This is a genomic window from Streptomyces sp. NPDC008137, assembly GCF_042957035.1.
GTDB lineage: Bacteria > Actinomycetota > Actinomycetes > Streptomycetales > Streptomycetaceae > Streptomyces.
In genome coordinates, this window is sequence record NZ_JBIBHN010000021.1 from 56,187 (window position 1) to 144,761 (window position 88,575).

Annotated in this window: 84 protein-coding genes, 1 pseudogene and 2 riboswitches (1 of these 87 cut by a window edge); of the genes and pseudogenes, 40 read left to right on the forward strand and 45 right to left on the reverse strand. The window is 72.0% G+C overall.

Features of this window, described 5'->3' with window-relative positions:
• The 5 genes from ACFZBT_RS27935 to ACFZBT_RS27955 form a co-directional block, all read left to right on the forward strand.
• Positions 1–4 carry the final stretch of a biotin-dependent carboxyltransferase family protein gene (locus tag ACFZBT_RS27935; protein ID WP_391108842.1) on the forward strand. The gene continues 983 nt to the left of window position 1, outside the view, so 4 of the gene's 987 nt are visible here — the last part of the coding sequence; the start codon falls outside the window, past its left edge; it ends in the stop codon at positions 2–4.
• Between the two features lie 88 nt (positions 5–92).
• Positions 93–1,403, forward strand: a complete 1,311-nt coding sequence (locus tag ACFZBT_RS27940) for an MFS transporter (RefSeq protein WP_391108845.1) — start codon at positions 93–95, stop codon at positions 1,401–1,403.
• Positions 1,404–1,437: 34 nt separating this feature from the next.
• Complete coding sequence (locus tag ACFZBT_RS27945; RefSeq protein WP_391108847.1) at positions 1,438–2,181, forward strand: SDR family NAD(P)-dependent oxidoreductase; 744 nt, start codon at positions 1,438–1,440, stop codon at positions 2,179–2,181.
• Between the two features lie 4 nt (positions 2,182–2,185).
• Positions 2,186–3,397 carry an aspartate transaminase gene (locus tag ACFZBT_RS27950; protein ID WP_391108850.1) on the forward strand — a complete coding sequence of 404 codons (1,212 nt, stop codon included), beginning with the start codon at positions 2,186–2,188 and terminating at the stop codon, positions 3,395–3,397.
• Positions 3,394–4,068: a 4-carboxy-4-hydroxy-2-oxoadipate aldolase/oxaloacetate decarboxylase gene (locus ACFZBT_RS27955; RefSeq protein WP_391108853.1), complete on the forward strand. Its 675-nt coding sequence runs from the start codon at positions 3,394–3,396 to the stop codon at positions 4,066–4,068. Before ACFZBT_RS27950 ends, ACFZBT_RS27955 begins: the two co-directional genes overlap by 4 nt.
• Before the next feature lie 14 nt (positions 4,069–4,082).
• Here ACFZBT_RS27955 and ACFZBT_RS27960 read toward each other — a convergent pair whose 3' ends face one another.
• Positions 4,083–4,538 (reverse strand): ATP-binding protein, encoded by a 456-nt coding sequence (locus ACFZBT_RS27960; protein WP_391108856.1) that lies wholly within the window; start codon positions 4,536–4,538, stop codon positions 4,083–4,085.
• 167 nt (positions 4,539–4,705) lie between these two features.
• Here ACFZBT_RS27960 and ACFZBT_RS27965 point away from each other — a divergent pair, with 167 nt between their 5' ends.
• From ACFZBT_RS27965 to ACFZBT_RS27980, 4 genes are all read left to right on the forward strand, one after another.
• Positions 4,706–5,071 (forward strand): anti-sigma factor antagonist, encoded by a 366-nt coding sequence (locus ACFZBT_RS27965; protein WP_391108858.1) that lies wholly within the window; start codon positions 4,706–4,708, stop codon positions 5,069–5,071.
• The gene (locus ACFZBT_RS27970) at positions 5,068–5,946 is read left to right on the forward strand and encodes an alpha/beta fold hydrolase (RefSeq protein ID WP_391108861.1); all 879 of its coding nucleotides are present in this window, start codon (positions 5,068–5,070) and stop codon (positions 5,944–5,946) included. Before ACFZBT_RS27965 ends, ACFZBT_RS27970 begins: the two co-directional genes overlap by 4 nt.
• A gap of 69 nt (positions 5,947–6,015) precedes the next feature.
• Positions 6,016–6,642 (forward strand): hypothetical protein, encoded by a 627-nt coding sequence (locus ACFZBT_RS27975; RefSeq protein WP_391108863.1) that lies wholly within the window; start codon positions 6,016–6,018, stop codon positions 6,640–6,642.
• Positions 6,643–6,744: 102 nt separating this feature from the next.
• A complete protein-coding gene (locus ACFZBT_RS27980; protein ID WP_391108866.1) occupies positions 6,745–7,929 on the forward strand; it encodes a Rieske 2Fe-2S domain-containing protein in 1,185 nt (394 codons plus the stop codon).
• Between the two features lie 47 nt (positions 7,930–7,976).
• Here ACFZBT_RS27980 and ACFZBT_RS27985 read toward each other — a convergent pair whose 3' ends face one another.
• Complete coding sequence (locus tag ACFZBT_RS27985) at positions 7,977–9,473, reverse strand: MFS transporter (RefSeq protein WP_391108869.1); 1,497 nt, start codon at positions 9,471–9,473, stop codon at positions 7,977–7,979.
• A gap of 195 nt (positions 9,474–9,668) precedes the next feature.
• Here ACFZBT_RS27985 and ACFZBT_RS27990 point away from each other — a divergent pair, with 195 nt between their 5' ends.
• A complete protein-coding gene (locus ACFZBT_RS27990) occupies positions 9,669–11,159 on the forward strand; it encodes an MFS transporter (RefSeq protein WP_391108872.1) in 1,491 nt (496 codons plus the stop codon).
• 18 nt (positions 11,160–11,177) lie between these two features.
• Here the strand turns inward: ACFZBT_RS27990 and ACFZBT_RS27995 are convergent, their stop codons facing one another.
• The 3 genes from ACFZBT_RS27995 to ACFZBT_RS28005 all read right to left on the reverse strand — a co-directional run bounded on the left by ACFZBT_RS27995 (position 11,178) and on the right by ACFZBT_RS28005 (position 15,190).
• Entirely contained in the window at positions 11,178–11,933 is a 756-nt protein-coding gene (locus ACFZBT_RS27995) for a hypothetical protein (RefSeq protein ID WP_391108874.1), read from the reverse strand.
• 73 nt (positions 11,934–12,006) lie between these two features.
• A complete protein-coding gene (locus ACFZBT_RS28000) occupies positions 12,007–13,683 on the reverse strand; it encodes an amidohydrolase family protein (protein WP_391108877.1) in 1,677 nt (558 codons plus the stop codon).
• A 10-nt stretch (positions 13,684–13,693) separates the two neighbouring features.
• Positions 13,694–15,190, reverse strand: a complete 1,497-nt coding sequence (locus ACFZBT_RS28005) for an amino acid permease (RefSeq protein ID WP_391108879.1) — start codon at positions 15,188–15,190, stop codon at positions 13,694–13,696.
• Between the two features lie 148 nt (positions 15,191–15,338).
• Here ACFZBT_RS28005 and ACFZBT_RS28010 point away from each other — a divergent pair, with 148 nt between their 5' ends.
• Positions 15,339–16,046 (forward strand): TetR family transcriptional regulator, encoded by a 708-nt coding sequence (locus ACFZBT_RS28010; RefSeq protein ID WP_391108881.1) that lies wholly within the window; start codon positions 15,339–15,341, stop codon positions 16,044–16,046.
• Positions 16,047–16,179: 133 nt separating this feature from the next.
• On the opposite strand, the gene ACFZBT_RS28015 is transcribed toward ACFZBT_RS28010, so the two are convergent.
• The 3 genes from ACFZBT_RS28015 to ACFZBT_RS28025 all read right to left on the reverse strand — a co-directional run bounded on the left by ACFZBT_RS28015 (position 16,180) and on the right by ACFZBT_RS28025 (position 19,591).
• Positions 16,180–17,994, reverse strand: coding sequence for an ATP-binding cassette domain-containing protein (locus ACFZBT_RS28015; RefSeq protein WP_391108883.1), 1,815 nt, complete (start codon positions 17,992–17,994; stop codon positions 16,180–16,182).
• 294 nt (positions 17,995–18,288) lie between these two features.
• Positions 18,289–18,936, reverse strand: a complete 648-nt coding sequence (locus tag ACFZBT_RS28020; protein WP_391108886.1) for a dihydrofolate reductase family protein — start codon at positions 18,934–18,936, stop codon at positions 18,289–18,291.
• Positions 18,937–19,006: 70 nt separating this feature from the next.
• On the reverse strand, positions 19,007–19,591 hold the full coding sequence (locus tag ACFZBT_RS28025; RefSeq protein WP_391108889.1) for a TetR family transcriptional regulator C-terminal domain-containing protein: 585 nt from the start codon (positions 19,589–19,591) through the stop codon (positions 19,007–19,009).
• A gap of 91 nt (positions 19,592–19,682) precedes the next feature.
• Between ACFZBT_RS28025 and ACFZBT_RS28030 the strand changes: the two genes are divergently transcribed.
• Together ACFZBT_RS28030 and ACFZBT_RS28035 are read left to right on the forward strand one after the other, a co-directional pair.
• Entirely contained in the window at positions 19,683–20,114 is a 432-nt protein-coding gene (locus ACFZBT_RS28030; protein WP_391108892.1) for a tautomerase family protein, read from the forward strand.
• Positions 20,107–21,138: an alcohol dehydrogenase catalytic domain-containing protein gene (locus tag ACFZBT_RS28035; protein ID WP_391108895.1), complete on the forward strand. Its 1,032-nt coding sequence runs from the start codon at positions 20,107–20,109 to the stop codon at positions 21,136–21,138. Before ACFZBT_RS28030 ends, ACFZBT_RS28035 begins: the two co-directional genes overlap by 8 nt.
• A gap of 80 nt (positions 21,139–21,218) precedes the next feature.
• Here the strand turns inward: ACFZBT_RS28035 and ACFZBT_RS28040 are convergent, their stop codons facing one another.
• Both ACFZBT_RS28040 and ACFZBT_RS28045 read right to left on the reverse strand, forming a co-directional pair.
• Entirely contained in the window at positions 21,219–22,232 is a 1,014-nt protein-coding gene (locus tag ACFZBT_RS28040; RefSeq protein WP_391108899.1) for a substrate-binding domain-containing protein, read from the reverse strand.
• 131 nt (positions 22,233–22,363) lie between these two features.
• Positions 22,364–23,020, reverse strand: a complete 657-nt coding sequence (locus tag ACFZBT_RS28045; RefSeq protein WP_391108902.1) for a maleylpyruvate isomerase N-terminal domain-containing protein — start codon at positions 23,018–23,020, stop codon at positions 22,364–22,366.
• Positions 23,021–23,215: 195 nt separating this feature from the next.
• Here ACFZBT_RS28045 and ACFZBT_RS28050 point away from each other — a divergent pair, with 195 nt between their 5' ends.
• A complete protein-coding gene (locus ACFZBT_RS28050) occupies positions 23,216–25,009 on the forward strand; it encodes an FAD-binding dehydrogenase (protein ID WP_391108905.1) in 1,794 nt (597 codons plus the stop codon).
• Between the two features lie 46 nt (positions 25,010–25,055).
• Here ACFZBT_RS28050 and metE read toward each other — a convergent pair whose 3' ends face one another.
• From metE to ACFZBT_RS28095, 9 genes are all read right to left on the reverse strand, one after another.
• Positions 25,056–27,389, reverse strand: a complete 2,334-nt coding sequence (metE, locus tag ACFZBT_RS28055; protein ID WP_391108908.1) for a 5-methyltetrahydropteroyltriglutamate--homocysteine S-methyltransferase — start codon at positions 27,387–27,389, stop codon at positions 25,056–25,058.
• Between the two features lie 165 nt (positions 27,390–27,554).
• Positions 27,555–27,776: riboswitch (cobalamin riboswitch) on the reverse strand.
• 27 nt (positions 27,777–27,803) lie between these two features.
• Positions 27,804–28,655, reverse strand: a complete 852-nt coding sequence (locus tag ACFZBT_RS28060) for an ATP-binding cassette domain-containing protein (protein ID WP_391108910.1) — start codon at positions 28,653–28,655, stop codon at positions 27,804–27,806.
• On the reverse strand, positions 28,652–29,401 hold the full coding sequence (gene cbiQ / locus ACFZBT_RS28065) for a cobalt ECF transporter T component CbiQ (RefSeq protein WP_391108913.1): 750 nt from the start codon (positions 29,399–29,401) through the stop codon (positions 28,652–28,654). The genes ACFZBT_RS28060 and cbiQ overlap by 4 nt, the downstream gene beginning before the upstream one ends.
• 5 nt (positions 29,402–29,406) lie before the next feature.
• On the reverse strand, positions 29,407–29,751 hold the full coding sequence (locus ACFZBT_RS28070; RefSeq protein WP_391108916.1) for an energy-coupling factor ABC transporter substrate-binding protein: 345 nt from the start codon (positions 29,749–29,751) through the stop codon (positions 29,407–29,409).
• A complete protein-coding gene (locus tag ACFZBT_RS28075) occupies positions 29,748–30,449 on the reverse strand; it encodes an energy-coupling factor ABC transporter permease (RefSeq protein ID WP_391108918.1) in 702 nt (233 codons plus the stop codon). Before ACFZBT_RS28075 ends, ACFZBT_RS28070 begins: the two co-directional genes overlap by 4 nt.
• Before the next feature lie 29 nt (positions 30,450–30,478).
• Positions 30,479–30,689: riboswitch (cobalamin riboswitch) on the reverse strand.
• Positions 30,690–30,745: 56 nt separating this feature from the next.
• Positions 30,746–32,158: a protein kinase gene (locus ACFZBT_RS28080; protein ID WP_391109065.1), complete on the reverse strand. Its 1,413-nt coding sequence runs from the start codon at positions 32,156–32,158 to the stop codon at positions 30,746–30,748.
• 244 nt (positions 32,159–32,402) lie between these two features.
• Positions 32,403–33,701 (reverse strand): MFS transporter, encoded by a 1,299-nt coding sequence (locus ACFZBT_RS28085; protein WP_391108921.1) that lies wholly within the window; start codon positions 33,699–33,701, stop codon positions 32,403–32,405.
• Entirely contained in the window at positions 33,698–35,506 is a 1,809-nt protein-coding gene (locus ACFZBT_RS28090; protein ID WP_391109068.1) for an ABC transporter permease subunit, read from the reverse strand. Before ACFZBT_RS28090 ends, ACFZBT_RS28085 begins: the two co-directional genes overlap by 4 nt.
• Before the next feature lie 112 nt (positions 35,507–35,618).
• On the reverse strand, positions 35,619–36,155 hold the full coding sequence (locus ACFZBT_RS28095) for a GNAT family N-acetyltransferase (RefSeq protein WP_391108922.1): 537 nt from the start codon (positions 36,153–36,155) through the stop codon (positions 35,619–35,621).
• Positions 36,156–36,230: 75 nt separating this feature from the next.
• On the opposite strand from ACFZBT_RS28095, the gene ACFZBT_RS28100 reads away from it, so the two are divergent.
• A complete protein-coding gene (locus ACFZBT_RS28100) occupies positions 36,231–36,407 on the forward strand; it encodes a hypothetical protein (protein WP_391108925.1) in 177 nt (58 codons plus the stop codon).
• A 35-nt stretch (positions 36,408–36,442) separates the two neighbouring features.
• Here the strand turns inward: ACFZBT_RS28100 and ACFZBT_RS28105 are convergent, their stop codons facing one another.
• Positions 36,443–37,240 (reverse strand): VOC family protein, encoded by a 798-nt coding sequence (locus ACFZBT_RS28105; protein ID WP_391108928.1) that lies wholly within the window; start codon positions 37,238–37,240, stop codon positions 36,443–36,445.
• Between the two features lie 173 nt (positions 37,241–37,413).
• On the opposite strand from ACFZBT_RS28105, the gene ACFZBT_RS28110 reads away from it, so the two are divergent.
• Positions 37,414–38,259 (forward strand): methyltransferase domain-containing protein, encoded by an 846-nt coding sequence (locus ACFZBT_RS28110; RefSeq protein WP_391109071.1) that lies wholly within the window; start codon positions 37,414–37,416, stop codon positions 38,257–38,259.
• A gap of 16 nt (positions 38,260–38,275) precedes the next feature.
• Here ACFZBT_RS28110 and ACFZBT_RS28115 read toward each other — a convergent pair whose 3' ends face one another.
• Positions 38,276–39,076, reverse strand: coding sequence for an SDR family oxidoreductase (locus ACFZBT_RS28115; RefSeq protein WP_391108931.1), 801 nt, complete (start codon positions 39,074–39,076; stop codon positions 38,276–38,278).
• A 19-nt stretch (positions 39,077–39,095) separates the two neighbouring features.
• On the opposite strand from ACFZBT_RS28115, the gene ACFZBT_RS28120 reads away from it, so the two are divergent.
• The gene (locus ACFZBT_RS28120; RefSeq protein ID WP_391108934.1) at positions 39,096–39,602 is read left to right on the forward strand and encodes a DUF4396 domain-containing protein; all 507 of its coding nucleotides are present in this window, start codon (positions 39,096–39,098) and stop codon (positions 39,600–39,602) included.
• Positions 39,603–39,642: 40 nt separating this feature from the next.
• On the opposite strand, the gene ACFZBT_RS28125 is transcribed toward ACFZBT_RS28120, so the two are convergent.
• A complete protein-coding gene (locus ACFZBT_RS28125; RefSeq protein ID WP_391108937.1) occupies positions 39,643–40,788 on the reverse strand; it encodes a DNA glycosylase AlkZ-like family protein in 1,146 nt (381 codons plus the stop codon).
• 143 nt (positions 40,789–40,931) lie between these two features.
• Here ACFZBT_RS28125 and ACFZBT_RS28130 point away from each other — a divergent pair, with 143 nt between their 5' ends.
• Together ACFZBT_RS28130 and ACFZBT_RS28135 are read left to right on the forward strand one after the other, a co-directional pair.
• The gene (locus ACFZBT_RS28130; RefSeq protein WP_391108940.1) at positions 40,932–41,585 is read left to right on the forward strand and encodes a hypothetical protein; all 654 of its coding nucleotides are present in this window, start codon (positions 40,932–40,934) and stop codon (positions 41,583–41,585) included.
• A gap of 148 nt (positions 41,586–41,733) precedes the next feature.
• A complete protein-coding gene (locus tag ACFZBT_RS28135) occupies positions 41,734–42,348 on the forward strand; it encodes a sigma-70 family RNA polymerase sigma factor (RefSeq protein WP_391108942.1) in 615 nt (204 codons plus the stop codon).
• A 62-nt stretch (positions 42,349–42,410) separates the two neighbouring features.
• Here ACFZBT_RS28135 and ACFZBT_RS28140 read toward each other — a convergent pair.
• Positions 42,411–42,921: pseudogene (locus ACFZBT_RS28140) on the reverse strand (type III PLP-dependent enzyme); the annotation flags it as partial.
• A gap of 34 nt (positions 42,922–42,955) precedes the next feature.
• On the opposite strand from ACFZBT_RS28140, the gene ACFZBT_RS28145 reads away from it, so the two are divergent.
• The gene (locus ACFZBT_RS28145; RefSeq protein ID WP_391109074.1) at positions 42,956–43,711 is read left to right on the forward strand and encodes a (2Fe-2S)-binding protein; all 756 of its coding nucleotides are present in this window, start codon (positions 42,956–42,958) and stop codon (positions 43,709–43,711) included.
• A 7-nt stretch (positions 43,712–43,718) separates the two neighbouring features.
• Here the strand turns inward: ACFZBT_RS28145 and ACFZBT_RS28150 are convergent, their stop codons facing one another.
• The 5 genes from ACFZBT_RS28150 to ACFZBT_RS28170 form a co-directional block, all read right to left on the reverse strand.
• Entirely contained in the window at positions 43,719–44,528 is an 810-nt protein-coding gene (locus ACFZBT_RS28150; protein ID WP_391108946.1) for an alpha/beta fold hydrolase, read from the reverse strand.
• A 30-nt stretch (positions 44,529–44,558) separates the two neighbouring features.
• The gene (locus ACFZBT_RS28155; protein WP_391108949.1) at positions 44,559–45,941 is read right to left on the reverse strand and encodes an FAD-binding protein; all 1,383 of its coding nucleotides are present in this window, start codon (positions 45,939–45,941) and stop codon (positions 44,559–44,561) included.
• 114 nt (positions 45,942–46,055) lie between these two features.
• On the reverse strand, positions 46,056–46,928 hold the full coding sequence (locus tag ACFZBT_RS28160; RefSeq protein ID WP_391108952.1) for a metal ABC transporter permease: 873 nt from the start codon (positions 46,926–46,928) through the stop codon (positions 46,056–46,058).
• Positions 46,925–47,773, reverse strand: coding sequence for an ATP-binding cassette domain-containing protein (locus ACFZBT_RS28165; RefSeq protein WP_391108955.1), 849 nt, complete (start codon positions 47,771–47,773; stop codon positions 46,925–46,927). The genes ACFZBT_RS28160 and ACFZBT_RS28165 overlap by 4 nt, the downstream gene beginning before the upstream one ends.
• Positions 47,770–48,690: a metal ABC transporter solute-binding protein, Zn/Mn family gene (locus tag ACFZBT_RS28170; RefSeq protein WP_391108958.1), complete on the reverse strand. Its 921-nt coding sequence runs from the start codon at positions 48,688–48,690 to the stop codon at positions 47,770–47,772. The genes ACFZBT_RS28165 and ACFZBT_RS28170 overlap by 4 nt, the downstream gene beginning before the upstream one ends.
• Before the next feature lie 139 nt (positions 48,691–48,829).
• On the opposite strand from ACFZBT_RS28170, the gene ACFZBT_RS28175 reads away from it, so the two are divergent.
• Complete coding sequence (locus ACFZBT_RS28175; RefSeq protein ID WP_391109088.1) at positions 48,830–49,087, forward strand: hypothetical protein; 258 nt, start codon at positions 48,830–48,832, stop codon at positions 49,085–49,087.
• 93 nt (positions 49,088–49,180) lie between these two features.
• Positions 49,181–49,537: a cupin domain-containing protein gene (locus ACFZBT_RS28180; protein WP_391108961.1), complete on the forward strand. Its 357-nt coding sequence runs from the start codon at positions 49,181–49,183 to the stop codon at positions 49,535–49,537.
• Between the two features lie 6 nt (positions 49,538–49,543).
• Here the strand turns inward: ACFZBT_RS28180 and ACFZBT_RS28185 are convergent, their stop codons facing one another.
• Together ACFZBT_RS28185 and ACFZBT_RS28190 are read right to left on the reverse strand one after the other, a co-directional pair.
• Positions 49,544–50,908 carry a VWA domain-containing protein gene (locus ACFZBT_RS28185; RefSeq protein ID WP_391108964.1) on the reverse strand — a complete coding sequence of 455 codons (1,365 nt, stop codon included), beginning with the start codon at positions 50,906–50,908 and terminating at the stop codon, positions 49,544–49,546.
• The gene (locus tag ACFZBT_RS28190) at positions 50,905–51,762 is read right to left on the reverse strand and encodes an AAA family ATPase (RefSeq protein ID WP_391109077.1); all 858 of its coding nucleotides are present in this window, start codon (positions 51,760–51,762) and stop codon (positions 50,905–50,907) included. Before ACFZBT_RS28190 ends, ACFZBT_RS28185 begins: the two co-directional genes overlap by 4 nt.
• 287 nt (positions 51,763–52,049) lie before the next feature.
• On the opposite strand from ACFZBT_RS28190, the gene ACFZBT_RS28195 reads away from it, so the two are divergent.
• Positions 52,050–52,844 carry an SDR family oxidoreductase gene (locus ACFZBT_RS28195; RefSeq protein ID WP_391108967.1) on the forward strand — a complete coding sequence of 265 codons (795 nt, stop codon included), beginning with the start codon at positions 52,050–52,052 and terminating at the stop codon, positions 52,842–52,844.
• Here ACFZBT_RS28195 and ACFZBT_RS28200 read toward each other — a convergent pair.
• The 6 genes from ACFZBT_RS28200 to rhaI all read right to left on the reverse strand — a co-directional run bounded on the left by ACFZBT_RS28200 (position 52,820) and on the right by rhaI (position 60,536).
• Positions 52,820–53,482, reverse strand: a complete 663-nt coding sequence (locus ACFZBT_RS28200) for an LUD domain-containing protein (protein WP_391108970.1) — start codon at positions 53,480–53,482, stop codon at positions 52,820–52,822. The two genes, ACFZBT_RS28195 and ACFZBT_RS28200, sit on opposite strands and share 25 nt — an antisense overlap.
• Entirely contained in the window at positions 53,479–54,957 is a 1,479-nt protein-coding gene (locus ACFZBT_RS28205) for a LutB/LldF family L-lactate oxidation iron-sulfur protein (protein WP_391108973.1), read from the reverse strand. The genes ACFZBT_RS28200 and ACFZBT_RS28205 overlap by 4 nt, the downstream gene beginning before the upstream one ends.
• On the reverse strand, positions 54,954–55,709 hold the full coding sequence (locus ACFZBT_RS28210; protein ID WP_391108976.1) for a heterodisulfide reductase-related iron-sulfur binding cluster: 756 nt from the start codon (positions 55,707–55,709) through the stop codon (positions 54,954–54,956). The genes ACFZBT_RS28205 and ACFZBT_RS28210 overlap by 4 nt, the downstream gene beginning before the upstream one ends.
• 70 nt (positions 55,710–55,779) lie before the next feature.
• Positions 55,780–57,228: an FGGY-family carbohydrate kinase gene (locus ACFZBT_RS28215; RefSeq protein WP_391108980.1), complete on the reverse strand. Its 1,449-nt coding sequence runs from the start codon at positions 57,226–57,228 to the stop codon at positions 55,780–55,782.
• Complete coding sequence (locus ACFZBT_RS28220; protein WP_391108983.1) at positions 57,225–59,264, reverse strand: bifunctional aldolase/short-chain dehydrogenase; 2,040 nt, start codon at positions 59,262–59,264, stop codon at positions 57,225–57,227. The genes ACFZBT_RS28215 and ACFZBT_RS28220 overlap by 4 nt, the downstream gene beginning before the upstream one ends.
• Positions 59,265–59,375: 111 nt before the next feature.
• Positions 59,376–60,536, reverse strand: coding sequence for an L-rhamnose isomerase (gene rhaI / locus ACFZBT_RS28225; protein WP_391108985.1), 1,161 nt, complete (start codon positions 60,534–60,536; stop codon positions 59,376–59,378).
• 272 nt (positions 60,537–60,808) lie between these two features.
• Here rhaI and ACFZBT_RS28230 point away from each other — a divergent pair, with 272 nt between their 5' ends.
• From ACFZBT_RS28230 to ACFZBT_RS28280, 11 genes are all read left to right on the forward strand, one after another.
• The gene (locus tag ACFZBT_RS28230; RefSeq protein ID WP_391108988.1) at positions 60,809–62,326 is read left to right on the forward strand and encodes an ATP-binding cassette domain-containing protein; all 1,518 of its coding nucleotides are present in this window, start codon (positions 60,809–60,811) and stop codon (positions 62,324–62,326) included.
• Positions 62,323–63,363, forward strand: coding sequence for an ABC transporter permease (locus ACFZBT_RS28235; RefSeq protein ID WP_391108991.1), 1,041 nt, complete (start codon positions 62,323–62,325; stop codon positions 63,361–63,363). Before ACFZBT_RS28230 ends, ACFZBT_RS28235 begins: the two co-directional genes overlap by 4 nt.
• On the forward strand, positions 63,356–64,330 hold the full coding sequence (locus tag ACFZBT_RS28240) for an ABC transporter permease (RefSeq protein ID WP_391108994.1): 975 nt from the start codon (positions 63,356–63,358) through the stop codon (positions 64,328–64,330). Before ACFZBT_RS28235 ends, ACFZBT_RS28240 begins: the two co-directional genes overlap by 8 nt.
• A gap of 78 nt (positions 64,331–64,408) precedes the next feature.
• Positions 64,409–65,494 carry a rhamnose ABC transporter substrate-binding protein gene (rhaS, locus tag ACFZBT_RS28245; RefSeq protein WP_391108997.1) on the forward strand — a complete coding sequence of 362 codons (1,086 nt, stop codon included), beginning with the start codon at positions 64,409–64,411 and terminating at the stop codon, positions 65,492–65,494.
• Positions 65,495–65,511: 17 nt separating this feature from the next.
• Positions 65,512–65,832 carry an L-rhamnose mutarotase gene (locus ACFZBT_RS28250; RefSeq protein WP_391109000.1) on the forward strand — a complete coding sequence of 107 codons (321 nt, stop codon included), beginning with the start codon at positions 65,512–65,514 and terminating at the stop codon, positions 65,830–65,832.
• Positions 65,833–65,848: 16 nt separating this feature from the next.
• A complete protein-coding gene (locus tag ACFZBT_RS28255) occupies positions 65,849–67,273 on the forward strand; it encodes a BNR-4 repeat-containing protein (RefSeq protein WP_391109003.1) in 1,425 nt (474 codons plus the stop codon).
• Positions 67,274–67,363: 90 nt separating this feature from the next.
• Entirely contained in the window at positions 67,364–68,389 is a 1,026-nt protein-coding gene (locus ACFZBT_RS28260) for a substrate-binding domain-containing protein (RefSeq protein WP_391109006.1), read from the forward strand.
• A gap of 129 nt (positions 68,390–68,518) precedes the next feature.
• Positions 68,519–69,820: an alpha/beta fold hydrolase gene (locus ACFZBT_RS28265; RefSeq protein WP_391109009.1), complete on the forward strand. Its 1,302-nt coding sequence runs from the start codon at positions 68,519–68,521 to the stop codon at positions 69,818–69,820.
• Positions 69,821–69,848: 28 nt separating this feature from the next.
• A complete protein-coding gene (locus ACFZBT_RS28270) occupies positions 69,849–70,583 on the forward strand; it encodes a PIG-L family deacetylase (protein WP_391109012.1) in 735 nt (244 codons plus the stop codon).
• An 11-nt stretch (positions 70,584–70,594) separates the two neighbouring features.
• Positions 70,595–71,488, forward strand: coding sequence for an RNA polymerase sigma factor SigJ (sigJ, locus tag ACFZBT_RS28275; protein WP_391109015.1), 894 nt, complete (start codon positions 70,595–70,597; stop codon positions 71,486–71,488).
• 31 nt (positions 71,489–71,519) lie between these two features.
• On the forward strand, positions 71,520–72,353 hold the full coding sequence (locus ACFZBT_RS28280; RefSeq protein ID WP_391109018.1) for a pentapeptide repeat-containing protein: 834 nt from the start codon (positions 71,520–71,522) through the stop codon (positions 72,351–72,353).
• On the opposite strand, the gene ACFZBT_RS28285 is transcribed toward ACFZBT_RS28280, so the two are convergent.
• On the reverse strand, positions 72,315–73,811 hold the full coding sequence (locus ACFZBT_RS28285; RefSeq protein WP_391109021.1) for a cytochrome P450: 1,497 nt from the start codon (positions 73,809–73,811) through the stop codon (positions 72,315–72,317). The genes ACFZBT_RS28280 and ACFZBT_RS28285 overlap by 39 nt on opposite strands.
• Before the next feature lie 118 nt (positions 73,812–73,929).
• Between ACFZBT_RS28285 and ACFZBT_RS28290 the strand changes: the two genes are divergently transcribed.
• Together ACFZBT_RS28290 and ACFZBT_RS28295 are read left to right on the forward strand one after the other, a co-directional pair.
• A complete protein-coding gene (locus ACFZBT_RS28290) occupies positions 73,930–74,538 on the forward strand; it encodes a TetR family transcriptional regulator (protein WP_391109024.1) in 609 nt (202 codons plus the stop codon).
• Positions 74,539–74,623: 85 nt separating this feature from the next.
• A complete protein-coding gene (locus ACFZBT_RS28295) occupies positions 74,624–75,352 on the forward strand; it encodes a DUF2470 domain-containing protein (protein ID WP_391109027.1) in 729 nt (242 codons plus the stop codon).
• Here the strand turns inward: ACFZBT_RS28295 and ACFZBT_RS28300 are convergent.
• The 4 genes from ACFZBT_RS28300 to ACFZBT_RS28315 all read right to left on the reverse strand — a co-directional run bounded on the left by ACFZBT_RS28300 (position 75,320) and on the right by ACFZBT_RS28315 (position 79,256).
• Positions 75,320–76,510 (reverse strand): beta-propeller fold lactonase family protein, encoded by a 1,191-nt coding sequence (locus tag ACFZBT_RS28300; protein ID WP_391109080.1) that lies wholly within the window; start codon positions 76,508–76,510, stop codon positions 75,320–75,322. The two genes, ACFZBT_RS28295 and ACFZBT_RS28300, sit on opposite strands and share 33 nt — an antisense overlap.
• Positions 76,511–76,626: 116 nt before the next feature.
• Positions 76,627–77,886 carry an FUSC family protein gene (locus ACFZBT_RS28305; RefSeq protein ID WP_391109030.1) on the reverse strand — a complete coding sequence of 420 codons (1,260 nt, stop codon included), beginning with the start codon at positions 77,884–77,886 and terminating at the stop codon, positions 76,627–76,629.
• An 87-nt stretch (positions 77,887–77,973) separates the two neighbouring features.
• Positions 77,974–78,468, reverse strand: a complete 495-nt coding sequence (locus ACFZBT_RS28310) for an FBP domain-containing protein (RefSeq protein ID WP_391109032.1) — start codon at positions 78,466–78,468, stop codon at positions 77,974–77,976.
• Positions 78,469–78,590: 122 nt separating this feature from the next.
• The gene (locus ACFZBT_RS28315) at positions 78,591–79,256 is read right to left on the reverse strand and encodes a PAS domain S-box protein (protein WP_391109082.1); all 666 of its coding nucleotides are present in this window, start codon (positions 79,254–79,256) and stop codon (positions 78,591–78,593) included.
• Between the two features lie 146 nt (positions 79,257–79,402).
• On the opposite strand from ACFZBT_RS28315, the gene ACFZBT_RS28320 reads away from it, so the two are divergent.
• The 3 genes from ACFZBT_RS28320 to ACFZBT_RS28330 are packed head-to-tail and all read left to right on the forward strand — an operon-like array spanning position 79,403 to position 83,917.
• Positions 79,403–82,594: a cytochrome P450 gene (locus ACFZBT_RS28320; RefSeq protein ID WP_391109035.1), complete on the forward strand. Its 3,192-nt coding sequence runs from the start codon at positions 79,403–79,405 to the stop codon at positions 82,592–82,594.
• A gap of 30 nt (positions 82,595–82,624) precedes the next feature.
• Positions 82,625–83,581, forward strand: coding sequence for a phosphotransferase (locus ACFZBT_RS28325; RefSeq protein ID WP_391109038.1), 957 nt, complete (start codon positions 82,625–82,627; stop codon positions 83,579–83,581).
• A 60-nt stretch (positions 83,582–83,641) separates the two neighbouring features.
• Entirely contained in the window at positions 83,642–83,917 is a 276-nt protein-coding gene (locus ACFZBT_RS28330) for a hypothetical protein (RefSeq protein WP_391109042.1), read from the forward strand.
• 138 nt (positions 83,918–84,055) lie between these two features.
• Here ACFZBT_RS28330 and ACFZBT_RS28335 read toward each other — a convergent pair whose 3' ends face one another.
• From ACFZBT_RS28335 to ACFZBT_RS28350, 4 genes are all read right to left on the reverse strand, one after another.
• Positions 84,056–85,084, reverse strand: coding sequence for an NAD-dependent epimerase/dehydratase family protein (locus ACFZBT_RS28335; protein ID WP_391109045.1), 1,029 nt, complete (start codon positions 85,082–85,084; stop codon positions 84,056–84,058).
• Positions 85,085–85,147: 63 nt separating this feature from the next.
• Entirely contained in the window at positions 85,148–86,290 is a 1,143-nt protein-coding gene (locus ACFZBT_RS28340) for an aromatic acid exporter family protein (RefSeq protein ID WP_391109048.1), read from the reverse strand.
• Between the two features lie 105 nt (positions 86,291–86,395).
• On the reverse strand, positions 86,396–87,061 hold the full coding sequence (locus ACFZBT_RS28345; protein ID WP_391109050.1) for an HAD-IA family hydrolase: 666 nt from the start codon (positions 87,059–87,061) through the stop codon (positions 86,396–86,398).
• 50 nt (positions 87,062–87,111) lie between these two features.
• Complete coding sequence (locus tag ACFZBT_RS28350) at positions 87,112–88,152, reverse strand: PHP domain-containing protein (RefSeq protein WP_391109053.1); 1,041 nt, start codon at positions 88,150–88,152, stop codon at positions 87,112–87,114.
• A gap of 96 nt (positions 88,153–88,248) precedes the next feature.
• On the opposite strand from ACFZBT_RS28350, the gene ACFZBT_RS28355 reads away from it, so the two are divergent.
• Positions 88,249–88,485, forward strand: coding sequence for a hypothetical protein (locus ACFZBT_RS28355; RefSeq protein WP_391109056.1), 237 nt, complete (start codon positions 88,249–88,251; stop codon positions 88,483–88,485).
• The last annotated feature ends 90 nt before the right edge of the window (positions 88,486–88,575 follow it).

Consider the following 88,575-nt stretch of genomic DNA (forward strand, 5'->3'; position numbering starts at 1 on the left):
CTGACCGCCCAGCCACCTCCCCAACCGTCCCCCCCGCCCGCACGGAGCCCCACGCCTCTCGTCCCCCAGCCCGCCGCAAGACAGGAGACGCCATGACCACCATGGCCGCTCAGCCCGTCCCCAATACCGTCGACCCGAGAACAGCCCGGAAGGTCACCCTCGCGGGATGCGTCGGCATCTTCGCCGAGCTCTACGACAACGGCATCTTCGGCTTCATGGCCGGAACGCTCGCCGCCGTCTTCTTCCCCGGCTCCGACGACGCCATCATGCTCGTCTTCCTCGGGTACGCCGTCTCCTTCTTCTTCCGCCCCCTCGGCGGCATCATCTGCGGCCACCTCGGCGACCGCGTCGGACGCCAGCGGATGCTGGTCTTCGTCATCATGCTCATCAGCGTCGCCACCGCGGCCATCGGCCTCCTGCCCACCTACGCGAGCATCGGCATCGCCGCGCCGGTCCTGCTGATCCTGCTGCGCGTCGCCCAGGGCTTCTCCGTCGGCGGCGAGGCCTCGGGCGCGATGAGCTTCCTCGCCGAGCACGCCCCGGAGGGCAAGCGCGGCCTCTACACCAGCTACGCGCAGATCGCCTCCTTCCTCTCCCTGCTCACCGGCACGCTGGTCGCCGCCGCCATGACCAGCGGACTCGGCGACGAGCGCATGGAGTCCTGGGGCTGGCGCATACCGTTCCTGCTCGCCGTGCCGCTCGGCATCACCGGCATCTACATCCGCAAGCGCATCAGCGACACGCCCAACTTCAACCGCCTGAAGGAACAGGGCGGCCTGTCCAAGAACCCCCTGAAGGAAGCGTTCACCTCCGCCGAGCACCGCCGCGCCATGCTGCTGGCCCTGTTCATCCCCCTGATGAACGGCTCCGGGTACTACGTCCTGTTCAGCTACATGCCCACCTTCATGAGCAGCGAGCTCGACTTCGGCAAGGTCCAGGGGCTGCTCGTCACCGCCTCCAGCCTGGTCGCGATCTGCATCGCCATCCCCTACATGGGCCGTCTCTCCGACCGGATCGGCCGCAAGAAGGTCATCGCCGGCTCGGCGATCGCCATGGCCCTCGTCGGCATCCCCTGTTACCTCCTGATCGGCACCGGCAACCTCGCCCTCGCCGTCGTCGGCGCCTGTGTCATGGCCGTCGTCTTCGCCGGGCACACCGGCGTCATCCACATCCTGCTCGTCGAACTGTTCCCCACCCGGGTGCGCTACTCCGCCTACGGCCTGGGCTACAACGTCTCCTCCGCGCTCTTCGGCGGCACCGCCCCGCTGCTGATGACCTACCTCATCACCCGCACGGGCAACGTCAACATGCCGGCCTTCTACGCCGTCGTCACCGCCCTCGGCACCCTCATCGCCGTGTCCCGGGTGAAGGACCGTGCCCACCTGCCCCTGCGCGACGCCTGATCCCCCTTCCCCTCACTTCCAGGAGCACAGCAGCATGCCCATCTCCGACTACAGGACGGCCCTCGTCACCGGAGCGTCGACCGGCATCGGGGCCGTGGTCGTCGAGCGACTCGCCAAGCACGGCCTCGAGGTCCACGCGGTGGCCCGCGACGCCGAACGGCTCGGCGCCCTGGCCCGCGACACCGGTTGCGTCCCGCACGCCGTCGACATCACCGACACCGAGGCGCTCACCGCCGAGCTGGACGGCCTGGACATCGACATCCTCGTCAACAACGCCGGCGTCTCGCGCACCGGCAACATCCTCACCGCCGACGAGTTCGCCGTCGACGAGCAGGTCGCCGTCAACATCCAGGCCGTTCTGCACCTGGTGCGCCTGCTCATGCCCGGCATGGTCGAGCGCGACCGCGGCCACATCGTCAACATCAGCTCCATCGCCGGCGTCTACAACTTCGGCGGCAACACCATCTACCACGCCACCAAGGCCGCCGTGCACACTCTCTCCCGCCAGCTGCGGGTCGACGGCTACGGCCGCCGGGTCCGGGTCACCGAGATCTGCCCGGGCCGCGTGGAGACGGAGATCTTCGGCCGTCTGCTCGGCGACATGGAGGAGGCCCAACGGCGCTTCTACGACGGCTACGAGTCCCTCAAGCCCGAGGACATCGCCGACTCCATCGAGTTCGCCGTCGACTCGCCCCGGCACGTCAACATCGGGCACGTCGAGATCCTGCCCACCTTCCAGGTCCCCGGCGGCCTCAACTTCGAGCGCAGGGAGGGCTGAGCCCATGGACACGGCAGAGCGGGTACGCCGTATCAAGCCCTCGCCCAGCACCGCGGCCGCCCAACGCGTACGCGAACTCAAGAGCCAGGGCCGCACCATCCTCGACCTGACCGTGGGCGAGCCCGACTTCGACACCCCCGACCATGTCAAGGCCGCCGCGATCAAGGCCATCGAGGCGGGCGAGACCAAGTACACCCCCGTCAACGGCACGCCGCGCCTGCGCGCCGCGATCACCGCCAAGCTCCGCGAGCGCCACGGACTGGAGTGCGCCGACGCGCGGATCGCGGTCGGCGGGGGAGCCAAGCAGGTCATCTTCCTCGCCCTGATGGCCACCCTGGACGAAGGGGACGAGGTCATCGTCCCCGCCCCGTACTGGGTGTCCTATCCGGACATGGTCCGCGCCAACGACGGCACCCCCGTCGTCGTCGACTGCCCCGAGGCGGACGGCTTCAAGATCACTCCCGAGCGGCTCGGGGCGGCGATCACCGCGCGCACCCGCTGGGTCGTCCTCAACACCCCCGGAAACCCGACCGGATCCGCCTACACCACCGCAGAACTGCGGGCGCTCGCCCAGGTACTGCTGGACCATCCGCAGGTGCGCGTCCTCACCGACGAGATCTACGACGAGATCTGGTACCGCGAGGAGGACGCCCCGTCCCTGGCCGCCGTCGAACCCCGCCTGGCCGAGCGGGTGTTCCTCACCAACGGCGTCTCCAAGACCTACGCCATGACCGGCTGGCGCATCGGCTACGGCGTGGGCCCTGCGAACCTGGTGACGGCGATCAACACGCTGCAGTCCCAGACCTCCTCCTGCCCCTCCTCCGTGAGCCAGGCCGCCGCCGCTGCCGCGCTCACCGGACCGCAGGACTTCGTCCGGGAGACCGTGCGCGTCTACCGCGCACGCCGTGACGCCACGGTGAAACTCGTCAACGACATCCCCGGCCTCAGCTGCACCGTGCCCGACGGCGGCTTCTACCTCCTCGTCAACTGCCAAGACGCGATAGGGAAGTTCACCCCCTCGGGAAGCCGGATCGAGAACGACGAGGACTTCGCCCGCCACCTCCTCGACAGCGGGCAGGTAGCGGTGATCCACGGAGCCGCCTACGGCGCGCCCGGCTACTTCCGTATCTCGTTCGCCACGTCGACGGACGTGCTCACCGAGGCATGCGCCCGCATCGCCGCCGCCTGCACCACTCTGTCCGAGAGGCCGTCATGATCCGCGTCAGCACCAAATTCGACCGCCCCACCCCGGAACTCGTCGAAGGCCTCTCCGCCTACTCCTCGGCCACCATCCACGAAGCCCAGGGCAGGCTGGGCGCCCTCGACTCGACCATCAAGCCGGTCGACCACCGCATGTCCCTGTGCGGCCCGGCCTTCACGGTCCAGTGTGCTCCCCGCGACAACCTGATGCTGCAGACCGCCATCGCCTACGCCCGCCCCGGGGACGTCATCGTCGTCTCCGCCGGCGCCTACGAGGAGGCGGGCTCCTTCGGGGACGTACTCGCCAACGCCTGCCAGTCCAAGGGGCTCGGCGGCCTGATCACCGACACGGGCGTGAGGGACACCGAGGACCTGCGCGCCCTCGGGTTCCCCGTCTTCTCCCGCAGCGTCTCCATCAAGGGCACGGTCAAGGAGACCGTCGGACCGATGTGCGAGCCCGTCACGGTCGGCGGCGTGCTCGTCCGCCCCGGCGACGTGATGCGGGCCGACGCCGACGGCGTGGTCGTCGTACGCCGCGAGGACGCCGCCGAGGTGGCCGCCGCCTCACAGCAGCGGATCGACACCGAGGCCGACTACATCGCCGCCTACCGCGCGGGCCGGAGCGTCATCGACATCTGCGGGCTCGAGCCGCTGCTCGCGGCGAAGGGGCTGGTGATCGAGGAGTAGAGGGGGCGTGCCGGTCAGGGCCTCGTGTCGGTCAGGGCGATACGGGCGGTGATGCGCTTGCCGACCGGCTGCCGTTCGATGTCGAGGTCCTCGGCGACGGCCTTGACGATCTCCAGGCCGTGCTGGCCGACACGGTCGGGGTCGGCGGCCCGGGCCGCGGGCACGGCGGGGTCGCTGTCCCACACGGCCACCTCCACCGCCGCGCCCGAGACGCGCAGTTCCATCAGGACGGGGCCCGGGGCGTACTTCCGGGAGTTGGTGACCAGCTCGCTGACGACCAGCTGGGTCAGGTCCATGGCACGGGGGGAGACCTCCAGACCGTGCTCCTCCCGGAGCCGGGTCAGGAAGTCGGCCGCGTGGTGCCGGGCCTGCGCGATGCAGCCGTCGTCCCCGCCCAGGGCGTAGCCGACCTGCGTCGGTCGGGCACCGGGCTCGGTACGTTCCCCGTCGGGTTGCGGCTCCAACAGCATCGTCCTTCTATTCCCCGTTCACGCGCGTGCGTGTACCCCTCACTTTGTCATGCATGCCACGGGCGTGTTGTTCGGCACAGTCGATCGGATGCGTCCGGCCGGGAGAGTACGGCACAATCGTCGGCACAGACGTTGCACGGGGCAGCCCAGGCGCAGTTGAGGAGACGGTGACCGACAACCAGGGGACGGACCGGCCGGACCGGCTGTCCATCGAACACTCCACCGTCGACGGCATCCGCGTCGTGACCCTGCGCGGCGAGATCGACCACGGAGTCAAGGAAGCGCTGCAGCAGGCCCTGACGCCCCGCGACGACGAGGGCGGAGCGCCCCGGATCGTGGCGGACCTCAGCGGCGTGACCTTCATCGACTCCAGCGGCATCAACGTCTTCATCCACACCCATCAACGCGCCGACGCAGCCCAGGGATGGCTGCGCCTGGCCGGGATCCGGGGACCGGTGATGCGGGTCGTCCAGCTCGTCGGCCTGGACGCCGTCGTCGCCTGCCACCCCACCGTCGAGGAGGCTCTGACATGAGCGGACCGGGACGGCCTACGTTCGTGCTGGTCCACGGAGCCTTCGCGAACTCCTTCTCCTTCGCACCGCTCCAGGCCGAACTGGGCCTCCTCGGACACCGTTCGGTCGCCGTCGACCTGCCCGGCCACGGATTCGGGGCGACCTACACCCGTGCCTATCAGGCGCCGCAGGACCTCGAAGGGCTCGCCGGCGCGCCCGGCGCGATCAAGGGCGTGACGCTCGCCGACAACACCGCGCACCTGGTCGGGATCCTGGAACGGGCCAAGCGCAACGGCCCGGTGATCCTCGTCGCCCACAGCCGCGGCGGCATCACGGCCACGGCCGCGGCCAACGCGCGGCCGGACCTGATCGACCGCATCGTCTACGTCGCGGCCTGGTGCCCGGTCGATCTCGACGTCGGCGCCTACTACGCCGAGCCGGAGATGGCCACCGTCGACGTCGCCGCGCTGGGTTCGGCGATGACCGGGAACCCCGCCGAACTCGGACTGCTCCGCGTCAACTTCCGTACCGCCGACCCGGACGCGCTCGCGGCGTTCAAGGCGGCTTTCCTCGCCGACGGCACCGACGAGGAGTTCCTGGCCTTCCTGAACACCTTCCAGCCCGACGAGAACCTCGACACCGGCGGCCCCGCCGGCCGGGCACAGGCCACGACCTGGGGCCGCGTCCCGAAGACCTACGTCCGCCTGGCCGACGACGCGAGCATGCCCCTCGCCCTGCAGGACCGGCTGATCCGCGAGGGCGACCGGCTGACCCCGGACAATCCGTACGACGTCCGCACCCTTGAGGGCAGCCACCTGAAATGGCTGGTCGCCCCGGAGCAGGCGGCCCGCTGCCTGGGTGAACTCGCCGTGCCTCTCGAAGCCGAGCCGTCATGAGTACGCGTACTCAGCAGGGCCCGCGAAAGCACTGATCCGGTCGGCCGGCCGCGATGAGAGGGTCACCTCATGTCCGCCTCGACCTCCGCCCGCCGGGCTCCTGTTGCCGCCGCGGGGCTTGTCCTCGTCGCGATCCTGACCCTCACCGCCTGCGGTGATCTGCACGCCTCGGGCGCCACGGCCGGGGCCGCTCCCGGCAGGTCCGACCGGCCCTCGCCCAGTGTTTCCGGAGCCTCGCCCAGCGCCGTCGGAGCCTCGCCCCATGTCGAGCCCGGGGCCGGAGACGGGGCCCCGCACTACAACGAGAACAACGCCCACCGCCGTCCGGGAGAGATGTCACCGGCCCACGCGAAGGACGCGGAGCGGGAGGCCGATCGCATCCGGCCTGTGCTCGAACGGCTGTGGAAGCGGCGGACATGGGACCCCGCGACGGTGCGCGAGGCCCTGCTCCGGCTCGGCTACGAGGAGGAGCGCGTCACACCGGACGGCAAACGGCTCGGCGGGACGCTCACCGTCGCCAAGATGTCCTCGCGCTGGAAGGGCGACGGTTATGTGACGCCCGAGGGGGCGCAAGTCGCCCTGCGCGTTCACGACGACGCCTGTGTCACGGCGTTCGTACAGAAGTCGAACTTCTCGGCGGTCGCCATCGGCCCGTACCCGGAGAGCGGCTGCTTCGCGCCCCCCTTCGCGCACTGAACGCGGAACTCACCCGTCCGCACGCGCTGGGCAAGGCGTGGCCGGGACGCGCCCCTCAGGATGGAGGAACCCGGGACAGCCGTGTGCGCGCGAGGGAGAGGTATGACCGAGACCGACAGGGCCAGGACCTTCCCCGCCGAGGACGGAAGCGCCCGGCCCTCGCCGCACCCCGCGCCGGGTACCGGCCCGGCCGACCTGCGGCGCATCGGCGCGCACCCCGATTACTGGTACCCGGTCGCACTGTCCCGGAGCGTCCGGAGCAAGCGGGTGGTGGCGACCTCCTTCGCGGGCGAGCGCATCGCCCTCTACCGCGGGGAGAGCGGCACCGTGCACGCGCTGGAGGACCGGTGCGCGCACCGGCAGGTGCCGCTGAGCATGGGCGTCGTGGAGGGCGACACCCTCCGTTGCTGCTACCACGCCTGGGCCTACCGCGGCGACGGCCGCATCTCGCAGATCCCGTACCTGTCCCGCGGCGACGGCCGGCCGCCGCGCGGCGTGCGCGGCTACCCAGTCCGGGAGGCCTACGGCCTGGTGTTCGTGTTCCCGGGCGATCCGGACAAGGCGGCCGGCACCGCCCTGCCCGAGCTGCCGGCCTTCGGCTCGCCGCGCTACAAGACCATGACCTACTCCCGGACCGTGCGCTGCCACTACTCGTTCATGCACGAGAACCTGCTCGACATGAACCACCAGTTCCTGCACCGGGGCGTCGTCGGCAAGCTCCATCCGGAACTGCTGGAACACCGCACCGACGCGCGGTCGGTGGAGGCCCGCTACCTGTTCACGCACGCCGGGGGGAAGCGGAACCGCGGCGCCGGCCTGCTGGCCGCCGAGGGCATCAGGGGCAGCGACTCCAGCGACGTCATGACCATCCGCACCGCCTACCCGTACCAGACACTCGACCTGGTCCCGGAGAACGCCGAACGTCCCGCCTTCCGCCTCTGGGCCGCCTATGTGCCCGAGGACGCCGAGCAGCGCGTCTGCCACACCTACGGTCTGCTGATGATCGAGAAGCCCCGGGTGCCCGGCGCGCTTCAGCTGGCCTGGCCGTTCATCAGACGCTTCACCGAGCGCGTGTTCGCCGAGGACCGGATGGCCGTCGAAGCGGAGCAGCGGGCCTGGGACGAGCAGGGCGAGGACCGCAACCACGAGGTGTTCTCCCTGATCCTGGACGTCCGCGAGGTGCTGCGCTCCAACGGCGTCCCCATCCGGCCCCGGGCCGCCGCGTGCGGCACCGCCCGGGCGTGCGACGGCCGGACATCGGCGTCCGGCGCTCACCCGGCGGGCTGACGGAAGCCCCGCCCGCACCTTGCGGACGGGGCCCTTCGCGTCGGTCCTCAGAACTTCGGCTGGGGCGACTGCGCCTGGACGAGTTCCGTAGCCTCCGCCTCCGTCTCCACGGACGGGGGCGAGCCCGCCAGGGGCTTGTTCGCCGTCTCCCGCATGCACAGCACGGCGATGACGCCGATGACGGCGGCACCCGTGGCGTAGTACGCCGGCATGAGGGTCGAGTCGAAGGCGCTGATCAGAGCGGTGATCACCAGGGGCGTCGTACCGCCGAACAGCGAGGTGGCCAGGTTGTAGGCCACCGAGAGGGAGCCGTAGCGGACATGGGTCGGGAAGATCGCCGGGAGCGCCGCCGACATCGTGCCGAGCATCATCAGCAGGGACAGCCCCATCAGCAGCAGTCCCAGCGCGATGAGGACGACACTGCCCTGCCGGATGAGCAGGAAGGACGGCACCGAGAGGAAGAGGAAGCCCAGCATCCCCGTCATCAGCAGCGGCTTGCGCCCGAAGCGGTCGGAGAGCCGCCCGACGTAGTTGATGGCGCCCATCTGCAGGACCATCACGATGAGCAGGATCAGCAGCCCGTGATTGGTGCCGTAGCCCAGCTCGTCGGACAGGTACGTCGGCATGTACGACAGCAGCATGTAGTCGTTGATGTTGTACGCCGCGACGAGCGCGAGGCACAGCAGCAGCGGCCGCCAGTACCGGGTGAAGATCCTGCCGAGGTCACCGGTGGCCGTGGTCTCCACGGAGTCGGCGGCCTCACTCGCCTTGACCTGGCCGCCCTCCAGCTTCTGGAAGGCGGGCGTCTCGTCCAGCTTGAGCCGCAGATAGAGGCCGATGAAGCCGAGCGGCGCCGCCACCAGGAAGGGGATGCGCCAGCCCCACGCCAGCATCTCGTCCGCGCTGAGCACACTCTGGAGGACGACGACGAGCCCGGAGGCCCCGACGTAGCCGCCGAGCGTGCCCAGCTCCAGGAAGCTGCCGAAGAAGCCGCGCCGCTTGTCGGGCGCGTACTCCGCGATGAACGTCGAGGCGCCCCCGTACTCACCGCCGGTCGAGAAGCCCTGCACCAGCCGGAAGAAGATCAGCAGCGCCGGGGCCCACATGCCGATGACGTCGTGCGAGGGGACGAGGCCGATGGCGAAGGTCCCCACCGCCATCATGATCATGGTGAGGGAGAGGATGCGCTTGCGGCCGACCTTGTCGCCCAGCGGTCCGAACACCATGCCGCCGAGCGGACGCACCAGGAAGGCCACCGCGAACGTCGCGAAGGAGCTGAGCAGCTGGGCCGTGTCGTTCCCGGACGGGAAGAAGACCTTCCCGATGGTCACGGCCAGATAGCTGTAGATCCCGAAGTCGTACCACTCCATCGCGTTGCCGAGGGCGGCTGCCTTCGTGGCGCGCTTGACCGCCGCTTCGTCGGTCACGGTGATGTCGCTGCGGCGCAGCTTCGGGTGGCGTCGTTTCTCGATCGCGCGGAACAGAACCCGGTGTCGTCTCACAGCCGCGGGATCCACCGACTCGTCATTGTCGGGCGCCGCCATTACGTCGTTCCTTTCGCCGGTCGTTTTCCCAAGCACAACGCCTGCACAGTTCTCGCCCGCTCAAACGCTCGTTCATGTCACAGACGATCTTCCTGGTGACCGGCCGGTTCCGCTTGCGGGCCGCGGCGTGTGCCCGTCCCCTGGTGGGGAACGTGATTCTCCGGGTGATGGTGGGCCCCGGCGAGAGGAGCCCAGGTGACAGCGTCGGCACAGGAGGCCGCCGGGTACGAGCCCGATCCGCGCCGGTGGCGTGCCCTGTGGGTCACCCTGGTGGCCGGCTTCATGAGTCTGCTGGACGTCTCGATCGTGGTGGTCGCCCTGCCCTCCGTTCAGCGCGGCCTGCACGCCTCACCCGCGCAGGTGCAGTGGGTGGTGTCCGGCTATGCCCTGGCCTTCGCACTCGCACTCGTCACCGCGGGCCGCCTCGGTGACGCGCTGGACCGCCGCCGTATCTTCCTGCTGGCCCTCAGCGGCTTCGTCGTCTTCAGCGCGGCCTGCGGGGCGGCCCCCGGCATCACGCTGCTGATCGCGGCCCGCCTCGCCCAAGGGCTGGCGGCCGGTTTCATGGCGCCCCAGAACTCCGCGCTCATCCAGCAGCTGTTCCGCGGCGCCGAACGCGGTCGCGCCTTCGGGTTCTTCGGCGCCACCGTCGGCATCTCCGCCGCTGTCGGCCCCCTCGCCGGCGGCATCATCCTCGCCCTCGCCGACGGCGCCCAGGGCTGGCGGTGGATCTTCTACGTCAATGTCCCCATCGGCATCCTGGCCGTCCTGCTCGGCCGCCGCCTGCTGCCCCGCACCCGGCGCTCCGGCCGGGGCCATGTGGACCTGCCCGGGGTCGTGCTCCTCGGCCTCGGTGTCCTCGCGCTGATGTTTCCGCTGGTCCAGGCGGGCTCCGGCGGCATCGGTCGGCTGTGGTGGCTGTTCCTCGCCGGTGCCGCGCTGCTGGTCGCCTTCGCCCGCTGGCAGCGCCGCCTCGTGGCCCGCGGTACGGAGCCACTGCTCGATCCGCGCTTGTTCACCACCGTGCGCGGCTACGCCGTCGGGGCCGGCGTCGGCACGCTCTACTTCGTCGGCTTCAGCGGCGTCTGGCTGGTCTTCGCGCTCTTCTACCAGGACGGCCTCGGCTACTCCCCGCTCCGGTCCGGCCTCGCCGTGACCCCCTTCGCCCTCGGCTCGGCCTGCGCGGCCGCGATCGCCGGGCGGCTGGTGGACCGGCTCGGGCGCATGCTCACCGTGGGCGGTCTGGCGGCGGTGATCGTGGGCCTGGGCGGCACCGCGCTGCTGCTCCGCCTCGCGCCTCTCGGCATCGCGCCCTGGGCCGCCGCCCCGCTGCTGTTCCTCGGCGGCGCCGGCAGCGGCTGTGTGATCTCCCCGAACATCACCATGACCCTGCGCGATGTGCCCGTGCACATGGCGGGTGCGGCGGGCGGCGCGCTGCAGACCGGGCAGCGGCTCGGCGCCGCCGTGGGCACCGCGGCGCTGCCCGGCCTCTTCTACCTGGTGCTCGGCGGGAGCGACGACTACCGGGGCGCTCTCTTCATCGGGCTGGGCGCCGCACTCGTCGGCATGGCGGCCTCCCTGGCCCTCGCGATGTTCGACTGGCGGCGCGACCGGCGGAGCCGTCAGGCGCACGGGACCTGCCCGGAGGATGTCGCCAACAGTCCGGTGCACGCCCGGCAGACCTGAGGTGCACGGGGCCGGGCCTCAGGTGGTCCGCGGCTGGGTTTCCCGTGACACCGCTTCGCCCAGGTCGCCGCGGACGGCGGCGATGGCGAAGGCCGTCGCGGAGGCAAGGGTGACCAGCGCGAGCGGCCCCCAGATCGCCGGTATCGCCCACATCGGCCAGCCATTGGCCGACTGGGCCCAGAGCGTCAGGATCGCTGCGGCGGCCAGGCCGACCCCGTGCCACCGCACCACGGCCCCCGCCTTCGCATGCCGCCGGTCACCCCGTGAGAGGAGCGGCCACAGCCCTCCCACGAGGGCCGCCAGGCCGAACGACACACACGCCAGCGCGCCACCCAGCCGGTCCTCGGGCCAGCCCACGGGCCCGTCGGAGGTCTGCTGACGCCGCCCGTCGGCGTCCCGTACCTCCACGACCTGTCCGCGCCAGATCAGGCCGACGACCTTGTCGTCCGGCTCCAGCCCGGAGACCACGGGATCGGCCCGCAGGAACGTCACCTGCCACGGCTTGCCGGACGGCAGCACCAGCTCCGCCTCCGGGGACGCGTTCCTCTCACCACGGTTCGTGTCGGCCTCGCGGACCGTGAACTCCTGCTCCCACACGCACCCCGCCGCCCGCGCCGGAACAGCGGCGCAGGCCGGCGCGGCACGGAACTCCCGCTCCCGCTCCAGCGCTTCCCGGATCTGGAGTGCCGACGCCACTCCGAACACGAGAGCCGCGACAGCGATCAACAGCCAGAGAACGGACCGCAGCGCCTCGCGTCCCGGCGACTCCACCATGTCTCGCCCCCCCCGTTTCACGCGGAACCCGCAGGCGCATTGGAACACGCCCGCGGGTCCGTGCCCAGGCCTTTTACCCGGCGGAGTGGACGCGCCGGCCCTCGACGAAGGTCTCCAGGACCCGGGTCGCGGCGATCTCCTCGGGCGGGGCCGCGAACGGGTCGCGGTCGAGGACCACGAGGTCGGCCGACTTCCCGGCGGTGATGCTGCCGGTGATGCCGTCGAGGTCGTTCACCCAGGCGCTGCCCGCCGTGTACGCGGCGATGGCCGTGCCCAGGTCGAGGCTCTGTTCCGGAAGGAAGGCCGGAGTGCCCGCGGGTGCGTCGGGGGAGACCCGGTTGACGGCGACATGGATGGCCTGGAGCGGATCCGGGCTGCTGACCGGCCAGTCGCTGCCCGCGGCGAGGGTCGCGCCGGCCCGCAGCAGATCACCGAAGGGGTACTGCCACGCGCCGCGCTCCGCGCCCAGGAAGGGCAGCGTCAGTTCGTCCATCTGCGGTTCGTGCGCGGCCCACAGCATCTGCAGATTGGCGCTCGCGCCCAGTTCGCGGAATCGTGGCAGGTCGCGAGGGTGGACGACCTGGAGGTGCGCCAGGTGGTGCCGCGTGTCGCGATGGCCGTTGGCGGCCCGGGCTGCCTCGACCGCGTCGAGCGCCTCACGCACCGCGCGGTCGCCCAGCGCGTGGAAGTGGACCTGGAAGCCGAGCGCGTCCAGCTCGGTGACGTACTTCCGCAGCTCACCCGGCTCCACGAAGCTGATGCCGCTGTTGTCCGAGGAGCAGCCGCAGCCGGTCAGGTACGGGTCGAGCATCGCGGCGGTGTGGTTCTCGGCGATGCCGTCCTGCATGATCTTCACCGTCCCGGCCCGGAACCGGTCCCGGCTCAACTCATCACGGTTTGCGGCCAGTTCGGCGATCTGCTCGGCGCCTCGCTCGCGATCCCACCACAGCGCGCCGACCACCCGGGCGGTCAGCAGGCCACGGTCGAGGGCCGCCTGGTAGGCGGGCGCCGGGTCGGTCATGTTGGCGTACGTGCCGATGATGGCGTCCTGCCAGGCGGTGACGCCGTGGGAGTGCAGCACGGCCTGGGCGCGCAGCAGAGCGGCGAGCTTCTCCTCGGGCGTGGGGTCCGGCAGCAGCCGGCCCACCAGGTGGACCGCGCCCTCCTGGAGCATCCCGGTGGGGTTGCCCCCGGCGTCGCGCTCGATACGGCCGTCGGCGGGGTCGGGCGTACGGGCGTCGATGCCCGCGCGCTCCAGGGCCCGGCTGTTGACCCAGGCGCCGTGGTGGTCGCGGTTGGGCAGGAAGACGGGCCGGTCCGGGACGATCGCGTCGAGGGCGGCGGCGGTGGGGGAGCCGCCGGGGAACGCCTCCAGGGACCAGCCGCCACCGGTGATCCACTCGGCGTCCGGGTGCTCGTCCGCGTACGCCCTGATCCTGCGCAGGTATTCAGCGGGGTCGACGGTCTCGCAGAGATGGCACTGGCCGAGCTCGATGCCCGCGCCCAGCGGATGGACGTGCGCGTCCTGGAAGCCCGGCAGCAGCAGCTTCCCCGCGAGATCGACGACCTCGGTGCGCGGCCCGATCAGCTCGCGCACCTCGTCGTGGCCGACGGCGGCGATCCGCCCGCCGCGCACGGCCACGGTGGTGGCGCGGCTGCGGGCGGGATCGACGGTGTGCACGGGGCCGCCCGTGAAGACGAGGTCGGCCGGTCCCGTGACATGGGGGTGCGACATGAGGGTGAACTCCATGGGGGTGGGTTCAGACCGCCGTGCGGTCCATCGGGAGGGTGAGGGCGTCGGCGTCGGTGCCGTGCCCCGTCGTGAAGTACGGCGAGCGCCGGACGTACTTGGCCACGGCCGCCATGCCCAGTCCGGCGAGCACGATCGCGGCGGGCAGCGAGAACATGAACCAGCCGTTGTCCGGGCTCAGTTCGAAGTGATCGCTCATGGTCAGGTACGAGTATCCGAGGTAGCCGCCGAGGCCCAGCAGCACCAGACCGGCCACGGCGGGCACACCGACGGCGAGCAGCGCCTCCCGCGGTCCGTCGTGACGCGCCGAGCGGAAGCGCACGGCGCAGGCGAGCGCGGTGAGGCCGTAGTAGAGGGCGACGATCAGGCCGATGGCGTTGACGGCGGCCAGCAGCATGTCGCTCAGCTTGGGGATCGCGAAGGCGGCCAGGGCGATCACGGCGGCGACGGACATCACGACGGCCGTACCGACGGCGGGGGTGCCGTACCGCGGGTGGATCCGGGTCCACAGCGGCCCCATCGTGCGGTCGCGGCCCATGGCGAGCAGTCCGCGTGCCGTGGGAATCAGGGTGGCCTGCACGGAGGCGACGGCGGAGAACATCAGCGCGACCAGGGGCAGGGTGGCCCAGGGCTCGGCGGCCAGCTTCGCCCCGAGGTACGGCAGGGCCTGGGGGCCGTTGCGGACGAGTTCGGCCAGGCTCATCTCCCGCTGGAAGGCGACCGAGGCGAAGAGGAACAGACCGAGCATGGCGAACAGGGCGATGAGACCGCCGCGGGCCGAGTCGTCCGGGCGCTTCGTCTCCTCGGTGACGCTGAAGGCAGCGTCCCAGCCCCAGAAGAAGAACACCGCGAGGACCATGCCCTGGGCGAAGCTGGTGCCACTGGAGATCTCGAAGGGGTTGAACCAGGAGAGGGAGAAGGCGTGGTCACCGGTGACCAGGGCCCAGCCGCAGAAGCCCAGCAGCACGGCGTACTCGAAGACCAGCAGGGCGAACTGGAACCGGGTCGCGCTCCGGACGCCGGTGACGGCCAGGGCCGTGAGGGCGAGCAGGATCACCAGGCCGACCGCCGTACAGACACCGGTGGACGTCGGATCGAGGGCGATGCCGGCGAGGCTGTTCAGTCCTGCCTTGTTGGCGAAGAGCAGGACGACCGAGCCCATGATCGCGCTGGTGTAGGCGCAGAAGATGACCGAGCCGACCAGCGTCACCCAGCCGGTCAGGAAACCGGGCCAGGGGCCGAGGGATCTGCCGACCCAGGTGTAGCCGTTGCCGCAGTTGGGTTCCGAGCGGTTGAGACGGGCGTAGGCGGTGGCGATGCCGAGCACCGGCAGGAACGCCAGGAGCAGCAGCGCCGGGGCCTGGAGGCCCACGACCGTCGCGATCGTGCCCATGCCGATGGCGATGCTGGTGGTGGCCGCGGTGCTGGACGCGGCGATGGCGACGCCGTCGACGACACCGAGGGAACGGCGCAGGGCGGGGCGTGGTGGAGGCGGTGCGGACGGCATGAAGGGCTCCTCGGGGGAAGGGTGGGAAGAGCCGCGCGGGACTGTGATGGAACAACCGGCGTCCACATTGGGTCAACCCTGTTGACGTAAGGCGGGCCGGGGTCGTTCACTGCGGTGCACCAGTCGTGCGGCGAGAGGAGCCCCGGTCATGTCCACTCGTGTCCCGCAGGAGCGTCGGCGCCGGCGGCCGACCCGTTCGGGGGTACTGCTGTCGGAGGACCTGATCGTGGAGACCGCCCTGCGCCTGATCGGGGAGCACGGCCCCGAGGCGCTGAGCGTGCGCCGGCTCGGCGCGGCACTGGGCTGCGACCCGACCGCGCTGTACCGCTACTTCCACGGCACCGACGACCTGGTGCTCGCCATCGCCGACCGCATCATCGGCGACGCTATGGCCGGCTTCGTCCCCGGAGACGACTGGTTGGCCTCGTTGCGCGAGATGGCGACGAGGGTCCGGGCGGGATACCTCGCCCATCCCCGGGCGGCCGCGATGGCCGCCCACCGGGTGACCCGGCGCCGGAACGAGATCCGCGCCGTGGACACCGGGATCGGCCTCCTGCTGAACGCGGGCTTCGCACCGGCCGACGCCGCCCGGCTCTACCTGGCCTTCATCGACACCGTGCTCAGTCACGCCGCCGCGGAGGCCGCGTTCCACGCCCTCCCGCGACACCAGCGCGAGGCCGACCACCGGGCCTGGCGGGACGTCTACCAGGACCTGGACCCTCAGACCTACCCGTCCCTCACCGCGGTCCGCCCCGAGCTCCCCGGAATGGCGGACAGCTCCTTCGAACAGGCCGTGGATCTCCTCCTGGAGGCCCTGACGGCCCGGGCCCCGGCGGGCCGGCGCTCCCTCCGCTGACACGGGACGTCAGAGTTCCAGGGCGAGGGACCCCACGGCTTCCCGCGACGCGAGACGGGCGCGGCCGCCCTCGGAGTCGTCGAGGGCGTACCTGCTGTAGATGACGGGTCGCAGCCGGAAACCGCGCCCGTCCTCACACCACCTCGGCCCGCCCCGGGTCGTCGTCCAGGAAGCCGCCCGACTGGTGCTGCCACAGCTTCGCGTAGGCGCCGTCGACCGCGAGCAACTCCTGGTGGGTGCCCTGCTCGACGATCCGGCCCCGGTCGAGGACCACGAGCTGGTCCATGGTGGCGACCGTGCTCAGCCGGTGCGCCACCACCAGCGCCGTCCGCCCCTCCATGAGCCGCCACAGCGCCTCCTGGACGAGCAGCTCGCTCTCGGAGTCCAGCGCGCTGGTCGCCTCGTCGAGCAGCAGGATCGGCGCGTCACGCAGGATCGCCCGGGCGAGGGCGACCCGCTGGCGCTGACCACCGGACAGCTTGATGCCGCGCTCGCCCACCATGGTGTCGAAGCCGTCGGGCAGGGTGTCGGCGAACTCGGTGACATGGGCCGCCTCGGCCGCCCGGCGGATCTCGGCGTCGGTGGCGTCCGGCCGGGCGAACGCGATGTTGTCCCGCAGGGTGCGGTGGAACATCGCCGGGTCCTGCGGCACATAGGCGATTCGGCTGCGCAGGTCGGCCTGGCGCAGCCGGCTGATGTCCTGACCGCCGATCAGGATGCGGCCCGCGTCGATGTCGGTCATCCGCAACAGCAGCCGGGTGAGCGAGGTCTTGCCGCCGCCGGACCGGCCGACCAGGCCGAGCTTCGCCCCGCTCGGCACCTCCAGGTCCAGCCCGTCGAACAATGGTCGACCGCCACGGTGTGCGAAAGTCACCTTCTCGAAGCGGACATCGGCCGCGCGGGAGCACAGCGGCTCCGGCGACGCCGGGTCGAGCACGGTCGGCGGCGTCAGCAGCAGTTCGGTGAACTGCGCGGCTTCCGTCATCGAGCTCTCCAGCCGACGGTATATCTGGTTGAACTCGAACATGATGCGGGTCGCGTTGCCGTAGTAGGCGAAGGCGACCACGATCGCCTCCACGCCGTGCGCGCCCCCGGCGAGCGTGACCGCGAGCAGCAGGCCCATCGCGTTGGTGAGCACGGACATCGGAGCGACCAGGGTGTCGATGCGCAGGTTGCCGTAGTCCCACGACCGCACGGTGAGCCGGCGCGACACCGCTACCCGGGAGCGGTGCTCGGCGGCCTCGCTCTTCTCCGCGGCGAAGGCCCGTACGGTGTCCATGTTCATCAGGCTGTCGGCGACATGGCCGGACACCCGGGCGATCGCCTCCTCACGCTGGTCGACGATCCGCTGACGGCGCCGGATGAGGGGCGCGACCAGCACCGCCGTCAGCGTGATCGTCACCAGCAGACCGACGACGAGCAGCGGTTCGTAGCGCCACAGCACCACCGCGCCGAACGCCAGTGGCACGAAGCTCCCCACGACCTGGAACGTCACCGTGTCCACGAACTGCTCGAAACGCGAGGCGAAGCTCAGGACCCGCTTGGTCAGCGAACCGGCGAAGTTGTCGTGGAAGAACGCGGCGTCCTTGGCGAACAGCTCGTCCATCCCGATCACGTACAGATGCTCGATGCCGAGGGCGTCGAGGCGGTTGAGGCAGTGCAGGGCGACGCGCCACAGTGCCTCCGAGAGCAGCAGGACACCGGCGAAGCCGAGGACGTACGGCAGCGCCGAGTCGACCGTGACGCCCTCGTCGCCGGCGAGATCGCCGACGAGCTTGGCGACGATCAGTGGCGCCACGTAGTTGATTCCGATGTTGCCCAGCGCCATGAGCAGCATCGCGGGTACCGTCAGCCGGCGCAGCCGGGCCAACTCCCTTCCGTAGTAGCGAAGTGCGAGTAACACCGAGCGCTTGCCCGGCTGCACCCTGCGAGTATCAGACGTTTCCATCCCACCCCTGTGTCGTCCTGTGGCAGCCCGGCACGCGCTGACGCGGGCAGGGGCCATCGCCGCAACGTATGTGTGGATTTCGGTCGAGTCCGGCAGTGTCCCGCGACGGCGACCGCGCCGTCCAAGCGTTTTCCGGCCGGACGGTGGTGCGCGGGGGAGCGCCAAGGGGCGCGGCGAGCGGTCAGAACAGCGCCGTGTCCGCCGAACTGTCCCGGATCACGAACGGGAGTGGGGTCCCTCACGGGGCCTGTGGGCCTCGGAGTTCACGGCCGCGGTGGGTCGCTTGCCGGAGGCTCAGGGGGCCGTACGGGTGAACGTCATGTGCGTGACTCCGCCGGGCGAGGAGGTGGCCTCGACCTCGTAGTCCTTCTCCAGGTCCTCCAGTCCGTCCCAGAGGCGTACGCCGCGGCCGAGCAGGATCGGGACCACCGTGACGTGCAGGTGGTCGATGAGCCCCGCGGCGAGGAAGTCACGGACCACGGTGGGTCCTCCGCCGATGCGTACGTCCTGGCCGCCCGCCGCCTCGCGGGCCGTCCGGAGTGCCTCGGCGGGCGAGGTGTCGAGGAAGTGGAACGTCGTGCCTACCTCCATCTCCATCGACGGGCGCGGGTGGTGGGTGAGGACGAAGGTCGGTGTGTGGAACGGCGGGTTGGGCCCCCACCACCCCTTCCACTCCGGGTCATCGTGCCACCCCGGGTAACCGAACTTCCCGGCGCCCATGATCTCGGCGCCGATCCCGGGCGTGTGCTGCCGTGCGAAGGCATCGTCGAGGCCGCGGGTCCCGCCGGGCCGGCGAGTCATCTCGTGCCAGAACCGGGTGGCGAACATCCACTCGTGCAGTCTTTCGCCGGCATGGCCGAACGGGGCCTCACGGCTCAGACCCTCACCGGTGGCGAAGCCGTCGAGAGAGAGGGAGAAGTTGTGAACGCGAGCGAGTGACATGGCCGGCCGATCCCTTCCTTCCCGAAACGTCCCTGTGCTCAAGGTTCCAGGTCTCGGCGGCCACCGCGAGCTAGTCCCTGATCGCGGCGCGGACGAGCGCCTGCAACTGCTCGGCGGTGTGGTCCAGCGGCTGTGTGCTGCGCTTGGCGCGGCACATGGCAACCGTGCCCTCGACCGCCGCGACGATCAGCGTCGCGAGCTGTGCCGCCTGCTCGGACCCGGCGCCGTGCTCCCGCAGTGAGGCGGCCAGCAGGCCCTCCCACTCCTCGAACACCTCGGCGGCGGCCACCAGCGCGGTGGGTGTCTCGTCGGCGGGGGGCTCCTCGATGGAGACGGCGAGGACCGGGCAGCCCGCCCGGAAGTCGCTGTCCACCACGATCTCGCGCCACAGGGCGAGGAAGGCCCGCAGTCCGGCGACCGGGCCGGCCCCCAGTTCCTTGCGCAGGCCGCGGGCGGCCCACGCACCCGTGTGACGCACGGCCTCGGTCGCCAACTGCTGCTTGCCCTCGGGGAAGTAGTGGTACGTCGAGCCGAGCGGCGCCCTGGCGTGCCTGGCCGTCTCACGGATGCTCGTCGCGTTCAGACCGCGCCGGCTGATCATGTCGGCCGCACCGGCCACGATCCGCTCGCGCGCCGTCGGGCTGGGCTTGGTCATGTGCGCGGTCCCTTCCGACCCACTGGCTATAACGACCGTCATAGTCTAGCGTGGCCGTCGCTTATAACGACTGTCATAGAGAGGCGTGTCCATGCCGATGATCCGGTTCACCGCCCCGTCCGGGGCCCTGACCGAAGAAGGGCGCCGGTCCGTCCGGCGCGACCTCGCCGGCGTACTGCTGCGCTGGGAGGGCGCACCCGACACGCCGTTCTTCCGCGCCCAGGCGTGGAGCTACCTCGCCGAACTGCCCGAAGGAGCCCAGACCACCGCCGAGGACGACGCGCCGCGCTTCCTGGTGGAGGCCACGGTCCCGCAGGGCGCCCTGTCCGAGCGCCGCAGGGCCGGACTGGTCGAGGAGGCCACGCGGACCGTCCTGGCCGCCGCCGGACTCACCCCGGACGACGCCCCGCGGGTGTGGGTGCTGGTGCACGAGCAGCCCGACGGCACCTGGGGCGCGGGCGGCTCCGTCATCCGCCACGCCGACCTCGTCGCACTGGCGAAGGGACAGAGCGCCGATGCGTGAACTGACCTATGTCGCCAAGCGCACCGTCGAGTGGCGCGAGGCGCCCGACCCCGAGGTCGAGTCCGCTCAGGAGGCGATCGTCGCCCCGGTGGCGGCCACGCCCTGTGACGTGGACTCCTCGATCCTCGCCGGACACGGCTTCATCGAGCCGCCCTTCGCCCTCGGCCACGAGTGCGTCGCCCGGGTCGTCGAGGTCGGCGACGCCGTCACCGCCGCGGCCCCCGGGGACCTGGTCGTCGTACCCTGGTCCGTCAACTGCGGTACCTGCGACCGCTGCCGGGCCGGCCTGACCGCGCACTGCACCGCCGTCCCGTACATGGCGATGTACGGCGCGCCGATCGGCGGCAAGTGGGGCGGGCTCTTCTCCGACCTGGTCCGCGTGCCCTACGCCGACGCCATGCTCGTTCCGCTGCCCACCGACCTCGACCCGGTCGCCATGGCCTCCGCCAGCGACAACTGGTCCTTGGCCTGGCGCCTGGTCGCCCCGCATCTCAAGGCCCGTCCAGGAGCCCGGGTGCTGGTCGTCGCCCGTGGCAGCATCGGCCTCTACGTGTGCGACATCGCCCGCGCGCTCGGCGCCTCCGACGTGCTCTACGTCGACCCCGACCCCGAACACCGCACGCTGGCCCGCACCTTCGGCGCCGCCACCGCCGAGACCCTGGAGCCGGTCCCGCAGGGCTTCGACATCGCTGTGGAGGCCACCGGCCGTGTCGAGCAGCTCGCCCTCGCCCTCAGGTGCCTGACACCGGAAGGGATCTGTGAGAGCGCGGGCAACCACTTCCGTCCCGGCGAACTGCCCCTGCTCGACATGTACCTCACCGGCGTCACCCTGCGTATCGCCCGCGACAACGTACGCGCGCACATCCCCGACGCCCTCGCACTCGCGGCCTCCGGCGGGGTCGCCCCCGAGACGGTGGTCTCCCACGTCATCGACTGGGAGGACCTGCCGGCGGCGCTGCCCGAGAAGCACCTCAAGCCGGTCTTCGTCAGGGCCGGCGCCGCGGACCTGCCGGGCGGGTCATGACGCGGGGCCGCTGTCCGGGCGCAGGGTGAAGATCAGGAAGATCTGGTCGAGACCCACGGGGAAGACCGCCCTCCCGCGCCTCAGCCCCCCGAACTCTCCCGCACGACGAGCCGGTGCCCGGCCACATGGTCGCCCGGCGGCGCGCTGTCCGGGGCGTCGATCCGGGCCAGCAGCTGGGCGACGGCGGCCCGGGCGATCTCCTGCTTGTCGGGGGCGACGGTCGTCAGGGTGGGGACGCTGAAGCGGGAGGCCTCGATGTCGTCAAAACCCACCACGTCGAGCTCGCCCGGCACCCGACGGCCCAGCTCGTGCAGGGCCCGCAGCGCGCCCAGCGCGAGATGGTCGTTCAGGCACAGCAGCGCGTCCGGAAGGGGGTCGCGTTCCGTCAGCGCGACGGCGGCCCGCGCGCCGTCCTGCCAGTGGTAGGCGTCAACCGGCACCACCAGGCCGGGCTCGAAGGGCAGGCCCGCCGCTTCGAGGGCCGCGCGGTAGCCGTCGGTGCGCAGCCGGTCGGTGCCCTGACGGCCGTGCGGGGCGCCGCCGACCACCGCGATGCGCCGGCGGCCCCGGGACAGGAGGTGCTCGGTGGCCTCGCGTGCCGCGCGCACGTTGTCGATGCCGACATGGTCGGTGCCGCCCTCGGCGGAGCGCTCGCCGAGCAGGACCACGGGCAGGCGCCGGTCGTGGGCGGCGAGATCACGCGGCCGCAGGGAGAGCGGACTGAGGATGACGCCGTCGGAGAACTGCGCGTCGAACCCGTGCAGCGCCGCCAGCTCCCGCTCGCGCACCGCCCCGGTCTGGTGCAGCAGCACGGTGTGCCCGCGCCGGTCCGCCTCGGCCATGACGTGCTTGGCCAGCTCGGCGAAGTAGGCGACGTCCAGCTCAGGGACCGCCAGGGTGATCATGCCGGTGCGGCCCTGGCGCAGTTGCCGCCCGGCGATGTTGACGCGGTAGCCCAGGGCCTCGATGGCCTCCTGGACGGCGGCGCGGGTCCGCTCCGAGACATGCTCGAAGTTGTTGATCACGTTGGAGACGGTCTTGGGGGAGACGCCGGCGTACTCCGCGACGTCCTTGATCCTGGGTCTGGCCGCCACGCTGTCCCGCCCTTCCGACTGCCGAGATCGTACCGACTGCGCAGATGTGCCACGCCGGACGGGCGGCCGTGGCCCGCGCCCTGCCGTGGACAGCCGTACTTCCGCAGGATCCGGGTCGCCGGGGAGCCGGGTCAGCCCAGGTGGAGCGGCAGTTCCGAGGCCTGCTCGCCGAGTTCGGCCCGCTCCGCCTCCGTGGGTGCCCGCCTCCCGGTGCCCACCAGCAGCGCGTCCCGGTCGTGGAAAGACGAGGGGAACGCGCTCCCCGCGATCCGCTCCAGCAGCTCGCGGGAGCGGCTGAGCCCCTCCGCCGGCGGCTGTGCCGCGTCCGGCAGGTGCGCGATCAGGTCGAGGTGGTGCAGCGTCCACTCCAGGACGTACGCCGAGAGATAGTCCGCCACGGTGAGGACCTCGTCGCGGGTGCCGACCCGGCCGGCCGGGTCGGCGAGCCGGGCGGCGCGGCCGGCGGCGGACCCGACGTCGTCCAGGTGCAAGGTGAGCAGGTGCGGATCCTCGTACGCGGCGGCGAGCCGGACGGTCAGCGCGTCGAGCGGGTCGTCACCGGTCGGTGGCGTGCCGGCGACCTCCCAGTAGGTCACCGCGTCACGGGTCTGCTCCCGGTCAGAAGGGGTGGCGAGAGTGATCAGGACGTCCTGGGCGTCGATGACGAGATGGCACACCAGGTCCCGCACCAGCCAGCCGGTGCAGCCGGACGGCCGGTCGAAGTCCTCGTCGGCCAGACCGGCGACCGCCTCGCGCAACGCCGTCCAGGAGCGTGAGAAGAGATCCACCTCGGCACCGTAGTGCCGTGCCGCGAGGACGGACAAGCACATTTCGCCCGCCCGGCCAACTGCCGGACAGTGCCCGTGAGTTCCCCGGCGCAGGACTCTGGTGGCCCCGAGAACTCCTGGGCTACCGTCGGTAACACCCCTGGTCGCCCCAGGGGCCTCTCCCGACCCCTGCGCACCTCCTCCGGAAGGCGGCCCATGGAACACCCGTCAGCACCCGCCGCGTTCACCCGCCGCCGTGCCCTGACCGTCGCTGGCGGTGTGCTCGCCGGTGCCGCGCTCGCGCAGTCGGCGTTCCCGGCCTTCGCGGCCGGAGCCGGATCGTCGGACGCGGACGCCATCGTCATCGGCCACGGCCTCGCCGGGCTCGTCGCCACCGCCGAACTGGCCGCCGCCGGACGCAAGGTGCTGCTGCTCGACCAGGAGCCGGAGGCCAGTCTGGGCGGACAGGCCTTCTGGTCCTTCGGCGGGCTGTTCTTCGTCGATTCCCCCGAGCAGCGGCTCATGGGCATCAAGGACTCGCGGGAACTGGCCTGGCAGGACTGGCTGGGCACGGCCGGCTTCGACCGCGGCATCACCGACCCGTCGGGCCAGGACCACTGGGCCCACAAGTGGGCCGAGGCGTACGTCGACTTCGCCTCGGGGGAGAAGCACTCCTGGCTCGCGGGGCTCGGGATGCAGTGGTTCCCGATCGTCGGCTGGGCCGAGCGCGGCGGCGGCCTCGCGGACGGGCACGGCAACTCCGTACCCCGTTTCCACGTCACCTGGGGCACCGGACCCGCCGTGGTCGAGCCCTTCGAGAAGAAGGTGCGGGAGGCCGTGGAGGACGGCAAGGTGACGTTCAGGTTCCGCCACCGCGTGGACGACCTGATCGTCACGAACGGTGCCGTCACCGGCGTACGCGGAAAGGTCCTGGAGCCCAGCAGCGCGGCACGCGGCAAGCCCAGCTCCCGCAAGGTCGTCGGCGACTTCGAACTGAACGCCCCCGTCGTGATCGTCACCTCGGGCGGCATCGGAGCCAACCACGACCTCGTCCGGCAGAACTGGCCCGCGCGCCTCGGTACGGCCCCGAAGTCCATGATCACGGGCGTGCCCGCGCACGTGGACGGCCGGATGCTCGCGATCACCGAGAAGGCGGGCGGACGGATCGTCAACCCCGACCGCATGTGGCACTACACCGAGGGCCTGAAGAACTACGACCCGATCTGGCCCGACCACGGCATCCGCATCCTGCCCGGCCCGTCCTCCATGTGGTTCGACGCCACGGGCAAGCGCTTCTCCAGCCCCGACATCCCGGGCTACGACACACTTCACACCCTCAAGTCGATCACCGACACGGGATACGACTACTCCTGGTTCGTCACGACCCAGAAGATCATCGCCAAGGAGTTCGCGCTCTCCGGCTCGGAGCAGAACCCGGACCTCACCGAGAAGAACGTCTGGAAGCTGCTGTCGCGCGTCTGGCAGACCCCCGAGCCGATCGAGCGGTTCAAGGAGAAGGGCGAGGACTTCGTCGTCGCCGAGACCCTGCCCGAACTGGTCGCCGGTATGAACAAACTGACGGGGGACGACCTGATCGACCTGGCCGGCCTGCGGCGGCAGATCGAGGCCCGCGACCGCGAGATCGCCAACCCGTACACCAAGGACGCCCAGGTCATGGGCATCCGCAACGCCCTCGCCTATCCCGGCGACACCCTCAGCCGCACCGCCTCCGCCCACCGGATCCTGGACACGTCCGCCGGACCGCTGATCGCCGTACGCCTCAACATCCTCACCCGCAAGACCCTCGGCGGCCTCCAGACCGACCTCTCCGGCCGTGTCCTGAACGCCTCCGGCAAGCCGATCAGCGGGCTGTACGCGGCCGGTGAGGTCGCCGGCTTCGGCGGCGGGGGCGTCCACGGCTACCGCTCCCTCGAAGGCACCTTCCTGGGCGGCTGCCTGTTCTCGGGCCGCGCGGCGGGCCGGGCGGCGGCGGCCGCGACGGCGGCCTGACCCGACCGGGGGCGGGCCATGCTCCGCCCGCCCCCGGCCTGGAGCGTCAGGCCGCTCCGGGCCGCTCCGCGTCCAGTTCGGCCCGGACGGTCCGGGCCGCCGAGACCAGGTTCTCCAGGGATGCGCGGGTCTCGGTCCAGCCGCGGGTCTTCAGGCCGCAGTCCGGGTTGACCCACAGCCGCTCGGCGGGGATCGCTTTCAGGCCGGTGCGCAGCAGTTCGGCGGCCTCCTGTGCGGCGGGAACCCGCGGCGAGTGGATGTCGTAGACACCCGGCCCCGCCTCACGCGGATAGCCGTGCGAGGCGAGTTCGCGGGCGACCTGCATGTGGGAGCGCGCGGCCTCCAGGCTGATGACGTCCGCGTCGAGGTCGTCGATGGCCCGCACGATGTCGCCGAACTCGGCGTAGCACATGTGGGTGTGGATCTGCGTGTCCGGCCGCACACCGCCCGTGCTGAGCCGGAAGGCCTCCGTGGCCCACCCCAGATACGCCGGCCGGTCGGCGGCACGCAGCGGCAGGGTCTCGCGCAGGGCGGGCTCGTCGACCTGGATGACCGGCGTCCCGGCCGCCTCCAGGTCTCCCACCTCGTCGCGCAGGGCCAGGGCGACCTGACGGGCCGTCTCGGCGAGCGGCTGGTCGTCACGGACGAAGGACCAGGCGAGCATGGTGACCGGGCCGGTGAGCATGCCCTTGACCGGACGGTCCGTGAGGGACTGCGCGTACCTCGTCCAGCGTACGGTCATCGGCTCGGGGCGCGAGATGTCGCCGGCCAGGATCGGCGGGCGGACGTAGCGGGTGCCGTAGGACTGGACCCAGCCGTGCCGCGTGGCGAGGTAGCCGGTGAGCTGCTCCGCGAAGTACTGGACCATGTCGTTGCGTTCGGCCTCGCCGTGCACCAGGACGTCCAGACCGGCCTTCTCCTGGAAGGAGATCACCTCCTGGATCTCGGCCTTGATGCGCTCCTCGTATCCGGCCGTGTCGATCCGGCCGGCGCGCAGGTCCGCGCGGGCGCCGCGCACCTCACCTGTCTGCGGGAAGGAGCCGATCGTGGTGGTCGGCAGCAGCGGCAGACCGAGCCGGGCGCGCTGCGCGGCGGTCCGCTCGGTGTACGGCAGCGAGCGGTGGGCGTCCGCCTCGGACACCGCGCCCGTGCGGGCGCGGACCGCCGGGTCGCGGGTGATCGGGGAGTTCGCCCGGGAGGACAGGTCGGCCCGGTTCGCGGCGAGTTGCGCGCCGATCGTGTCCGTACCCTGCGCGAGACCGCGCGCCAGGGTGACGATCTCGGCGGTCTTCTGCCGCGCGAAGGCGAGCCAGCGCAGCACCTGCGGCTCGATGTCCCGCTCCGCCGCCGTGTCCAGCGGCACGTGCAGCAGGGAGCAGGAGGCCGAGACGTCGACCCGGTCGGCGAGGCCGAGGAGCGTGCCGAGCCGGGAGAGCGAGGCCGCCAGGTCGTTGATCCAGATGTTGCGGCCGTTGACGACACCGGCGACCAGCCGCTTGCCCGGCAGACCGCCCACCGCGGCCAGATCGTCGAGGTTGGCCGCCGCCGACTCCGTGAAGTCCAGCGCGAGCCCTTCGACCGGCGCCTTCGCCAGCACCGGCAGGGCGTTCCCGAGCCGGTCGAAGTACGAGGCGACCAGGAGCTTCGACCGGTCGGTGAGGGCGCCGAGGTCGCGGTAGGCGCGCTCGGCGGCGTTCAGCTCGGCCGGGGTCCGGTCCTGGACCAGGGCCGGCTCGTCCAGCTGCACCCACTCGGCGCCCGCCGCGCGCAGGTCGGCGAGGATCTCGGCGTACACGGGCAGCAGCCGGTCCAGGAGCGTGAGCGGCTCGAAGTCCGCGGGCACCCCCGGGGCGGGCTTGGCCAGGAGCAGGTACGTGACGGGGCCGACGAGGACGGGGCGCGCGGTATGGCCGAGCGCCAGCGCCTCGCGCAGCTCGGCGACCTGCTTCGCCGAGTCGGCGGTGAAGACCGTGTCCGGACCCAGTTCGGGCACCAGGTAGTGGTAGTTCGTGTCGAACCACTTGGTCATCTCCAGCGGCGCCACGTCCTGCGTGCCACGCGCCATGGCGAAGTAGCCGTCGAGGGCGTCCGCCTCGACGGAGTCCCGGTGGCGGCCGGGGATCGCGCCGACCATGACGGTGGTGTCCAGGACGTGGTCGTAGAGCGAGAAGTCGCCCGTCGGGATCTCGTCGATGCCGGCGTCGGCCAGCTGCCGCCAGTTCGAGGCGCGCAGGTCGCAGGCGGTGGCCCGGAGGGCGTCGGCGGTGACGCGGCCCTTCCAGTAGCCCTCGATCGCCTTCTTCAGTTCCCGGTTCTGTCCCTGGCGGGGGTAGCCGTACACGGTGGCCCGTGCTGCCGCGGCTGCGGACTTGGTGGTCACGGAGATCTCCTTCGCGAGACGAATCCCTGAGATCCCGGCGACGGGACGAGAGCGCGAAGGGGTGACGAACCGGACGGAGACGACCTCGCGCGGCACAGCGCGGTCGTCCGCCTGGTATGTACGCCGACCCGCCCTCGAGGTCACCGGAATGTCCGCGCACGAACCGTCCGCGCGCGGGCAGTTGGCAGGTCTTCGGACTCGCGGGCACGCTCTCACCATGTGAGAACACCTACTGGCCGTCGCTTCCCGGGCCCTGCGTGGGCCCAGTGCGTATGACGGCGGTCGTTCCCGCTCACCGCTGCGGGGCAGTCCCGGATTCCCACCGGGTTCCCTCTTGCGACGCATCCCGTCTGGCGGACGGGGCGAACCAGCTGCACCGCCAGCCTATACACGGGATGGCCGCGGAAGCGACCCTCAGCCGCCGCTCACCGGCCGCCCCGCCGCCAGCGCGGCCAGCTCGTCCGGGGTGCGCGGGCCGGGCGCCGACCCGGTCAACAGCCCCTGTGCGCGCAGGAGATCCGCGGCCGCGGCACCCCACGGCAACCGCAGTCCCGCCTGCCGGAGGAGATCGGTCCGGGCCAGTGCCGTCGGCGCGGGAGCGAGGTGCACACCGTCCGGGGTGAGGAGCGCCGCGTCGTCGGCCCAGCGCAGGGCGAGGTCGACGTCGTGCGTAGCCATCACCACCGTGGTGCCGTTCGCACGCAGCTCGTCCAGCGTGGCCAGGAGCCGTTCCTGGCCGTCGGGGTCGAGTCCGGCCGTCGGCTCGTCGAGGACGAGCACCCGGGGACGCATGGCGACCGCGCCCGCGATGGCGGTCCGTTTGCGCTGCCCGTAGGAGAGCAGATGAGTGGGCCGGCCGGCCAGGGCGGTGATGTCCAGGGCGGCGAGCGCCTCCGCCACCCGTGCCCGTACCTCCGTGTCGGACAGCCCGAGGTTCAGCGGCCCGAACGACACGTCCTGCTCGACGGACGCCGCGAACAGCTGGTCGTCCGGGTCCTGCACCACGAGCTGGACGGTCGTCCGCAGCCGGGTCAGGCCCTTGCGGTCGTACGTCACCGGCTGCCCGTCGACCGTCAATCGCCCCTCGTGCGGCCGCAGCCCGCCGCTGAGCAGCCGCATCAGCGTGGTCTTGCCGCTGCCGTTGCGGCCGAGCAGCGCGAGCGCCCGCCCCGCGCGGATGTCGAAGTCGAGGCCGCTGAGCACGGCCGGGCCGTCCTCGTAGGCGAAGGACGCGCCCCGCAGGGCGACGAGGGCGGGCTCGCTCATGCCGGCGGCCTTTCCAGTACGAAGGTGAGGGCGGCCAGCGCCGCGAGGAGCGCGCAACTGGCGGCCGTGAAGCGGACGGAGACACGGGCCTCGGGCACCAGGACCCGCAGGGTCCCGTCGTAGCCGCGCCCGGCGAGACCGGCTTGGAGGCGGGCAGCCCGGTCGAAGGCCCGTACGAAAGCGGTGGCGCCGAGCCCGCCCAGCGAACGCCAGGCGGCGGCCCGCGTGGTGTGCCCGAGCCGGGCGGCCTGCGCGTCGCGGATCCGGCGCACGGAGTCCAGCAGCAGGAAGCTCATCCGGTACGTCACGAGCGCGACATCGACGACCGGCGCCGGGACACCGGCCCGGACCAGGCGGGGCAGCAGGTCGGACATGGGCGTGGTGAAGGCGAACAGCAGCACTCCCAGGGAGGCCGCCGAGGTGCGCAGCAGCAGCTCCCCGGCCCGCAGAGGTCCGTCGTCCGCGAAGGAGACGAACCCTCCCGGCCCGCCGACCTGGACCAGCAGCGTGACCGCTCCGGTCACGCAGAAGCCCAGCGGCACGCGGTAGGCCCGCCACAGCTTCCGGCCGGGCACACCGGCCGGTCCCAGCAGCAGGGACACGGCCGTCACCAGCACCAGGGCCGCGCCCGGCCAGGGCGGCAGCGAGATGGCCAGCACGGTGAGTCCCAGACCGAGCACGGCCTTGTCCACGGGATGGCGGCGGCGCCAGCGACTGCTGTGCGCCGCCGCGTCGATCGGCAGCACGCGGCTCAGGCTCTTTCGGCCGTGGACTCCTCGGCGGCCCGCTCCAGGGCCTGCTGCTCACCCTGCCGCCGGCCTCGGCGCAGGCCGAAGTAGTAGGCGAGGACACCGGCGCCGATCGCTGCCTGGAGGGCGAAAAGCGCCGACTCGATCTCACCCGACGGCGGCTCGTACAGCGGCGAGAACCAGGGCTTGTAGTCCGGGTCGATCTCGGTGATCGCCGTCTCCGCCTGGGCGTCGGCGCCCGCGAACGGCTCCTCCTTGTCGTCGCCCAGGCCGAGGGCGAGCGGCAGCACCGCGAGGAGCGCCACGGCGAGCAGCAGCAGGAGGTTGATCCTCGTGTTCTTCTTCATCGGGCCACCGCCTCGGTCTCGGTCACGGACCGCTTCTTGGTGAGGAGCACACCCAGCCGGGTCAGTTCGCCCTTGCTGGACTGCACCAGCAGCCGCATCACGAGCACCGTCAGCAGGCCCTCGCTCACCGCGAGCGGGATCTGTGTGACGGCGAAGATGGTGCCGAACTTGCCGAGCGCGCCCACGAACCCGCTGCCCGGGTCGGGGAAGGCGAGCGCCAGCTGCACGCTGGTGACGCAGTACGTGGACAGGTCGGCGAAGAACGCCCCGAAGAAGACCGCGACCATCAAAGGCACGTCGAAGCGCCGCAGCAGTTTGTACACGGCGTATCCGGCCCAGGGCCCCACGATCGCCATGGAGAAGACGTTGGCGCCGAGCGTGGTCAGACCGCCGTGGGCGAGCAGCAGCGCCTGGAACAGCAGGGTGATGGTGCCCAGCACCGCCATGATGGGTGGCCGGAAAAGGATGGCTCCCAGGCCCGTGCCGGTGGGGTGGGAGCAACTGCCGGTGACCGACGGCAGTTTCAGGGCGGACAGGACGAACGTGAAGGCACCGGAGGCACCGAGGAGCAGAGTGCTCTCGGGGTGCTCGCGCACTTCACGGGTGAGCGACCGGACCCCGTGGACGACGAAGGGTGCCGACGCGACGCCCCAGGCGACCGCGTGTGCGGGTGGCAGAAAACCCTCGGCTATGTGCATGGTTCAGCAGACCCTCTCCAGCACCTCGTGGATGGTTGACGCGCCCTGGCCGGTCTCCTGGCTTACGGGTACCACCGCCCGCACTCCGCCTTCCCGGGTCACAAGGACCCAGTGGCTGCCCCTGCCAGGGGCCGGAGCCGGACTTCCCGATTCACAGTGGCGAGGGCCGCACCGGCATCACACCGGATTTCCCGTTCACCAAGGCGTGGTGACAGTAATGCCGAGATAAGGACGATGACAAGCCACCCGAGGGGGCGCGCGAGGGGGCGTCCGCTCGCACACCGGCGCAGGGCAGCTCAGTCGTCGCCCCCGTCGTCATCGTCGTCCCCGTCTTCCCAGGTCCGACCGGGCTTCTCCTGCTGGGGTTTGTCCGCCTTTCGCGGTGGCTCGGCCGTCTCCCGCGCCGGAGTCGTGGGACTGGGCGTCGCTTCGGCGGGGGCCGGGGGAGGGGGTGTGGTGCTGGACGGGGTGATATCGGCCACTGTGCCGGCGGCCGGAACGGTGGCCGCCGGGTCCGTGTCCGCCGCCGGAGCGGAGGAGAGGGGCGAGGCGGAGCCCTCGGACGGTGCGGCGGCGGGGCTGCTCGTGGAGGGCGACGCGTCGGGCTCCGTGCCCTCCGTCGCGGTGTTGTCAGGGGAGAACCACAGCATGCCGGCGAGCATCGCGGCCGCGAAGAGTGCCGCGGCGGCGACCGTCGCGGCCGCTCTGCGCCGGTTGTCGGGGGCGGCCCGGGGCGCGGCGCGGCGCGCCCGCCCGGCCTGGGGCGTCCGGCTGGTGCGCAGGCCGGGGGCGCCGGGCAGCGCGTACGTGGCCGGGTCGCGGGTCTCGGTGGCCGGATACGGGCTCGGTGCGGCGGACGTCACCGGGGGCGCTGCCTCCGGCAGCGGCTCGGGCAGCCCCCGCCAGGCACCGGCGGCGAACCATTCGGCGGTCCGCTGGGCGGTGGGCCGGTCCTCGGGCTGCTTGGCGAGCAGGCCGAGCAGGTAGTTCTCGAACGCCGGCGGGAGTCCGGCGACACCGAGCTCGCGGGGCGGTACGGGCACGGAGTCGAGGTGCTGGTGGAGGAGCGCGACGGCGGTGTCGGCCTGGAACGGCGGCCGACCGCTGAGGAGTTGGTAGAGCAGACACCCCAGGGAGTACATGTCGGAGGCCGGACCGGCGGGCTGGCCCAGGGCGCGTTCGGGCGCCAGGTAGAGGCCGGTGCCGACGATCTGGCCGGTGGCGGTGAGCGCGGCCCCCGGGTCGTCGAGGAAGCGGGCGATGCCGAAGTCGCCGATCTTCAGGGTGCCGTGGGCGTCCAGCAGGAGGTTGGCGGGCTTGATGTCACGGTGGACGATGCCCTGCGCGTGCGCGGCGGCGAGCCCTGCGGCGGCCTGCGCGGCGAGTTCGGCTACCCGCTGGGCGGGCAGCGCGCCGGACGCGGCCAGCACCCCGGCGAGGCTGTCGCCCTCGACCAGCTCCATCACGAGGTACAGCCGGTTGTCGTACTCGCCGAAGTCCAGGACACCGACCAGATGGGGGTGGTTGAGACGCCCGGCGGTCTGGGCCTCCAGACGGAACCGGGAGGCCGCCGTGACATCGGTGTCCTGGGGCAGCAGCAGCTTGACCGCCACGGCTCGGGCGAGCGTCTCGTCGTACGCGCGCCAGACCTCTCCCATTCCACCGCGCCCGATCTCAACATCCAGCCGGTAGCGGCCCGCTAGCAGCACTCGTCCTCGTCTCATGCGTATGGGAAGGTACGTCGCCGCAGGCCGAACTCCCCGTTTTGAGGCGGGGGTTGGCGGGGTGACGCGCAGCCGACCCAGGATACTGGCGCCGCGTGACCACTGATCTCCGCGGCGGTGTCGAGGGCCGGTACGGTCCCGGAAATCCGGGAGCGGAGACGTCGCCCGGCGGGGTGATGCGCGATGCGCGCGGTTGCCCCTGGGCCGCGGCCGGTTGCGGCCGGCCTGATCAGGCCGCCTTGTCCGCCGCCTCTGCCCGGTCCTCCCGGCGCGGCAGCAGAGCCACCGTCAGGGCCGGTACGGCAGCGAGGGCCAGCCAGGGCACGGCGGGCGGGAGGCCGAGGTCGAGGAGGGAACCGGTGGCCGCGCTGCCGGCCAGGACGATCAGGCCGGAGACGGAGGACAGCGCGCCCGTGTAGAGGCCGATCCGGCCCTCCTCCGCCAGGTCGGGCACCCAGGCGCGGGCGGCGGGGACGACCAGCATCTGGCCCACGGTGAGCAGTACGACGAAGCCCGCGGCGGGCAGCAGCCCGGCGACACCCGTCCAGCCGGCGGGGCGCGCCGCGGCCACCACCGCGAAACCGGCCGCGATCAGCAGCAGCCCCGCCGTCATGGAGCGGCGCAGGTCCAGCCGGTCGCCCGCCCAGCGGGTCACCGGCAGCTGGGCGAACACCACCAGCACCGAGGACAGCGCGAACAGCCAGGAAAGCGGCGCCTGGGAGCCCGCCGCGCGCTGCACCTCGTCCGGCAGGGCCAGGTACAGCTGGTTGTAGGCGAGCAGGTACGAGCCGTACGCGCCGCACAGGGCCAGGAACCGGCGGTTGCGCAGCAGAAGGCGCGCCCCGCCCCGCTCCCGGGTGCGGACCCGGCCCGGGATGTGCTGCGGCATCAGCCACAGATGCCCGGCCAGGACCAGCACGAAGACCGCCGCACCGGCGAGGCACGCGGTGCGGAAGTCGACGGCGAGCAGCAACGCGCCGAGCAGCGGTCCGACGAAGGCCCCGGCCTGGCCCGCGACGCTGAACAGGGCCAGGAGGCGCGTGCGCGAGCCGTGTCCCTCCTCCTCCCAGACCACCGCCTGGCGGGCCACCTCGGACTCCACGGCCGGAGAGAACAGCGCGGCGGCGAAGCCGATCACCAGCACGGCGCCGATCACGGCCCAGCTCGCCTCCGCGTACCCGAGCCACGCGAACCCGGCGATCCGCAGCACACAGCCGGCCAGCACGACGGGCCGCACCCCGAACCGGTCGACGAGCGAGCCGCCGACCACGAACAGCCCCTGCTGGCTGAAGGTGCGCAGCCCGAGCACGAACCCGACCAGCCAGCCCGCCATGCCGATCGCGGTGCCGAGGTGCTCGGCGAGGAACGGCAGGACGGCGTAGAAACCGACGTTGAAGGCGAGCTGGGTCAGGATCAGCAGCCGCAGCAGCGGCGACAGCTCCTTCCAGAGCCGCCAGGTGCTCTCGCGGGGAGTCTTGGGCGCACGGGCGGACCGGCGGGCGGGCACGCGGGATACGGGGTCGGTCATCGTTCTTCTACCGGTGAGGTGGACACAGAGGTGGACACGGGGGCCAGGAGGGCGTCGGGGCTGTTCCGCCGCCGCTGAGGCACGACCCCCTCCCCGGGCGGCCCAGCCGGGCCCTCGGGCCGCCGGCGCCGGCGGGGCAGCCGTACGCCGCCCGCGGCCGTCACCGCGAGCGCCCCCAGCAGGGCGAGTACGGCGGCGGGGAAGAGGACGGCCCACGGGGCGCGTTCGGCGTACGGCTGGTTCTCGGCGAGCAGCAGGCCCCACTCGGGGGACGGCGGCTGGGCGCCCAGGCCGAGGAAACCGAGGGCGGCGAGGCTCAGCGCGATACCGGGCAGCCGGAGCAGGGCGTGCCGTGTCACGGGCGACAGCACGGCGGGCAGCAGTTCGTGCCAGAGCAGATACCAGCGGCCGGCGCCCAGTGCCCGGGTCGCGGCCAGATGCGTGGTCGCGCGTTCCTGCCGCAGCAGGGCGGACGTGTGGGCGGCCAGCGGGGACCAGGCCACGACACCCACGGCGAACGCCGGTGTCCAGGGCCCGCTGCCCGCGACGCCGGCGACGAGGAGTCCGGCCAGGACGGGCGGCACGGCGCTGACGGTGTCGACCAGGGGCCCGGACAGCCTCGGCAGCAGCCCCAGCAGCAGCCCCACGAGGAGCGCGGCGGCGCTCACCGCGAGGGCGATGCCGAGGGTGGTCAGCGCGCCGTGGGAGACCCGGGCGAGGACGTCCCGGCCGAGCGCGTCCGTCCCGAACGGATGCGCCGGGGAGGGGGGCCGCAGCCGGGCCAGGGTGTCCAGGGCGAGCGCGTCACGGGGCAGGCCGAAGCCGATGACGCCGGCGAGCAGCGCCGCGTACAGCAGGGGCAGGGCGCGGCGCCCGGACGGGCCGGTGGCGTGCAGGGAGTGCAGGGCGCCGTCGCGCAGCGCGGGCCCGATGAGCAGCCGGGCCGCCACTCGGGCGAGGGCCCCGGCGACGGCCGCGACCAGGACGAGGGCGAGGGTGCCGGTCTGCAGGACGGGCAGGTCCTGGGCGAGCGCGGCGTGCAGGGTGAGCCGGCCCAGCCCCGGGATGTCGAAGATCTGCTCGACGGCGACCGAGCCGCCGGTCAGGCCGACCACGAACAGGCTCAGGTTGGGCAGCAGTCCGGGCACGCAGCGGCGCACCGCCTGCAGCGCCACGGACTTCGGCGGGACACCGCGTGCCGCGGCGGCCAGTGCCCACGGCTCGGCGAAGGCGCCGGGCAGCAGGTCGTCCAGCATCCGTCCGAGGATCGCCCCGGCGGGCAGGCCGAGGGCCAGTGACGGCAGCACCATCCACCGCGGCCCGTACCAGCCGAGAGCGGGCAGCCAGCCCAGCTGGACGCCGATCACCGAGGCCAGCACCGAGGCGACGAGGAACTCGGGCAGCGCGGCCGGCACGGCCGACGCCGTGCCGCCGGTGCCGTGTGCCGCGAGCCGTCCCCGCGAACCGAGCCGGAGTGTGCGGGCGCACACCGCGGCGACGGTGCCCGCCGCGACCACGAGGGCCCCGGACACCAGCAGCAGCGAGGCGCCGAGCGACTGCAGGACGCCCGGCAGCACCTGGCCGCCGGACACCCACGAGGTGCCGGCGTCGCCGTGCAGCAGCCCGCCCAGCCAGCGGCCGAGCAGCACCAGCGGGCCGTCGTCCAGCCCGAGTTGTTCGCGGATGGCGCGCAGCGTCTCGGGCGTCGGGTCACGGTCGGCCGAGCGGGCCTTGAGCACGGTCAGCGCCGGGTCCGTGCGCGACAGCCACGGCAGCAGGCCGATCGCGCCCACCAGGGCGGCCATCAGCACGGCCCGCCACAGCAATGTCGGGGCGCCGCCCCGGGCCAGGACGCGCAGGGCGGCGAGGCCCTTGGCCAGGGGTGAGTTCGAGGTGTTCAGTGTCGTCCCCGTGTGCTCAGGCGAAGGGAATCTCGAAGTGCACCACGCCGCTGCCGCCGCCGGGCACTTCCTCCCGCTCGTCGCACACCACCTTGCCCAGCGTCCGCCACAGGCTCATCGCGCCGGGCGAGTGCGGATACGTGTGCAGATAGACGGACCGGTAGCCACCGTCGGCGCGGGCGAAGTCGACCAGTCCCTCGACCAGCCGCCGGGCCAGTCCGCGCCGCCGGTGCGCCGGGCCTACGTACAGCCGCCGCAGTTGTGCGGTCTCGCCCGAGGGGTACCGCTCGGCCAGCCAGCGCGGATTCGGCGGATGAGCCGGCCCGCGCGCGTCCAGCGCCCCCGTGGCCGCCACCGTCCCGTCCCGCTCGTCCACGGCCACCAGGAGGGTGTGCCGAGGCGGTTCGACGTAGAAGAGCACCGGGTCGATGATGTCGGCGTGCCAGCGCGGCACATAGCCGGTGTCGAAGTCGCGGTACACGGCGTCCAGCATCACCACCCGCGCCCCGTCGATGTCCGCAGGCGTGGCTTCCCTGATGCTGTAGTCATGCATTTGCGCATCATATGCAAATCACATGAACGCTCCTTCGGGGCCCGCTGATGAGATGCCGGGGGCCGCTGGTGTGATGTGGCTCAGTACGCCCCCTGCACCACCGGCGTGCCCTGGACCGTCCTGACGCATCCGGTCCAGGCGTCCGCCGCCGCCCTGGAGCACTACCGCGGCCTCTTCCCCGAGGGCAACGCCCGCGAGACGCAGCCGCCCGGGAAGCGGCGCATCGCCGGGGACAGCCATCGGTGGTGGTGATTCGCCCGGCTGTGCGGCACGGGTGCCGGGTCGGCTCAGCCCTGGGACGGAGCGAGCACCACGAAGTCCGCCTTCGCCGGGTCGAGACAGACGGCCAGCCGGCCGACGCCCTCCATGTCCTCGGGCCCCATCTGCACGGTGCCGCCGAACTCCCTGACCTTGGCCACGGCGGCGTCGCAGTCGTCGACGGCGAAGACCGGGTGCCAGTACGGACGTCCGTTCGTCAGATCCAGGTCCTCCGGGCGGAGTTCCATGAGGCCGCCGTGCATCCGGTCCTCGGGCAGTCCGGCGGGGGTGATCAGGGTGTACACGCCCGCGTCGCCCGGTAGCGGCATGTCGCTGAACTGCCAGTCGAAGAGTCCGCCGTAGAACTGCCTCGCGGCGGCCGCGTCGGTCGTCATCAACTCGGTCCAGGACAGCGAACCCGGCTCGTCGACCAGCTCGAGGCCCTTGGTCGTCCCCGGCTGCCAGACGGCGAACTGGCCGCCCTGCGGGTCGGTGTACTGCGCCATCCGGCCCCATTCCTCGAGGTCCATCGGCGCGACGCGCACGGTGCCGCCCGACTGCTCCACGGCCTTGGTCGTGGCGTCCGCGTCGGCGACGCTGAAGTAGAGCATCCAGGCCGAGCGCGCTCCCTGCTCGGTGAGTTTGCCGAGCCCAGCGACGATCTTGCCGTCCTTCCGGAACATCCCGCCCTCGAAGTCCTCGCTCTCGCCCATGGACTCGTAGTCCCACCCCAGCACGGCGCCGTAGAAGGCGGCGGCGGTCCGGACGTCCGGAGCGCCGAGGTCGAGCCAACAGGGGGAGCCGGGGGCGAACTCCGTGGTGATCATGGCGATGCTTCCCTTCCGCAGGTCCTGGGTGCCCAGCGTGACACCGGGCACTGACAAGCGCCCGTCGGCCGCTCTCCGATGGGGGAACCATCGGGCGCGGCCGTGGAATCATCGGGGCCGTCGAAAGGTCCGGATGGTCGCGCGACTCCGTGGAGTGAGGGTGGTGGGTGGACATGGTGGCCGGCTGGGAGTGGGACGACACGTTGTTCGCGGGCACGGCCGCCTACTACGAGCGGGGGCGGCTGCCGTACGCCGCCGGGCTGGCGGACGCCCTCGCCGGGGAACTGCGGCCCGACGGGGAGGGGCGCCTCCTCGACGTGGGCTGCGGGCCCGGCACCATCGCGCTGAGCCTCGCGCATCTGTTCGGCGAGATCGTAGGGGTGGACCCGGACGCCGGGATGATCGCCGAAGCCGGGCGCGGGTCCGCCGGCCGGGGTGTGGGCGCCAAGTCCCGTTGGGTGCGCGCGCGGGCCGAGGACCTGCCCGCGGGGCTCGGCACCTTCGATGTCGCCGCCTTCGGGCAGTCCTTCCACTGGATGGACCGCGACCTGGTGGCCGCGACCGTCCGCGACATGCTCCGGCCCGGCGGGGCCCTGGTGCACATCGCGGACCTGAAGACGGAGCCCTGGACCGTCGACGGCATGCCGCACCCGGCGGTCCCCTACGCGGGGGTGGACGATCTGGTGAAGCGGTACCTGGGGCCGGTGCGGCGAGCGGGCCGCGGGGTGCTGCCGCAAGGGACACCGGGCGCGGAGGACGAGGTGCTCGCCCGGGCGGGCTTCGCCGGTCCCCGGCGTCTCGTCGTGCCCGGCGGGCAGGTGCTGGAGCGGACCCACGACGATGTCGTCGCCTGGGTGTTCTCCATGTCGTTCTCGGCACCGCACCTCTTCGAAGGGCACCGGGACGCCTTCGAGGCGGACCTGCGGCTGCTGTTGCGCGAGGCCGCGCCGTCGGGCCGGTTCTCCGAACGGGCACCGAGCACGGAGGTCTTCGTCTGGCGCAAGGGCCCGGCCGCCTGACTCGGGTGCCGCGTCGTCAGTGGACGGACATGCCGCCGTCGACGTAGACCGACTGTCCGGTGACGTAGGCGGATGCCGGGCTCGCCAGGAAGACGGCCGCGCCCGCGAAGTCCTCGGCCAGGCCGTTCCGCCCGATCAGCGTGCGGTCGGCGAGGGCGGCCACCTTCTCCGGATCGGACGACAGGCGCTTGTTGAGCGCTGTCATGACGAAGCCCGGCACCAGGACGTTGCAGGTGACGCCGCGCGGCGACCAGGCCTCGGCCTGGGAACGCGCCAGCGACTCAAGGCCGCCCTTGGAGGCGCCGTACGCGCCGCTCTGCACGAACGCGCGGTGTGCCTGCTGCGAGCTGATGTGCAGGATCCGTCCGAACCCGCGCTCCGCCATGCCCGGGCCGAAGCGCTGCCCCAGCAGGAAGGGAGCCTCCAGGTTGACGGCCATGGTGAGGTCCCAGACGTCCTCGGTGAGTTCGTCCATCGGCGGGCGCAGATTGATCCCGGCGCTGTTGACGAGGATGTCGGGCTCCCCGAACGCCTCGACCGCGCGCTCGGCGGCCGTCCGCACACCTTCGCGCGTGCTCAGGTCCGCGCTGACCCACGCGGCGCGGCAGCCCTGAGCCGTCAGCTCCTCGACCGTCGCGGTCAGTCCGGCCTCGCCGCGCGCCACGACCACCACGTCGGCGCCGGCACGCGCGAGGGCGCCGCTGATGGCGCGACCGATGCCGGAGCTGCCGCCGGTGATGACCGCGACGCGGCCGTCCAGGGAGAACAACTCGGAGAGATACGTCTGCGTCGCCGACCGGGTGGCCTGTGTCGTCATGATCCGACACTCTAAGCGGATGGATCACAGGGGAAGCCGGCGGGACAGGACGGACCACACGCGTCACCACCCCGAACGGCATCCGCGCGGAAAGGCGTCCTGGGGGACCGCCGTCAAGGCGACGCTGCACTGTCTGACGGGGTGCGTGATCGGCGAGATCCTCGGCATGGTCATCGGCACCGCGCTGGCGTGGAGCGATGTGCCCACCATGGGTCTGGCGATCGGGCTCGCCTTCCTCTTCGGCTACTCGTTCACCCTGGTCGCCGTCCTGCGGACCGGCCTCGGCCTCAAGGCCGCGATCAAGGTCGCGCTGGCCGCGGACACAATCTCGATCGCGGTGATGGAACTCGTCGACAACGCGATCATCGCGCTCACCCCGGGGGCGATGGAGGCCCAGCTCACGGACGGACTGTTCTGGTCCGCCCTGCTGGGCGGCTTCGCGGTCGCTTTCCTGATCACGACACCGGTCAACAAGTGGATGATCGGCCGGGGCAGGGGCCACGCGGTCGTCCACACCCACCACTGACGCGATGTCACCGGTCCGGTGCGAAGACGGCGCGGGAGACTCACCCGCGGCCGGTGAGCATGCGTACCTGCCCGGCGGGGAGTTTCGGCCACCAGTGGTGGTAGCGGCGGTAGACCTCGGGTTCGCGGTCGGTCAGGAAGCCTGTCAAGGACGCGGCCTCCTCCGCGAGACCCTCCCATGTGGTGCGCGCCAGGTCGTGGAACGCCGTGGCCTCGATGCCGCCGCCGATCGCGCGCCAGACGCCGGCGACCTGGCCGTCGACCAGCAGGGTGGGCAGGACGTCACCGTTCACGCGGATCACCAGACGGCGATAGTCGGGGGGGATCACGCGGCTGCGGTCGGCGTGGGCCAGCAGGACGCTGTCCCACATGGCCATGAGCCGTGGGGGTGCCGGAGTGTCCGCCGGTGGGCGCGGGGCGTCCGGTACGTCGAACAGGACCGTTCCGTCCGGTCCGCGGAGCTGTTCCACCGTGTCGCAGAGGGCGAGCAGCGTCTGCCGTACCGGCTGCCGTGGCAGCATGGCGAACTGAGCCACGTCCGCCACCGACGCCGGTCCGAAGCCCCGGAGATAGCGCAGCACGAGCTGCCGCAGCGCCTCCGCCGCCGACGTCCGGCCCGTCGGAGCGGGACCGGTCCGTGCCGCGACGAACGACGCCCGGGTGCCGAACGACCAGGGACCGCCGGTCGGGAGGTGGAGCAGCGGCGCGTACCCCTTGAGCCCCCACCACGCGCCGGCCTTCTTGTCCGCGCCGACCCGCTCCTCCAGCCATGCCTGAACCTCCGCGGCCGTCCGCGGCCGGTCGGCGAAGTCCAGCAGCTCCGGGACGAGTGCCTCGCCGTCGGCCGGTGTGAGCCCCGCGGCGGCGAAACGGTGGCCGAGCCGCGAGGCGTACAGCGTCTGCTGCATCGCCTCACGGAACACCTGGTAGTCGTCCGCGTGGACCGCGTGCAGCGTGATCCGCATCAGGGTCGCCTTGACCACCGCACGCCGCGCGAAGGCCTCGTCCAGTTCGGCCGGGGAGAAGCCGGCCAGCCGGTTCCACAGCGCCACGTACGGCGAAGCGGCATGTTGCGCCTGGAGCGCCACCACTCGCCGCACGGCCTCCCCGGCCGCCATCGCTTCCCGGCTCAGCAGCAACTGACGGCCGAGGGTCGCCCGGTTGAGTTCCCGCGCGGTGATGTCCACGCCGGGGATTCTGCCTTGGCCCGACCGGAGGCACAGATTCCAGGGAAGTGGCCTGGATCACATGGATCGGATTGAGTGCCGGGGCCGGGCGATTTTCGTACCCATGGGTGAAAGGGCGGGGCCGGATGCGAAGATGAGGCGCCATGACAGCTGGGTGGTGTGCTCGCGCGACACGGGCCGCGGTGTTCGCGGCCGTCTGTGTCGTGCTCGCCGCCCTCGGGCACGTCATGATGTCCGGCGACCATGTGCCTCTGTCGACCCTGGTGGCCGGCTGGGTCGCGACGGGTGCGGCGGGCTGGTGCCTCGCGGGCCGCGAGCGCGGCCTCCGGCTGGTCGTCGCCGTCTCAGTGATCGTCCAGACCGGACTGCACTCGGCGTTCTCGCTCGTGCCGCCACCGGCTGCCGGGGCAAGGGGTGGCACGGACTCCATGGACATGTCCTCCATGGGGGACGGCATGGGATCCATGGGGCACGACATGGGTGCCATGTCCCACCACATGGGGCATACCGGGCACGTCCCGGACGGTGACTCGTCCCTCGGGATGCTCGCCGCCCACCTGCTGGCCGCGCTGTTGTGCGGTCTGTGGCTGGGCCACGGCGAACGGGCCGTCTTCCGGCTGCTGCGCGCCGTGGGCAGCAGGCTGGCCGCGCCGCTGCGGCTTCTGTTCGCCCTGCCCGCACCGCCGCCACCGCCCGTGCGTGCGAGGCGCTGGTCCTCCGACCGTGCGCCGCGTCTTCTCCTTCTCGTCCACGCGATCACCTCTCGAGGACCGCCCGCGGGGGCCGCTGCCGCCTGACGGCAGCCGGCAGTCCCGGGGCGGCACTCGCGCGTCCCGGTCTCGGTCCCGCGTCCGTACGTCACGCCGTACGGACGCGGCCGTATTCCCCGCTCACCGGGCCCCACGCGCGTTTCGTGTGCCCCCGGAATCCCGAGAAGGACACCAGGTGATCACTCCTGCCCTGCCCCTTTCGTACGAGAGAACTCCGTCGGCCGACGAGTCGATAACCGCCTGGGCGCTGGCCGCCCGCGGCGGCGACTCCGCGGCCGTCGACCACTTCGTGCGGGCCCTGCACCGTGACGTCATCCGCTACGTCGCCCATCTGTGCGCCGACCCGCAGGCCGTGGACGATCTGGCGCAGGACACGTTCCTGCGGGCGCTCGGCAGTCTGCACCGGTTCGAGGGCCGTTCCTCGGCGCGCGTCTGGCTGCTGGCCATCGCCCGGCGCGCGGTGGCGGACAGCCTCCGGTACACGGCCGTGCGCCCCCGCCCGGCCGATCTGCCGGACTGGGAGCTGGCCGCCGAGCTGGCCCAGCCGCGCGGGCTGCCCGGCTTCGACGACGGCGTGGCACTGCTCGAACTGCTGGACGGACTGCCCGAGGAGCGGCGCGAGGCGTTCGTCCTCACGCAACTGCTCGGGCTGCCGTACGCGGAGGCCGCCGTGCTGAGCGACTGCCCGGTCGGCACGGTCCGCTCCCGGGTGGCCCGGGCCCGGGCGACGCTCATGGCCTTGCTCGATGAGTCCGAGGAAACGCCGGCGCCCGCCCTGGCCGCGGCCTGACGCATCCCGGTCCCGGGTGCCCGCCGGCTCGCTCCGGCGGGCATCGGCCACCCGCGGGCGGGTCAAGTGACCTGGGTGTCGTCGTCCAGGAAGTGAAACCCGGGCCTCGGATGCATCAGGAAGTCGTGATGCGAGATGTTCCAGGCGTAGGCGCCCGCCAGGGCGAACACCACCCGGTCCCCGGCCCTGAGGTCCGCCACCGGTACCCGGCGGGCCAGCACGTCCTTCGGCGTGCAGCTGCCCCGCCAGTGTGACGGGTCCGCCCTTCGCCGCCGGTCGCGGCCAGGGGTGCGGCCAGGTGTCCACGGGCAGGACGGAGCAGGGCTGGTCGTGTCCCTTCGTAGCCGGGGTGCGCATATGGTGTGTGCCGCCCGGGACGACGGCGAACTCCTCGCCGTGGCTGTGCTTCACGTCCAGCACCTCCGTGGCGTACCAGCCGCAGTACCCGGTGAGCGCCAGCCCCGGCTCGATCCGCGGCGTCAGTCCCGGATGAGCCTCGGTGAGCCGGGCCAGCCCCTCGCTGTACGCGGCCCAGTCGAAGCGGCGCTCCGGGTCGGTGTAGTCGACGCTCACCGCCTACCGGCGGCTGACGGGCCTCTGCGACGCGCTGAGCGTCGAGGTCGCGGACCCCCGGACGGACGACGGCCAACAGGCGTTGACCGCCGCCGAACTGACGTCGGACCAGTCAGTCCTCGACGCCTTCCTGGACGCCGAGGGCACGCGCATCCACACGCGCTACGCCCACACCCCCCGCACCCGTGTCACCGCCTCACGCGCCCTGCACGACTACGCCTGGTCCATCGCCCTCCTGATGAGCGGCGTGTGGTTCCTGGAACGCCGGGTGCCCCGTATCCGGCACCGGTCGGTGCGCCTGGACCTCGCGGCCGGGGCGTACACCATCGCGCCCGAACCGCGCGTCGCCTGCCTGCCCGGCGATCCCGTCGCCGCGCTGCCGGGCGCGGTGACCGTCGCGGGCGAGGAGGCCCTGCGGGCCGAGCTGCGCGCCGCGGTCGCCGACCACATGCGCCCGCTGCTCACCGCCCTCGGACCCGCCGTGCGCCGTGGTCCTCGCGCCCTGTGGGGCATGGTCGGCGACGACCTCGTCTCCGGGATCTGGTACCTGGGCCGGACCCTCGGCCGTGAGGAGGACGCCGTACGCGCGGCGACCGCGCTGCTCCCCGAACCCGTCAGCCCCTACCCCTCGGGAGCGGACTTCCGCCTGCTGTCCGGCACCGACGGCCGCCGTCACACGACCCGCACCCGCTCCGGCTGCTGCCTCTACTACGCCATCCGGCCCGACGAGGCCTGCGGCACCTGCCCCCGCGTCTGCGACACGGAACGGCTGCGCCGGCTGGAGGAGTGACGAGCCGTCAGTCCTGCGCCTCCACCTTGCGCCAGAACGCCTCGACCCGTGCGTTGAACACCTCCGGCACCTCCTGGAAAGGCTGATGAGCCTCTCCGGGCAGGATCTCGAACTCGGCGTCCGGGATGCCGTCGGCAACCGCGCGGCCTAGGCGGGGCGGTGTGGCGAGGTCGATCTCACCTGAGAGGACGAGTGTCCGTGCGGTGATGCCGCCGAGGCGGTCGGCCGTGTCATGGCGGCCGAACCCGGCGAGCTGGCGCCGGAAGGCTTCCGTGGACTGCGGGTGCCCGAAGGCCAGCACCTCGTCGATGAGCCGGTCGACCGTGCCGTCGGCGTGGGCCCGCGGTGTGTAGATCCACAGGTAGAACGCCTCCAGCATGGCCCGCTCGCTCGGGGCTCGCTCCACCATCCAGTCCCAGAAGCGCGTCATGGCACGGAAGTAGGGGTCCGGACGGGCCGTCGTACTCATCAGGACCAGGCTGCGGACCAGGCCGGGATGCCGCAACGCCAGCTCCTGCGCGATGAAGCTGCCTCCCGAGAAACCGGTCACGTGGGCGGCCGGTATATCGAGCGCGCGCAGCAGTGCCGCGGCGTCGTCGGCCATCCGAGGCACGGTGAGGGGCCCTTCGGGCAGCGGCGTACGCCCGACACCACGGTTGTCGAAGGCGGTGAGCCGGTAGCGGTCCGAGAGTCCGTCGAGCTGCGCCTCCCACGCCTCGGCGGGGTCCCCGAGCCCCGCGATGAGCAGGACGTCGGGCCCCTGGCCCCGTCGCTCGACCCAGAGATCCACACCGTCAGCGTTGATCATGTGTCCCATGGCCGCCTCCCGTGGCGGTGACCCGTGTCTTCACCCTTGTGCCGGCGCGATGTTCTGGTTGGCGTGGAACAGGTTGTCCGGGTCGTAGGTCCGTTTGACCCGGGCGAGCCTGTCGTAGTGGTCGCGGTACGTCGCCCGGACCCGCTCCTGGCCCTCGCCCGTCCCCATGAAGTTCACGTACGCGCCGCCCATGGAGTACGGGTGCAGCTCCTCCTGGTAGTCGACGCACCACTGCCTGATGGCGTCGGCGTTGACCGGATCGGGGTCGACACCGGCGAAGACGCCCGACCAGACCGCGTCCCGGTAGCTCCAGGCCGTGTCGTCCGGGCCCATCCGGTGGGCCGCCCCGTCGACCGGGTAGAGGTGCATCAGCGAGAGCTGGGTGGGGTTGTTCTCGCCGTACTTGAGGTGCACGTCCAGGGCGGCGTCCGGGATGTGGTCGAAGAAGTCGCCGCGCCAATACCACTGGTAGCCGGTCGGGATCAGTTCGTCGAACATGCTCTGCAGCCCGACGTAGGGCATCGGTGTCGTGAAGTGGAAGGCCGGCGGTCCGGCCTCGTTCACCACGGACAGCGTCTCGTCGAGCCCGTCCAGGTCGCCGGTGAGGCACCACACGATGCCGCACACCTTCTGGTGGTGGAGTTCCTCGGGGAAGGGCGGGCCGGGCGGGACGACGAAGACGTTGAAGAAGCCGTACACGTCCTCGGGCGCCCGCGGGAGGAACTCGCGGTACCACGCCAGCGCCTCGCGGGTGTGATCGACCGGCCAGACGGTCACGCCGACCCCGACCGTGTCCACCGGGTGCAGCCGGTAGGTGAGGGAGGTCGCGATGCCGAAGTTGCCGCCGCCTCCGCGCAGGGCCCAGAAGAGGTCCGGGTGCTCGTCCGCGCTGGCGGTGACATAGCTGCCGTCGGCCAGCACGACGTCGGCGGCGATCAGGTTGTCCGCGGTCAGGCCGTACTTGCGGGTGAGATAGCCGTGTCCGCCGCCGAGGGTCAGGCCTCCGACCCCGGTCATGGAGATGATCCCGGTCGGGGTGGCCAGGCCGAAGGCGTGCGTGGCGTGGTCCAGGTCGCCGAGCTGAGCGCCACCGTCTGCCTGTGCGGTCCTCGCCGCCGGGTCGACACGCACCCCGCGCATCGGCGACAGGTCGATGGTGACGCCGTCGTCCACCAGGCACAGGCCCGGGCCGCTGTGCCCGCCGCCCCGCACGGCGAGCTCCAGGCCGTGATCGCGGACGTAGGCGACCGCGGCCATGACATCCGCGGCGTCGGCGCACCGCACGATGGCGGCGGGATGCTTGTCGATCATCGCGTTGTAGATCTTGCGGGCCTGGTCGTACTCCGCGTCCCGTGGGCCTATGACCGGTCCTCGCAGCGTGGTCCGCATGTCTTCCAGGGTGGCGCTGTTCATGACGATCTCCTCGGGACGCGTGCCCGTGCTGATATCACCAGCGTCCCGCCGACCACGCGGCTGTGCATGTCCGGCGGGGAGTCGCGCCCGGCTGTCCGCGGATTCAGGTGGATCTCACCGTGTTCGACGGGCGGGTGGTCTTCGAACGCTGAGCCGCCGGCCGGCCACCCGGCACACGGCGTAGACGCCGAAGGAGATCGTCGTGACGTAGGGGCTGATGGGGATGCTGCTGCCCAGCGCGAGCAGGACGCCGCCCTCGATCGAGGCCACGGCGAACAGCACGCTCAGCAGGGGCAGCAGCACCGGCGACGCGGTGACGCGCGCGGCGGCAGCGGCCGGGGTGACGACCAGGCTGAGCACCAGCAGCGCGCCGACGACCTGCACCGACAGGGCGACCGCGAGCCCGAGCACCAGCATGAAACCGAAGGACAGCGCCCGCACCGGCACCCCGCGCGCCTCGGCCACGTCCGGGTCGGTGCTGGCGAAGGCGAGCGGACGCCACATGACCGCAAGGGCGGCGAGCACCAGCACGGACGTGCCGAGCAGCCACGACAGCTGCGGGGTGTCCACGGCGACGATCTGCCCGGTGAGCAGCCCGAACTTGCCGGCCGCGCGGCCCTTGTAGAGGGCCAGGAACAGCACGCCCAGGCCCAGCCCGAACGGCATGATGATGCCGATCACCGAGTTGCGGTCCCGGGCCCGCGTCCCCAGCACCCCGATGGCCCCGGCGGCGAGGAGCGAGCCGGCGATCGACCCGGCCACGATGTTCACGCCCAGCAGCAGCGCCGCCGACGCGCCCGCGAAGGACAGTTCGCTGATGCCGTGCACCGCGAACGGCAGGTCCCGCATCAGCACGAACACCCCGGCCAGCCCGCCCACCAGCCCCAGCGCCACGCCCGCGACGAGGGAGTCGCGGACCAGGGCGAGGAGTTCGCCGTAGTCGGTGAAGTCGAAGATCTGGTGCCAGATCCCGGCGGCGAGCGTCATGCGCGCACTCCGTCCGTCTCGTGCGACTGCTCGGGATGGTGTGCCGGTGCGGCCGGTCCGTCGGGCGCGCCCGCGACCACCACCCGGCCGCGCACCCGTACGACGTCGACCTGCGTGCCGTACAGCAGGGACAGCGACTCGGAGGTCAGCACCTCGTCCGGGATGCCGACGCGGTGGCCGCCGGGGGCCAGGTACAGCACCCGGTCGACCATGCCCAGCACCGGGTTGATCTCGTGCGTCACGAAGACCACCGCCGTGCCGTGGGAGCGGCGCCGGGCGTCGATCAGCTCGGTGACGGCCCGCTGGTGGTGCGGATCGAGCGACAGCAGCGGCTCGTCGCACAGCAGGAGCCGCGGGTCGGTGGCCAGGGCCTGCCCGATGCGGACACGTTGCCGTTCGCCGCCGGACAGCATGCCGAGCGGGACATCGGCGTAGGCCGCCGCCCCGACCGCCTCAAGGATCTCGTCGACCCGGCGACGGACCCCGCCGGTGCGCAGCCTTGGCCCGAAGCGGTGCCCGTCGATGCCGAACCGCACGAGGTCCCGGGCACGCAGCATGGCCTGGGCGGACAGCGCGGCCTGCTGCGGGACGTAGCCGATCTCCCGGGCGGCGTCGCGCGCGGGGCGGCCGAGGACGGACAGCGTCCCGGCGGACAGCGGCCGGCGGCCCAGCAGCGCCCGTACGAAACTGGTCTTGCCCGCACCGTTCGGCCCCAGCACGGCCAGGAACTCCCCGGCCCGGACGTCGAGATCGAGGCCGCTCCACACCTCGCGGGCGCCGTACGACAGGGCCGCGCCGCGCAGACTGACGACAGGAACGCCGTCCTGCCCGGATATCGCGGTCACTTGGCCAGCGCGCCCGCGAGCGCGTCGACGTTGGCGGTCATCCAGCCGAGGTAGTCCTCGCCTTTCGGCAGGGTCTCGGTCACGGGCACGGCGGGGATGCCGGCCGCCTTGGCCGCCGCCTCGGTCTTCTCGGTCTGCGGGCCGGAGGTCTGCTCGTTGTAGACGAGTGCCTCGACCTTCCTGCCGCTGAACAGCGCCAGGTTCTCCCGCAGGACCCGCGGGGAGACGTCGTCGCCCTCCTCGATCGCCTCGCTGAACGCGGCGGGAGTGCGGTTGACGAGTCCGCAGGCCTCCGTCATGTACAGCGGCACGGGCTCGGTGATCGCCACGCCCGCGCCGCCGTGCTCCTTCTTGATGCGGGCCTCCTTCGCCTCCAGGGGCGTGAGCCGGGCCTTGAAGTCGGCGGCGTTCTTCTTGAAGTCGGCCGCGTCGGACGGGTCGGCCCGGGTAAGGGCCGCCGCTATGCGGTCGGAGACCTTGGCGACGGTGGGGAAGTCGTACCAGACGTGTTCGTTCAGCTCGCCGCCCTTCGGCGCGGTCCTGCCGGAGACCTTCACCGCGTCGATCACCTGGGCGGAGTCGTTGTGGCCGCCCTTCAGCATGCGGCCGACGAAGTCGTCGTAGCCGCCGCCGTTCTCCACCACGACCTCGGCCTTGGAGAGGGCGAGCTGGTTCTGGGGGTCGGCCTCGTAGGAGTGCGGGTCCTGGTCGGGGTCGCTGATGATCGAGGTGACATCGACTCTGTCGCCGCCCACGTGTCGCGCGATGTCGCCGTAGACGTCGGTGGAGGCGACCACCGCGACACGGGCCGGCGTGCTCTCGGCGTCGGCGGAGTCCGACGAGCTGCCGCAGCCCGCGAGAAGGGCCAGTGACGCGCTGGTCAGCAGCGCCAGGCGGCGGGGTGTGGACAGGGGCATGGCTCCTCCAGGACGGATGTGCACAGGGGTGTTCTGGAGCACCACGCTAGATGGGAATGAATGTCAAAAGCGGATTCCGGCCGAAGTCATGTGAAAACCATTGCCAACTGTTGAAGGATGGATCTGGACTGGAAATCCAGTGAATCGCCGCGACCTTCGGACCGGTCTGCGAAGTCGTGCCGCGCGACCGCCGGAACCCGGAGAAGCCGCCCGTGAGCTCGGCACCACCGCCGTGATCGTCATGCTGGAGGACGCCCCGCCGTCCAAGCGGGCGGCCACCGCCGCGGACGCGATGCGGTTCGCCTTCGAACGCCTGACGCTTCGCCGAGCGCTGGGGAAACGAGGCCTGAGCGGACGTTCTTCGGTGGCGGCCCCGGACGGCCGGGCGGACGATTGAGGGGTAGGAGGCCGGCCGCCGACGGCGGCGTCCAGGGCCGCCGGGGAGGCCGGCCCCCGGCCGCGGTGCGCCGCGGCCGGAAGGGAGCGCGTCATGTTGGAAGTGAAGACACTCGACAAGCCGGACGAGCGGCGTGATTTTCCCCGTGGCCACCTCGAAGCCGTCCACATGACGGAGCTCGACTTCGCCGTGGCGACCTTCGAGCCCGGTTGGCGCTGGTCCGAGTCCGTGGGCCCGATCGCGGGCACCGACACCTGCCAGATGCACCACAACGCCTACATGCTTCAGGGCCGCATGCACATCCGCATGGACGACGGTGGTGAGACCGAGGTCGGCCCCGGCGACGTCTACGTCTGCACGCCCGGCCACGACGCCTGGGTGGTGGGCGACGAGCAGGTCGTGGTCTACGACTTCCAGGGGCAGTCGGCGAGGGAGTTCGCGAAGAAGTAGCGCCCGTCACACCGGCAGCAGCCGTGCCACCAGCGCGCTGAGCTGCCGGATATTGCGGCACTCGTACATCTCGACCAGCTCGGCGTAGACCGGCGCGACGGAATCGCCCGTGCCCCACAGGGAGCGCTGCTCGGGGTTCAGCCAGTAGACGCGGCGTGCCCGTTCGGCGATGCGCCGTACGGCGGGCGGATTCGGGTCGCTCCGGTTCGTCCGGGCGTCGCCGAGGACGAAGACGGTCGTGCGCGGACCGACGGCGTCGGCGTACACCTCGGCGAACTCACCCAGCGCCGTGCCGTAGTCGCTGCTGTCGTGCCACTCGGTGAGGGTGGCCTCCGCCCCTATACGGGCACTGAGGCCTTCCGGGTCCGCGGTGCCGTGCCGAAGAAGCGCGGTCACCTCGTCGACCCGGTTGACGAAGGCGAACACCCGCACCTTGCTGAACTGGTCGTGCAGAGCCTGAACCAGCAGCATCGTGAAGTCCGAGAAGCCGGACACCGACCCCGACACATCGCACAGCAGCACAAGTTCCGGGCGGGCGGGGCGGCGCCGGCGCAGCACCGGCTTCATCGGCACTCCGCCCGTCGACAGCGAACCGCGCAGGGTCCGGCGCAGGTCGATCGTGCCCCGGGAGGCGCGGCGGCGCCGGGCCGCGAGCCGGGTCGCGAGCTTGCGGGCGAGCGGCTGGACCGCCCTGCGCAGCTCGGCCAGCCGGGCCTTCCCGGCGAACAGGAAGTCGACCCGGTCGGCGGTCGGGGCCACCGCCCGCCGGGCGATCTCGTCCCGGTCGCGCCGCTCGGCGACCCGGCGCCGCGCCTCCGCGGCCACCAACGCGCGGAAGCTGTCGATCCGTCGCCGGATCTCGTCCTCCAGCAGCCGGTCGGCGAACCCCGAACTCCCGCCCTGCCCGCGCACATCGTCGCGGACCCGGGCGAGCAGGGTCTGCGGGCGCAGCCGTTCGAGCGCCTGGTACGACGACCAGCCGTCCGACTCCGGCGAGGAACCGTAGCCCCCGAAACCGTCGACGGCCTCGACCGCCAGCCGGCCCAGCAGCACCTGGTCGTCGGCGGCGAGTGCGGCGGCCAGCCGGTCACGCAGGTTCTCCCTGCCCGCGGCCTTCTGCTCCGGGGCGCCCACACCGCGCGGGAAGTACAGGTCGAAGACCGGGTCGAACACCTGCCGTTGCCCGGTGCCGTGCAGCAGCGTCGCCGCCAGACCCTCGCGCAGCAGCTCCCGGTCGAAGAGACCGAGCGCCTCGATCGCCTGCCCAGCGTCGACCGTCTCGCCGGTGCCGATCCGGATGCCGTGCGCGCGCAGCGCCCCGACCAGGGACGTCAGCCGCTCCGCGACGCCCGGGCCCGACGGGGTGGTCACAGCGCGTCCAGGTCGAGCTTGGCGCTCGCCTTGAGGATGTCCTCCTGATGCTTGAGGAGTACGCCGAGGCTGGCCCGCACGACCGTCTCGTCCAGGGTTCCGGCGCCCAGCGCGAGCAGGGTGCGCGCCCAGTCGATGGTCTCGGCGACCGACGGCACCTTGCGCAGGTCCATCGCCCGCAGCGCGCCCACGACCCGGACGACCGAGCGGGCCAGTGCCTCGTCGAGCCCCGGCACCTTCAGCCGTACGATCCGGCGCTCCAGCTCCTCGTCCGGGAAGCCGATGTGGAGGAAGAGGCAGCGTCGGCGCAGCGCCTCGGACAGCTCCCGGCTCGCGTTGGAGGTGAGAACGACGAAGGGGCGGCGCGTCGCGGTGATGGTGCCCAGCTCGGGCACGGTCACCTGGAAGTCGCTGAGCACCTCCAGGAGCAGGCCCTCCACCTCGACGTCCGCCTTGTCGGTCTCGTCGATCAGCAGCACCTTCGGGTCGTCGCCCCGGATGGCGGTCAGCAGCGGCCGGGTGAGCAGGAACTCCTCGCTGAAGATGTCCGTGCGCGTCTCGTCCCACGACTCGTCGCGGCCCGCGCTGATGCGCAGGAGCTGCTTGGCGTGGTTCCACTCGTACAGCGCCCGGGACTCGTCGACCCCCTCGTAGCACTGCAGGCGCACGAGCCGCGCGTCCGCGACCTCGGCGACGGCCTTGGCCAGCTCCGTCTTGCCGACGCCGGCCGGGCCCTCGACCAGCAGCGGCTTGCCGAGGCGGTCGGCGAGGAAGACGGTCGTGGCGACGGCGGGCGAGGCGAGATACCCCGTCCCGGCCAGACGCGCGGAGACGTCGTCGACGGATGTGAACAACGGGGCCTCCAGGTCAGCGGCGAAGACGAGGCCACTATCTAAGCGCTTGTTCAGCCAGGATGTCACGGGGGTTCCCCGTCTCGTTCGTCACGCCACCGCGACCGCCACCGCCCCGACCGCCGGAGTGACCACCCCCGTGACCATCAGGATCAGCCCTTCCGCCCCCCAGCCCCAGCACCTGCCCCGGACCGGCCCCCGCGAGACGCTGCTGCCCGAACTCCCGGACCCGGTAACCGGACACCGAGGGGGTACCCGATCACACCCGGCACCGAAAGGGATGACACGGCATGCGGATCGATCTGAAGGGCCGCACCGCGCTGGTGACCGGCTCCACACAGGGCATCGGCGCCGCGATCGTCTCGGGCCTGGCCGGGGCGGGCGCCAGGGTGGGTGTCAACGGCCGCTCGCCCGGGCGGGTGCAAGAGGCCGTGGACCGGATGCGGGGCGAGGCCCCCGGCGCCGACCTGGTGCCGGTGGCCGCCGACGTGACGACCGAGGAGGGCGCGCGGCAGGCGGTGGACACCCTGGGGCAGGTGGACATCCTCGTCAACAACCTCGGCGTCTTCGAGTCCGCGGACCCCCTGGAGATCAGCGACGACGAGTGGCGGCGCTACTTCGAGGTCAACGTCCTGGCCGCCGTACGCCTCACCCGGCTCGTCCTGCCCGGCATGACCGAACGCGGCTGGGGACGCGTGCAGTACATCGCCAGTGACTCGGCGGTCGTCATCCCCGCCGAGATGATCCACTACGGCATGTCCAAGACCGCCCTGCTCGCGGTGAGCCGGGGCTTCGCCAAGCAGGCGGCCGGCACCGGCGTCACAGTCAACTCCGTCATCGCCGGGCCGACCCACACCGGCGGCGTCGAGGACTTCGTCCACCAGCTCGTCGACCGCGACCTGCCCTGGGACGAGGCCCAGCGCGCCTTCATGCGACAGCACCGGCCGCAGTCCCTGCTCCAGCGGCTGATCGAGCCGGAGGAGATCGCGAACATGGTCGTCTACCTCGGCTCCGACCAGGCCTCGGCGACCACGGGCGGTGCCCTGCGCGTCGACGGCGGCTACGTCGACTCGATCCTCCCCTGACCGACCAGCACCACTTCCAGCGTGCGCGGCCCGTGCACCCCCTCGACCCGGTCCAGCTCGATGTCACTGGTCGCCGAAGGCCCCGAGATCCACGTCAACGGCCGCGTCGGGTCGAGGCGTTCCAGTCCCTGCGGCACCGACGACACGACCTGCCCGGGGACGCGGACGACGCAGATGTGGTGGTCCGGGACGAGGGTGATCCGGCGCCGCCCCTGGTCGGGCGAGCCGTCCAGCACGATCGTGCCGGTCTCCGCGATCGCCACCGCACAGGCCGTCACGACACTGTCCACCCGGTCGAGTTCACCCGGAGTGCTCTCCGCCCGGTCCGCCACCCGCGTCACCCCGGTCCGCTCCAGCCACGCCGGGTCCAGTCCGGGCGGCACCAGCACCGAAGCCGAACCCCGCTTGTCCAGCAGCCCCGCGATCAGCCCGGCCAGTCCCTCGGCGTCCGTGCGGTGCACGGCGGCCCGATAGTCCGCCAGGTTCTCGGCCAGCAGCTCGACGGTCCGCTCGACACTCCGGTCCCCGTGCTCGCGCGCATAGTCGCGCGCGACCGCCTCCTCGTACGGCGTGTCGTCCCGCGGCACATCCGCCAGCGCCCGCCGCACCCGGCCGAGAATCCGCTCCCTGCTGTTCACTTGGCCCCGTCCTTCCCGCCACGCGTGCGCTGCCACCAGTCCCGGAACGGTTCGGCGGGTACCGAGGGCAGATCCCGCGAGCCGCTCCACGCTCTGCCCGGTCCCGGCAGTGTGCGGGGATGGAAGCGACGAGTCCGCGAGGCCGCGCGCTGGCCGGTGCGCAGCGCGCCCGGGTGCGTGAACGCCCAGCGGGCCGCCCGCATCGCCGCACGCTCGGCGGCATGCCCCTTCGCCGGACGCAGCACCACCTTGTTGCCCTCCCGGGTGACCTCACCGCCCTCCACGACCCGTTCCCGCAGATGCACCAGCACCTCGGGGATGTCGATGGCGACCGGGCACACCTCGTAGCACGCCCCGCACAGCGAGGACGCGTACGGCAGCGAGGCGTCGATCTCGCCGGCCGTGCCCCGCAGCTGGGGGCTGAGGATCGCGCCGATCGGGCCCGGGTACACCGAGCCGTAGGCGTGGCCGCCGGCCCGTTCGTACACCGGGCAGACGTTGAGACACGCCGAGCAGCGGATGCAGCGCAGCGCCTGCCGGCCGACCTCGTCGGCGAGGGTGTCGGTGCGGCCGTTGTCCAGCAGCACCAGATGGAAGGTGCTCGGCCCGTCCTGATCGGTCGTACCGGTCCAGGTGGACGTGTACGGGTTCATCCGCTCGGCCGTCGAGGAACGGGGGAGGGTCTGCAGGAACACCTCCAGGTCCTGCCACGTCGGCACGATCTTCTCGATGCCGACGACCGAGATCAGCGTCTCGGGCAGGGTCAGGCACATCCGGCCGTTGCCCTCGGACTCCACGACCACCAGGGTGCCCGTCTCGGCGACCATGAAGTTGGCGCCGGAGATGCCGACCTTGGCGCGCAGGAACTTCTCCCGCAGGTGCAGCCGGGCCGCCTCGGCGAGTTCGGCGGGCGTGTCGGTGAGGCCCTCGGGGGCCGGGCGGCCCCACTCGCTCATCTCGGAGCGGAAGATGTCCCGGATCTCGCCCCGGTTGCGGTGGATGGCCGGGACGAGGATGTGTGAGGGCCGGTCCTTGCCCAACTGCACGATCAGCTCGGCGAGATCGGTCTCGTAGGCGCGGATGCCCTCGGCCTCCAGCGCCTCGTTGAGCCCGATCTCCTGTGTGGCCATCGACTTGACCTTGACGACCTCGGACTCGCCGGTCATCTTCACGAGCTGGGTGACGATCTCGTTGGCCTCGTCCGCGTCGGCGGCCCAGTGGACGACGCCGCCCGCCGCGGTGACCGACTCCTCCAACTGCTCCAGGTAGCGGTCGAGATGGCGCAGCGTGTGGTCCTTGATCCGCTTGCCCGCCTCGCGCAGCTCGGCCCAGTCGGACACCTCCGTCACGGCCTTCGCCCGCTTGGCGCGGATGGTGTGCGTGGCGTGCCGCAGATTGCCGCGCAGGGTCTCGTTGCCCACGGCCTCCCGCGCGGCCTCCGGAAACGCCGGCATGCCGACGAACGTCCCGCTCATACGGCCGGTTCCTCCTCCGTGCTCGCAAGGATCTCAGCGATGTGCACCGGCCGCATGCCGGTCCGCAGCCGGGTCATCGTGCCGCCGATGTGCATCAGACAGGAGTTGTCGGCCGCGCACAGCACCTCGGCGCCCGTCGACTCGGCGTTGCGCACCTTGTCGGTGCCCATCGCCGCCGAGACGTCGGAGTTCTTCAGGGCGAAGGTGCCGCCGAACCCGCAGCACTCGTCCGCCCCCGGCAGTTCGGCCAGCTCCAGCCCCTTCACGGCCTGGAGCAGCCGCCGGGGCCGGTCGCCGAGCCCCAGCCCGCGCAGCCCGTGGCAGGTCGGGTGGTACGTCACCCTGTGCGGGTAGTACGCCCCGACGTCCGTCACGCCCAGCACGTCCACCAGGAACTCCGTGAGTTCGTACGTCTTCGGCACCACCGGCGCCAGCGTGGCCGCGAGGCTGTCCCCACGCCCCTCGGCCCGGGCTCGTTCACCCATCCGCGGATACAGCTCGCGCACCATCGCCCCGCATGACCCGGACGGCGTCACGATCGCCTCGTACTCACTGAATACATCGGAGAAATGCCGGGCGAGCGGCTCGGCCTCGTGACGGTATCCGGTGTTGTAGTGCGCTTGTCCGCAGCAGGTCTGCGCCATCGGGAAGTCGACGTCGACGCCCAGTCTGGTCAGCAGTTTCACCACGGCGCGCCCGGTGTCCGGATACAGCGTGTCGTTGACGCAGGTCAGGAACAGGGCGACACGCATCGCGGCTCCTTGTGGTCGGTCATCGGATGAGTGAAGCGTAGTGCGGGGACAAGATCCGGGGGAGACCCCGTCAGTCCCCGGCGAGCCGGTCCTGCGCGGCGTGCCACCGCTCCGTACCGCCGCGCGGCTCGTACCGCGTGAGCGGCTGCGTACGGACGAGCAGCCGCCGCATCCCCGCCAGGTCCCCGACCAGACCGTGCGCCCGCGCCTGCACCAGCACGTTTCCCAGAGCGGCGGCCTCCGTCGGCCCGGCGACCACCGGCAGCCCGCAGGCGTCGGCGGTCAGCTGGCACAGCAGCGCGTTGCGCGTGCCACCGCCCACCACATGCACGACGTCGACCGGATGCCCCGCGAGCCGCTGCGCGTCCTGGACGGCCTTGCGATGCGCGAGCGCGAGGGAGTCGAGGATGCAGCGCGTCACCTCGGCCGGCGACCCGGGCACCGGCTGCCCCGAGGCCCGGCACGCCTCCGCGATCCGCTCGGGCATCCGCCCCGGCGCGAGAAACGCCGCGTCACCGGCGTCGACGACCGACCGCAGCGTCGGCACCTTGGAGGCATCCAGCAGCAGCGCGCCCAGATCCGTCTCGCCCCAGGCCCGCACACACTCCTGGAGCAGCCAGAGCCCCATGATGTTGCGCAGATACCGGACCGTGCCGTCCAGCCCCAGCTCGTTGGTGAAGTTGGCCGCCCGGCTCTCCTCGGTCAGCACCGGCGCGTCCAGCTCCAGACCGGCCAGCGACCAGGTGCCGGTGCAGATGTACGCGAACCGCTCGCCCGACGCCGGCACGGCGGCGACCGCGGACGCGGTGTCGTGCGACCCTACGGCCGTCACCGGCACGGGACCGGTCAGCCCGGTCTCCTCCAGCACCTCCGGCCGCAGCACACCCGCGGCGTCCCCGGGCTGCCGCAGCGGCGCGAACAGCCCGAGATCGATGCCCAGCCGCTCCGCGACCCCGTACGCCCAGTCCCGGGTGCGCGGATCGATCAGCTGGGTCGTCGAGGCGTTGGTCAGCTCCGTGCCCTGCTCACCGGTCAGCCAGTACGTCAGCAGATCCGGCATCAGCAACAGCCGCCGGGCCCGGTCGAGCTGGGCGCTCGAACGGGCGGCCGTCAGCTGGTACAGGGTGTTGAAGGGCGCGTACTGAAGCCCCGTGGCCGTGTACAGCTCCTCGGCGGGTACGGTCGCCCACACCTTCTCCGCGACGCCCTCGGTGCGGCTGTCGCGGTAGTGCACCGGGTTGCCGAGCAGCGCCCCGTCGGCGTCCAGCAGGCCGTAGTCCACGGCCCAGCTGTCGATGCCGACGGAGTCGACCGGCCCGGCCGCCCGCAGCCCGTCCAGCACCCCGGCGTAGAGCCCGAGCACGTCCCAGCGGAGCCCCTCCGGCACCCGCACCGGCCGGTTCGAGAAGCGGTGGGCCTCGCTCAGCTCCAGCGAGTCCGGGCCGACCCGGCCGACCATGACACGCCCGCTGGACGCGCCGAGGTCGACCGCGGCGTACGACTTCACACCCGCGCTCATCGCAGGAAGGCGGCCGCGACGCCGGCGTCGACCGGGATGTGCAGCCCGGTGGTGTGGGTCAGGTCCCCGCCGGTCAGCGCGAAGACGGCGCCCGCCACATGCTCGGGCAGCACCTCGCGCTTGAGGATGGTCCGCTGCGCGTAGAACTCGCCCAGCTTCTCCTCCTCGACCCCGTACACGGCGGCCCGCTTCGCCCCCCACCCCCCGGCGAAGATCCCGGAGCCGCGCACGACACCGTCCGGGTTGATCCCGTTGACCCGGACCCCGTGCTCGCCCAGCTCGGCGGCGAGCAGCCGAACCTGGTGGGCCTGGTCGGCCTTGGTGGCCGAGTATGCGATGTTGTTGGGGCCCGCGAACACGGCGTTCTTCGAGGCGATGTAGACGATGTCGCCCCCGAGCCCCTGCGCGATCATCACCCGCGCCGCTTCCCGCGACACCAGGAAGGACCCGCGCGCCATGATGTCGTGCTGGAGATCCCAGTCCTTGGCGGAGGTCTCCAGCAGCGGCTTGGAGATCGAGATCCCCGCGTTGTTGACCACGAGATCGACTCCGCCGAAGGCCAGCACGGCCGCCCGGAACGCCTCGGCGATCTGTTCCTCGGACGTGACGTCCACCGTCACCGCGACCGCCTTGTCGGCCCCGCCCAGCTCCTCGGCGACGGCTTGGGCGTTCTCACCGTTGAGGTCCGCGACGACCACACACGCGCCCTCGGCCACGAGCCGGTGGGCGATGGCCTTCCCGATCCCGCTGCCCGCACCGGTGACGAGCGCGACCCGCGTGGCCAGTGCCTTGGGCTTCGGCATCCGCTGAAGCTTGGCCTCCTCCAGCGCCCAGTACTCGATACGGAACTTCTCCGACTCCTCGATCGGCGCGTACGTCGAGACGGCCTCGGCGCCCCGCATCACATTGATGGCGTTGACGTAGAACTCCCCGGCCACCCGCGCGGTCTGCTTGTCCTTGCCGAACGAGAACATCCCCACCCCCGGGACCAGCACGATCGCCGGGTCGGCGCCGCGCATCGCGGGGGAGTCGGGCAGAGCGTGCCGCCGGTAGTAGGCGGCGTACTCCTCGCGGTACCCGGCGTGCAGCTCCTTGAGCCGGTCGACGGCCTCGTCCAGCGTCGAGGACGGAGGCAGGTCGAGGACGAGCGGCCGGACCTTGGTCCGCAGGAAGTGGTCCGGGCAGGAGGTGCCCAGCGCGGCCAGCCGCGGATGCTCCGCACTGGCGAGGAAGTCGAGAACGACCTCGGAGTCGTCGAAGTGCCCCACCTGGGGCCGGTCCTGCGACGCGAGGGCGCGCACATGGGGCGCGAGCGCGGCGGCCCGCTCCCGCCGCTCACCGGCACTCAGCGCGGCATACCCCTCGATCACCGGCCCGAAGGGCTCGGCCTTCCCCCGCTCGACGAGGAACGCCTCGGCGGTCCGGATGATGTGCAGCGAGTTCCGCTCGCACTCCTCGGACGTGTCTCCCCAGGCGGTGATCCCGTGCCCGCCGAGCACGCACCCGATGGCCTGCGGATTGGCCTCCTTCACGGCGGCGATGTCCAGCCCGAGCTGGAACCCGGGCCGCCGCCACGGCACCCACACCACACTGTCCCCGAAACACTCGGCGGTCAGCTTCTCCCCGTCGGCCGCACAGGCGAGCGCGATCCCGGAATCAGGATGCAGATGATCGACATGCGCGGCCTCGACCAGCCCGTGCATGGCGGTGTCGATGGAGGGAGCCGCCCCGCCCTTCCCGTGCAGGCAGTAGTCGAACGCGGCGACCATCTCGTCCTCGCGCTCGACACCCGGGTACACATCGACCAGCGCCCGCATCCGATCCAGCCGCAACACGGCGAGCCCGGCCTCGGTCAGCGTCCCCAGATCCCCACCGGACCCCTTGACCCACATCAACTCCACATCGCCCCCGGTGACGGGATCGGTCTCGGTGCCCTTGGCGGAGGCGTTGCCTCCCGCGTAGTTGGTGTTACGGGGATCGGCCCCGAGCCGGTGCGACCGGGCGAGCAGAGCGGCAGCTTCGGGATGGGTTGCCATGGATAGGAGTTCCTTTCAAGGGACGGCGGATGACTCACTCAGGGGCGCGGGGAACTGCGCGATCAACCACGAACAACCCGCCCCCCGCAGACAACAGATTTCGGCAGACGCTTACGCACCCCACCCCGCCTGCTGCCCACCAACCCGCTCGGCGACGATCTTCTCCCCCCACCCCGAACGCCGGTACGCCGAAACAGGGTCGGGGTCCAACCCCAGTTCCTCCCGCACCTCCCGCAGCAATGGCCGCACATCCGTGTTGTACGCATCCATCACCACGGCATTGGCCTCGAGGACATCCCCGGCCGCCTGCGCCGCACCCAGCGCATCCCCGTCAACGAGCAACGCCTTCGCCGTAGCCTCCTGCACATTCATCACCGACCGAATGATCGCCGGAATCTTCGCCTCGATGTTGTGACACTGATCGAGCATGAACGCGACGTCAGGCGTGAACCCCCCACCCCGAATCACCTCATACATGATCCGGAACAACTGGAACGGATCCGCGGCCCCCACCATCAGGTCGTCGTCCGCGTAGAACCGCGAGTTGAAGTCGAACCCCCCGAGCTTCCCCTCACGCAACAGCGTCGCCACGATGAACTCGATATTGGTCCCCGGCGCGTGATGTCCCGTGTCGACCACGACCTGCGCCTTCGGCCCGAGCTTCAGACAGTGCGCGTAAGCGGTGCCCCAGTCCGGAACATCCGTCGTGTAGAACGCCGGCTCGAAGAACTTGTACTCCAGCAGCATCCGCTGCCCCTCGCCCAGCCGCTCGTAGACCTCCGCGAGCCCCTCGGCCAGCCGGTCCTGCCGCCCCCGGATGTCGTCCTGCCCGGGATAGTTCGTCCCGTCGGCGAACCACAGCTTCAGATCCGTCGACCCCGTCGCGTCCATGATGTCGACGCACTCCAGCAGATGATCCACGGCCTTGCGCCGCACCGCCGCGTCCGGGTGGCAGATGCTCCCCAGCTTGTAGTCGTCGTCCTGGAAGGTGTTGGAGTTGATCGCGCCGAGCCGCACACCACGCCGCTCCGCGTGCTTCGCCAGCGCCGCGTAGTCGTCGACCTTGTCCCACGGAATGTGCAGCGCGACCGTCGGGGCGACCCCCGTGAACTCGTGCACCTTCGCCGCGTCGTCCAGCTTCTCGTACGGATCACGCGGCACGCCCGCCTGCGCGAACACCTTGAACCGGGTGCCCGAGTTCCCGTACGCCCACGACGGCGTCTCGACGGCCTGGGTCTTGAGCGCGGTCTTCGCCGCGGCGAGCTCGGTCACGTCAGGGCTCCTGTGGCATCGGGTCGTAACGACCACTGAATGAAACGATTCAGGACGTGAAGCTATGGGCCTCCCGAAGGGGTGTCAACCCCTCCGGCTCGCGCGGTTTCCCGTGACCGGCGCGTGACCTTCGAGCCTCGAACCGGCCTCGAAATATTTTCGACCGGTACCCATTGACGTGACATGCGCGGCCCGCCTAACGTCCCGGCAATCCAGTTGAAACCTTTCACGACGTCGAGAGGGCATCCCGCCGACGTCGTCGAGGAGCCCTCATGACCCACCCGTCCACCACGGGTCCGGCGCCGGTTCTGGCGCTGAGGGACGTGTCCAAGTCCTTCGGCGCGGTCCGCGCACTGCGGGACGTCTCCCTGGAGCTGTTTCCCGGGGAGGTGCACGCCCTCGCCGGCGAGAACGGTGCCGGCAAGTCCACCCTCATCAAGGCGCTCGCGGGAGTGCACCGGCCGGACGCCGGCCAGGTGCTGCTCGACGGTGCGCCCGTCGTCTTCAACGGCCCCGGCGACGCCCGTGACGCCGGCATCGCCGTGATCTACCAGGAGCCCACGCTCTTCCCCGACCTGTCGATCGCCGAGAACATCTACATGGGCCGCAGGCCCAAGCGCGCCCTCGGCCGCATCGACCACAAGGCCACGCACAACGCGACCGCCGCCCTCATGGAGCGCCTCGGCGTCGAACTCGATCCCGACCGGCCCGCCCGCGGCCTGTCCATCGCCGACCAGCAGATCGTCGAGATCGCCAAGGCCCTCTCCTTCGACGCCCGCGTCCTGATCATGGACGAGCCGACCGCCGCCCTCACCGGCAGCGAGGTCGCCCGCCTCTTCGGCGTCGTACGCACCCTGCGCGACCAGGGCGCCGCCGTGCTGTTCATCTCCCACCGCCTTGAGGAGATCTTCGAGATCTGCCGACGGGTCACCACCCTGCGCGACGGCGCCTGGATCGCCAGCGAGCCCCTGGACGGCATGACCGAGGACGACCTCGTGCGCCGCATGGTCGGCCGCGACCTCGACGAGCTGTACCCCAAGCAGGACGTGACACCGGGCGAAGTCGCCCTGAGCGTGCGCCGCCTCACCCGGGAGGGCGTCTTCACCGACGTCTCCTTCGAGGTGCGGCACGGCGAGATCGTCGGCCTCGCCGGGCTCGTCGGCGCGGGCCGCACCGAGGTCGCCCGGGCCGTGTTCGGCATCGACCGCTGGGACGCCGGCGAGGTCTCCGTCCAGGGCAAGGCCCTCGTCAACGGCGCCCCCTCCACCGCGATGTCCGCCGGACTCGCCCTGGTCCCCGAGGACCGGCGCGCCCAGGGCCTGGTGATGGACATGTCCATCGAGCGCAACATCGGCCTCACCGGGCTGCGTACGACCGTCAAGGCGGGGCTGATGGACCGGGGCGCCGAGCGCAGCCGCTCCCTCGACTGGGCCGTCAAGCTCCAGGTGAAGTACGCCCGGATCGCCGACACCGTCAACACCCTGTCCGGCGGCAACCAGCAGAAGGTCGTGCTCGCCAAGTGGCTGGCCACCGGCCCCAGGGTGCTGATCGTCGACGAACCGACCCGGGGCATCGACGTCGGCACCAAGGCCGAGGTGCACCGGCTGCTGTCCCAGCTGGCCGCCGACGGTGTGGCCGTCCTGATGATCTCCTCCGACCTGCCCGAGATCCTCGGCATGGCCGACCGCGTGCTGGTGATGCACGAGGGCCGTCTCACCGCCGAGATCCCGCGCTCCGACGCCACCGAGGAAACCGTGATGGCCGCAGCCACCGGGAGGGCCGCCGCATGACGGTCGTCACTCCCCGAGAGGCCCCCGTGGCCGACGTGCCCAGGTCGAGCGGCACACGGCTGGCCGACCGGGTCTTCAGGATGCGTGAACTCGCCATCCTGGTCGTGTTCCTGGTGATGATCGCCGTCACCCAGGCCGGCAACAGCGAGTTCCTGTCCGAGCAGGGCATCAAGGACCTGCTGCTGAACGCGACGATCCTGGTGCTGGTCGCCACGGGCCAGTCCCTGGTGGTCATCACGAGGAACGTCGACCTGTCCGTCGGATCCACGCTCGGCATCAGCGCCTTCGCCGCCGGAACGTATCTCCAGGGCGGGGGCGACCCGGTCGTGGCGATCGCGCTGGCCGTCCTGCTCGGCATCGGCTTCGGACTGCTCAACGGACTGCTCGTCAGCCTCGGCCAGGTGCCCGCGCTCGTCGTCACCCTCGGTACGCTCTACATCATCCGCGGCATCGACTCCATCTGGGTCGGCTCCCGCCAGATCACCGCGGCCGACCTGCCCGGCGGGTTCGTCGACTTCGGCTCCGGCGGCATCTGGGCGGTGCCGTACCTGGCGCTGATCGCCCTGGCGGTGCTCGTGGCGACGGCGTACTACCTCAAGCACTACGGCAGCGGCCGCGAGCTCTACGCGCTCGGCTCCAACCCCGAGGCCGCCCGGCTCGCCGGCATCCCCGTCCGCAAGCGGATCCTCGCCGCATACACCTTCTGCGGCGCCCTCGCGGGACTCGCCGGCGCGATGTACCTCGCCCGGTTCGGCAACGTCGACTCCGGTACCGGCAACGGCTACGAACTGACCGTCGTCAGCGCGGTCGTGGTCGGCGGTGTCGTCTTCACCGGCGGCTCCGGCAGCGTCTACGGCGCGGCCCTCGGCGCGCTGCTGCTGACCTCCATCAACAGTGTGCTGCCCGCCCTCGGGGTCAGCTCGGTCTGGGTGCTCGCCATCAACGGCATCCTGCTCATCCTCGCGATCGCGGTCGACCGGGTCGTCGCGCTGCGCGTGGCCTCCGCCCTGAAGAAGAGGAACGCCCGCCATGGCTGACATCTCCCTGAGCCGAGCGATTCGCTGGGACACGGTTGTGGGCGCCCTGCTCGTCGTGGTCCTGCTCTTCTCCTTCGGATTCGTGGACGGGTTCGGGAACGCCCTCAACCTGTCGTTCCTGATCGGCAACACGCTTCCGATCGCGCTGATCGCCCTGCCGATGACGCTGCTTGTGGTGTCCGGGGAGATCGACCTGTCGGTCGCCTCCACGGCGGGCCTGTCGGGTGCCGTGATGGGCGCCCTGTGGAACCAGGGCATGGCCATCGAGACGATCATCCCGATCTGTCTGTTGCTGGGTGTGGTGTGCGGGCTGGTCAACGGGCTGCTGGTGACGCGGCTGGGACTGCCCTCGCTGGCCGTCACGATCGGCACGCTCGCCGCGTACCGGGGCATCGCGCAGATCGTGCTCGGGTCCGACGCCGTGACCGATTTCCCCACGCAGTATCTGGACTTCGCGGCCGGGCGCCTCGGTGACACGTTCATCCCGTACGCCTTCCTGCCGTTCCTCGTCCTGCTCGCCATCGCCGTGGTCGCGCTGCACGCCACGCCGTTCGGGCGGTCGCTGTTCGCGATCGGGGCGAGTGAGGAGGTGGCGCGGTTCGCCGGGATCCGGGTGAAGCGGCAGAAGCTGCTCCTGTTCACGCTGACCGGGTTGATGGCCTCCCTGACCGGCGTGTTCTGGGCCTTGCACTACGCCAGCGCGCGCTACGACAACGCGACGGGGCTCGAACTGTCGGTCGTGGCAGCGGTGTTGCTCGGCGGGATCGACTTCGACGGTGGCAAGGGCACGTTGGGTGGGGCGATCGCGGGAGTGTTCCTGCTCGGGGCGCTGCAGAACGTGATGAGCCTCCAGGACGTGTCCGCCCAGTCGCAGATCGTCGTGACCGGTGTGTTGCTCGTGCTTTCTGTTCTTGGGCCTCGGGTTGCTCGGCAGATCGCCGTTGTGCGTGCCCAATCGTCCGGCTGACCGACCGTCTGTGGCTGGTCGCGCGGTTCCCCGCGCCCCTGAAGGCGCTTCCCTCAACCTCGTTCAAAGGAAACCGTCATGCGTAAGTCAACCCTCCGCCGCACCTGCGCGGTGTTCGCCACCGCCACCTCCCTCGCCCTGGCCCTCACGGCCTGCGGCGGTGGCACCACCAAGAAGGACGTGGCGAACGAAGGGGCGTCTGCCGCCACCGCCGGCAAGGCCGACCCGAACGCCGCCACCAAGAAGGGCCTCACCGTCGGGTTCCTGCCCAAGCAGGTCAACAACCCGTACTTCACCTCCGCCGACAAGGGCGGCGAGAAGGCCCTGAAGGAGCTGGGCTCCAACTACAAGGAGGTCGGTCCGTCCAGCGCCACCGACACCGCCGGGCAGGTCAGCTACGTCAACACGCTCACCCAGCAGCAGGTCGACGCGATGGCCGTCTCCGCGCAGGACCCGGGCGCCCTGTGCACCGCGCTCAAGCAGGCCATGAAGAACGGCATCAAGGTCGTCACCTACGACTCCGACACCACGGCCGGCTGCCGCAACGCCTTCGTCTCGCAGGCCTCCGCCGAGGACCTGGGCCGCACCGAGGTGCAGCTGCTCGCCAAGCAGCTCGACTACAAGGGCGAGATCGCGATCCTGTCCGCCGCGCAGACCGCGACGAACCAGAACACCTGGATCGACTTCATGAAGGACGAGCTGAAGAAGCCCGAGTACAAGAACATGAAGCTGGTGAAGACCGCGTACGGGAACGACGACGCCCAGCAGTCCTTCCAGCAGACCCAGGGCCTGCTCCAGGAGTACCCGAACCTGAAGGGGATCATCTCCCCGACCACCGTCGGCATCAAGGCCGCCGCCCAGTACCTGTCGGGCTCCAAGTACAAGGGCAAGGTCAAGCTGACCGGCCTCGGCACCCCCAACGACATGCGCAAGTACGTCAAGAACGGCACCGTCGAGGCGTTCGAGCTGTGGGACCCGGCCAAGCTCGGCGAGCTGGCGGCCCGTACCGCCGTCGCGCTGTCCTCCGGGCAGATCACCGGCAAGGAGGGCGAGACCTTCAAGGCCGGCTCCATGGGCGAGTACACCATCGGCAAGGACGGCGTCATCAGCCTCGGCAAGCCGACCGTCTTCAACGCCGAGAACATCGACCAGTTCAACTTCTGACACCTGGAGATCTGTTGATGCAGCGCGTGTGCTTCCTGCTGAAGGTCAGGGCGGACCGCCTCGACGAGTACCGCGAGCGGCACGCCACCGTGTGGCCCGAGATGCGCCAGGCGCTCATCGACACCGGCTGGCGCAACTACTCGCTGTTCCTGCGCGAGGACGGACTGCTGGTCGGCTATCTGGAGACCGAGGACTTCGCGGCCTCCCTGGCCGGAATGGAAGCCACCGACGTCAACGCCCGCTGGCAGGCGGAGATGGCGCCGTTCTTCGAGTCGCTGGACGGCGCCCGGCCCGACGAGGCCATGAAACCCCTCACGGAAGTGTTCCACCTCGCATGACGATGGAGTCCACGAGATGCACAGACGTACGCTGCTGGCCGCCGCCCTCGCCGGAGCCGTGGTGAGCCCCGCACTCGCCTCCGGCACCGCCCGGGCCGCCGACCCGGGCCCCTCCGTGACCCGGACCGGCACCACCACGCTCGACGGCCAGGCCGTCTTCTTCGTGTCGTACGACGGACTGGTCAACAACAACGCGTTCCAGAAGAACGGCCTGCTGACCTACAAGGGCTACCAGTACGCCGTCTGGTACACCGCCGACCGCAATGCCGTCGTCGGCCGCCGCGCTCTCGGTTCGGGCACCTGGTCCACCGTGAAGGTCGGGCACACCCTGCGGTACGACGACTCCCACAACGTCATCTCCATGGGCGTGTCCAGGGTCGACGGCCGGCTGCATCTCAACATGGACTCCCACAGCGACGGCTTCACCTACGTCAAGTCCGTCGCCGGGCTCATGGACAACCCGGGCGGGCTGAGCTGGACCGCCGCCCGTTTCGGGTCGCCGCAGTCGACCCTGGACGGCCTGGCACTGACGTCGCAGTTCACCTACCCGCAGTTCGTCTCCACGCCCGAGGGCCGGCTCCAGCTGAGCTACCGCGTCGCCGTCTCCGGCAACGGCCGCAACGCGCTGGCCGAGTACGACGGCACCAAGTGGACCAACCTGGGCGAGTGGTCCAGCTCGACGGGCACCTACACCAGCGAGCACGGCTCCTCGACCGCCCGGAACATGTACCTGCACGGCATCGACTACGACCGGAACGGGCGGCTGCACTCCTTCTTCACCTGGCGTGAGCAGAACGGCGCCGTGATGTGCAACGGCGGAGGCATCAGCAACCACGACACCGGCTACGTCTACTCCGACGACCGGGGGCGCACCTGGCGCAACAACGCCGGAACCGTCGTGGGTGTGACGGGCGGCTCCGACAAGGTGTCCGTGAACGACACCGGCCTGGTCGTCGACCCGCTCAATGCGGACCACTCCCTGATGAACCAGGAGAGCCAGTTCACCGACTCCGCGGGCCGGCCGCACGCGATCATCTCCTACGTCCCCGGCCGCTTCGGCCAGTGCACCACGAACTACGTCGCGAACCGGACCGCGGGCGGCCGGGCATTCCACGTCCGCAGGAACGCCTCCGGCACCTGGCAGAAGACCGAGATCCCCGTCCCGCTGAACTCCAGCCAGCGCACCAAGCTGATCCTGGACAAGTACGACAACGCCTACGCGGTCTTCCCTTTCGGCCGGATCGCCGGCGCCTCCGCGGCCTCCGGGTACACCGACTGGAAGATCCTGTTCGACGGCAGTGGGCTCAACGCCTTCGGCGAGGTCGTCATCGACGAGACCCGGGTCGCTCAGGACGGCGTGCTGTCCTTCATGTACCAGGAGAAATCCAGCGGTACGACGCCCTCGGCGCTGCACGTCGCCGACTTCCGGCTGCCCGCCTGACCGGACCCGGTCGCCGGGGCGGCATGCCGGTAATGTGAAGCCGCTCCGGCCGCCGCCCCCTCTTTCCCCCTGCTTGGAGGTCCCTGTCCGATGTCCCAGTCGGTGGGTATCAAGGACGTCGCCCGTGCCGCCGGAGTCTCCGTCGGCACGGTGTCGAACGTGATCAACCGCCCGGACACGGTCGCGACCGAGACCCGGGCCCGCGTGCAGTCCGCGATAGACCGGCTCGGCTACGTCCGCAGCGAGTCCGCGCGCCAGCTGCGCGCGGGCCGCAGCCGGATCATGGGGCTGCTCGTCCTCGACATGGGCAACCCCTTCTTCGTCGACGTGGCACGCGGCGCCGAGCGCGCCGCCCGTCAGGCCGGACTCGGCGTGATGGTCTGCAACAGCGCCCAGAACCCGGGGGAGGAGGCCGACTATCTGTCGCTCTTCGCCGAGCAGCGTGTGCGCGGTGTGCTGCTCACCCCCGCCGACGCCACGGGGCGCAACATCGAGGCGTTCCGCCGGCACGGCATCCCGTTCGTCCTGGTCGACCGGGTCGCCGAGGGCACCACGGAGTGCTCGGTCTCCGTCGACGACGTCGCCGGCGGCGCCCTGGCGGTACGCCATCTCGTCGACGCCGGGCACCGCTCGATCGCTTATGTCAGCGGCCCGCCCGGCCTCAACCAGGTCCGCGACCGGCGCACGGGCGCCCTGGAAGCGCTCGCCGAGGCCGGACTCGGGCCCGAGGCGCTGCGCGAGCTGCCCACCGAACGGCTGGACGTCGCCGCGGGCCGCGACGCCGGAGCCCGGCTGCTCGGTCTCGCCGACCGGCCGACCGCCGTGTTCTGCGCCAACGACCTGCTCGCCCTCGGCGTCCTGCAGGCCATGTACGCGGCGGGCGTGGGTGTCCCCGACGACCTCGCCATCGTCGGCTACGACGACATCGAGTTCGCGGCCGCCGCCGCCGTTCCGCTCACCTCCGTACGGCAGCCCGCCGTCACCATGGGCGCCATGGCGGCCGATCTGCTCCTGGAGGAGACGGAGGAGGAAGGCGCGGCGCGGCCTCACGAGCACCGCCGGGTCGTCCTCCAGCCGGAACTGGTGGTCCGCCGCTCCAGTCTGTCCGCCCGCTGAGGCCTGTCGCCGGCCCCGGGGCCTGAACGGCCGTTCAGCAGGGTTTCATGATCCGAAGGGCCCACCCGAGGACGTTCCCTGTGATGAACTGGGACGCGGTCCGAAAGTCCGTCCGTCCCGGGAGCCCTGTTGACCGTCAGCTACCGCCAGCCCGGAGTCGTCCTCACCGACCGCCGCTTCACCGTCCCCCTCGACCACGACCACCCCGGGGGCGACACGATCGAGCTGTACGCCCGCGAGGTCGTGGCGAGCGACAAGGCCCACCAGGACCTGCCCTGGCTGCTCTATCTGCAGGGCGGCCCCGGCTTCGGCGCGGACCGCTCCGTCGGCAGGCCCGGCTGGCTGGGCAGGGCCCTGAAGGAGTTCCGCGTCCTGCTCCTCGACCAGCGCGGCACCGGCCACTCCACGCCCGCCAACCGGCAGACGCTCCCGCTGCGCGGCGGCCCCGCCGAGCAGGCCGACTACCTCACCCGCTTCCGCGCCGACTCGATCGTCCGCGACTGCGAGGCCATCCGCCCGCTGGTCACGGGCGGCGCGCCCTGGACCGTCCTCGGCCAGAGCTTCGGCGGCTTCTGCGCGACCAGCTACCTCTCCCTCGCCCCCGAGGGCCTGGCCACCGCCGTGATCACCGGCGGGCTGCCCGCCCTGGACGCCCACGCCGACGACGTCTACCGGGCCGCCTTCCCGCGCGTCGAACGCAAGGTGGCCGCCCATTACGCCCGCTACCCGCAGGACGCCGAACGCGCCCGCCGGATCGCCGACCACCTGCTGACCCACGACGTGGTCCTGCCCAACGGCTACCGGCTCACCGTCGAGGCGTTCCAGTCCCTCGGCATCCTCCTCGGCACCGGCGACGGAACCCACCGCCTCCACTACCTCCTGGAGGACGCCTTCGTCCGCACGCCGCAGGGCTTCACCCTGTCCGACGCCTTCCAGGAGCAGACGCAGGGCATGCTGTCCTATGCCCGCCACCCGCTGTACGCCCTCGTCCACGAGTCGATCTACGGCCAGGACGGCCGGCCCACCGCCTGGTCGGCCGAGCGGGTCCGCGCCGAGTTCCCGCAGTTCGACGCCGCCAAGGCGCTCGCGGGTGACGAGCCGCTGCTGTTCACCGGCGAGTCGATCCACCCCTGGATGTTCGACTGCGACCCGGCCCTGCGCCCCCTGCGCGAGACCGCGGACCTGCTCGCCGCCCGCACCGACTGGACACCCCTGTACGACGCGGCCCGGCTGGCCGCCAACAAGGTGCCGGTCGTCGCGGCCGTCTACCACGACGACATGTACGTCGACACGGCCCACTCCCTGCGGACCGCCCGCGCGATCCGCGGCCTGCGCACCTGGATCACGGACGAGTTCGAGCACGACGGCGTGCGCACCGGCGGCACCCGCGTCCTCGACCGGCTGCTGGCCATGGCGCGTGACGAGGCCTGAGACCGGCGGCCCGGACTAGTCTGCCGACATGACGACCACTCAACTCCAGCCCATGCCCGAAGACTGGCGGCGTGCCCTCGCGGTCGTGGCCCACCCGGACGACCTCGAGTACGGCTGCTCGGCGGCGATCGCGGCCTGGACCGACGGGGGCCGCGAGGTCGCCTATGTGCTGGCGACCCGGGGCGAGGCGGGCATCGACACGCTGGAGCCGGAGAAGTGCGGCCCGCTGCGGGAGCGCGAGCAGCGGGCGAGCGCGGCGGTGGTCGGTGTCTCGGCCGTGGAGTTCCTCGACCACGAGGACGGCGTCATCGAGTACGGCACCGCCCTGCGCCGCGACATCGCCGCCGCGATCCGCCGGCACCGGCCCGAGCTGGTCATCACCCTCAACCACCGGGACACCTGGGGCGGCGTCGCCTGGAACACCCCGGACCACGTCGCCGTCGGCCGTGCCACGCTCGACGCGGCAGGCGACGCCGGCAACCGGTGGATCTTCCCGGAACTCGTCGAGCAGGGCCTGGAGCCGTGGGACGGAGTGCGCTGGGTCGCCGTCGCCGGTTCCAGCACACCCACCCACGCCGTCGACGCGACGTCCGGTCTGGAGCGCGCGGTGGCCTCGCTGCTCGAACACCGCACCTACATCGAGGTGCTGACCGACCAGGACCCGGAAACCTACGTCCGCGGCTTCCTGACCCAGCACGCCGAGGCCACGGGCGAGCGCTTCGGGGGCAGGCCGGCGGTGGCGTTCGAACTGTTCAGCAGATGACGGGGGAGAGCATGACAGGCAGCGCGGAACTGGCGGACCGGTTCGAGGAGCACCGCGGGCACCTCAGAGCCGTCGCGTACCGCATGCTGGGTTCGCTGACCGAGGCGGAGGACGCCGTCCAGGAGGCATGGCTGCGGCTGAGCCGCACCGAACCGGACGACATCCAGAACCTCGGCGGCTGGCTCACCACGGTGACCGGCCGCATCTGCCTCGACCTCCTGCGCTCGCGCACCGCGCGCCGTGAGGAGCCGATGGGCGACGTCTTCGTCCCGGACCCGGTGCTCAGGCCCCTGTCACACGTCGACCCGGCTGAGGAGGTGCTCCAGGCCGACTCGGTGGGCCTGGCCCTGCTGGTTGTCCTGGAGAACCTGGAGCCCGCCGAACGGCTCGCCTTCGTGCTGCACGACATGTTCGCCGTGCCGTTCGACGACATCGCGCCGGTGGTGGAGCGCAGCCCGGCCGCGACCCGGCAGCTGGCGAGCCGTGCCCGGCGCCGGGTGCGCGGTGCCACCCCGTCGGCCGAGCCGGACCTCGGACGGCAGAAGGAGGTGCTCGACGCCTTTCTGGCCGCCTCGCGCGGCGGCGATTTCGAGGCGCTGCTCGCGCTGCTGCACCCGGATGTGGTGCTGCGGGCCGACTCGGGTGCCCTGGTGCGGGGCGCGGCCGCGTCCAAGTTGGTCCAGGGCGCGAAGACGGTGGCGGAGCAGGCGCTCATGTTCGCCCGGTACGCGACGTCCGCGCGGCTGGTGCTGGTCAACGGCTCGGTCGGCGTCGTCCACGCGCCCGAGGGACGCGTGCAGTCGGTCATGGGGGTCACGATCGCCGACGGCCGGATCACCGGCATGTACATCTTGGCCGACCCGGAGCGTCTGGAACGTCTGGAGGTGCCCGGACGCACGGGCTGACCGGCGTTCTTCGTTTTGTACGCTGAACGTCATGCGAGATCACCAAGCCGCGCGAGCGGAACTGCGCGGCGACTGCGAACGGTGCTTCGGGCTGTGCTGTGTCGCCCTGCCCTTCGCGCGGTCGGCCGACTTCGCGGTCGACAAGGACGCCGGTACGCCCTGCCGCAACCTCCAGGACGACCACCGCTGCGGTATCCACGCCGGACTGCGGCAGAAAGGATTCACCGGCTGCACCGTCTACGACTGTTTCGGCGCCGGACAGCAGGTCTCGCAGATCACCTTCGGCGGGCGGGACTGGAGGTCCGGGCCCGCGGAGCACGCCCGCCGCATGTTCGACGTGTTTCCGGTCGTCCGGCAGTTGCACGAGCTGCTGTGGTACCTGACCGAGGCGCTCGCCCTGCCCGCGGCCCGCCCGGTCCACGCCGAGTTGCGCGAGGCGCTGGAGAAGACCGAGGAGCTGACCGACGGGAGTCCCGGGGAACTCGCCGCGCTGGACGTGGCGGCGCACCGCCAGGAGATCAACGTCCTGCTGCTGCGGACGAGCGAGCTGGCCAGAGCCGGCACCCAGGGTGGCAAGAAGAAGAACCGCCGGGGCGCGGACCTCATGGGCGCCCGACTCAAGGGCGCTGATCTGCGCGGCGCCAACCTTCGCGGCGCCTACCTCATCGCCGCCGACCTCACCGGCGCGGACCTGCGGGGCGCCGACCTGATCGGCGCCGACCTGCGCGACGCGGATCTCACGGACGCCGACCTGACCGGCGCGTTCTTCCTCACCCAGCCGCAGCTGAACGCGGCCCGGGGGAGTGCCGGGACCCGGCTGCCGGAGTCAGTCACCCGCCCCGGGCACTGGACGGCGCAGGTCTGAGGCGGGCTCCCGCGCCGGGGTCCGGCGCTCCGGATGCAGCCGCAGACCCTCCGGCATCAGCGTCAGCCGCTCCGTGACGCGCAGCCGGTAATCCGGGTCGGAGCGCAGCTCGTAGCGACGCAGCAGCAGACCGAGGACCAACGTCGCCTCGTGCAGCGCGAACTGGCGCCCGATGCACGCCCGCGCCCCGGTCCCGAACGGCTTGAAGGTGTGCGGGGCGCGGGACCGCACGGCCTGCGCGTCGAAGCGGTCCGGATCGAATCGTTCGGCGTCCGCGCCCCACACCTCGGGGTCACGGTGCAGCATCGGCGTCAGCACCAGCGCCCACGCCCCGCGCCGCATGGGGTGCTCCCCGGCCAGCATGGTGTCCTCGCGTGCCTCCCGGGCGAAGGCGGGCGCCGTGGGCCACAGCCGCAGCGACTCGTCCAGCACCCGGCGGACGTAGCGCAGTCTGGCGACCTGCTCATAGGCCGGCTCCGTCGTGTCGCCCCACACCCGGTCCACCTCGGCGCGGGCCCGCGCCGAGGCCTCGGGGTGCCGGGAGAGGTAGTGCAGGGCGAAGGAGAGAGCGCCCGAGGTGGTCTCGTGGCCCGCGACGAGGAAGGTGATCACCTGACGGCGGACGTTCTCCGGCGAGAGCCGCTCCCCGGTCTCCGGGTGGGCCGTCTCCAGCATTCTGTCCAGCAGGTCGCCCTCGCCGCCGCCGTTGGCGCGCCGGGCCCGGACCAGCTCGTCGACGGTGCTGTCGAGGTGGGCGATGTCGGCCGCGTTGCGGCGGCTCGCGCTCCGCAGCAGCAGCGGGGCCAGCGGGAAGGGCACGGTGTTGAGCCGCTGCGCATATGTCAGCGTCCCGACCATCGCGGTCACGAAGGGGTGCGGCCGGGAGCGCTCGAACGACCCGAAGTCGTGCCCGAAGCCGGTCCGGGCGATCGTCTCCAGCGTCAGCTTCGTCATGTCGCCGGGCACGTCCACCGTCCGGCCCGTCGCCGCCGCCCGGTCCCAGTGCTCCGTGAGCCGCCGCGCGACGTCCAGCATCATCGGGTGGTAGCCGGCCATGGCCTCGCGGCTGAATCCCGGGGCGAGCACGTCATGCGCCAACTGCCAGTTCGGCTCGTGGTTGTACGCCGTGAACAGGCCGTCCCCGGCGACCGGCCGCAGATTGGCGATACCGAGCCCCACGTGCTTGGCGAACCGCGACTCGTCCGCGAGATCGGCCGCGTGCCGGGCGCCCCACACGAACACGAACTCCTTGCCGAAGGCCTTCCGCCGGAAGACCGGCCCCAGCTGCCGGGCGTACCGCAGCGAGTCCTGCAGGGGAGTACGCCGGTTCACGCCCACCACATCACCGAGCAGCGGGACCCTGCGCGGCGGATGCGGAATGCGGTCCAGCTCGGGCCAGCCCAGCTCGGCACTCCGGAACCCCTTGGGCCCCGCGGTCCCTATCGGCGCCTCCGTCATGACGCGATCTCCCTTGATCCGGCAGCCGGTTCGCACATGGTGTGCGTGTTGTACGTGGGTTCAATAGCGCGGTTCAGTCTGGTCCCGCTGTTGAACCGGCGTCAAGTAAAGTGCGGGCATGGCCGCGAACCAGGGCGGGCGCACCCGCCGCCGGCTCAGCACCGAGGAGCGCCGGGAGCAGCTCCTGTCGGTCGGGGCGCGGCTGTTCTCGGAGAGCCCGTACGACGACGTGTGGATCGAGCGGGTCGCCGAGATCGCCGGGGTGTCGCGGGGCCTGCTGTACCACTACTTCCCGACCAAGCGCGACTTCTTCGCGGCGGTCGTGGAGCGCGAGAGCGGGCGGATGCTGCGCATGACGGCTGCGGTTCCGGGCGTCCCGGTGCGCGAGCAACTCGCGGCCGGTCTCGACACGTTCCTGGAGTACGTCCGGGCCCACGCGCACGGCTATCGCGCCTTCCATCGTGCCGACGCGGCCGGGGACCAGGCGGTGCGGCGGGTCTACCAGCGGGCCCTGGCCGCGCAGGAGCGGCAGATCCTCGCCGCGCTCGCCGCTGACCCCGAGTTCGGCCCGGCCTTCGAGGAGCGGCCGGAGGTGCGGCTCGCCGTGCGCGGGTGGCTGGCGTTCACCACGGCCGTCTGCCTGGAGTGGCTGCGCGACGCGGAGTTGGGTCGGGAGCAGGTGCGGGAGCTGTGCGCTCGTGCCCTGCTGGGTGTGCTCACTCCCTGAAAGGCCTCGTAAAGATCACGTGACGTGGTTGGCTCACACCCCGATCTTCGGTAAGTTAGGCAAGGCTTACCTAAGGAGGTTCGGGATGGGTGACGACAGCCAAAGCTGGACGGCGGCCCCTGCCGCGGCGGAGCGGGCACGCTCGGTGCTCGCCGCCGCGTGGTCTTGCTCGGTGACCGCGGAGGGCACGCGGGAGGAGCTGGTCGGCGCGCACACGCTGACCGAGGACGGCAGGGTACTCGTGACCGTGCCGGAGGACAGCGCCCTGCTCGCGGCCGCGATCTGCGCGCCCCGCGGCGAGCCGTCCGCGGTGCTGGAGTTCGCCGATGTCGCGCCCGTGCCCGTGCGGGGCCGGATCCGCGCGCGGCTGTGGCTCGCGGGCTGGTTCGCCGTCGAGGAGGGGCAGCTGGCCTTCACACCCACCCGTGTCGTACTGCGGCAGCCGTCCGGTGCCGTGGTCGTGGACCTCGACGACTTCGCCGCCGCCGTGCCCGACCCGCTCACCACGGCCGAGGCCCGGCTGCTGACGCACCTCGCCGACTGCCACGCCGACGCGGTCGAACGGCTCACCCGGCTCGTCGAGCACGACAGCCTGCACGGCGCGGTCCGCGTCCAGCCGCTCGCCGTGGACCGGCACGGACTGACGCTGCGCATCGAACGGGCCCGTGCCCACGGCGACGTACGCCTGGCGTTCCACGCGCCCGCCGACGACGTCGCGCAGCTCACCGAGCGCATGCACGTCCTGCTCACACAGGCGAGCGCCGCGTCCTGCCCGCGGGCGCTACAGCGGCAGCGCACAGACGGCGACGGGTGAGGGAAACGGTTCTCCGGCGCGCCGCAGCGCACCGCTCTTCTCGTCCACGTGGAAGACGGTGACGGTGCCGGACTTCTGGTTCGCCGCGAACAGCAGCGTGCCCTCCGGCGAGAAGGCGATCTGGCGGGGGAAGTCCCCCTCCACCGGCACGGTGTCCAGCAGCCTGAGCCGGGCACCGTCCGCCTCGATCGCATAGCGCGTGAGGCTGTTGGCGCCGCGGTTGGCGAGGTAGGCGAAGCGGCCGTTCGCGGTCACCAGGATCTGCGCGGGGTAGCTCGTGCCCGCCCCCGTGCCCGTGGACTGCGGCTCGCCGACGCGCACGCGTCCCGACGCGGGGTCGTAGGAGCAGACCGCCACCGTGTTGTCGACCTCGTCGGCAAGGTAGGCGTACCGGCCGCCGGGGTGGAAGGTGAGGTGACGCGGTCCCGCGCCCGACCGGGCCCGCGCCCGCGACACCTCGGTGAGCGTGCCGCCCTTCTCGTCGAGCCGGTACGTGTAGACGGTGTCGTTGCCGAGGTCCACGGCGAGCACATGCCGCCCGTCGGGGCTGGTGAAGACCTGGTGGGCGTGCGGGCCGTCCTGGCCCGGACCGGGCGGCGGACTGGAATGCCGGACGAGGTCGGTGCGCTCGCCGAGGGCTCCCGAGGAGTCGATCGGGTGCACGGCCACGCTGCCCGAGCCGTAGTTCGCACTGAGCAGCCAGCGCCCGCCCGGATGCACCGACAGATGGCAGGGGGCCGCGCCCCCGGTGCTCCGGCTGCCCAGCACCTTCCGGTCGGCCAGCCGGACGGCGGTCACGGCGCCGTCCTCGGATTCGTCCACCGCGTACAGCGTGCGGCGGTCCGGGTGGATCGCGAGATACGACGGGTCGCCGACGCCGGTGATCGTGCCGCTGCCGGTGATGCGGCCCGTCGCCGCGTCGTAGGCGGCCAGGCCGATGCCCTTGCCGCCGCCCTCGACGGAGGTGTACGTGCCGAGGTACAGGGGGCGGGGCCCAGATGGCCGCCGGGCCTCTGCGGACGGACTCGGCGCGGGGGCCGAGGGGGTTGTCGAGTCCGACGGCGCGGGCGCCTTGTCGCAGGCCGGGAGCGCCGCCGCGGCGGATCCTCCTGCCAGCGCGCCGACGAACCGGCGCCTGCTCCAGCCACCACTGCCCATGTCGCCCCTCAGGTCGTCACTCGTCCCCGTCGCGACAGCCACCTTCGCGTGGATCACCCACCGGGTGCAACAACGGCACCGCGCGTTGCGCGATACGCAACGCGAAGTGCCGACTGTCAGCGGGAACGCCCGTCGAACCCGGCGCGGTTGCGCCACAGCTGTTCCGTGACGCCCAGCCGCTCGCGCAGACGCGTCAGCCGGGGCATCCGCGCGCGCTGCTCGCGTGACACGCGGTCCAGTTCCTCGAACAGGCGCCGGGTGCGGTGCTCGGTGTCGAGTTCGTCGAGGATGCGGTTGACCTCCGTCAGGACGGCGCCCGGAAGCTGCCAGTGGCCGGGGTCGCGCTCGGCCTCCTCGCGCAGCAGCAGGCCCAGCTTGTCGCGGGTGCCCGCCGCGGTGTGCAGTTCCGCGGCGAGACGTTCCTCGGCCGACTCGGCACTCGTGCTGAGGTGGGTGGTGACCAGCACCGCGAAGCTCACCACGGCGTCGGCGACCTCGGACAGCAGCTGTTCCAGGGCGGCGCCCGTCTCGGGCTCGAACAGCGGCTTGGGCTCGCGCGCCTTCGCGAGATCGGTGAGGGAGCGCGCGAGCACGCGCAGGACGACCGTGCAGATCTCCAGCGTGTCCAGGCCGGTGCGCATCACCACCCGGTGCAGCACGCTGTCCTGCACACGCGGGTTGAGCCGCAGGCTGTCCTCGGCCTGCCGCAGGGCGGCATCCACCTCGACGATGTCGTGGTCCAGGCGCCGGGCCTCGTGCAGTTGCTCCGCCGCGCGGTCCACGGGCGTACCGCCGGCGGCCTCCTCGCCCATGCGCAGCATCAGCTGCCGCAGCCGGCGCGCCAGCCCCTCGATCGACTCGCCCGCCTCCTCCACCCACACCGGCGGAGCCAGCAGCAGATTGCACGCGAGCCCGACGCTCGCGCCGATCAGCGTCTCCACCACCCGGGCCCAGGCGGTGTTCCCGACGGTGGTGACCCCGAGGACCAGCATCGCGCTGATCGCCACCTCGGGGACGTACTCCTCCACCCGGACCAGCCGCCCCACGACCAGCGCGGCCAGCAGGAGCAGCGCCAGGCTCCACCAGGTCAGGCCCACCAGCAGGCTGAACGCGATGGCGACGAGGACTCCCGTGACCACGGCGTTCACCCGGCGGAAGCCGTTGGTGAGCGTGGCGTACAGCGTCACCTGGACGACCAGCAGCGCGGTCAGGGGAGCGGTGAGAGGTGCGGCCGTCGGCTCGGGGCTCAGCCGGAGCGCGATGACGTACGCGATCGTCGCCGCGGTCGCGGACCGGAACGTCTGGACGACCACGGGATCCCGGCGCTTGTGCATGATCCGAGTGGCGTGCGCCGTCCACTCACGTACCTCTCGCATCCTCGGGCCGTTCCCCTTCGCCTGGCGCATCGAACGCATCCATGAAGGACGTTAGCGCCGCGGGAAAACGGGGGCGACCGTGGACGCTCAGGCGGACACCTTGTCGAGAAAGGCGGCCAGCCCCTCCGTGGTCCGGTCGATCTGCTCCGCCAGGGTGAGGCTCTCCTCAAGGCGGGAGCCGCTCTCCGGCACCTTCTTCCCGCGTACGTAGAGGGAACAGGCGAGATCGGTGCATATGTACACCCCGACGGAGTTCCCCTCACGCCCGGCCGCCCCGGCCTTCCGTGCGGTCATCAGCGAGACCCCGCCCCTCGGGTGCGTCGTCAGGCACAGCGAACACATGCTGCGCTGCAGGGACCCCCGCTGCGCGGGCTGGAACCGCATCGTCACCCCGACGAGCCGCCCGTCCCGCTCGGTCACGAGATAGCTCCGATCGGGCGCTCCCGGATCCCGCCATCCGAGGAAGTCGAGATCGTCCCAGGGGCGTTCCCCGAGATCCCGGGGGACGGCCAAGCGCTTGGCCTCTCCTTTCGAGCAGTTGATGAACGAGGTGCGGATGTCCTGCTCGGTGAGCGGCTTCATGGGAGGGCTCCTGGTTCTCTTCGGCGTTCTCTTCGGCCATACCTAGGGGTCCTAGGTTTCGCGGGCCAGGTCAGGTTAGACAGCCGCGGCGAACGGGGCGAGTGGATTTCCGGGAGGCCGCCTCACTCCGGCTCCGCCGCCGAGACCTCCGGCGGCCACACCCCTGGGGCCAGTACCCCCAGGGCGTAGGCGCGGGCCACCAGTTCCGTGCGGTTGGCCGCCTGCCAGCGCGAGGACAGGCGGCGGAGGTGGTACGTCACGCCGTCGGTGGTGAGGCCGGTCTCGCGGGCGGCCCGGGCCGTGGTGGCGCCCGCCGCCAGCAGGGCCAGGATGCGGGCCTCCGCAGGGGTGACGCGTTCGGCGGGCGGGGCGCTTCGGGCCTCGTGCTCGCCGTCCTCGTGCTCGCCGTCCACCCGCAGCATCACCAGCAGCGCGGGCGTCTCCTCCACCGTGTCGCTCACCGGGTCCGCGGTCAGCTCCCCGTACCGCTCCGCCCCACCGGGCGCCCGCCAGCGCACGGACACCTGGTACCGCGAGCGGTGCCGCAGCCGCAGCGCCTCGGCGATCCGCTCCACCTGCGTCGCCTCCCGGGGGCTGAACAGGTCCAGCACGTCACACCCGCGCAGCCGCCCCGGTGTCGTACCGCACTCCGCGGCCATCGCCGGGTTCGCGAGCAGGACCGCGCCGTACACATCGCACACCGCGACCGGCATCGCGACCCGGTCGAAGAGGAGCAGGGCGCGGTTGCGCCAGATCACGGCCTCCTGCCGGGCCAGGTCCACGAGCATCTCCTGCCACGCCGGGTCGCTCCCGCGCAAGAGCGACGCGTCTGCGCGCACTACACAATCATGTAGGGCCGCCGCGTCGTCCGCCCGGCCCCGTGGATCACGCTGGATCGCAGTACTTCCGTACCGCGAAAGGCAGTTGCCGCGTCATGCCCCCCACCGGACAGACCTCCCGCCCCGCAGCCCCCTTGGCCGACATCCCCGTCGCCGACATCTCCGCCTCCGGACCCGGGGGCGCGCCCATCCAGCAGGCCATGGACCTGATGCGCGAGCACGGGCCCGCGTTCGTCCGGCGGCTGTACGGGCGGGACACCCTGTTCGTGGGCGACCTGGACCTGGTCGCCGAACTCGCGGACGAGCAGCGGTTCGCCAAGCACATCGGGCCCGGACTGGAGAACGTCCGCGAATTCGCCGCCGACGGCCTGTTCACCGCCTACAACGACGAGCCCAACTGGGCCAAGGCCCACGACATCCTCATGCCCGCCTTCGCGCTGGGCTCGATGCGGACGTACCACCCCGTGATGCTGCGGGTCGCCCAGCGGCTCATCGACTCCTGGGACCGCGACGCCGCCGTCGGCAAGCCCGTCGACGTGCCCGGCGACATGACCCGCATGACACTCGACACCATCGGGCTGGCCGGCTTCGGATTCGACTTCGGCTCCTTCGAGCGGGCCGAGCCGCACCCCTTCGTCGAGTCGATGGTCCGCTGCCTGGAATGGAGCATGACCCGCCTCGCCCGCGTCCCGGGCCAGGACTACTCGGCGCAGGACGCGGCCTTCCGCGACGACTCCGCCTACCTCGCCCAGGTCGTCGACGAGGTCATCGCCGCCCGCACCGGCACCGACCAGAGCCAGGCCGACGACCTCCTCGGCCTGATGCTCACCGCCGAGCACCCGGCCGACGGCACCACCCTCGACACGGCCAACATCCGCAACCAGGTCATCACCTTCCTGATCGCCGGTCACGAGACCACCTCCGGCGCCATGTCCTTCGCGCTGTACTACCTCGCCAAGCACCCCACCGCACTCCAGATGGTGCAGCGCGAGGTCGACGAGATGTGGGGCGACGCGGCGGACGTCGAGCCGACGTACGACGAGGTCGGCCGGCTGACCTACACCCGCCAGGTCCTCAACGAGGCGCTCCGGCTCTGGCCCACGGCCGCCGTGTTCGCCCGGCAGGCCCGCGAGGACACACTGCTCGGCGGCCGGATCCCGATGCGCGCCGGGGACTCCGCCCTGGTGCTCACGCCGATGCTGCACCGGCAGCCCGTCTGGGGCGACAACCCCGAGCTGTTCGACCCCTCCCGCTTCACCGCCGAGGCGGAGGCGGAGCGCCCGGTGCACGCCTTCAAGCCGTTCGGCACCGGTGAGCGCGCCTGCATCGGACGCCAGTTCGCGCTGCACGAGGCGACCATGCTGCTGGCCATGCTCGTCCACCGCTACCGGCTGGGCGACCACGCCGACTACCGGCTCGACATCAAGGAGACCCTCACCCTCAAGCCCGAGGGCTTCACCCTCGCGCTCACCCCGCGCACCTCCGCCGACCGCGTCCACACGCCGCTGCCCGGCGCCACCCCCCTCCAGGACACCGGAGCGGCGGAGCCGCAGGACCTGCCCGCGCGCGTCCGCCCCGGCACCGCCGCCCTCTTTCTGCACGGCAGCAACTACGGCACCTGCCGCGACTTCGCCGCCCAGCTCGCCGACGAGGCCGCCACCGTCGGCTGCGAGACCCAGGTGGCAGCCCTGGACGCCTACGCCGGCGGCCTGCCCACCGACCGGCCCGTCGTCATCACCGCCGCCTCCTACAACGGCCGCCCCACCGACGACGCCACCGCCTTCGCCGCCCGCCTCGAAGAGGACCACGACCTGTCCGGCGTGACGTACGCGGTGCTCGGCGTCGGCGACCGCAACTGGGCGGCTACCTACCAGCACGTCCCCACCCGGATCGACGAGCGGCTCGCGGAGTCCGGCGCCACCCGGCTCCTCGACCGCGCCGCCGCCGACGCCTCCGGCGACCTCACCGGCACCGTCCGGGAGTTCACGGCGGCCCTGCGCACCGCCCTCCTGCGGCAGTACGGCGACCCGGACGCCACGACCCCGGACCCCGAGCCCACGGCCGCCTACGAGGTCCGCACCCTGACCGGCGGCCCGCTGGACGCCCTCGCCGAACGGCACGAACTCGTCCCCATGAAGGTCACCGAGGCCTACGACCTCACCGCGCCCGGCTACGCACGCCGCAAGCGGTTCCTCCGCGTCGCCCTCCCCGAAGGCGTCACCTACCGCACGGCCGACCACCTCACCGTGCTGCCCGCCAACGACCCGGAACTCGTCACCCGCACCGCCACCGCGCTCGGCCTCGACCTCGACACCGTCCTGGACATCCGCGCCACCCGCCCCCGCCGCGACGGCATCGCCGTCGACCGGCCCGTGACGGTACGACAGCTCCTCACCCACCACGTGGAGCTGCAGGAGCGCCCGAGCGCCGGGCAGCTCGCCGCGCTCGCCGCCGCCAACCCCTGCCCGCCGGAGCGCGCGGCCCTGGCCGCCCTCACCGACGACCCGCGCACCCTGGTGGAGATCCTCGAGGACCACCCGGCCCTGCGGGGCGCCCTGGACTGGCCGCAACTCCTCGACCTCCTCACCCCGCTGCGCCCCCGGCACTACTCCATCTCCTCCTCGCCCGCCGTCGACCCCGGCCAGGTGGACCTGATGGTGTCGCTGCTGCGGGCACCCGCCCGCTCCGGCAAGGGCGTCTACCGGGGTACCGGATCCGGCCACCTCAACACGGTCGAGCCGGGCGACACGATCTACGCGCGCGTGCAGCCGTGCCGGGAGGCCTTCCGCATCGACGCCACCGGCGGATCCGCACCCGTCGTCATGGTCGCGGCCGGCACCGGCCTCGCCCCGTTCCGCGGCGCCATCGCCGACCGCACGGCAGCCCTCGCGGCGGGCGCCGAACTCGCCCCCGCCGTCTGCTACTTCGGCTGCGACGCCCCCGACGCCGACTTCATGCACGCCGACGAACTGGGCGCCGCGGATTCGGCCGGGGCCGTATCGCTGCGCCCCGCCTTCAGCGAGACGCCCGAGGGCGAGGTGCGGTTCGTACAGCACCGCATCGCCGCCGAGGCCGAGGAGGTCTGGGCCCTGCTGGACGCCGGAGCGCGGGTGTACGTCTGCGGCGACGGTTCGCGGATGGCGCCCGGCGTGCGGGAGGCGTTCCGTACCCTGTACCGCAAGTACGCACCGGCGGTCGACGGCGCCGATGAGACGGCCGCCGAGCAGTGGCTCGACGGGCTGGTGGCGGACGGGCGCTACGTCGAGGACGTGTACGCGGCCGGCTGACCGAAACCGCGGGGGAGGGGTGGGCACACGGTGGTGGACTCCTGGGAACGGGCCCGGCACATCCTGGAGGCGGCGGGCCTGGACCCCGGGCGCCTCGCCCGCCTCCGCCCGCTGACCGGCGGCACGTACAACACCGTCGAGGAACTCCGCCTCACCGACGGCACCCGCTATGTGGTGAAGATCCCGCCCGCCGCCACGGTCCCCGGCCTCCGGCACGAGCGCCGACTGCTCGTGTCGGAGGCCGAGTTCTACCGTTCGGCCGCCCGCGCCGGCGTCCCCGCGCCGCGGCTGGTGTCCATGGACGACGACTTCCTGCTGATGACGGCCTGCCCCGGCGACCCCTGGGACGACTCCCTCACCGCGGCGGAGCAGACCGCACTGCGCACCGAGCTGGGACGCCGGACCGCTCGTCTGCACCAGGTGACGGGCCCCGGCTTCGGCTATCCCTCCGGTGCCCTCGGCCCGCTCGCCCCCGACTGGCGGAGCGCGTTCACAGTCATGTTCGACGCCGTCCTCGACGACGCCCGGCGCTACGAGGCCTGGCTGCCCCGCCCGGCCGCCGCGGTGGCCCGTACCGCCCGCTCCGCGTACGGCGCCCTCGACGAGGTGACCGTCGCGTGCCTGGTCCACTTCGACCTGTGGCGGGGCAACATCCTCGTCGACCGTTCCGAGGGAGCGGCCCGCGTCGGCGGGCTCATCGACGGGGAGCGCATGTTCTGGGGCGACCCCCTCGCCGACTTCGTCTCCCTGGCGCTGCTGGGGGACATCAAGGAGGACGAGGCGTTCCTGTCGGGCTACCGGGAGTCCGGAGGCCGGGCCGACTTCGACACCCCGGCCCGTCTCCGTCTCGCCCTGTACCGCGCCTATCTGTACCTGATCATGCTCACCGAGACGGTTCCGCGCGAGGCCGGCGAGGACCAGGTGCGCTGGGTGCGGGAGACGGTCGCCCCGGAACTCGTCGCGGCCCTGGACGAGCTCGACGGCTGAGGTTTCGCAGGTCACGGCGGAGGTACTCGCGTGGCGCCCGAACCACGAAGGGAGTATGTCGTGACCGACCACCGCCTCGAAGGACCCGGCGAGAACGGTGAGCCCGTCCCGCGGGACATGCCGGACCAGCAGGCCGACACAGGCGAGGACCCGTGGGAGGTCGCCCCGCGCTTCACGGGCACCGGCGAGGACGAGAAGGACGGCGAGGACCGCGCCGACGAGCCCGCCGGCGACGTCCCCGGCACGGACGAGGCGGGGACGGGCAGGCAGGGGGAGGAGCCGCAGCCGGGAACGGTGCACCCCGAACATCCGGTGCCGGACGAGCCCGCCGACTGAGCGCCCCTGAGCGCCCCTGAGCGCCCCTGAGCGCCGATGGCCGCAGCCGCCTGTGGGGGCCGGCTGCGGCCATCGGTTGAGCGCACGTTGACCGTGGGGCAGGTTGAGCGCGGGAAGGGGGGCCGGGGTGGCCCGAGGTCAGCCCACCTTGTGTCCCCGCATCGGTTCCGTCGGCGCGCCCGCACCCTGCTGGAGCCCCTGCAGGAACTGCTCCAGCACCTCCGGCGCCGTGTGCTCCGGCCGCCAGCCGAGCTCCCCGCGCGCGTGGGCGCAGTCCATCAGGGGCAGCCGCAGCACCGCGTCGAACAGGTGCGGTGAGGCGGGCAGCAGGCGCAGGCCCCAGGCGGCGGCGATCGCCGAACGGGCCGCGGTGCGCGGCAGCCGCACCGGGCGTGCGCCGAACATCCTGCCCAGGAGCTCCGCGTCGACCGTCGGCTCGGCCGCCAGGTTGAACGCGCCCCGGGCTTCGGAGTGCACCGCCAGCCGGTACGCGTGCGCCGCGTCGTCCGTGTGCAGCGCCTGCAACCGCAGGCCCGCGATGTCGGGCAGGAAGGGCAGCAGCTCCGGACGGGCCGCCGGGCCCGGCAGAAAGCGCCCGCCGAAGATACGGCGCTGCTCACTCGCGGACTCCCGCCGGAAGAGGAAGGCGGGCCGCATCCGCACCACCCGCGTCCCGGGATGATCGCGCTCGAACGTGTCCAGCGCACGCTCCAGGTAGGCCTTCTCCCGGCAGTACGCGGCGTCCGGCCAGCCGTGCGTCGGCCATGACTCGTCCACCGTCCGGTCCTTGGGACCCGGGGAGTACGCGCCGACCGACGAGGCGTGCACCAGCGCCGGCACCCCCGCGGCGGCCACCGCATCGAACACCCGCATGCTGCCGAGCACATTGGTGCGCCAGGTCTTCGCGGGGTCGTGCGTCGGCTGGAACGCCCAGGCCAGATGGATGACCGCGTCGGCACCCGTGAACCGCTCCACGAGGTCGGACTCCGCGAAGGCCAGATCGACCGCGGACCAGTCCGTCTTCGGCGGAGACCACTCGGGGATCCGCCGGGCCAGTCCCAGCACGGAGGCGACCTCCGGATCCTCGGAGAGAAGGCGCACCAGGCTGGTGCCCACATTGCCGGTGGCGCCCGTGACAACAACCCTCTTGCCCGTTCCGCTGCTCACCTTCCGCTCCTCTCGGCCGCATGGTTCCGCCGGCGCTGACCGAGTACCCGGGGGGCACGGAAGTCACCGCACCCGGTCGTCCGGAACGGTCTCGGCCCACAGGTTCTCCGCCTGGAGCAGCAGCGTGCCCAGCACCGCCGTGTGCGCGGCCCCCTCCCCGGCGTACCGGCGCAGGGTCTCCTGCAGCTCCTGGTGCAGCTCCCGCATGGCCTCCTCGGTCTCCTTGTCCGGGCGGGGCCGCACGCTGCCGTCGAGCAGACTGTCCGCCTCGGTGCGGCAGGCCTCCCCGATCAGGTCCAGCAGACGCGCGTACGCGTCGAGGGCCGGGCCCTCGGGCGGGGCGGGTGTCCGGGCGTCGTCCACGGACACCGCCAGGGCCCGGGTCAGAGCGGTCACGTGCCCGGTGACCCGGCCGAACCGCTCGTCCTCGTCCACCGGCGGCAGGGCACCTCCGTGGGGCACGCGGTGCAGGGCACGCAGCGGGCCGTAGGTCAGGCGCAGGCTCTCCTGGCTCCACCGGCGCGCCGAGCGAAGCGCCTCCAGCCGGTGGTCCAGCCGGGACGACGAGCCGAGCCAGCCGACCGCGGTCCCCGCGTCCCACTCGCCCTCGCGCAGATCGGCGGCGACGGTGCGCAGGACGTCGCCCGCCTCCCGGGCGAGGGCCGCCAGGTTCTCCCGTACGTCCCGCAGATGGACCGGCGGCAGGACCAGCGCGTTGACCGCGACGCCGATGACGGCGCCCAGCGCCGCCTGTCCCACCCGGTGCCCGACGCTCGACATGCTCACCGAGCCCGCGGTGAGGGTGAACAGCGCGGTGGTCGCCGCGTAGATGCCCTGGTCGCCGAAGCGGGACCAGTTCGCGAGCAGCATCAGCACCGGGACGGACAGGGCGAGCGCGCCCGTCGTGTCGCCGGTGAGCGCCTGCGCGGCCGAGGCCAGCACGGTGCCGACGCAGATCGCCCCGAACTGCCGCGCGCCCTGCACCAGCGAGCTGTAGACGGTGGCCTGCACCAGCACCAGTGCCACCCATGGCGCCATCAGCGCCAGCGGGTCTCCCATCCAGACGCCGCCCACTACCCAGGCGAGCACCGCCGCCGCGGCGGCCTTGAGTGACTGGACGACCAGATCGCGTTCCCGCCCGGGCCCCTTCCAGGCGGCTCGCAGGGCGTCCCAGGCGGCCCGTGTCTCCCGCCGCACGGAGTCCACCGGCCGGGTATCGCGGGCCCCCTGCCCCAGCGTGCGGATCCTTCCCCGTCCCTGATCGGCCGACGAGCCTCCGTCACGCCTCCTCATGCCTGCCTCATGCCAGCCTCATGCCAGCGGGCTGCCGCGGAGGGAGGACAGCAGGTGCGCGGGGTCGGCGTAGACCGCCTCCGCGCCGGACTTCTCCAGGTCGGTGCGCGGGATGCCGCCGCACAGCAGACCCACACACCGCACCCCGGCGCGGCTGCCCGCGAGCATGTCCCACACGGTGTCGCCGACGAAGACCGCCCGCTCCGCCGGCACCCCGGCCAGCTCCAGCGCGTGCTCCACCGGCTCGGGCGCCGGCTTGCCCTCGTCGACGTCGTCGGCGCTCGCCGTCGCGGTGATGGCGTCGTCCGCGTCGATGGCCCGGCGCAGCGCGCTCAGCTCGGCGCCGCCCGCCGAGGTGGCCAGCACCACCGCCCAGCCCTCCCGGTGCAGCCGGCGCAGCAGCGGACCTGCCCCGGGCAGCGCGGGCAGCCGGTCGACGTACTGCCCGTACAGCGCCTTGTGGGCGGCGCTGATGCCGGCGTCCTGGTCCGTGTCGCGGCTGTCTCCCAGCAGGTGGGCGACGAGGTCGGTGGAGGGCAGGCCCACGGCCCGGTGAACGGCGTGCATCGGCACCTGGTGGCCCGACTGTCGCAACGCCTCCCACCACGTCACGACGTGCAGATGGTTGGTGTCGACCAGAGTGCCGTCGACATCGAACACGGCCGCCCGTTCGGCGCTGTCCATGGGTGCGGTCCCTTCCTCGCCGGTCCTCTCCGGCTCGCCCGGGTACCACCTCAGCCGCCCGCCACGCCGGACGGCACCCGCCGCTCACGGGTCCAGGCCAGCAGCTCGTCGAGGGACCACGTCGTCACCACACGCTCCGGCGGAACCCCGCACTCCTCCGCCCGCGCGCACCCGTTGATCTGCCAGTCCAGCTGCCCCGGCGCGTGCGCGTCGGTGTCGACGGAGAACAGCAGCCCCGCGGCCACGGCCCGGCGCAGCAGCCGCCGTGGCGGGTCGAGCCGCTCCGGCCTGCTGTTGATCTCCAGGGCCGTGCCGGTCTCCGCGCACGCCGCGAACACCTCGTCCGCGTCGAACTCCGACTCGGGCCGTCCCCGCCCGGTCACCAGCCGCCCCGTGCAGTGCCCGAGCACGTCGGAGTGCGGATCGTGTACGGCGGCCACCATCCGCCGGGTCATCGACCGGGCGTCCATCCGCAGCTTGGAGTGCACCGACACCACCACGACATCGAGCCGGTCCAGCAGCTCCGGCTCCTGGTCGAGCGAGCCGTCCTCGAGGATGTCGCACTCGATGCCGGTCAGCAGCCGGAACGGCGCCCAGGTCCCGTTCAGCTCCGCCACCACGTCCAACTGCTCCCGCAGCCGCTCGGCCGTGAGGCCACGCGCCACCGTCAGCCGCGGCGAGTGGTCGGTCAGCGCCGCCCACTCGTGGCCCAGCGCCGCCGCGGCCCGGCCCATCTCCTCGATCGGGCTGCCGCCGTCCGACCAGTCGGAATGCAGATGGCAGTCCCCGCGCAGCAGCTCCCGCAGCCGCTCGCCGCCCCGCACGGGGGGCCGCTCCTCGGCCTCGTCCTCCAGCGTGCGCAGATAGCCGGGCTCCTGCCCGGCCAGCGCCTCCCGCACCACCTGCGCGGTCTTCGGCCCGACGCCCTTCAGCGACTCCAGCGAACCGTCCGCCGCCCGCCGGCGCACCTCGTCGTCGCCCAGTTCCTTCAGCACCCGGGCCGCCGTACGGAAGGCGCGCACCCGGTACGTCGGTGCCAGGGACCGCTCCAGCAGGAAGGCGATCCGGTCCAGTGCCTCGACGGGATCCATCGCCACCTCCACCTCAAGGGTTCCCCAGCCCCCGGCGGACCGCACAACGTGGGCTTGAACCCCGCGCTGTCGCCGGTTGCGCTCTACCCTCGATGCATGACCGAAAGCGCGAGCCCGTACATATCCCACCCGCGGATCATGGTGCTCGGGGTGCAGCCGGGCACACCGCCGTTCCGGATCGTGGAGATCGACGGCCAGGTGGTCGGGGAGGCCAAGGCCGCCACCGACGTACTGGCGGCGGCGGCCGCGTTCGGCATCACGGTCCACGACATGGACGACCCGGACGTGGTCCGCTGGGTGGGCGGAGACAAGTACACCTGGACCCTGCACTAAAGGGTGTTGCAGAAGGCTTGGTGGCGGGCATGGCTGAGCAACGCCTGACGTGCTGTTTCACCCGGCTAGGGCGAGGTTGTGCATGGTGGC

What these genes read in the sequence shown, in the direction of transcription:
- ACFZBT_RS27940 (WP_391108845.1), top strand. Translation starts at nt 93, where the DNA reads ATGACCACCATGGCCGCTCAGCCCGTCCCCAATACCGTCGACCCGAGA.
- ACFZBT_RS27945 (WP_391108847.1), top strand. Translation starts at nt 1,438, where the DNA reads ATGCCCATCTCCGACTACAGGACGGCCCTCGTCACCGGAGCGTCGACC.
- ACFZBT_RS27950 (WP_391108850.1), top strand. Translation starts at nt 2,186, where the DNA reads ATGGACACGGCAGAGCGGGTACGCCGTATCAAGCCCTCGCCCAGCACC.
- ACFZBT_RS27955 (WP_391108853.1), top strand. Translation starts at nt 3,394, where the DNA reads ATGATCCGCGTCAGCACCAAATTCGACCGCCCCACCCCGGAACTCGTC.
- ACFZBT_RS27960 (WP_391108856.1), bottom strand. Translation starts at nt 4,538, where the DNA reads ATGCTGTTGGAGCCGCAACCCGACGGGGAACGTACCGAGCCCGGTGCC.
- ACFZBT_RS27970 (WP_391108861.1), top strand. Translation starts at nt 5,068, where the DNA reads ATGAGCGGACCGGGACGGCCTACGTTCGTGCTGGTCCACGGAGCCTTC.
- ACFZBT_RS27975 (WP_391108863.1), top strand. Translation starts at nt 6,016, where the DNA reads ATGTCCGCCTCGACCTCCGCCCGCCGGGCTCCTGTTGCCGCCGCGGGG.
- ACFZBT_RS27980 (WP_391108866.1), top strand. Translation starts at nt 6,745, where the DNA reads ATGACCGAGACCGACAGGGCCAGGACCTTCCCCGCCGAGGACGGAAGC.
- ACFZBT_RS27985 (WP_391108869.1), bottom strand. Translation starts at nt 9,473, where the DNA reads ATGGCGGCGCCCGACAATGACGAGTCGGTGGATCCCGCGGCTGTGAGA.
- ACFZBT_RS27995 (WP_391108874.1), bottom strand. Translation starts at nt 11,933, where the DNA reads ATGGTGGAGTCGCCGGGACGCGAGGCGCTGCGGTCCGTTCTCTGGCTG.
- ACFZBT_RS28000 (WP_391108877.1), bottom strand. Translation starts at nt 13,683, where the DNA reads ATGGAGTTCACCCTCATGTCGCACCCCCATGTCACGGGACCGGCCGAC.
- ACFZBT_RS28005 (WP_391108879.1), bottom strand. Translation starts at nt 15,190, where the DNA reads ATGCCGTCCGCACCGCCTCCACCACGCCCCGCCCTGCGCCGTTCCCTC.
- ACFZBT_RS28010 (WP_391108881.1), top strand. Translation starts at nt 15,339, where the DNA reads ATGTCCACTCGTGTCCCGCAGGAGCGTCGGCGCCGGCGGCCGACCCGT.
- ACFZBT_RS28015 (WP_391108883.1), bottom strand. Translation starts at nt 17,994, where the DNA reads ATGGAAACGTCTGATACTCGCAGGGTGCAGCCGGGCAAGCGCTCGGTG.
- ACFZBT_RS28020 (WP_391108886.1), bottom strand. Translation starts at nt 18,936, where the DNA reads ATGTCACTCGCTCGCGTTCACAACTTCTCCCTCTCTCTCGACGGCTTC.
- ACFZBT_RS28025 (WP_391108889.1), bottom strand. Translation starts at nt 19,591, where the DNA reads ATGACCAAGCCCAGCCCGACGGCGCGCGAGCGGATCGTGGCCGGTGCG.
- ACFZBT_RS28030 (WP_391108892.1), top strand. Translation starts at nt 19,683, where the DNA reads ATGCCGATGATCCGGTTCACCGCCCCGTCCGGGGCCCTGACCGAAGAA.
- ACFZBT_RS28035 (WP_391108895.1), top strand. Translation starts at nt 20,107, where the DNA reads ATGCGTGAACTGACCTATGTCGCCAAGCGCACCGTCGAGTGGCGCGAG.
- ACFZBT_RS28050 (WP_391108905.1), top strand. Translation starts at nt 23,216, where the DNA reads ATGGAACACCCGTCAGCACCCGCCGCGTTCACCCGCCGCCGTGCCCTG.
- ACFZBT_RS28060 (WP_391108910.1), bottom strand. Translation starts at nt 28,655, where the DNA reads ATGAGCGAGCCCGCCCTCGTCGCCCTGCGGGGCGCGTCCTTCGCCTAC.
- ACFZBT_RS28070 (WP_391108916.1), bottom strand. Translation starts at nt 29,751, where the DNA reads ATGAAGAAGAACACGAGGATCAACCTCCTGCTGCTGCTCGCCGTGGCG.
- ACFZBT_RS28075 (WP_391108918.1), bottom strand. Translation starts at nt 30,449, where the DNA reads ATGCACATAGCCGAGGGTTTTCTGCCACCCGCACACGCGGTCGCCTGG.
- ACFZBT_RS28085 (WP_391108921.1), bottom strand. Translation starts at nt 33,701, where the DNA reads ATGACCGACCCCGTATCCCGCGTGCCCGCCCGCCGGTCCGCCCGTGCG.
- ACFZBT_RS28090 (WP_391109068.1), bottom strand. Translation starts at nt 35,506, where the DNA reads ATGGCCGCCCTGGTGGGCGCGATCGGCCTGCTGCCGTGGCTGTCGCGC.
- ACFZBT_RS28095 (WP_391108922.1), bottom strand. Translation starts at nt 36,155, where the DNA reads ATGCATGACTACAGCATCAGGGAAGCCACGCCTGCGGACATCGACGGG.
- ACFZBT_RS28105 (WP_391108928.1), bottom strand. Translation starts at nt 37,240, where the DNA reads ATGATCACCACGGAGTTCGCCCCCGGCTCCCCCTGTTGGCTCGACCTC.
- ACFZBT_RS28110 (WP_391109071.1), top strand. Translation starts at nt 37,414, where the DNA reads ATGGTGGCCGGCTGGGAGTGGGACGACACGTTGTTCGCGGGCACGGCC.
- ACFZBT_RS28115 (WP_391108931.1), bottom strand. Translation starts at nt 39,076, where the DNA reads ATGACGACACAGGCCACCCGGTCGGCGACGCAGACGTATCTCTCCGAG.
- ACFZBT_RS28120 (WP_391108934.1), top strand. Translation starts at nt 39,096, where the DNA reads ATGGATCACAGGGGAAGCCGGCGGGACAGGACGGACCACACGCGTCAC.
- ACFZBT_RS28130 (WP_391108940.1), top strand. Translation starts at nt 40,932, where the DNA reads ATGACAGCTGGGTGGTGTGCTCGCGCGACACGGGCCGCGGTGTTCGCG.
- ACFZBT_RS28150 (WP_391108946.1), bottom strand. Translation starts at nt 44,528, where the DNA reads ATGGGACACATGATCAACGCTGACGGTGTGGATCTCTGGGTCGAGCGA.
- ACFZBT_RS28155 (WP_391108949.1), bottom strand. Translation starts at nt 45,941, where the DNA reads ATGAACAGCGCCACCCTGGAAGACATGCGGACCACGCTGCGAGGACCG.
- ACFZBT_RS28160 (WP_391108952.1), bottom strand. Translation starts at nt 46,928, where the DNA reads ATGACGCTCGCCGCCGGGATCTGGCACCAGATCTTCGACTTCACCGAC.
- ACFZBT_RS28170 (WP_391108958.1), bottom strand. Translation starts at nt 48,690, where the DNA reads ATGCCCCTGTCCACACCCCGCCGCCTGGCGCTGCTGACCAGCGCGTCA.
- ACFZBT_RS28180 (WP_391108961.1), top strand. Translation starts at nt 49,181, where the DNA reads ATGTTGGAAGTGAAGACACTCGACAAGCCGGACGAGCGGCGTGATTTT.
- ACFZBT_RS28195 (WP_391108967.1), top strand. Translation starts at nt 52,050, where the DNA reads ATGCGGATCGATCTGAAGGGCCGCACCGCGCTGGTGACCGGCTCCACA.
- ACFZBT_RS28205 (WP_391108973.1), bottom strand. Translation starts at nt 54,957, where the DNA reads ATGAGCGGGACGTTCGTCGGCATGCCGGCGTTTCCGGAGGCCGCGCGG.
- ACFZBT_RS28210 (WP_391108976.1), bottom strand. Translation starts at nt 55,709, where the DNA reads ATGCGTGTCGCCCTGTTCCTGACCTGCGTCAACGACACGCTGTATCCG.
- ACFZBT_RS28215 (WP_391108980.1), bottom strand. Translation starts at nt 57,228, where the DNA reads ATGAGCGCGGGTGTGAAGTCGTACGCCGCGGTCGACCTCGGCGCGTCC.
- ACFZBT_RS28220 (WP_391108983.1), bottom strand. Translation starts at nt 59,264, where the DNA reads ATGGCAACCCATCCCGAAGCTGCCGCTCTGCTCGCCCGGTCGCACCGG.
- ACFZBT_RS28230 (WP_391108988.1), top strand. Translation starts at nt 60,809, where the DNA reads ATGACCCACCCGTCCACCACGGGTCCGGCGCCGGTTCTGGCGCTGAGG.
- ACFZBT_RS28235 (WP_391108991.1), top strand. Translation starts at nt 62,323, where the DNA reads ATGACGGTCGTCACTCCCCGAGAGGCCCCCGTGGCCGACGTGCCCAGG.
- ACFZBT_RS28240 (WP_391108994.1), top strand. Translation starts at nt 63,356, where the DNA reads ATGGCTGACATCTCCCTGAGCCGAGCGATTCGCTGGGACACGGTTGTG.
- rhaS (WP_391108997.1), top strand. Translation starts at nt 64,409, where the DNA reads ATGCGTAAGTCAACCCTCCGCCGCACCTGCGCGGTGTTCGCCACCGCC.
- ACFZBT_RS28250 (WP_391109000.1), top strand. Translation starts at nt 65,512, where the DNA reads ATGCAGCGCGTGTGCTTCCTGCTGAAGGTCAGGGCGGACCGCCTCGAC.
- ACFZBT_RS28255 (WP_391109003.1), top strand. Translation starts at nt 65,849, where the DNA reads ATGCACAGACGTACGCTGCTGGCCGCCGCCCTCGCCGGAGCCGTGGTG.
- ACFZBT_RS28260 (WP_391109006.1), top strand. Translation starts at nt 67,364, where the DNA reads ATGTCCCAGTCGGTGGGTATCAAGGACGTCGCCCGTGCCGCCGGAGTC.
- ACFZBT_RS28270 (WP_391109012.1), top strand. Translation starts at nt 69,849, where the DNA reads ATGACGACCACTCAACTCCAGCCCATGCCCGAAGACTGGCGGCGTGCC.
- sigJ (WP_391109015.1), top strand. Translation starts at nt 70,595, where the DNA reads ATGACAGGCAGCGCGGAACTGGCGGACCGGTTCGAGGAGCACCGCGGG.
- ACFZBT_RS28280 (WP_391109018.1), top strand. Translation starts at nt 71,520, where the DNA reads ATGCGAGATCACCAAGCCGCGCGAGCGGAACTGCGCGGCGACTGCGAA.
- ACFZBT_RS28285 (WP_391109021.1), bottom strand. Translation starts at nt 73,811, where the DNA reads ATGACGGAGGCGCCGATAGGGACCGCGGGGCCCAAGGGGTTCCGGAGT.
- ACFZBT_RS28290 (WP_391109024.1), top strand. Translation starts at nt 73,930, where the DNA reads ATGGCCGCGAACCAGGGCGGGCGCACCCGCCGCCGGCTCAGCACCGAG.
- ACFZBT_RS28295 (WP_391109027.1), top strand. Translation starts at nt 74,624, where the DNA reads ATGGGTGACGACAGCCAAAGCTGGACGGCGGCCCCTGCCGCGGCGGAG.
- ACFZBT_RS28300 (WP_391109080.1), bottom strand. Translation starts at nt 76,510, where the DNA reads ATGGGCAGTGGTGGCTGGAGCAGGCGCCGGTTCGTCGGCGCGCTGGCA.
- ACFZBT_RS28305 (WP_391109030.1), bottom strand. Translation starts at nt 77,886, where the DNA reads ATGCGAGAGGTACGTGAGTGGACGGCGCACGCCACTCGGATCATGCAC.
- ACFZBT_RS28310 (WP_391109032.1), bottom strand. Translation starts at nt 78,468, where the DNA reads ATGAAGCCGCTCACCGAGCAGGACATCCGCACCTCGTTCATCAACTGC.
- ACFZBT_RS28315 (WP_391109082.1), bottom strand. Translation starts at nt 79,256, where the DNA reads ATGCTCGTGGACCTGGCCCGGCAGGAGGCCGTGATCTGGCGCAACCGC.
- ACFZBT_RS28320 (WP_391109035.1), top strand. Translation starts at nt 79,403, where the DNA reads ATGCCCCCCACCGGACAGACCTCCCGCCCCGCAGCCCCCTTGGCCGAC.
- ACFZBT_RS28345 (WP_391109050.1), bottom strand. Translation starts at nt 87,061, where the DNA reads ATGGACAGCGCCGAACGGGCGGCCGTGTTCGATGTCGACGGCACTCTG.
- ACFZBT_RS28350 (WP_391109053.1), bottom strand. Translation starts at nt 88,152, where the DNA reads ATGGATCCCGTCGAGGCACTGGACCGGATCGCCTTCCTGCTGGAGCGG.
- ACFZBT_RS28355 (WP_391109056.1), top strand. Translation starts at nt 88,249, where the DNA reads ATGACCGAAAGCGCGAGCCCGTACATATCCCACCCGCGGATCATGGTG.